Source organism: Rhodoglobus sp. G.S.4 (genome assembly GCF_056619605.1).
Genome location: NZ_CM152748.1, coordinates 2,462,513 through 2,577,125, shown reverse-complemented (window position 1 = coordinate 2,577,125; position 114,613 = coordinate 2,462,513). Strand labels below are relative to the sequence as shown.

111 protein-coding genes and 4 tRNA genes (1 of these 115 only partly in view) are annotated in these 114,613 nt (G+C 60.5%); 80 read left to right on the top strand and 35 right to left on the bottom strand.

Annotated elements, in window-relative coordinates:
• The 4 genes from AC061P_RS12730 to AC061P_RS12715 form a co-directional block, all read left to right on the top strand.
• Positions 1-1,009, top strand: partial view of an NAD(P)-binding domain-containing protein gene (locus tag AC061P_RS12730; RefSeq protein ID WP_449647612.1) — the 3' portion only. It extends 113 nt beyond the left edge of the window; only the last 1,009 of its 1,122 coding nucleotides appear in the window; the start codon falls outside the window, past its left edge; it ends in the stop codon at positions 1,007-1,009.
• Between the two features lie 85 nt (positions 1,010-1,094).
• Complete coding sequence (locus AC061P_RS12725; protein ID WP_449647611.1) at positions 1,095-2,006, top strand: pseudouridine-5'-phosphate glycosidase; 912 nt, start codon at positions 1,095-1,097, stop codon at positions 2,004-2,006.
• Between the two features lie 15 nt (positions 2,007-2,021).
• Positions 2,022-2,894: a carbohydrate kinase family protein gene (locus tag AC061P_RS12720; RefSeq protein ID WP_480391367.1), complete on the top strand. Its 873-nt coding sequence runs from the start codon at positions 2,022-2,024 to the stop codon at positions 2,892-2,894.
• The gene (locus tag AC061P_RS12715) at positions 2,891-3,508 is read left to right on the top strand and encodes a phosphoribosylanthranilate isomerase (protein ID WP_480391366.1); all 618 of its coding nucleotides are present in this window, start codon (positions 2,891-2,893) and stop codon (positions 3,506-3,508) included. The genes AC061P_RS12720 and AC061P_RS12715 overlap by 4 nt, the downstream gene beginning before the upstream one ends.
• Positions 3,509-3,551: 43 nt before the next feature.
• Here AC061P_RS12715 and AC061P_RS12710 read toward each other — a convergent pair whose 3' ends face one another.
• Together AC061P_RS12710 and AC061P_RS12705 are read right to left on the bottom strand one after the other, a co-directional pair.
• Entirely contained in the window at positions 3,552-3,935 is a 384-nt protein-coding gene (locus AC061P_RS12710) for a fluoride efflux transporter FluC (RefSeq protein WP_480391365.1), read from the bottom strand.
• Positions 3,932-4,372, bottom strand: coding sequence for a fluoride efflux transporter FluC (locus AC061P_RS12705; RefSeq protein ID WP_480391364.1), 441 nt, complete (start codon positions 4,370-4,372; stop codon positions 3,932-3,934). Before AC061P_RS12705 ends, AC061P_RS12710 begins: the two co-directional genes overlap by 4 nt.
• A gap of 98 nt (positions 4,373-4,470) precedes the next feature.
• Between AC061P_RS12705 and AC061P_RS12700 the strand changes: the two genes are divergently transcribed.
• The gene (locus tag AC061P_RS12700; protein ID WP_480391363.1) at positions 4,471-5,112 is read left to right on the top strand and encodes a hypothetical protein; all 642 of its coding nucleotides are present in this window, start codon (positions 4,471-4,473) and stop codon (positions 5,110-5,112) included.
• On the opposite strand, the gene yczE is transcribed toward AC061P_RS12700, so the two are convergent.
• Entirely contained in the window at positions 5,102-5,740 is a 639-nt protein-coding gene (gene yczE / locus AC061P_RS12695) for a membrane protein YczE (RefSeq protein ID WP_480391362.1), read from the bottom strand. The genes AC061P_RS12700 and yczE overlap by 11 nt on opposite strands.
• 61 nt (positions 5,741-5,801) lie before the next feature.
• Here yczE and yczR point away from each other — a divergent pair, with 61 nt between their 5' ends.
• The 5 genes from yczR to AC061P_RS12670 all read left to right on the top strand — a co-directional run bounded on the left by yczR (position 5,802) and on the right by AC061P_RS12670 (position 14,351).
• Complete coding sequence (gene yczR, locus AC061P_RS12690) at positions 5,802-7,223, top strand: MocR-like transcription factor YczR (protein ID WP_449647604.1); 1,422 nt, start codon at positions 5,802-5,804, stop codon at positions 7,221-7,223.
• Positions 7,224-7,363: 140 nt separating this feature from the next.
• On the top strand, positions 7,364-10,519 hold the full coding sequence (locus AC061P_RS12685; protein WP_480391361.1) for an efflux RND transporter permease subunit: 3,156 nt from the start codon (positions 7,364-7,366) through the stop codon (positions 10,517-10,519).
• A gap of 457 nt (positions 10,520-10,976) precedes the next feature.
• Positions 10,977-13,202, top strand: a complete 2,226-nt coding sequence (locus AC061P_RS12680) for a DEAD/DEAH box helicase (protein WP_480391360.1) — start codon at positions 10,977-10,979, stop codon at positions 13,200-13,202.
• Positions 13,203-13,583: 381 nt separating this feature from the next.
• On the top strand, positions 13,584-13,916 hold the full coding sequence (locus AC061P_RS12675) for a type II toxin-antitoxin system HicB family antitoxin (RefSeq protein WP_480391359.1): 333 nt from the start codon (positions 13,584-13,586) through the stop codon (positions 13,914-13,916).
• A gap of 27 nt (positions 13,917-13,943) precedes the next feature.
• Complete coding sequence (locus tag AC061P_RS12670; RefSeq protein WP_480391358.1) at positions 13,944-14,351, top strand: PGPGW domain-containing protein; 408 nt, start codon at positions 13,944-13,946, stop codon at positions 14,349-14,351.
• Here the strand turns inward: AC061P_RS12670 and AC061P_RS12665 are convergent.
• Entirely contained in the window at positions 14,323-14,820 is a 498-nt protein-coding gene (locus tag AC061P_RS12665) for a M24 family metallopeptidase (protein WP_480391357.1), read from the bottom strand. The two genes, AC061P_RS12670 and AC061P_RS12665, sit on opposite strands and share 29 nt — an antisense overlap.
• Positions 14,820-15,404 (bottom strand): NUDIX hydrolase, encoded by a 585-nt coding sequence (locus tag AC061P_RS12660; protein WP_480391356.1) that lies wholly within the window; start codon positions 15,402-15,404, stop codon positions 14,820-14,822. The genes AC061P_RS12665 and AC061P_RS12660 overlap by 1 nt, the downstream gene beginning before the upstream one ends.
• 140 nt (positions 15,405-15,544) lie before the next feature.
• Between AC061P_RS12660 and kynA the strand changes: the two genes are divergently transcribed.
• The 9 genes from kynA to AC061P_RS12615 all read left to right on the top strand — a co-directional run bounded on the left by kynA (position 15,545) and on the right by AC061P_RS12615 (position 27,954).
• Complete coding sequence (gene kynA / locus AC061P_RS12655; RefSeq protein ID WP_480391355.1) at positions 15,545-16,402, top strand: tryptophan 2,3-dioxygenase; 858 nt, start codon at positions 15,545-15,547, stop codon at positions 16,400-16,402.
• Entirely contained in the window at positions 16,399-17,580 is a 1,182-nt protein-coding gene (locus tag AC061P_RS12650) for an amidohydrolase family protein (protein ID WP_480391354.1), read from the top strand. Before kynA ends, AC061P_RS12650 begins: the two co-directional genes overlap by 4 nt.
• On the top strand, positions 17,577-18,794 hold the full coding sequence (locus AC061P_RS12645) for a kynureninase (protein ID WP_449647594.1): 1,218 nt from the start codon (positions 17,577-17,579) through the stop codon (positions 18,792-18,794). Before AC061P_RS12650 ends, AC061P_RS12645 begins: the two co-directional genes overlap by 4 nt.
• A 6-nt stretch (positions 18,795-18,800) precedes the next feature.
• Positions 18,801-19,619 carry a PaaX family transcriptional regulator gene (locus tag AC061P_RS12640; protein WP_480391353.1) on the top strand — a complete coding sequence of 273 codons (819 nt, stop codon included), beginning with the start codon at positions 18,801-18,803 and terminating at the stop codon, positions 19,617-19,619.
• 236 nt (positions 19,620-19,855) lie between these two features.
• Positions 19,856-24,124, top strand: coding sequence for an ExeM/NucH family extracellular endonuclease (locus AC061P_RS12635; RefSeq protein WP_480391352.1), 4,269 nt, complete (start codon positions 19,856-19,858; stop codon positions 24,122-24,124).
• A gap of 165 nt (positions 24,125-24,289) precedes the next feature.
• Positions 24,290-25,228 (top strand): cysteine synthase A, encoded by a 939-nt coding sequence (gene cysK / locus AC061P_RS12630; protein WP_449647591.1) that lies wholly within the window; start codon positions 24,290-24,292, stop codon positions 25,226-25,228.
• A 53-nt stretch (positions 25,229-25,281) separates the two neighbouring features.
• Positions 25,282-25,851 carry a serine O-acetyltransferase gene (cysE, locus tag AC061P_RS12625; RefSeq protein WP_449647590.1) on the top strand — a complete coding sequence of 190 codons (570 nt, stop codon included), beginning with the start codon at positions 25,282-25,284 and terminating at the stop codon, positions 25,849-25,851.
• Between the two features lie 58 nt (positions 25,852-25,909).
• Positions 25,910-26,896: an ABC transporter ATP-binding protein gene (locus AC061P_RS12620; RefSeq protein ID WP_480391351.1), complete on the top strand. Its 987-nt coding sequence runs from the start codon at positions 25,910-25,912 to the stop codon at positions 26,894-26,896.
• Positions 26,893-27,954 (top strand): ABC transporter permease, encoded by a 1,062-nt coding sequence (locus AC061P_RS12615; protein WP_449647588.1) that lies wholly within the window; start codon positions 26,893-26,895, stop codon positions 27,952-27,954. The genes AC061P_RS12620 and AC061P_RS12615 overlap by 4 nt, the downstream gene beginning before the upstream one ends.
• A 16-nt stretch (positions 27,955-27,970) precedes the next feature.
• Here the strand turns inward: AC061P_RS12615 and AC061P_RS12610 are convergent, their stop codons facing one another.
• The gene (locus AC061P_RS12610; protein WP_449647587.1) at positions 27,971-28,684 is read right to left on the bottom strand and encodes a DUF981 domain-containing protein; all 714 of its coding nucleotides are present in this window, start codon (positions 28,682-28,684) and stop codon (positions 27,971-27,973) included.
• Between the two features lie 270 nt (positions 28,685-28,954).
• Here AC061P_RS12610 and AC061P_RS12605 point away from each other — a divergent pair, with 270 nt between their 5' ends.
• The 3 genes from AC061P_RS12605 (at position 28,955) to AC061P_RS12595 (ending at position 32,532) form a co-directional block, all read left to right on the top strand.
• A complete protein-coding gene (locus AC061P_RS12605; protein WP_480391350.1) occupies positions 28,955-30,286 on the top strand; it encodes an ABC transporter substrate-binding protein in 1,332 nt (443 codons plus the stop codon).
• A gap of 147 nt (positions 30,287-30,433) precedes the next feature.
• The gene (locus AC061P_RS12600) at positions 30,434-31,567 is read left to right on the top strand and encodes a carbohydrate ABC transporter permease (RefSeq protein WP_449647585.1); all 1,134 of its coding nucleotides are present in this window, start codon (positions 30,434-30,436) and stop codon (positions 31,565-31,567) included.
• Entirely contained in the window at positions 31,564-32,532 is a 969-nt protein-coding gene (locus tag AC061P_RS12595; protein ID WP_449647584.1) for a carbohydrate ABC transporter permease, read from the top strand. Before AC061P_RS12600 ends, AC061P_RS12595 begins: the two co-directional genes overlap by 4 nt.
• Before the next feature lie 4 nt (positions 32,533-32,536).
• Here AC061P_RS12595 and AC061P_RS12590 read toward each other — a convergent pair whose 3' ends face one another.
• Positions 32,537-33,415 (bottom strand): EamA family transporter, encoded by an 879-nt coding sequence (locus tag AC061P_RS12590; RefSeq protein WP_449647583.1) that lies wholly within the window; start codon positions 33,413-33,415, stop codon positions 32,537-32,539.
• 62 nt (positions 33,416-33,477) lie between these two features.
• On the opposite strand from AC061P_RS12590, the gene recQ reads away from it, so the two are divergent.
• The 6 genes from recQ (at position 33,478) to AC061P_RS12560 (ending at position 40,635) form a co-directional block, all read left to right on the top strand.
• On the top strand, positions 33,478-35,538 hold the full coding sequence (gene recQ / locus AC061P_RS12585) for a DNA helicase RecQ (RefSeq protein WP_449647582.1): 2,061 nt from the start codon (positions 33,478-33,480) through the stop codon (positions 35,536-35,538).
• 37 nt (positions 35,539-35,575) lie between these two features.
• On the top strand, positions 35,576-36,529 hold the full coding sequence (locus AC061P_RS12580) for a siderophore-interacting protein (protein ID WP_449647581.1): 954 nt from the start codon (positions 35,576-35,578) through the stop codon (positions 36,527-36,529).
• Between the two features lie 26 nt (positions 36,530-36,555).
• On the top strand, positions 36,556-37,593 hold the full coding sequence (locus AC061P_RS12575; RefSeq protein ID WP_449647580.1) for a FecCD family ABC transporter permease: 1,038 nt from the start codon (positions 36,556-36,558) through the stop codon (positions 37,591-37,593).
• Positions 37,590-38,630, top strand: coding sequence for a FecCD family ABC transporter permease (locus tag AC061P_RS12570; protein WP_480391349.1), 1,041 nt, complete (start codon positions 37,590-37,592; stop codon positions 38,628-38,630). The genes AC061P_RS12575 and AC061P_RS12570 overlap by 4 nt, the downstream gene beginning before the upstream one ends.
• Before the next feature lie 86 nt (positions 38,631-38,716).
• The gene (locus tag AC061P_RS12565; RefSeq protein ID WP_449648208.1) at positions 38,717-39,475 is read left to right on the top strand and encodes an ABC transporter ATP-binding protein; all 759 of its coding nucleotides are present in this window, start codon (positions 38,717-38,719) and stop codon (positions 39,473-39,475) included.
• Positions 39,476-39,624: 149 nt separating this feature from the next.
• Positions 39,625-40,635, top strand: coding sequence for an iron-siderophore ABC transporter substrate-binding protein (locus AC061P_RS12560; RefSeq protein WP_480391348.1), 1,011 nt, complete (start codon positions 39,625-39,627; stop codon positions 40,633-40,635).
• Positions 40,636-40,739: 104 nt separating this feature from the next.
• Here the strand turns inward: AC061P_RS12560 and trxA are convergent, their stop codons facing one another.
• Positions 40,740-41,141, bottom strand: coding sequence for a thioredoxin (gene trxA / locus AC061P_RS12555; RefSeq protein WP_480391347.1), 402 nt, complete (start codon positions 41,139-41,141; stop codon positions 40,740-40,742).
• A gap of 197 nt (positions 41,142-41,338) precedes the next feature.
• On the opposite strand from trxA, the gene AC061P_RS12550 reads away from it, so the two are divergent.
• Complete coding sequence (locus AC061P_RS12550) at positions 41,339-43,450, top strand: acyl-CoA dehydrogenase family protein (protein ID WP_480391346.1); 2,112 nt, start codon at positions 41,339-41,341, stop codon at positions 43,448-43,450.
• Between the two features lie 87 nt (positions 43,451-43,537).
• Here the strand turns inward: AC061P_RS12550 and AC061P_RS12545 are convergent, their stop codons facing one another.
• The 6 genes from AC061P_RS12545 to AC061P_RS12520 form a co-directional block, all read right to left on the bottom strand.
• Positions 43,538-45,181: a DHA2 family efflux MFS transporter permease subunit gene (locus AC061P_RS12545; RefSeq protein WP_449647575.1), complete on the bottom strand. Its 1,644-nt coding sequence runs from the start codon at positions 45,179-45,181 to the stop codon at positions 43,538-43,540.
• Positions 45,181-45,975 (bottom strand): tryptophan-rich sensory protein, encoded by a 795-nt coding sequence (locus AC061P_RS12540; protein WP_449647574.1) that lies wholly within the window; start codon positions 45,973-45,975, stop codon positions 45,181-45,183. Before AC061P_RS12540 ends, AC061P_RS12545 begins: the two co-directional genes overlap by 1 nt.
• 110 nt (positions 45,976-46,085) lie before the next feature.
• The gene (locus AC061P_RS12535; RefSeq protein WP_449647573.1) at positions 46,086-46,220 is read right to left on the bottom strand and encodes a hypothetical protein; all 135 of its coding nucleotides are present in this window, start codon (positions 46,218-46,220) and stop codon (positions 46,086-46,088) included.
• A 117-nt stretch (positions 46,221-46,337) separates the two neighbouring features.
• Positions 46,338-46,841 (bottom strand): hypothetical protein, encoded by a 504-nt coding sequence (locus AC061P_RS12530; RefSeq protein WP_480391345.1) that lies wholly within the window; start codon positions 46,839-46,841, stop codon positions 46,338-46,340.
• A 244-nt stretch (positions 46,842-47,085) separates the two neighbouring features.
• Positions 47,086-47,685: an RNA polymerase sigma factor gene (locus AC061P_RS12525; protein WP_480391344.1), complete on the bottom strand. Its 600-nt coding sequence runs from the start codon at positions 47,683-47,685 to the stop codon at positions 47,086-47,088.
• Positions 47,669-48,580 carry a DMT family transporter gene (locus AC061P_RS12520; RefSeq protein WP_480391343.1) on the bottom strand — a complete coding sequence of 304 codons (912 nt, stop codon included), beginning with the start codon at positions 48,578-48,580 and terminating at the stop codon, positions 47,669-47,671. Before AC061P_RS12520 ends, AC061P_RS12525 begins: the two co-directional genes overlap by 17 nt.
• 61 nt (positions 48,581-48,641) lie before the next feature.
• Between AC061P_RS12520 and ypfJ the strand changes: the two genes are divergently transcribed.
• Positions 48,642-49,508: a KPN_02809 family neutral zinc metallopeptidase gene (gene ypfJ, locus AC061P_RS12515; protein ID WP_480391342.1), complete on the top strand. Its 867-nt coding sequence runs from the start codon at positions 48,642-48,644 to the stop codon at positions 49,506-49,508.
• 32 nt (positions 49,509-49,540) lie between these two features.
• Here the strand turns inward: ypfJ and AC061P_RS12510 are convergent, their stop codons facing one another.
• On the bottom strand, positions 49,541-49,927 hold the full coding sequence (locus AC061P_RS12510; protein ID WP_449647568.1) for a hypothetical protein: 387 nt from the start codon (positions 49,925-49,927) through the stop codon (positions 49,541-49,543).
• Positions 49,928-49,968: 41 nt separating this feature from the next.
• Complete coding sequence (locus AC061P_RS12505) at positions 49,969-50,400, bottom strand: hypothetical protein (RefSeq protein WP_449647567.1); 432 nt, start codon at positions 50,398-50,400, stop codon at positions 49,969-49,971.
• A 336-nt stretch (positions 50,401-50,736) separates the two neighbouring features.
• Between AC061P_RS12505 and AC061P_RS12500 the strand changes: the two genes are divergently transcribed.
• The 7 genes from AC061P_RS12500 to AC061P_RS12470 all read left to right on the top strand — a co-directional run bounded on the left by AC061P_RS12500 (position 50,737) and on the right by AC061P_RS12470 (position 58,505).
• Positions 50,737-50,970 (top strand): hypothetical protein, encoded by a 234-nt coding sequence (locus AC061P_RS12500; protein WP_449647566.1) that lies wholly within the window; start codon positions 50,737-50,739, stop codon positions 50,968-50,970.
• Between the two features lie 239 nt (positions 50,971-51,209).
• Positions 51,210-52,616 carry a GH1 family beta-glucosidase gene (locus tag AC061P_RS12495; protein ID WP_449647565.1) on the top strand — a complete coding sequence of 469 codons (1,407 nt, stop codon included), beginning with the start codon at positions 51,210-51,212 and terminating at the stop codon, positions 52,614-52,616.
• Between the two features lie 77 nt (positions 52,617-52,693).
• Positions 52,694-53,935, top strand: coding sequence for an extracellular solute-binding protein (locus tag AC061P_RS12490; protein ID WP_449647564.1), 1,242 nt, complete (start codon positions 52,694-52,696; stop codon positions 53,933-53,935).
• A gap of 64 nt (positions 53,936-53,999) precedes the next feature.
• Positions 54,000-54,878: a carbohydrate ABC transporter permease gene (locus AC061P_RS12485; RefSeq protein WP_449647563.1), complete on the top strand. Its 879-nt coding sequence runs from the start codon at positions 54,000-54,002 to the stop codon at positions 54,876-54,878.
• Positions 54,868-55,707, top strand: a complete 840-nt coding sequence (locus AC061P_RS12480; RefSeq protein WP_009773249.1) for a carbohydrate ABC transporter permease — start codon at positions 54,868-54,870, stop codon at positions 55,705-55,707. Before AC061P_RS12485 ends, AC061P_RS12480 begins: the two co-directional genes overlap by 11 nt.
• Positions 55,708-55,719: 12 nt before the next feature.
• Entirely contained in the window at positions 55,720-57,276 is a 1,557-nt protein-coding gene (locus AC061P_RS12475) for a glycoside hydrolase family 5 protein (RefSeq protein WP_449647562.1), read from the top strand.
• A gap of 11 nt (positions 57,277-57,287) precedes the next feature.
• Entirely contained in the window at positions 57,288-58,505 is a 1,218-nt protein-coding gene (locus AC061P_RS12470) for an ROK family transcriptional regulator (protein WP_449647561.1), read from the top strand.
• Between the two features lie 173 nt (positions 58,506-58,678).
• On the opposite strand, the gene AC061P_RS12465 is transcribed toward AC061P_RS12470, so the two are convergent.
• The 4 genes from AC061P_RS12465 to AC061P_RS12450 all read right to left on the bottom strand — a co-directional run bounded on the left by AC061P_RS12465 (position 58,679) and on the right by AC061P_RS12450 (position 59,633).
• Complete coding sequence (locus tag AC061P_RS12465) at positions 58,679-58,903, bottom strand: hypothetical protein (RefSeq protein ID WP_449647560.1); 225 nt, start codon at positions 58,901-58,903, stop codon at positions 58,679-58,681.
• Between the two features lie 403 nt (positions 58,904-59,306).
• Positions 59,307-59,379, bottom strand: a tRNA-Phe gene (locus tag AC061P_RS12460).
• Positions 59,380-59,458: 79 nt separating this feature from the next.
• Positions 59,459-59,532, bottom strand: a tRNA-Asp gene (locus AC061P_RS12455).
• Between the two features lie 25 nt (positions 59,533-59,557).
• Positions 59,558-59,633, bottom strand: a tRNA-Glu gene (locus AC061P_RS12450).
• A 258-nt stretch (positions 59,634-59,891) separates the two neighbouring features.
• Here AC061P_RS12450 and AC061P_RS12445 point away from each other — a divergent pair.
• Positions 59,892-61,178 (top strand): peptidoglycan DD-metalloendopeptidase family protein, encoded by a 1,287-nt coding sequence (locus AC061P_RS12445; protein WP_449647559.1) that lies wholly within the window; start codon positions 59,892-59,894, stop codon positions 61,176-61,178.
• A gap of 151 nt (positions 61,179-61,329) precedes the next feature.
• Here AC061P_RS12445 and AC061P_RS12440 read toward each other — a convergent pair whose 3' ends face one another.
• Positions 61,330-61,821, bottom strand: a complete 492-nt coding sequence (locus AC061P_RS12440; protein ID WP_449647558.1) for an inorganic diphosphatase — start codon at positions 61,819-61,821, stop codon at positions 61,330-61,332.
• Between the two features lie 48 nt (positions 61,822-61,869).
• On the opposite strand from AC061P_RS12440, the gene tilS reads away from it, so the two are divergent.
• From tilS to AC061P_RS12360, 16 genes are all read left to right on the top strand, one after another.
• On the top strand, positions 61,870-62,940 hold the full coding sequence (gene tilS, locus AC061P_RS12435) for a tRNA lysidine(34) synthetase TilS (protein WP_449647557.1): 1,071 nt from the start codon (positions 61,870-61,872) through the stop codon (positions 62,938-62,940).
• Positions 62,930-63,481: a hypoxanthine phosphoribosyltransferase gene (gene hpt / locus AC061P_RS12430; RefSeq protein WP_449647556.1), complete on the top strand. Its 552-nt coding sequence runs from the start codon at positions 62,930-62,932 to the stop codon at positions 63,479-63,481. The genes tilS and hpt overlap by 11 nt, the downstream gene beginning before the upstream one ends.
• A 10-nt stretch (positions 63,482-63,491) precedes the next feature.
• Entirely contained in the window at positions 63,492-64,925 is a 1,434-nt protein-coding gene (locus tag AC061P_RS12425) for a serine hydrolase domain-containing protein (RefSeq protein WP_480391341.1), read from the top strand.
• A gap of 171 nt (positions 64,926-65,096) precedes the next feature.
• Positions 65,097-67,097: an ATP-dependent zinc metalloprotease FtsH gene (gene ftsH / locus AC061P_RS12420; RefSeq protein ID WP_449647554.1), complete on the top strand. Its 2,001-nt coding sequence runs from the start codon at positions 65,097-65,099 to the stop codon at positions 67,095-67,097.
• 7 nt (positions 67,098-67,104) lie between these two features.
• A complete protein-coding gene (folE, locus tag AC061P_RS12415; RefSeq protein WP_449647553.1) occupies positions 67,105-67,689 on the top strand; it encodes a GTP cyclohydrolase I FolE in 585 nt (194 codons plus the stop codon).
• Positions 67,690-67,699: 10 nt separating this feature from the next.
• Positions 67,700-68,506 carry a dihydropteroate synthase gene (gene folP / locus AC061P_RS12410; RefSeq protein ID WP_449647552.1) on the top strand — a complete coding sequence of 269 codons (807 nt, stop codon included), beginning with the start codon at positions 67,700-67,702 and terminating at the stop codon, positions 68,504-68,506.
• Positions 68,506-68,925, top strand: coding sequence for a dihydroneopterin aldolase (gene folB, locus AC061P_RS12405; RefSeq protein ID WP_449647551.1), 420 nt, complete (start codon positions 68,506-68,508; stop codon positions 68,923-68,925). Before folP ends, folB begins: the two co-directional genes overlap by 1 nt.
• On the top strand, positions 68,922-69,452 hold the full coding sequence (gene folK, locus AC061P_RS12400; protein WP_449647550.1) for a 2-amino-4-hydroxy-6-hydroxymethyldihydropteridine diphosphokinase: 531 nt from the start codon (positions 68,922-68,924) through the stop codon (positions 69,450-69,452). Before folB ends, folK begins: the two co-directional genes overlap by 4 nt.
• Positions 69,446-69,934, top strand: a complete 489-nt coding sequence (locus AC061P_RS12395) for a DUF3180 domain-containing protein (protein WP_480391340.1) — start codon at positions 69,446-69,448, stop codon at positions 69,932-69,934. The genes folK and AC061P_RS12395 overlap by 7 nt, the downstream gene beginning before the upstream one ends.
• The gene (locus AC061P_RS12390) at positions 69,931-70,416 is read left to right on the top strand and encodes a PH domain-containing protein (RefSeq protein ID WP_449647548.1); all 486 of its coding nucleotides are present in this window, start codon (positions 69,931-69,933) and stop codon (positions 70,414-70,416) included. Before AC061P_RS12395 ends, AC061P_RS12390 begins: the two co-directional genes overlap by 4 nt.
• On the top strand, positions 70,413-72,089 hold the full coding sequence (locus tag AC061P_RS12385) for a PH domain-containing protein (RefSeq protein ID WP_480391339.1): 1,677 nt from the start codon (positions 70,413-70,415) through the stop codon (positions 72,087-72,089). Before AC061P_RS12390 ends, AC061P_RS12385 begins: the two co-directional genes overlap by 4 nt.
• Positions 72,089-72,838: a DUF2520 domain-containing protein gene (locus tag AC061P_RS12380; protein WP_449647546.1), complete on the top strand. Its 750-nt coding sequence runs from the start codon at positions 72,089-72,091 to the stop codon at positions 72,836-72,838. The genes AC061P_RS12385 and AC061P_RS12380 overlap by 1 nt, the downstream gene beginning before the upstream one ends.
• Positions 72,835-73,698 (top strand): pantoate--beta-alanine ligase, encoded by an 864-nt coding sequence (panC, locus tag AC061P_RS12375; RefSeq protein WP_480391338.1) that lies wholly within the window; start codon positions 72,835-72,837, stop codon positions 73,696-73,698. The genes AC061P_RS12380 and panC overlap by 4 nt, the downstream gene beginning before the upstream one ends.
• 58 nt (positions 73,699-73,756) lie before the next feature.
• Positions 73,757-75,256: a lysine--tRNA ligase gene (lysS, locus tag AC061P_RS12370; RefSeq protein WP_480391337.1), complete on the top strand. Its 1,500-nt coding sequence runs from the start codon at positions 73,757-73,759 to the stop codon at positions 75,254-75,256.
• A 5-nt stretch (positions 75,257-75,261) separates the two neighbouring features.
• A complete protein-coding gene (locus AC061P_RS12365; protein WP_480391336.1) occupies positions 75,262-75,474 on the top strand; it encodes a hypothetical protein in 213 nt (70 codons plus the stop codon).
• 98 nt (positions 75,475-75,572) lie between these two features.
• Entirely contained in the window at positions 75,573-75,761 is a 189-nt protein-coding gene (locus tag AC061P_RS12360) for a hypothetical protein (RefSeq protein WP_449647542.1), read from the top strand.
• A gap of 53 nt (positions 75,762-75,814) precedes the next feature.
• Here AC061P_RS12360 and AC061P_RS12355 read toward each other — a convergent pair whose 3' ends face one another.
• Positions 75,815-76,837 (bottom strand): LacI family DNA-binding transcriptional regulator, encoded by a 1,023-nt coding sequence (locus tag AC061P_RS12355; RefSeq protein WP_480391335.1) that lies wholly within the window; start codon positions 76,835-76,837, stop codon positions 75,815-75,817.
• 233 nt (positions 76,838-77,070) lie between these two features.
• Here AC061P_RS12355 and AC061P_RS12350 point away from each other — a divergent pair, with 233 nt between their 5' ends.
• The 5 genes from AC061P_RS12350 (at position 77,071) to AC061P_RS12330 (ending at position 84,490) form a co-directional block, all read left to right on the top strand.
• Positions 77,071-79,110 carry a beta-galactosidase gene (locus AC061P_RS12350; protein ID WP_480391334.1) on the top strand — a complete coding sequence of 680 codons (2,040 nt, stop codon included), beginning with the start codon at positions 77,071-77,073 and terminating at the stop codon, positions 79,108-79,110.
• Positions 79,107-80,039, top strand: a complete 933-nt coding sequence (locus AC061P_RS12345; RefSeq protein ID WP_480391333.1) for a carbohydrate ABC transporter permease — start codon at positions 79,107-79,109, stop codon at positions 80,037-80,039. Before AC061P_RS12350 ends, AC061P_RS12345 begins: the two co-directional genes overlap by 4 nt.
• The gene (locus AC061P_RS12340; protein WP_449647538.1) at positions 80,039-80,917 is read left to right on the top strand and encodes a carbohydrate ABC transporter permease; all 879 of its coding nucleotides are present in this window, start codon (positions 80,039-80,041) and stop codon (positions 80,915-80,917) included. The genes AC061P_RS12345 and AC061P_RS12340 overlap by 1 nt, the downstream gene beginning before the upstream one ends.
• 80 nt (positions 80,918-80,997) lie before the next feature.
• Entirely contained in the window at positions 80,998-82,329 is a 1,332-nt protein-coding gene (locus AC061P_RS12335; protein WP_480391332.1) for an ABC transporter substrate-binding protein, read from the top strand.
• Positions 82,313-84,490: an alpha-galactosidase gene (locus AC061P_RS12330; RefSeq protein ID WP_480391331.1), complete on the top strand. Its 2,178-nt coding sequence runs from the start codon at positions 82,313-82,315 to the stop codon at positions 84,488-84,490. Before AC061P_RS12335 ends, AC061P_RS12330 begins: the two co-directional genes overlap by 17 nt.
• 24 nt (positions 84,491-84,514) lie before the next feature.
• Here the strand turns inward: AC061P_RS12330 and AC061P_RS12325 are convergent, their stop codons facing one another.
• The 6 genes from AC061P_RS12325 to AC061P_RS12300 are packed head-to-tail and all read right to left on the bottom strand — an operon-like array spanning position 84,515 to position 92,848.
• Complete coding sequence (locus AC061P_RS12325; RefSeq protein WP_449647535.1) at positions 84,515-85,471, bottom strand: pirin family protein; 957 nt, start codon at positions 85,469-85,471, stop codon at positions 84,515-84,517.
• 35 nt (positions 85,472-85,506) lie between these two features.
• On the bottom strand, positions 85,507-86,658 hold the full coding sequence (locus AC061P_RS12320) for a peptidase C39 family protein (protein ID WP_480391330.1): 1,152 nt from the start codon (positions 86,656-86,658) through the stop codon (positions 85,507-85,509).
• Positions 86,659-86,700: 42 nt separating this feature from the next.
• Positions 86,701-88,332, bottom strand: a complete 1,632-nt coding sequence (locus AC061P_RS12315) for an ATP-binding cassette domain-containing protein (protein ID WP_480391329.1) — start codon at positions 88,330-88,332, stop codon at positions 86,701-86,703.
• Complete coding sequence (locus AC061P_RS12310; RefSeq protein WP_480391328.1) at positions 88,329-89,186, bottom strand: ABC transporter permease; 858 nt, start codon at positions 89,184-89,186, stop codon at positions 88,329-88,331. Before AC061P_RS12310 ends, AC061P_RS12315 begins: the two co-directional genes overlap by 4 nt.
• Positions 89,183-90,172 carry an ABC transporter permease gene (locus AC061P_RS12305; RefSeq protein ID WP_480391327.1) on the bottom strand — a complete coding sequence of 330 codons (990 nt, stop codon included), beginning with the start codon at positions 90,170-90,172 and terminating at the stop codon, positions 89,183-89,185. Before AC061P_RS12305 ends, AC061P_RS12310 begins: the two co-directional genes overlap by 4 nt.
• Positions 90,173-90,175: 3 nt before the next feature.
• Positions 90,176-92,848 carry an ABC transporter substrate-binding protein gene (locus AC061P_RS12300; RefSeq protein ID WP_480391326.1) on the bottom strand — a complete coding sequence of 891 codons (2,673 nt, stop codon included), beginning with the start codon at positions 92,846-92,848 and terminating at the stop codon, positions 90,176-90,178.
• Positions 92,849-93,026: 178 nt separating this feature from the next.
• Between AC061P_RS12300 and AC061P_RS12295 the strand changes: the two genes are divergently transcribed.
• The 6 genes from AC061P_RS12295 (at position 93,027) to AC061P_RS12270 (ending at position 99,754) form a co-directional block, all read left to right on the top strand.
• Positions 93,027-94,139 carry a hypothetical protein gene (locus AC061P_RS12295; protein ID WP_449647529.1) on the top strand — a complete coding sequence of 371 codons (1,113 nt, stop codon included), beginning with the start codon at positions 93,027-93,029 and terminating at the stop codon, positions 94,137-94,139.
• 168 nt (positions 94,140-94,307) lie between these two features.
• Entirely contained in the window at positions 94,308-96,785 is a 2,478-nt protein-coding gene (locus tag AC061P_RS12290) for an ATP-dependent Clp protease ATP-binding subunit (RefSeq protein WP_449647528.1), read from the top strand.
• Positions 96,786-96,890: 105 nt separating this feature from the next.
• The gene (locus tag AC061P_RS12285; RefSeq protein ID WP_449647527.1) at positions 96,891-97,394 is read left to right on the top strand and encodes an amino-acid N-acetyltransferase; all 504 of its coding nucleotides are present in this window, start codon (positions 96,891-96,893) and stop codon (positions 97,392-97,394) included.
• Positions 97,395-97,420: 26 nt separating this feature from the next.
• A complete protein-coding gene (locus AC061P_RS12280; protein WP_449647526.1) occupies positions 97,421-98,032 on the top strand; it encodes a hypothetical protein in 612 nt (203 codons plus the stop codon).
• A gap of 12 nt (positions 98,033-98,044) precedes the next feature.
• A complete protein-coding gene (locus AC061P_RS12275; protein ID WP_449647525.1) occupies positions 98,045-98,449 on the top strand; it encodes an SseB family protein in 405 nt (134 codons plus the stop codon).
• Between the two features lie 186 nt (positions 98,450-98,635).
• Positions 98,636-99,754, top strand: a complete 1,119-nt coding sequence (locus AC061P_RS12270) for a DUF2510 domain-containing protein (protein ID WP_449647524.1) — start codon at positions 98,636-98,638, stop codon at positions 99,752-99,754.
• Positions 99,755-99,845: 91 nt separating this feature from the next.
• On the opposite strand, the gene radA is transcribed toward AC061P_RS12270, so the two are convergent.
• From radA to AC061P_RS12250, 4 genes are all read right to left on the bottom strand, one after another.
• A complete protein-coding gene (gene radA, locus AC061P_RS12265) occupies positions 99,846-101,201 on the bottom strand; it encodes a DNA repair protein RadA (RefSeq protein WP_449647523.1) in 1,356 nt (451 codons plus the stop codon).
• Positions 101,202-101,280: 79 nt separating this feature from the next.
• Positions 101,281-101,595: a metal-sensitive transcriptional regulator gene (locus AC061P_RS12260; RefSeq protein WP_480391325.1), complete on the bottom strand. Its 315-nt coding sequence runs from the start codon at positions 101,593-101,595 to the stop codon at positions 101,281-101,283.
• A 2-nt stretch (positions 101,596-101,597) separates the two neighbouring features.
• A complete protein-coding gene (locus AC061P_RS12255; RefSeq protein WP_480391324.1) occupies positions 101,598-101,900 on the bottom strand; it encodes a rhodanese-like domain-containing protein in 303 nt (100 codons plus the stop codon).
• Positions 101,901-101,941: 41 nt separating this feature from the next.
• Positions 101,942-103,597, bottom strand: coding sequence for an FAD-dependent oxidoreductase (locus AC061P_RS12250; RefSeq protein WP_480391323.1), 1,656 nt, complete (start codon positions 103,595-103,597; stop codon positions 101,942-101,944).
• A 179-nt stretch (positions 103,598-103,776) separates the two neighbouring features.
• On the opposite strand from AC061P_RS12250, the gene AC061P_RS12245 reads away from it, so the two are divergent.
• Together AC061P_RS12245 and AC061P_RS12240 are read left to right on the top strand one after the other, a co-directional pair.
• Positions 103,777-104,388, top strand: coding sequence for a hypothetical protein (locus tag AC061P_RS12245; protein WP_480391322.1), 612 nt, complete (start codon positions 103,777-103,779; stop codon positions 104,386-104,388).
• A gap of 36 nt (positions 104,389-104,424) precedes the next feature.
• A tRNA-Ser gene (locus AC061P_RS12240) sits at positions 104,425-104,514 on the top strand.
• 37 nt (positions 104,515-104,551) lie between these two features.
• Here AC061P_RS12240 and AC061P_RS12235 read toward each other — a convergent pair.
• Both AC061P_RS12235 and AC061P_RS12230 read right to left on the bottom strand, forming a co-directional pair.
• Positions 104,552-105,685 (bottom strand): tyrosine-type recombinase/integrase, encoded by a 1,134-nt coding sequence (locus AC061P_RS12235; protein ID WP_480391321.1) that lies wholly within the window; start codon positions 105,683-105,685, stop codon positions 104,552-104,554.
• Between the two features lie 3 nt (positions 105,686-105,688).
• Positions 105,689-106,279 (bottom strand): helix-turn-helix domain-containing protein, encoded by a 591-nt coding sequence (locus tag AC061P_RS12230; RefSeq protein ID WP_480391320.1) that lies wholly within the window; start codon positions 106,277-106,279, stop codon positions 105,689-105,691.
• Between the two features lie 91 nt (positions 106,280-106,370).
• On the opposite strand from AC061P_RS12230, the gene AC061P_RS12225 reads away from it, so the two are divergent.
• From AC061P_RS12225 to AC061P_RS12175, 11 genes are all read left to right on the top strand, one after another.
• A complete protein-coding gene (locus tag AC061P_RS12225) occupies positions 106,371-106,571 on the top strand; it encodes a helix-turn-helix transcriptional regulator (RefSeq protein WP_480391319.1) in 201 nt (66 codons plus the stop codon).
• 290 nt (positions 106,572-106,861) lie between these two features.
• Positions 106,862-107,023 (top strand): hypothetical protein, encoded by a 162-nt coding sequence (locus AC061P_RS12220; protein ID WP_480391318.1) that lies wholly within the window; start codon positions 106,862-106,864, stop codon positions 107,021-107,023.
• On the top strand, positions 107,023-107,163 hold the full coding sequence (locus tag AC061P_RS12215; protein WP_480391317.1) for a hypothetical protein: 141 nt from the start codon (positions 107,023-107,025) through the stop codon (positions 107,161-107,163). Before AC061P_RS12220 ends, AC061P_RS12215 begins: the two co-directional genes overlap by 1 nt.
• Positions 107,163-107,375, top strand: coding sequence for a hypothetical protein (locus tag AC061P_RS12210; RefSeq protein WP_480391316.1), 213 nt, complete (start codon positions 107,163-107,165; stop codon positions 107,373-107,375). The genes AC061P_RS12215 and AC061P_RS12210 overlap by 1 nt, the downstream gene beginning before the upstream one ends.
• Positions 107,375-108,010, top strand: a complete 636-nt coding sequence (locus tag AC061P_RS12205) for a hypothetical protein (protein ID WP_480391315.1) — start codon at positions 107,375-107,377, stop codon at positions 108,008-108,010. Before AC061P_RS12210 ends, AC061P_RS12205 begins: the two co-directional genes overlap by 1 nt.
• 9 nt (positions 108,011-108,019) lie before the next feature.
• Complete coding sequence (locus AC061P_RS12200) at positions 108,020-108,241, top strand: hypothetical protein (RefSeq protein WP_480391314.1); 222 nt, start codon at positions 108,020-108,022, stop codon at positions 108,239-108,241.
• A gap of 511 nt (positions 108,242-108,752) precedes the next feature.
• Entirely contained in the window at positions 108,753-110,063 is a 1,311-nt protein-coding gene (locus tag AC061P_RS12195) for a terminase large subunit domain-containing protein (RefSeq protein WP_480391313.1), read from the top strand.
• Positions 110,064-110,083: 20 nt separating this feature from the next.
• Entirely contained in the window at positions 110,084-111,379 is a 1,296-nt protein-coding gene (locus AC061P_RS12190; protein ID WP_480391312.1) for a phage portal protein, read from the top strand.
• A 50-nt stretch (positions 111,380-111,429) separates the two neighbouring features.
• A complete protein-coding gene (locus AC061P_RS12185) occupies positions 111,430-111,930 on the top strand; it encodes a hypothetical protein (RefSeq protein ID WP_480391311.1) in 501 nt (166 codons plus the stop codon).
• Positions 111,927-112,319, top strand: coding sequence for a DUF6093 family protein (locus tag AC061P_RS12180; RefSeq protein ID WP_480391310.1), 393 nt, complete (start codon positions 111,927-111,929; stop codon positions 112,317-112,319). The genes AC061P_RS12185 and AC061P_RS12180 overlap by 4 nt, the downstream gene beginning before the upstream one ends.
• Positions 112,319-112,756: a hypothetical protein gene (locus AC061P_RS12175; RefSeq protein WP_480391309.1), complete on the top strand. Its 438-nt coding sequence runs from the start codon at positions 112,319-112,321 to the stop codon at positions 112,754-112,756. Before AC061P_RS12180 ends, AC061P_RS12175 begins: the two co-directional genes overlap by 1 nt.
• 2 nt (positions 112,757-112,758) lie before the next feature.
• Here the strand turns inward: AC061P_RS12175 and AC061P_RS12170 are convergent, their stop codons facing one another.
• Positions 112,759-113,169, bottom strand: a complete 411-nt coding sequence (locus AC061P_RS12170; RefSeq protein WP_480391308.1) for a hypothetical protein — start codon at positions 113,167-113,169, stop codon at positions 112,759-112,761.
• Between the two features lie 161 nt (positions 113,170-113,330).
• Between AC061P_RS12170 and AC061P_RS12165 the strand changes: the two genes are divergently transcribed.
• Positions 113,331-114,209 carry a phage major capsid protein gene (locus tag AC061P_RS12165; RefSeq protein ID WP_480391307.1) on the top strand — a complete coding sequence of 293 codons (879 nt, stop codon included), beginning with the start codon at positions 113,331-113,333 and terminating at the stop codon, positions 114,207-114,209.
• Positions 114,210-114,211: 2 nt separating this feature from the next.
• Positions 114,212-114,529 carry a hypothetical protein gene (locus AC061P_RS12160; protein WP_480391306.1) on the top strand — a complete coding sequence of 106 codons (318 nt, stop codon included), beginning with the start codon at positions 114,212-114,214 and terminating at the stop codon, positions 114,527-114,529.
• Positions 114,530-114,613: the final 84 nt, after the last annotated feature.

Sequence of the window (114,613 nt, the reverse complement as noted above, 5' to 3'; positions counted from 1 at the left end):
TGTGTTGCTCGACCGCGGCCCAAACACGGGTGGTGCGTGGCAGTTTCGGTGGGAAGCATTGCGCATTGGTTCGGCCCACCGCATCAACGATCTTCCGGGCTTTGACGAGTTGGGTTTGAGTTTCGAGACCGCTGACAAACACATGCCAGCAAAAAAGGTTGTCGCAGACTATTACCGCGAATACGAAAAGCACTACGACTTCCAAGTGGTTCGCGACGCTGACGTCATCTCTGTCGAAAACGAGGGCGAGCACTTGCGAGTCACCTTCGTCCTCGACGGCGAAGAAACGAAATCGGTCACGACCACGACCGTTGTGAACGCGACCGGCACGTGGGGTGCTCCGTTCATCCCCTGGTACCCGGGCCTCAAGTCATTCGACGGTCGCCACCTCCACACGAGCGAGTACAAGAGCGCCCGAGAGTTCACCGATCAGAGCGTTGTTGTTGTTGGAGGGGGAACCTCGGCAATCGGCTTCTTGCTTGAGCTCGAAAATGTTGCCAAGAACCTGACGTGGGTCAGTCGCCGCCCCATCGATTTTCTTGAAGACGGCGGGCTCAACCTTGAAGCTCGCAAAGAAGCAGTACAGATGCAAGACGAAGCGGCCCGGGCGGGACGAGCGCTTCCCAGCATTGTTAGTGGCACCGGCGTTCCGCGCACCCGTCGTATCCAAGCCGGTATCGAACGCGGTGTGCTGACCCCGCGCCCCATGTTCTCCAGCATCGAGCCAGACGGGGTGCGGTGGAAAGACGGCGCCTTCCAACAAGCGGATGCCATCATCTGGTCGACAGGATTCCGCCCAGAATTGCGTCACCTCGCGCCCCTCAAGCTTCGCGAGAAAGAGGGCGGGGTCTCTGTCGGGCAAGGCGTTGCCTGGAAAGATCCTCGCGTCTTCTTTGCCGGGTACGGACCTCAAGCATCCACAATTGGGGCGAACCGGGCGGGGCGGATGATCGCCAGACAGGTCATCGCTACGCTCAGCAAAATTCAGGCAATGAAAAACGGCCGCTAAAACGCAATGACTCGTTACGGTGGGGAGTGAGGCGAGCCTCCATCCGTGCATCAGCGAAGAGCATCTGTGAAGAAAGTGATCGACTATGTCTGAACCCGTCATCCATGTCGCCCAAGAAGTTCAGGATGCGGTTCGTGAGAATCGTCCTGTTGTCGCTCTCGAGTCCACGATCTTCACTCACGGACTCCCTCGACCGCGCAATCTTGAGGTCGCGTTGGAAGCCGAAGCCAGCCTTCGCGCGCAGGGAGTCACTCCGGCGACGATTGGTGTCTATAACGGCGTACCAACGGTAGGACTCAGCACGGAGCAGATCACGACTCTGTCGAACTCGGATGACATTGCCAAAGTGAGCCTGCGCGACCTGCCAGTCGTGCGTGCACTCGGCAAACACGGCGGCACCACTGTGGCAGCGACGGCATTTCTCGCCCATCACGCGGGAGTGAAGGTGTTCTCGACCGGCGGCCTCGGCGGGGTGCATCACGGAGCCTCCGAGACTTTCGATGAGTCCGCGGACATGACGACACTGGCCCAGATTCCGATACTGGTCATCAGCGCCGGGGTGAAATCAATTCTTGATATCCCCGCAACGCTCGAACGCTTCGAGACCCTCAACATCCCCGTCATCGGCTATGGAACGACGAAGTATCCGGGCTTCTACGTCACTGACTCAGGATTCACGATCGGCTACTCGGTTGACACCCCCGAGGAGGCTGCTGCGATTGTCACGGCACGCGACGAACTCGGGCTGCCGCAGTCTGTGCTGCTGGCTAACCCCGTTGCCGCCGACAAGCAACTGCCGCCAGAGCAACTTGACGACATCCTTGCGCGGGCGTGGGCTGAGGCCGACAAGCAGGGCATTAGTGGCAATGCATCGACACCGTTCTTGCTCGACTTCATTCAGAGGGATACCCACGGCGTGAGCCTGGATGTCAATGTCGAGGTCTATCGAGGCAACGTTGCTCTCGGCGGGCTCGTTGCCGCGGCGCTGACCCGCTAGGGGCAGGGAGCAATCGTGTTGGGAATCCTCGGAGATCTCGTCGAAGACGTCGTTGTTTGGTTGTCGGAACCACTCAGGCATGGCACAGATACGGATGTCGAAATTTTTCACACTCGGGGCGGCAGCGGGGCGAATGTTGCCAGCTTTGCCGCACGGCTCGCCCCAACCCGATTCATCGGGTGCGTTGGTGATGACAATCTCGGGGACTCGCTGGTTCGCGACCTCGAGGCTGAGGGCGTTGATGTGCGTGTGCAGCGCGCAGGGGCTACCGGAACTATCGTCATTCTGATTGATCAGGATGGCGAGCGCAGCATGCTGCCGAACCGGGGAGCGGCGACGCTGCTCGATGAGGTGCCTGATGAGTGGCTTGATGGGCTTGAGCTTCTGCACGTCTCGGCGTACTCCTTCAACGGCAGTCCGGTTGGCGAGACCACAGTCGACGTGATCCGTCGTGCCAAGGCGAGGGGAATTCTGGTGTCCATCGATGTCGCTTCCACGGGGATGCTCGCCCAATTCGGGGTCGAACCGTTTCTTGAGTTGATGGCTGATCTTCGCCCTGACTTTCTTGTGGGAAATAGGAGCGAAACGGCGTTTCTGGGTTTGGTCGTTGACGGCGAGCTCGGCCCTCACGCCGCTCGGCTTCCGGACACCATCGTGGTCACCAAAGCGGGCGCCGATCCCACCGTCGTGCACCGACCCCACGGCGAGCGAGTTGAGGTTTCGGTGCCGATCGTGCAGGAGATTCGCGACCTCACGGGTGCCGGCGACGCCTTTGCTGCGGGATTTCTGATTGCCTATCTCGCGACTCGTGGCCTGCACGAAGCCTGCGTCGGCGGTCACGAGTCTGCCGCCCTCGTTCTCGCGTCCCCGGGAGCATCAATCAGATGAGTCAACTATTTGTAAAGATTTGCGGGATCTCTACCGAGGATGCCACCGCCGCGGTAGCTGAGAGCAGAGCCGACGCTATCGGCTTCGTATTTGCGCCAGGCAGCCCACGCTTCGTCACTGCCGAGCATGCGCGTTCACTCGCCGCTGAGTTGCCGTCATCGATCGAAACCGTGGGAGTCTTTCGCAATCAGCCCATCGAAAGCGTGCTGCGGACCGCGAGCAGCGCTCGCCTCGCAACCGTGCAGCTGCACGGCGACGAGACCGTTGCCGATTTCGATCGTCTTCGTGCCGAGGGCTTTGGCGCCATTCGGGCGATCTCGATCGATGAGTACCGCAAGCTCAGCGGCACCGGCGAACTGCAGTCAGACGACCGGCTGCTGATCGATGCCGTCACGCCCGGAGGTGGAGCCACTTTCGACCCCGGCTTGCTTGAGGGCGGCGACCTGCCAAGATCGTGGGTCCTTGCGGGCGGATTGACGCCGATCAACGTCGTGGAATTGGTTCGAGCCGCGCATCCGACCGGTGTTGATGTCTCAAGCGGTGTCGAATCACGTCGTGGAGTGAAAGACCCTGCCCTGATTCGCGCTTTCGTTGACGCAGCGCGGACGATCTGATTCGCGCAGCTGCCTAGTAGCGCAAAGTGGGAGCGGTCAGAGCCTAGCGCTCGGTGGCGAGAGCGATGAGCCAAAAGTAGGTTGCTGCTGCAGCACCGATACCAACGATGAGGTTGGCCGCAATGCTGAGGAGTGCGGTGCGAACCCGCTTCATTGTGATGAATTGCATCGTCTCAACGCTGAGAGTGCTGAAGGTGGTGAGTCCGCCGCAGAGTCCAGTGAGGAGCACAACCTCAAGGTTTGGGTCGATGGTGCCGACGTGCGCGAGGCCGGCGAGAAGTCCACCGAGCGCCGAGCCAACTACGTTCACGGTGAGCACGGCCCAGGGGAAAGTTGTGTTCGAGGCGAAGGCGCGAGATGTGAGATAGCGCAAGACTGCCCCGGCGGCACCCGCGCCAAGGATTGCGACAACTACCCCGGAGGTCACTCGTTCACCAAGTCCGCCTGCATAGGTTCACTCACAACAGGCGCACGAGAGTCGTCATCGTTGAAGGGCGCTCGACGAGTGCCAAGCCACAGCCCGAAAGCTGCTGCGGCCAAACCGAGAACCATTGTCGCGGCGATGTAGATGACAGCAAGGATCCACTGGTCGACACCGAGGAGGTGCACTGCGGCGACAGCGAGCGCCGAGAACGTCGTGAATGAGCCAAGCATCCCGGCACCGAGCCCAGCGCGTGCCCATGACGGCGAAGGGCGCCACATCGCTGCCACGATGAAGGCAAGCACAAAGCTGCCAATGATGTTTGCGATGAGTGTAGACACCGGGAAAAGATCGTCACTCGTCATAAAGGCGAGATCGAGAGCGAAACGCATTCCCGTGCCGAGCGCGCCACCAATCGCAACAGCAACAAGGTCCCGAATCATCGCGTGCCCTTTCGGTGGTCCGTGGCGGTTGGCTCGCACTGTCACCTTATGACAAAACGGCACCTCGCCGTGGGGTGTTGCGGCCCTAGACTTGCTCCATGCCCCGCACTGCGTCACGTCGCCGCTTGTGGCCGTGGATCGTACTGGTTGTTGTTCTGGTGCTTCTCGTGCCGATCGCCATAATTGTGGTGCCGATCCTTACGCACGAGAGTGCTGGTCAATCGAATCAGCAGCAGACGGATGAGCAGTGGCCGCTCTCCGTAACGGCCAAGGGCGACGATGGGCGAACGCGCACTCTCAGCGTTGCCGGTGAGGACGGTGAGCCGATCGACACTGAGGCTCTCGTGCGCGGAGAACGGGTAGTCGTGACCGGTACCGGCTATGACGGTTCGCAGGGCGTTTATGTTGCTGTGTGCGTCATCCCCACAAGCGCCGCCGAAAAACCAGGCCCCTGCATTGGCGGTGTCCCCAGTCAGCAGCAAGAAGACGTTGCAGCAGGCACCGTGCAGTGGGCTCCCAGCAATTGGATCAACGCCGATTGGGCGTGGCGTCTCTTCGGCGCTCGCAGTTTTGATGACAGTTCTGCCGGCACTTTCACCGCCTACCTGGAACTGGGCGACCCCCTCGGTGAGGATGCCGATTGCATCACTAATGCCTGCGGCATCTACACGCGCAATGACCACACGGCACTCAATGACCGTGTTCAGGATGTCTACGTTCCGGCGCAGTTCAGCGAATAGCGGCCTCGGCCGCCGTCTCCGCAGTGGGACTGATCGCAGCACGCACCATCAGCCGGGGGATCGTAAAGTGCACGATCGGGCCAATCAGCAGCGCGAATGCGAGCGTGCCCCAGCCCAGGTTTCCCCCTAGGACGGCACCGATGGTGAGCACCACTAGTTCGATGCTGCTGCGAACAACCCAAATCTTGCCACCATATTTGCGGTGGATGCCCGTCATGAGGCCATCGCGGGGCCCTGGCCCGAATCGCGCACCCAGATAGAGGCCGGTTGCGATGCCGAGGAGCAGCAAGCCAGCGACGAAGAGCAGGATGCGGGGGAGGAGCCCCTCAACATCGGGCAGTATCCAGAGCCCGATTTGAGCACTCGGGCCGACGAGGGCAACGTTGAAGACGGTGCCGATTCCGGGTTTCTGGCGAATAGGGATCCACAGCAGCAGCACGATTAGCCCAATGATGTTGGTGACGAAGCCAAAGGGAATGCCGGTGGTGAGCGAGACACCTTGGCCGAGAACATCCCAGGGTGCGACTCCGATTTCGGCGCGGATCATGAGCGCAATGGCGAAGCCGTACAAGAAGAGCCCGAAGGCGAGTTGGAGCACACGGCGAGCCATGATGAGGCGAGGAGTCATAAACATATCCAATTACGCGATTGGACTCTGAACAAGAGGCCAATTCGGCTACTCTGGCCTCATGAATAGCCTTTCTGCGCGTGCATTGGTTGTGATGATGGGCGAATGGAGGTCCGCAGCATCCACTTCGGCTTATGTGGCTGTTGCCGACCGCATCCGTCTCCTTGTCATGGATGGCCGCATCCTGACCTCAACGCGACTTCCTGCTGAGCGGGAGTTGGCGCTCGCTCTCGGGGTGAGCCGCACCACGGTGACGGCGGCGTACTCGTCGCTGCGCGAGGGCGGCTACGTCGAGAGCACGCGTGGTTCGGGAAGTGTTGCGCAGCTACCGCACCGATCGTCGCTGATCCCCGATGCTGCAGCCCCGCAGATGCTAGATTTCAGCAAATCCACTATGTCGGCGGCGCCCGAAGTGATTGCCGCGTCTCGCCTCGCAGCCGAACAGCTTCCCGCCTATCTGGGCGAGTCTGGTTTCGATCCGGTGGGAATTCCGGTGTTGCGGGAGGCCATCGCGCAGCGCTATGCCGACCGCGGTCTGCCGACGAGTCCCGACCAGATCATGGTCACCCTTGGCGCCCAGCACGCGATCGCGCTCATCTCCCGCACCCTCATGTCTCGCGGTGACCGCGCGCTCATGGAGAATCCGAGCTACCCGCACGCCCTCGATGCGCTCCGTGCTGCCGGTGCTCGCCTCGTTCCCGTTGGTGTCTCGACCGAGACGGGGTGGGATGCGCTCGCCGTCGAGCAGGCCATCCAGCGCACCAGCCCGTCGCTGGCCTACTTGATGCCCGACTTTCACAACCCCACCGGGCAATCGATGCCCGATGAACTTCGCGGAAAGCTGCTCTCGCTTGCCGCACGCCACGGCACTGCCGTGATCGCTGACGAGACGATGGCTGAGCTCAACCTCGATGGCACCGGCAACCGACTGCCATTCGCTGCTCATGGCAATGCGATCTCGGTGGGGTCGGTCGGCAAGACGGTGTGGGGTGGTTTGCGCACCGGCTGGATCCGCGCCGACCACGCCACCATTCGCCAACTCGTTCGCGCACGCTCTGCTGGTGACCTCGGAACCCCACTGCTTGAGCAACTTGTCGTCACCAACGTTCTCAAAGATTTCCCGTCAATTCTGGATGCCCGACGCACGTCACTGCGCGCCGGTCGCGAGCACCTCTCCTCCCTCCTCGCCGAGCAACTGCCGTCCTGGCAAGTGCCCCACACCCCGGGTGGAATGACCGCCTGGGTTGGGCTCGGCCAACCTGTGAGCTCTCAACTCGTTTTGGCGGCCCGCAACGAAGGGCTCGTGATTGCTGCCGGACCACGCTTCGGCATGGACGGGGCCTTTGAGAGATTCCTGCGCATTCCCTTCAGTGGAAACTCTGCAGAACTGGAACAGGGTGTCTCGGCACTGGCCGCCGCCTGGTCGACAGTGATGCGGCATCCGTTCTCGCCGGCGAGTAGCGAACTCGCCAACGTCGTTTAGTCCACAAGTAATCTCGCGAGAGTACGCGGAATACCTAACGTGCTGAGAGAATTGACTGAACCAGCATGTGGTTGCCCGTGAAAATGGTCGGCCGTGTGTGAACCGACGCGTCCGCGACCCACAGCAACGAAAGTCTCCTCGTGCATCTGCTCTCCGTATTCTCTTTGCGCAACCGAGCCCTCATTGCGCTCGTCACCATCGTCATCGGAATTTTCGGTGGGGTGGCGCTGACGTCGCTCAAGCAAGAGCTCATCCCATCGCTCTCGCTGCCGCAGATCTTCATCATCTCGACCTACCCGGGTGCTTCACCCGCCGTCGTCGATAAGGATGTCTCCGCGCCCATCGAGGCCGCGATTCAGGGAGTGCCCGGTCTCGAATCGACCACGGCAACATCGAACTCCAACTTCTCGAACATCTCCGCGTCGTTCGACTACGGCACCAACATCGCCACCGCCGAGCAGAAAATCCAGCTCGCAATCAACCGCATCTCAGGCCAGTTGCCTGACTCTGCCACCACTCAGGTCTTCACGTTCAACTTCACCGACCTGCCCGTCGTTCAGATTGCTGTCTCGAGCGACCTCGATGCCAAAGAACTGTCTCGCAAGCTCGAAGCATCAACGCTCGTTGAACTCAACAAGCTGGATGGCGTCAGTGATGCCAGTCTGCTTGGCACCTCAACGCAACGTGTGGTCATCACTCCCGATGCCGAGAAGCTCTTTGCGAATGGACTAACCAACGCAGACATTCGCTCGGCCCTCGACGATAACGGCGTTCTCTTACCGGCCGGTGAGATTACCGAAGACGGCCAGACCCTCACCGTTCAGGCCGGAAACCGCATCATTTCAACCGATGCGATCGCTGCTCTTCCGCTGCTCGGCGGTACGAACACCGAAGTCGTGACTCTCGCAGATGTTTCTCAGGTCGAGGTGATTGATGATCCCCAGACTGGAATCTCGCGAGTCGATGGTCAAGACGCGCTCACGATCGCCATCACCAAGAGCCCGGCAGGCAACACGGTTGCGGTATCGCAAGCCGTAAACGACCTCATCCCCGAACTCGAAAGTGCTCTCGGGAGCAACACCACGTTCACGGTGGTCTTTGACCAGGCTCCCTTTATTCAAGAGTCAATCAATAGCCTCACGACCGAAGGCCTCCTCGGGCTCGTCTTCGCCGTGATCATCATTTTGGTGTTCCTGCTGTCGATCCGCTCGACACTAGTTACCGCAATCTCGATCCCGGCATCCGTGCTCATCACCTTCATTGGAATGCAGGTCTCGGGCTACACGCTCAACATCATCACGCTCGGTGCGCTCACCATCTCCATTGGTCGTGTGGTGGATGACTCGATTGTGGTCATTGAGAACATCAAGCGCCATGTGTCGATGGGCGAGCCAAAACTGCAAGCCATCCAGACTGCCGTCAAGGAAGTTGCGGGAGCGATCACGGCATCCACCGTGACCACGATCGCTGTGTTCTTGCCGCTCGCGCTCGTCGGAGACATCACGGGCGAACTGTTCCGCCCGTTCGCTCTGACGACGGCAATTGCTCTCGCGGCATCACTCTTCGTTTCACTCACGATCGTTCCGGTGCTCGCCTACTGGTTCCTCGGAAACAAGGTGGCACCGCGTCACACCGAGGAAGCCGTCGAGCACGCTCATGCCGTCAGCATGCCTCAGGCGGAGAAGATAACCGCGTTGCAGCGCGGGTACCTCCCCGTAATCAATTGGACGCTCAAGCGCCCCGTTGCGACTCTTCTTGTTGCCGTTCTCCTGCTGGGCGGAACCGTTGCCCTCATCCCTTTCATGAAGACCAACTTCATCGGTGACAGCGGCCAAAACACTCTCACCGTCAGCCAGACGTTGCCGCTCGGTGCAAGCCTTGAAGCGCGCGACGAAGCAGCGAAGAAGGTCGAAGAGGTGCTCATCGACCTCGACGGAGTCGAGACCGTGCAACTATCCATCGGTTCAAGTGGCGGATCGTTGCGGGCAGCATTCTCGAGCGGCGGTGCGAGCACCTTCTCGCTCACCACAGACCCTGAAGTCGACCAGGTCGAGCTTCAAGCAGCTGTGCGTGATGCTGTCGCCAAAATCGACGACGCCGGCGAAGTAACTCTTGCTTCGGCATCCAGCGGGTACGCCTCGAGTGACATCGAGATCAACATCACCGCAACGAGCGATGCCGAACTGCGTGAAGCATCGGATGCCCTGCTCGAGCAGGTGCGCGACCTCGATGTCGTTGCCGAAGCAACAAGCAACCTCTCGGAACAGCAGCCCTTCATCTCGATCACGGTAGATCGTGACAAGGCTGCAGCCCTCGGACTCAGTGAAATTGCTGTCGGCGGAATTGTTGCCGGTGCGATGAACCCCAGCGCTGTCGGCAGCGCCGTCATCGACGAATCGACTCTGTCGATCTACATCCTGAACGAGATCGCGCCCGTCACCATTCAAGAGTTGCGCGACTTCCAGATTCCGAGTGCCGCCGGTCTTGTTCCGCTCACCGATGTCGCGACCGTCGATGTCGAAGACGGGCCAGCGAGCATCACCTCGGTTAAGGGAGTGCGCAGTGCGACTCTCAGCGTGACACCGGGCAGTGACGACGTGGGAACGGCATCCGCTCTGGTTGCTGCCGCTGTTGATGAAGCTGATCTGCCTGCTGGTGCTTCGGCATCACTGGGTGGTGTTGCCACGGAACAGACGGATGCGTTCCAGCAGCTCGGACTTGCCCTCCTGATCGCGATTCTGATCGTCTACGTTGTGATGGTTGCGACCTTCAAGAGCTTGCGTCAGCCACTGCTCTTGCTCGTCTCGGTACCCTTCGCGGCGACCGGTGCGATTGCGCTCCAGGTCATCTCTGGCATCCCTCTCGGTGTTGCATCGTTGATTGGTGTGCTCATGCTGATCGGTATTGTCGTGACGAACGCGATCGTGCTTGTCGACCTCATCAACCAGTACCGAGTGAAGGGTATGCGCGCTCGCGAAGCCATCATTGAGGGCTCGTCTCGTCGACTTCGCCCGATCCTGATGACGGCCGCGGCGACAATTTTCGCTCTGCTTCCTCTCGGTATTGGCCTCACGGGTGAAGGCGGATTCATTTCGCAGCCGCTCGCGATCATCGTGATCGGTGGCCTGGTCTCGTCGACACTCCTCACGTTGGTCGTGCTTCCGGTTCTCTACTACCTCGTTGAAGGTGCCAAGGAACGTCGCGAAGACCGCAAGGCCGCTGGTACAGATCGCAAGAGTCGTCGCGCCGCCAAAAAGGCTGGTCGCGAAACTAGCGCAGTGGGTGCCACCGGCTAAGGTTTCTGGCTAATCCATTTTCCTCAGATGGCCTAGGCTGATCTGGGGGAAATGGAGATTCTGTCATGAATTTCGCGTGTCTGCTAAAGGACACCTTCGCGTTGCAATTCGCGGTGAACTCGCGCCTCAAATAGCGCGGAGCCTCCAATCGATCCTCGCTATCGAGAGCGCAATGAAGTAATGTAGATAAGTCGGCTCAAGACAGCGCGAAATCTCGCGTATGGGTTTGTAAGTCTTGCGGGCCGGTTTGTCAGCCAATCCAGCTGATGACAATCACACGAATGTATGTGACGGCCTCGGTCAAAGACTGCCCGGGTTCAGAAGTGCAGTGCACGAACGCTCAAGCTAGTTGGAAGATGCCTAATCAGCGTCTACCAAATTAAATTGGTGAGCGTTAGCGTGCGCGCGTACTCCACGCACTAGATGTGTTCCATCTACGAATAACCCGGAAAGAACTATGCCTAATTTCAATAAACCTGCCACCGGCCGTGGCGGAAAAAACTTCAAGTCTGCCCCTAAGGGCGGCGGCGGAGCACGCAGCGAAGGCCACCGCGGATTCCGCCCAGACCAGGGCGAAGCGCCCAAGCGTCGCTGGAGTGCCGACGACCGCGCTGCACGTACCGGGGACCGCAACACTGGTGGAGCCCGTGGCGGCCGCGACGAACGTCGCCCCGACTGGACTCCCCGCGAAAAGCCTGCCCGTGGTGGACGCCCCGAAAACGGCGACCGCAACGATCGTCCCTCCTACGGTGACCGCCCGCAGCGCAACGAACGCGGAGCATATGGCGACCGCCCACAGCGCAGCAGCGATCGTCCTTCCTACGGTGACCGTCCCGAGCGTGGAGGCCGCCCGTCCCACGGCGACCGCAACGAGCGCCCACAGCGTGATTCGCGCCCCGAACGTGGCGGCTACGCCGGTCGTTCAGAGCGTCCCTCGTATGGTGACCGTCCCGACCGCGGTGCATCTGCTGGCCGCAGCGAGCGTCCCTCCTACAACGATCGCAACAGCTCTGGCCGCAACGAGCGTCCGTCTTACAACGACCGCAATGCCGGCGGCCGCAGCGAGCGTCCCTCGTATGGTGACCGCCCCGACCGTGGCTCGCGTCCCTCCTACAACGATCGCAACAACTCTGGTCGCACTGAGCGTCCGTCGTACAGCGACCGCAACGACCGCACTGAGCGTCCCGAGCGCAGCGAGCGCCCGTCTTACGGCGACCGTCCCGACCGTGGCGCCTCTGCTGGTCGCAGCGAGCGTCCGTCGTACAACGATCGTGCCCAGCGCACTGAGCGCCCCGCCTACAACGAGCGCCCCCAGCGTTCAGAGCGTCCCTCCTACAGCGACCGTCCTGACCGTGGCTCGCGTCCGTCGTACAACGACCGCAACGACCGCCCGCAGCGTTCCGAGCCGCGCGAAAGCTCGTACTACCCGGCCCGCGATGGCAAGTCGTCGCACTCGCAGCAAGAAGATGTTGTTCTTGAGCGTCTCGTAGCCAAGACCGTTACTGCCAGCGATGTTGAAGGCAAGTCCTTCATCGACCTGGGTATCGGCTCGAACATTTCGCGTCAGCTCGCATCCATGGGTGCAGAGTCGCCGTTCCCCATCCAGGCAGCAACCATTCCAGACGTTCTCGCCGGCAAGGATGTTCTTGGCCGCGGAAAAACCGGATCGGGCAAGACCATTGCTTTCGGTGCGCCCCTCGTTGAGCGCCTCATGGAAAACAATGGTGGCAAGGATCGTCAGATGGGCCGCAAGCCGCGCGCCCTCATCCTCGCTCCGACTCGTGAGCTTGCTCAGCAGATCGATCGCACCATTCAGCCCATCGCTCGCAGTGTTGGCCTGTTCACCACGACCATCGTGGGTGGCGTTCCTCAGTACAAGCAGGTTGCAGCCCTCACCCGTGGCGTCGATGTCATCATCGCGACCCCCGGCCGTGTTGAAGACCTCATCGAGCAGGGTCGTCTCGACCTCAGCCAGGTGAAGGTCACTGTTCTCGACGAAGCAGACCACATGTGCGACCTCGGGTTCCTCGAGCCCGTTCAGCGCATCCTGCGTGAAACCAGCGAGGGCGGCCAGAAGCTGCTGTTCTCGGCAACCCTCGACAAGGGTGTTGCCACTCTCGTCAAGGAATTCCTTGTTGACCCGGCCGTGCACGAGGTTGCTGGCGAAGACCAGGCTTCTTCCACGATCGACCACAAGGTTCTGCTCATCGAACAGCGCGACAAGCGTGCGATCATCAAGCAGCTTTCCGCTGGTACGGGCAAGACTCTCGTTTTCACCCGCACGCGTGCGTTTGCTGAAGAGATGGCCGAATTCTTGAGCATGGGGGGAACCCCGGCGACGAGCCTTCACGGTGACCTCAACCAGTCGCGTCGTACCCGCAACCTGCAGATGCTTACGAGTGGCAAGGTCAACGTGCTCGTCGCGACAGACGTTGCAGCCCGCGGCATCCACGTGGATGACATCAGCCTCGTTATTCAGGCCGATGCTCCTGAGGAGTACAAGACGTACCTGCACCGCGCTGGCCGTACCGGTCGCGCAGGCAAGGCTGGAACCGTTGTCACGCTCATCCCGCGCAACCGTCGTCGCAAGATGGACGAACTCCTCGGCCGCGCCGAGATCGATGCAGAGTCGGTCGACGTAGCGCCTGGTGATTCGTTCGTCGACAAGCTGGCTGCGCTCTAACAAGCAGACCGCTCACTCGAGCACACGAAAGCCCCGGATGCCCCACTCATGTGGTCGGCAGCCGGGGTTTTCTGCATTCGTGGGGTGTGGAAAAGTTCCGTAGTCTGTAGTATCAATAGTGATATCAAGTACCGTGACGAGTACAGAGAAGTTGTTAGCTCAAATGAGGCGCTCTCCGAAAGGGGTGCGGTTCGCAGATCTTGCAAAAGTCTGCGATCAGTACTTCGGCGAGGCACGGCAGGTCGGCACATCGCACCGCGTGTATCGGATGCTGTGGCACGGTGATCCGCGCGTCAATATTCAGAACGACCATGGCAAAGCAAAGCCATATCAGGTGAAGCAAGTCCTAGCCGCGATTGCGAAATTGGAGGGAGAAAAGCTGTGAGCATTTCACGTGCGGAGCACTACACCTACCGCGTGCGATGGTCTCCAGAAGACGAAGCATTCGTAGGAACAGTGGCAGAAATGCCATCTCTGTCCTGGGTCGACGACCTCTCGGAGGGCGCCTTTGCAGGCATTAGAGACTTGGCCCAAGGTGTGATTGACGACATGCTCGAAACCGGTGAGATTCCACCCCCCGCGATTGCAGACCGCACGTACTCAGGCAAATTTATGGTGCGTGTCACCCCTGAGTCGCACCGACAGTTAGTGATCGAGGCCGCTGAGCAGAACGTTTCGCTCAATCGGCTCGCTGCGAGCCGTCTCGTTTCTTGAGCTATGGCACTCTCGTAGAATCGCATCATGAACGAGAAGCCATCGCCTGCCGCACGAGCGGGTTCAGTGCTGGGGCATGCAGCCAGTTCGGCTGCGCATGGAACGCGCGAAGCGATCCGCAAGAACCCCACGGTGAACCGCGTTTATCGCACCACCGTTGGCGTCGTGGGCGGCACAACCGTCGCGCTCGGTGTGGTGCTCATCCCACTGCCGGGCCCCGGTTCTCTGGTTGCTATCGGAGGGCTTGCGTTACTCGGCACCGAGTTTGAGCCTGCGAAGAAGGCTAGCGCCAAAGCAAATGCTCTCGCCCGCAAAGCTCTCTCGACAGCGAACGAGAAGCGCAAGCGACGTGCGGCTCAACGTGCCGAAGCCGAAGCCGAAGCCGAAGCCGAAACCGACAGCGACGCTATAGCTCCACGAGCCGGTCGTTCGTGAAGTAGTAAGTGTTCTCGTGCTTGAAGCCATCAGCACCTCCGGGGCGACGGATGTGAGGCGCGAACGTAAAGAGAGCAGTGTCGCCGATCCGTGCAGCGTTTCCCTTCTCTCGGTAAATGCGATCTGCGCTCCGCTGTTCGATCAAGTCGCTATGCAGCTGTGCTTCGGCGAGCACACCAGCCCTCCAATCGTCGCGCGCAGCAATCCGCGCATCCTCGATGGCCGAACTGTTCTCCACGATGATCGTGCGTGCAAAGTCACCCCTGAAGCCGTCCCGCTCGGGGCTCAGGTCAATCGTGATGATCTCTTCGGCTCGGATGATGCCGTCGGCTGTGGTGTATTCGTGCCCGGATACCGAGCTGAAGGTGTCTTCGCCGCACAACACGCGGGTTTGGCTGGCGCGGATATTCTGGCGCGCGACATCCATCGTCTCTCTTGCGATCGACTGCATGGCCCGGTTGTCAGTCATCACTTGATGTCGCTTTCAGTCACCGCGGCCACAGCTGTTGTCGGATCAGCCTGTCGTGTGGCTCGCAATGTCGTCACTGCGGCCAGGCGCGCCGGAAAGTTGTCGGGCACCGCGGCGGGCAGCGCGTTGGTGGGGAACCAGCGCACGTCTTCGCTTTCTTCACTGGCCGCGAAATCTACATCTGGCGCGGCGACGGCAACGAAGCCCACATCCCAATGAGCGGCGCACGCGAAGCCGCCGTGCAGTTCGTGCCGGTCAAGATCAACGATCGAGTCAGAGCGGAGGGTGAGGTCAGTGATGCCCGACTCCTCACGAGCTTCGCGTAGTGCGGCATCCGCGACGGACGCATCCTGCGGCTCAATGTGGCCACCGAACTGCACCCAAAACTGTCCTTTGCGGTGAAAGCACAACAGCACGCGCTCGAAGTCAGGCGAGAAGACGAAACAGGATGCCGTCACATGCTCGGGCCCACCATCGCGCTTGAGCACATCCGACCCGCCCGCCGTAACAAAGGAGAGATAGGACTCGCGGACGGGTGAAGCCGGGAGTGTGGCAAGGCTGGTCAGGAAGTCGTCGATGATCACTTGGCCATTATCCGATACGAAGATCTCGGCGTCGGAGTGGCAACTGCGGGAGACTTCACATGCACTAGTGCAGAGTAGTTGCGCAGAAACACGCGAACAGAAGTGTGGCGGCCGTCGCAAAAGTGCAATAGGGTGTCGTCATGTCGGATACTCACAACGAACGCGCCCTTGAAGACGAGATAGTTACCGACTTTAGCGAGCGGATGTCGTACGGCTCATACCTAGAGCTCGATACGTTGCTGAGTGCGCAGACTCCGCAGAGCACCCCCGAGCACCACGACGAGATGTTGTTCATCATCCAGCATCAGACCACCGAGTTGTGGCTCAAGCTCGTGATCCACGAACTCACTTCTGCCCGCGACCTGATCGCGAACGACAACCTCTCTATTGCGCTCAAGCGCATTGCCCGCGTCAAGCACATCCAACGCACCCTCACCGAGCAGTGGTCGGTGCTCGCGACTCTGACTCCGAGTGAGTATTCGCAGTTCCGTGACTACCTTGGTAGCTCCTCCGGATTCCAGTCATATCAGTACCGCGCGGTGGAATTTCTGCTTGGCAACAAAAACGCGGGAATGCTGAAAGTCTTCGAAGCGCATCCTGAAGCCCACGCTTTGCTGAGCAAGCTACTCGCGGAGCCGAGCGTTTACGACGAGTTCTTGCGCTACCTCAGTCGCCACGGCTATGACATTCCTGACGTGGTACTCAATCGCGACGTCACTCGTGGCTACGAGCAAAACGATGAACTGATCGATACCTTCCGCCACATCTACGACAACGAGAGCGAACACTGGCTCGCCTACGAAGCGTGCGAAGAGTTCGTCGACCTCGAAGACAACTTCCAACTCTGGCGCTTCCGTCACATGAAAACCGTCATGCGCATTATCGGCATGAAGCGCGGTACGGGCGGATCGAGCGGCGTCGGCTTTCTTCAGAAGGCCCTCGACCTCACCTTCTTTCCCGAACTCTTCGCCGTGCGCACCGAGATCGGCCGCTCGTGACCGAACAACCGAACCCAGTTCCAACTTCAGATGCGGGACCGGAATCAGCGCCCGACTCCGCCCTCACCGTCGATTACGCCGTCGATGGCTTCTGGCTGCGTGAATGGCACGGTCCCGCAACAGTTCGTGTCAGCTCCCACGGCATCCGAGCAATAGCGGATGCCCCGATTCCCACCGCAGTCCGTCTTCCGGGAGTGCTGCTTCCGGGCTTTCGCGACTCGCACGTGCACCTCGGATTGACGGAGCCGCGCGCTCTCATCGCCGGCGGTCTCGCTGCTGTTGACGACTTGGGCGGGCACCCTGATCGGCTTCACGAGTGGTCCTCTGATGATGCGGTTCCTGCCCTCAACTATGCGGGGGCGTTCATTACGGCGCCTCACGCTTACCCGGCGAACCGGGCGTGGGCTGCGACACTCGCTGTCGCTGAAGTCTCAACGGGCGAGGAAGCAATGCTCGCCGTCGCGCAACAGTTGGCGGCGGGGGCAACCCTCGTGAAGGTTGCGTTGAATGCGGAAGACGGCGCCGTCATTGACGATGACACTCTGCATGCCATGGTCGAATACGCTCACAGTCGGGCGGCAGAAGTTGTCGCCCATGCGCAGGGAGCTGGCCAAGCACAGCGAGCTTTTGCTGCCGGTGTTGACCGGCTGGCGCACACGCCGTGGACAGAGAAACTCAGTGACGCCCTGATCGACGAGATGGCGCAACCAAACTCCCGGTTTTTGGCCGGGCGCCACTCGTGGATCAGCACCCTCGACATCCACGGCTATGGTCAGCGCGGCCCAGACTTCGAGCGTGCGAGCGATAATCTGCACCGCTTCCACACCGCTGGCGGCACCGTGCGCTATGGAACAGACCTGGGCAATGGCGACTTGCCACCCGGTCTCAACCAGCGTGAATTAACAGCACTGCAGGATGCCGGGGTGCGCTACGACGCCCTGTTGCGTTCGCTGTGTCTCCCCAGTTTCGGCAGCACCGTTAGTTACTTGCCGACGGTTCCTCTGGCCAACACTGATTTGGCGTCGTGGTTGATGACAGCCACCGTCGTCAGCGCTCACGAACTGCTCCACCCCAGCTTTGCGGAGAGTGCGACCCGCGCGCGCTCCGCTCGCGATGTCGACGATGCCGTCCCCACCGCAACGACCCCCATCCCGATCACGTGGAGGAACGACCTATGACCGACACCAGCATTCAGGCTGCCGAAGTACTCGATGCCGCTGACCCGCTGAAGGAGTACCCTGCGAAGTTTGTGCGGTCGGCTGAGGTGCGCGCGTACCTCGACGGCAACTCGCTTGGACGACCGACAACGGCGAGTGCGGCCCGTCTCGCCGAATTCGTCGACGAGCAGTGGGGCGGACGCCTCATCCGCGGCTGGGATGAGTCGTGGTACAACCTGCCCCTAACGCTCGGTGACCGCCTCGGCGCTGCCACTCTCGGTGCTGCGCCAGGCCAAACCTTCATCGGCGACTCAACGACAGTCGTGCTCTACAAACTGATCCGCGCTGGCCTCACGGCGCGCCCCGAGCGCAACGAGATCGTGATCGACACCGGCAACTTCCCGACCGACCGCTACCTGGTCGAAGGCATCGCCGCCGAACTCGGCAAGACGCTGCGCTGGATCGACCCTGCGAGTGACGGGGGAGTCACCGCCGACGAAGTGAAGGCCGCTCTCAACGAGAACACGGCCCTCGTCGTCATCAGTCACGTCGCCTACCGCTCCGGCTACCTCGCCGATATGCCCGGCATCACCGCCCTCGCCCACGAGGCGGGAGCACTTGTGCTCTGGGACCTCTGCCACTCCGCCGGCGTCGTCGAAACCGAACTGGACAAGTGGGGCGTCGATCTTGCTGCCGGATGCACCTACAAATACCTCAACGGAGGCCCGGGTTCACCAGCTTTCGGCTACGTGCGCGCCGAGCACATCGAGGCGATGACGCAACCGATCCAAGGCTGGATGGGCAGCAACAACCCCTTCGAAATGGGGCCGGGCTATGCGCCGCATCAGGGCATCCGTCGCTTCATCAGCGGCACGCCATCGGTCGTCGGTTCGCTCGCGATGCAAGACATGCTCGGGCTCATCGAAGAAGCGGGCATTCCGGCGATCCGTGCCAAGTCGATCGCTCTCACTGAGTACGCCCTCGCACTTGTCGACGAGCTACTCGTGCCCCTCGGCGTCACAGTGAGCTCCCCGCGCGACGCCGCCGAACGGGGCAGCCACGTCACAATTGACCACGAGAGCTTCGCGACCGTAAATGCCGAACTGTGGAAACAGGGGATCATTCCTGACTTCCGGCGACCAAGCGGCATTCGTCTAGGGTTGTCGCCGCTCACTACGACTTTCGCCGAAGTGCAGCTGGGCATCGACGCCATTCACGCACAGCTCACCAAGTAGCCGCCCATGATTCTGGATGACTTCGACTCCCGCCCCGGAAGCGCCACCTCACTGCTGCGCACCTTTGTTGGCTCGCAGCTGCGACAGCTCGGTGGCTGGATCTCGTCGGCGCAACTCGTGCACGTCCTCGAGGCGTTGGGAGTGCCTGCGAATGGCGCTCGCAGTGCCATCGCACGAGTGAAATCAAAGGGCCTTCTTGTGCCCGAAATGGTCAACGGCCAACAGGGTTATCGAGTCAATGCGGATGCCGTCCCCATGTTGGAAAGCGGCGACCGTCGCATCTTCAATTTCCGCCAGCAACGCGAGAATGACCCGTGGTGCCTGATCTCGTTTTCCATCCCTGAGTCGCGCCGAGATGCCCGCCACCAGCTGCGGCGTCGTCTCGGTTGGATTGGATGCGGAACGGTTGCTACCGGTCTCTGGATTTGCCCTGCCCACCTCAAGGATGAGGTGTCGGAGATCCTTAACGATCTTGAACTGAGCGAGTGCGCAACGCTGTTCATTGCGGGGGCTCCTGAAGCTGAGCGCTCATTGGCGGATGCCGCGGCTCAGTGGTGGGACTTGGATCGTTTGCGTGAGCTCCATGAACGTTTCCTTGCTCAACACTCGGCGCAGGTAGGTCCGGCCGCGAGTGATGCTGAGGCTTTCGCTCGCTACATTCAGGCGCTCGACCAGTGGCGAGTCGTCCCCTATTTGGATCCGGGATTGCCGGACTCGGCGTTGCCAGAAAACTGGCCGGGACAGGCGAGCCTTGACCTCTTTGGTCGCATCTCCCGTTCGCTGGCAGCGCGCGCTCATGCGTTCGCTCGGTCGACTGCGCACTGAGGCTGCTGACCTGCCGGTTGCACTTGGCGACCCCCAGTCGGGCTCGGCTGAGCGGCAAGAGACTGATCTGAAGTTCAGCAGGACGGTGTCTAAAAGTGCACAAGAACAACGGGTTACGCGCACATGAGCATTTGATTTAAACCCTTGGAATGGGCTGTGAGCAGGGCTATGGTCTCAGGTACCCCTGTTAAGGGGGTAGACCGCAGATTTCACAATTCTCGAGGGGACTGCCCGTTATGCACTATCAACGCAGCAGGTCAACGCGATTCTCGGTAGGGGCAATTGCCACCTCCTGCGCTATCGCTCTGGCCACGCTTACCGCTCCGGCCGCATTCGCAGCCGATGCAACGGCGACGATTGCCGATGTCCAAGGCACTTCAGCATCTAGCACAATGGTCGGCGTTTCCGTCACCGTTGAGGGTATTGTCACAGCCGACTATCGCGGAGCTTCCGGCTACCGCGGAATTGTCATCCAGACTCCAGGATCGGGTGGGGCTAGCGACGCCACTCCCGGCGCGTCAGACGGAATCTTCCTCTACCTCAATAACCTCAACCCGGCAGTCGCTATTGGTGACAAGGTCACAGCAACCGGCCCCGTTGACGAACGTTTCGGTCAAACCCAGATCGGTGCCGGCTCAACGCCAGCAACCGTCGAATTGGTGACCGCAGCAGCTGACCTCGACCCCGCTGACCTGATTCAAGCAACGGCGCTTGACTCCAGTGTTGTCGGAGACAACCGTGAACCTCTTGAGTCGATGCTCGTCGCCCCTACCGGTGACTACCTCGTCAGCTCGAGCCACCAGCTCTACAACTTCGGTACCCTCTGGCTCAGCCCAGAAGAGCTTGCCGTCAAGAGCACCGAAACCACGGATGCCGGAGCTGCCGCCACCGCGATCGCTGCAGCAAACCGTGCCAGCCGAATCTTCCTCGATGACGGCTACAGCATCCAAATCTCGAACGGGTCGCACCCCGGTGAGCAGCCCTACTTCTCGGCTGACACTGTTGTACGCAACGGTGACACCGTTGAGTTCCCGGCAAACCCTTACATTCTGAGCTATGGCTTCGACGACTGGCGTTTGCAGCCGACTATCGCGATCAACGATGCGAGCCCGGCGGAATACCGTCCAACGTTCACGTCGACGAACCCCCGCGAAGCGTCGGCTCCCGTAGTTGGCGGAGACTTCAAGGTTTCGGCCTTCAACGTCTACAACTACTTCACGACGCTGACGAGTGAAGACTCGGATGCTCGTGGCGCAGACACCGCTGAAGAGTTCGCTATCCAGCAGTCGAAGATTGTTGCCGCCATCAACTCGCTCGATGCTGATGTTGTTGGTCTCATGGAGATCGAGAACTCGGTCAAGCTCGGTGGAGACCTCGACGAAGCGCTCATGGATCTCGTCGGTGCGCTCAATGCGGCCGCCGGTGAGGGAACCTGGGATTACGTTCGTACGCCAGCAGCGCTCAACGATGCAGCGATCACTGACTTCATCACGAACGCGATCATCTTCAAGCCAGCAGCAGCCACTCCCGTTGGCGAAAGCTTCACTGCCGTTGATGAGACGGTGTGGGACATCGCGCGTGAGCCGATCGCTCAAACCTTTGAGTCGAACGGCGAACTCGTCACGGTGATCGCTAACCACTTCAAGTCGAAGGGTGGTTCGGGAACCGAGCCAAGCGATGGTCAGGGATTCTTCAACATTGAGCGTGTTGAGCAGGCTAACGCCGTCAAGGACCTCGTTGACTCGATCTCCGCTGACCCAGCCAAGAGCGACCAGGTAGTGCTCGTTGGCGACTTCAACGCCTACTCCGAAGAAGACCCCATTCAGGTCTTCACTTCGGCGGGTTATGTTGACACTCTCGCGGCCATGACCGATGACCAGTACACCTACACGTTCGACGGTGAACTGGGATCGCTTGACCATATCATCGTCTCGCCGTCGCTCGCCGACCACGTGACGGATGCTGCTGTCTGGAACATCAACTCGCCTGAATGGTCTGACCGCGGTTACGCCTATGCGGCTACCGAAGCGGGCACCGTGTTCCGTTCCAGTGACCACGACCCGATCAGCATTGGTCTCAGTACCGAGGCTGCACCGGTCGAGATCGAGATCCTCACGACGAACGACTTCCACGGCCGCATTGAAGCTGATCGCGGCATCCCTGGCGCAGCTCAGCTCGGTGGAATGGTGAACTACTGGGAAGCTCTGAACCCCAACACTACGTTTGTCGGTGCTGGTGACTTCATTGGTGCATCCACGTTCACGTCGTTCATTCAGAACGACCAGCCCACGATTGACGTGCTCAACGAAATCGGACTCGACACGAGCTCCTTCGGTAACCACGAATTCGATCAGGGTCGCGCAGATGTTGACGACCGCATCTTGGATGCCGCCGACTGGCCCTACCTTGCAGCGAACCTCTACGACCGGGCAACAAATGCTCCGGCCTATGACGAGTTCTTCCTGCAGGAGTTCGATGGAGTGACCGTTGGATTCATCGGTGCCGTTACCGAAGACCTCAACGAGTTGGTCAGCCCCGCTGGCATCGCTTCGCTTGAGGTTCGCGGAATCGTCAGCGAGGTGGATCGGGTAGCCGACTACCTCACCGACGGTAACGACGCCAATGGTGAAGCCGATGTTCTCGTTCTGCTTGTGCACGAGGGTGCCGCCACCACGGATATCTCGTCCTCGACCGACGACTCGGCCTTTGGTCAGATCGTCACGGACCTGAGCCCGAAGGTTGACGCGATCGTTTCCGGTCACACTCACCTCGCGTACGATCACGAGGTTGCAGTGGCAGGCATGGACCGCCCACGTTTGGTCGTTTCGGCTGGACAGTACGGTGCCAATTACGGTCACTTCGACCTGACGGTTGATCCGGCAACGCAGGAGATCATCTCCTTCAGCGCCGAGGTGCTTCCGATCGCGGGCTTCGAGCCAGACACAGCCGTGCAGGCGATCGTTGATGAGGCCGCTGCGCTCGCCAACGTTCTTGGCTCGGTCAAGGTTGGTGAAATCTCCGACAGCATGTTCCGTGCGGTGCAGAACCCTGCAGGCACAACAACGTTCCCGGAGAACCGCGGTGGAGAGTCAACACTTGGCAACTTTGTTGCTGATGTTCAGCTCTGGGCAGCATCCGAGTTGGGCGCAGAGGTTGCGTTCATGAACCCGGGTGGTTTGCGTACTGACCTCGTCTACGAGTCCTCAGGCGCTGGCGATCCGGACGGAAACGTGACGTACCGTGAGGCCGCGAACGTGCAGCCTTTCGCCAACACGCTCACGACCATGTCGCTGACAGGAGCCCAGATCAAAATGGTTCTTGAAGAGCAGTGGCAGCCGGCCGGTGCCCAGCGCCCGTTCCTCAAGCTTGGAGTTTCGGAAGGGTTGACCTACGCGTACGACCCCACCGCAGCGCAGGGTGAGCGGATAACGGCGATGTACCTCAACGGTGTCGCAGTGGATGCCGCAGCAAGCTACAAGATTGTTGCTAACTCCTTCCTCGCAGCGGGCGGCGACAACTTCGCCACTCTCGCAGCGGGAACGAACCGTGCCGACAGTGGACGCGTCGACCTGCAGGCCATGGTCGACTACTTCGAAGAGAACACGGTGGCTTCGCCTCCGCTCGAACAGCGTGCCATTGGTGTTGTTGTATCGGCTCCGGATGCTGACGGCTACAACCCCGGTGATGCCGTCACGCTCGATCTGTCGTCGCTCACCTTCAGCCGCGGCGGCTCAGGCGCCACCACGGTCGAGGTTTCGGTTGACGGCACTGTGCTCGGTTCGGCAACGATCGACCGCACCATCGTCGACACCACGGATGAGCAGGGTCGCGCCAGCGTGACTGTCACGATTCCGGCCGGCACACCAGCAGGCGCGCTCGCGCTCACCGTGATGATCCCCGGAACGGAAACCGCAATTGCGGTGCCGATCGAGGTCACCACGACTGCCGAGGCCATCGAGAACACGAAGGCTCCGAGCATCCGTGGAAAGGTCGAAGTTGGTAAGACAGTCAAGGCTGTTCACGGCAACTGGAGCGTGCGGTCTGTTGACTACAGCTACCAGTGGCTGCGAGATGGTGCACCAATCGCTGGTGCAACAGACAGCCGCTACCGCATCACCGCTGAGGACATCGGCACCGAACTGAGCGTGCAAGTCACGGCCAGCAAGGACGGTTACTCGGATGGTGTGGCTGTCTCCGCCTCACAATCAGTAGAGAAGATCTCGTCGAAAGTCAGCGCGAGTCCTTCAAGCTGGTTGGTGTGGGGCAACCGTTCGATCACGGTCGACACGAAAGTGACGGTCGGCAAGGATGGCACTACGGCGGGCGACGTGACTGTGTATGACGGTCGCACCGCTGTGGCGACAACCGAGGTCGGCAACAAGGGCAAGAACTCGGTGAAGCTGCCGAAGTTGAGCCGTGGTGTTCACTTCATCTGGGTCGAATACTCCGGTAACGACACTGTGGAGTCCAGCTCGAGCTGGCCGCGACTGGTGCTCGTCTTCTAGAGAGCACCTCGCAACTAAGCGAATAACGCGAAGAGGGCCCCGCACTGCGGGGCCCTCTTTTCGTTGGTTACTCAGTTTGATGAAATAAATTTGGCCTGCTGAGTGCTAGTAACTATGGTGAGCAAGCTCCCATCGATCTCCTACCTGCGAAGGAACCCCTGAATCATGGCAAGTCGTATCTACAAAAACGTCACCGAACTCGTCGGGAACACCCCTCTGGTTCAGCTCAACGCTGTAACAGAGGGCGCTGGCGCAACGGTGTTGGCCAAGCTCGAGTTCCAGAACCCTTCCGCCAGCGTGAAGGACCGTATCGGCGTTGCCATCATTGACGCTGCCGAGAAAGCCGGCGCACTGAAGCCAGGCGGAACCATCGTTGAGGGCACAAGCGGAAACACCGGAATTGCTTTGGCAATGGTTGGTGCGGCTCGCGGATACCGCGTTGTGCTCACCATGCCAGAGAGCATGAGCAAGGAGCGCCGGATGCTGCTTCGTGCGTTCGGTGCAGAACTCGTCTTGACTCCAGCAGGGGAGGGCATGCGCGGCGCTGTGGAGAAGGCAGCCGAAATTGTGGCGAACACTGAGGGTGCCGTTGCGGCCCAGCAGTTCGCTAACGCAGCGAACCCCGCCATTCACCGCGCGACCACTGGCCCCGAGATTTGGGCTGACACCGATGGTGCAGTCGACATCTTCGTCGCTGGCATCGGAACCGGCGGAACAATCACTGGTGCTGGTGGCTACCTCAAGGAGCAGAACCCCGAAATCAAGGTTGTTGCTGTTGAGCCTGAAGAATCTGCCATCCTCAACGGCGGAGCACCTGGCCCCCACAAAATTCAGGGAATCGGCGCCAACTTTGTACCCGAGATTCTCGACCGCGATGTGTACGACGAGGTTCTTGACGTCAACATCACCCAGTCGGTGACGATGGCTCGTCGCCTTGCCGCAGAAGAGGGCATCCTCGCTGGAATCTCCTCCGGAGCGACCGTTCACGCGGCCCTCGAATTGGCTAAGCGCCCCGAGAACGCGGGCAAGACGATTGTCGTGATCATCGCGAGCTTCGGTGAGCGCTACCTCTCGACTCTGCTGTACGAAGACCTCGTCGACTAATAGCGCGTCTCGCTAGCTCAATCACCGACCATCCCAACAGACGGATAGCCCTATTGTTTCCTCGAACCCGTGAAGATATTGCTGCTGTGCGCCAGCGCGACCCTGCAGCTCGGGGCTCTTTCGAGATTTGGCTAACCTACTCAGGGATGCATGCGATCTGGGGTTACCGCTTCACTCACTGGTTGTGGACCGCGCGGGCGTTTTTCCTTGCCCGCGTGGTTTCTCAGTTCGTTCGCTTCTTGACCGGTGTGGAAATTCACCCTGCGGCCCAAATCGGTCGCCGGGTAATCATTGACCACGGTTCCGGTGTTGTTATTGGAGAGACCGCGATCGTTGGCGATGACGTTTTGATTTATCACGGTGTCACTCTTGGCGGCACAAGCTCCCACGGAGGCAAACGGCATCCAACCCTCGGCAACGACATCGTTGTTGGGGCTGGTGCCGCAGTTCTCGGCGACATTACTGTCGGCTCAGGCTCGGTAGTGGGGGCTGGAGCAGTCGTAGTCTCGAGCGCACCCGCCGACTCCCTGCTCGTCGGTGCTCCTGCGGTAGCGCGCCCCAAGCGCGGCACGAAGGTCTCAAAAGACAACTTCAACTACACCGATCCCGCGATCTATATCTAGCCAGCCGCTCCCCCTTGGGGTCGAGCGGGGTGCCTTTCTGTAAGTTATGCTCAGTTGCATGACGTCAGTTGAGGCATCACCTATCCCGCCAGGCCCTCGCGATCCTGCGCTCACAGAGTCAGCGCCGACCGGCATCGTTGTCGAAGGCGTTGGTCGCTCATTCGGCACGGTTCATGCCGTGCGTGACGCCAGCTTCATTGCCAAGCCGGGTACCGTAACGGGGCTGATCGGCCCCAACGGTTCGGGCAAGACAACGCTCATGCTCATGTTGGCGTCGCTCTTGCAACCGGATGCCGGCAGCATTCGCATCTCTGGTCATGATCCTGTGACCGAGACGGCAGCGGTACGCGCGCGACTGGGATGGATGCCCGACGTGCTCGGCTCGTGGCCTAGCCTCAGCGTTCGCGACACCCTCATCTACACGGCACGCATGTACGCGATGGATAAACCTGCCGCTGCAACGCGTGCGGCAGAGCTGATCACTCTGGTTGACCTTCCCGAGCTCGCAGATAGCCCCACCCGGGTGCTTTCGCGCGGGCAAAAGCAGCGACTCAGTTTGGCTCGCGCTCTTGTGCACGAACCCGATGTGTTGTTGCTTGATGAACCAGCATCGGGACTCGACCCGGTAGCGCGCGCCAGCCTACGAACCCTCGTGAGGCGCCTCGCTTCTGAAGGCAAGACGCTCCTAGTCTCCAGCCACGTGCTCTCCGAACTCGACGAGATGGCTGATGGCGCCGTCTATATCTCCCAAGGGGTGACGGCATCAGCCGAGGCGCTTGCGCGCAGTCGCGCCAGTGCTCGGCCGTGGCGTATCCGCTCGAGCGACGTCGTGGCCCTGCGTGCGGCGCTCATCGCCGACGGCATCGATGACGCCGCGATTGCGACCGATCGCACGGAACTCATCGTTGCCCTTGAGGGGGAAGCCGAGGCATCCGTTCTGCTAGCACGCTTGGTCGGCGCCGGTGTTGAGATCAGTACCTTCGCTCCCGCCGTTGGTGACCTCGAACATGCCTTTATCGACCTGAGCTCGGGAGAAACCACATGAGCGCATTCTTCTCCGGAGTCGGGGTAATTCTTTCGCTAGAACTGCGCCAGCGGGTGCGCACCGTGAGCTGGTACATCCTGCTCGCGGTATTTGTCGCACTGATTCTTGTCGTCACCGTGTTGCTCTCCTTCGCCCTCAACGGGTTCGGGAGCACGAGCGGCGGTGGCGGTGGCGTGTACTCCACGATCATCTACTTTGTGCTGCTGCTCGGCACGCTCGTGGCCCCAGCTCTCAGCGGCAATGCCATCAATGGCGACCGGGATGCCGGAACTCTTGCCACCACTCAAGTGACGCTCATCACGACCGGTCAACTGATCATGGGCAAATTTCTCTCCGCGTGGATTACCGCGCTCGCCTTCTTGGTCGCCGCGGTGCCGTTTCTGATCTACGCCGCGATTGTCGGGCAGCTCTCCGCAAATACAATTCTGGTCTCGATCATTGTTTTGGCGATTGAGCTCGGCGTCGTCGCTGCAGTTGGTGTTGGTCTTTCCGGACTCATGAATCGACCACTGTTTTCGATCGTCGTGACCTACCTTGTCGTTGCCGCCCTCAGCGTCGGCACGCTTATTGCCTTTACGCTTGGCGGTCTCGCACTACAAACCACCGTCACTACGGTGTCGAGCTACGCCCTCGAATACGACTCCAAGGGCGTTCCGACATCGTGTTCGACGCCAGAAGAGTACGAATACCAAACGCCCCGATTTGATCTCTTCTGGGGAGCACTCGCCGCCAACCCCTATGTGATCTTGGCGGATGCCGTGCCAACAACGTATGACTCGGACGATCAACCGACGGATCTCTTCGGCTACTTCAAGTTCTCGGTTCGACTGGCGCAGCTGTCTCAGGCTGACGGTTACGGGGGGTCCGAGTGCGTCGTAGGGCAGGTTGATCAGTCATCGCCGTACTCAAACCCGCGGACCGTTATCGAGTCCACGACTCCCGGTTGGGCAGTGGGGCTCGCGACTCACCTAGTGCTTGCCAGTGCACTGCTCGCGGGAGCGTTGGCGCGAACGCGAACTCCAGCAGCCAAGTTGAGCCGCGGCAGTCGCATCGCCTAAAGCGGCGACTTTCGTGTTAGCCCATCGTGTTGACGATAAGACCGATGTGGGTAAAGAAGTTGAGAGCGCCGAAGAGCAGGAATGCGACGCCGCCGAGGGCTAGTGCAACTCCTGCGACCCACTGCACCTTGGTGGGCGTACTGCGCACAGCAAAAACGCGGGTGGCGAAGGGGAAGAGCAGCGCTCCGACACCGACGAGGCCAAAGAGCCCTGACATGAAAATTGCCTCAACCCACGGCCATTCGGCGAAAGCGCCAGAGATGGGTTCCTCCGGCGGAGCAGCGAAGAGCTGGAAGATGATTCCCGCGAAGGCAATTGCGATAAGCGAAAGTCCGAGACCGAAGATGAGCACGCCGAGCGGTTGCGCGGTTTTGGCAACGGAGCGTGCGGCATCCGCTGATTCTTCAAATGCGTCGGCGCGACGCCAGAGCACGAAGCTGGCGGCCAGCAGGAGAACTCCAAACGCGAGGCTTGGCTCCCCGAAGATGATGTTGTCGAACGGGAAATACGCGGCGAACGGCCACGTGAGCGTCATATGGGCGCCGGTGATCGTCAGGATCAGACCAAGCACCCCAAAATTGACAGCGTAGCCGCGGAACTCAACCTCGGTCCCCGCCATGAGCCTTCGCGCGAACAAGACAAGGCTGATCAGGCCCGCTCCGGCAGCCACCGCCATGATGGTGTTGTAGGTCGGCATCTGAGTCCAGTCAATTACTAGTCCTTGTTCCATGAATCCAGTGAACACCCGCACTCGTGAATACTCAACTTTGCCTAGAAGAGGGCCCCAATTGCCGAGTCCGCATCGCCTAATGTCTCATTCCGGTTTCGGTCGATGAATCTGAACCGTAAGCGCTTGCAGAACCCTCTCGGGGTGGCCTAGCGTGATAAATGAACACGCTCTCTGGAGGTTTTGTCACTCTGATGGGGCAGGTTCAGAGCTGCAGTTGTTCCCCCGCATGCTGCTCGGCTTGCGGGCAAAACCTCGACGAGGAGGATTTGTATGATTTCCCACCACTATCGACGAGCCCTACTTCCGATTGCCACTCTCGGCATCGCAGGTATGGTTCTCACCGGTTGCGCATCAGGATCTGGTGGCACAGGTGGCCCTGGCGACTCGGGTGATGCGGATGGCGTCGTTACCATCTACGGCACGATCGCAGACACCGAAGCTGAACTTCTCGAAGAATCCTGGGCTGACTGGGAAGAAGCGAATGACATCGACATTCAGTACGAATCGAGCAAAGAGTTTGAAGCTCAGATCAGCATCCGTGCTCAGGGTGGCAACGCACCCGACCTAGCGATCTTCCCGCAGCCAGGTCTTCTCGCTGACCTCGCATCACGCGACTACATCCAACCGGCACCTGAAGGCGTCCAGGCCAATGTCGACGAATTCTGGTCAGCAGACTGGGCCGCGTATGCCACCACAGGCGACACCCTCTACGGTGCGCCCCTCATGGCCAGCGTCAAGGGCTTCGTCTGGTATTCGCCGTCAGACTTCACAGACTGGGGCGTAGAAGTGCCGGAGACGTGGGATGAACTTCTCGCGCTCACCCAGACCATCGCGGACAAGACCGGTATGGCACCGTGGTGTGCCGGATTCGGTTCGGATGCCGCAACAGGCTGGCCAGGAACCGACTGGGTAGAAGACCTCGTGCTTCGCGAGGCCGGACCAGAAACCTACGACAAGTGGGTTTCTCACGAGATCCCGTTCAGCGATCCTGCGATCGTTTCGGCGTTCGACTCCGTTGGCGACATCCTCTTGAACCCTGAATTCGTGAACGCGGGATTCGGCGACGTGAAGTCGATCAACTCCACGCCGTTTGGTGACCCCGCTCGCGCCCTCGGCGACGGCACGTGTGCACTCCACCACCAGGCATCCTTCTTCGATGGGTTCATTCAGGACCCCAAGAACGGAAACGCCTCGGTGGGACCGGATGCTGACATCTGGGCCTTCGTCACTCCTTCCGTTGAAGCCGGCGGCAATGCTGTCACCGGTGGTGGCGAAATCGTGGGTGCCTTCTCGAACGACGAAGACACGATCGCCGTGCAGGAATACCTGTCGAGCGCTGAGTGGGCTAACTCTCGAGTGAAGTTGGGTGGTGTCATTAGCGCTAACAATGGCCTTGACCCTGCCAGCGCAAGCAGCCCCATCCTGCAGCAGGCCATCACGATTCTGCAGGACCCCGACACTACGTTCCGCTTCGATGCATCCGACCTCATGCCGGGTGTTGTTGGTGCTGGATCGTTCTGGACCGGAATGGTCGACTGGGTCAACGGCAAGTCAACTGAAGAGGTGCTGTCGACTATCGATGCCTCATGGCCATCTGAGTAGCACCGTCTAACGATGAGCGTGGGCTGGAAATTTTAGCTTCCAGCCCACGCTCTCTTTTCTCCCGCTCGTGCCCACTCCTCGGTAGAGTCGAAACAGCAGTACTGCCTGTGAAGTGAAGAGTCCAGTGATGCACTCGAAAGGTCGCTAATGTCAGCTTTTCTTGCGTGGATTTCCACGCTCCCCGCGCTCGCTCAAATACCGCTTGTGCTTTTGGCATTCTTCGCGGTGATCGCCCTGCTGATTTTCTTCATTGAGATCGCCCCACGCAGTGGCCGTAGGTACACGATCATCCGTGCCGCCGCCTGCGTGCTGATCCCGACACTCATCTTCTTGGCCCTTGGGTCTGTGTACTGGGCGGCGGGAGCAGCAGCCGTTTTCGGCGGGCTCTTCTTCATCCTCGATTACCGCTCGAAGCAGGGCGCGGGCTACCTCTTCCAGCTCATTGGCTTCATGAGTCCGGCGTTTTTCTTGCTCGCGATTGGCCTCATCTACCCGACCATCCAGACCACGATTCAGGCCTTCATGAATAGCCGCGGAACGCGATTCGTGGGCCTCGAAAACTTCATCTGGATCTTCACTCAAGACACCGGCATCCGCACCGTTCTTAACACGGTCGTGTGGGTCTTGATCGTTCCCACGGTTTCGACCATTTTCGGTCTCGCCTATGCCGTCTTCATCGACAAGTCGCGCGGCGAGAAGATCTTCAAAGTGCTCGTCTTCATGCCGATGGCCATCTCGTTCGTCGGCGCGAGCATCATCTGGCGCTTCGTGTACGCGGTGCGCCCGGCCGACCAAGAGCAAATCGGGCTACTCAACCAGATTGTGGTCTGGATGGGCGGGCAACCGGTCGACTGGATCTCGAATTCCCCATGGAACACTTTCTTTCTCATCGTCGTGCTGATTTGGATTCAGACCGGTTTCGCCATGGTGATCCTGTCGGCCGCGATCAAGGGTGTTCCCGCCGAGCAACTGGAGGCCGCGGAGCTTGACGGAACGAACGCGTGGCAGAGTTTCATCAATGTGACAGTGCCGGGCATCCGCAGCTCCCTTGTTGTTGTGCTCACCACGATCTCGATTGCCTCACTGAAAGTCTTCGACATTGTGCGCACCATGACTGCCGGAGCGAACGAGACCAGCGTTATCGCCAACGAAATGTACTCGCAGTGGCAAGGCTTCGAGGTGGGCAGGTCTGCCGCCTTCGCGGTCGTGCTGTTCGTGATGGTGCTGCCGATTGTCGTGTATAACGCGAGACAGATTGCCAAGCAGAGGGAGATCCGATGACCGCGACAGTGCCCGCGAAGCTTCCACTCGGCAAGAAGACCGAGAAGCAACTGGCTCGTGGCGAAAAAATGGGAGCAGCCAAGCGCACCAAGAAGCGCCTCACGAGCCGAGGTGCCACGATCGCGGCTCTCGTGATCGCGGTGCTGTGGACAACTCCCACGTTCGGACTCTTCGTCTCCTCGCTGCGCCCGCCGGAGGAAATTCTGCGTAACGGCTGGTGGACGATCTTCCAAAACCCTGGCTTCACACTCAACAACTACACCGAGGTGTTGGCGGCCGGAAACAGCACGCTGAACCTTGCTGGCGCGTTTATCAACTCGATCGCCATCACGTTGCCAGCCACGATTTTCCCGCTCGTCATTGCGAGCCTGGCAGCCTACGCATTCGCTTGGATAAAATTTCCTGGTCGCAACTGGATGTTCATCGGAGTCTTCGCACTACAGATCGTTCCCCTGCAGATGGCGCTAGTTCCGCTGCTGAGTCTCTTCTCTCGTGGGCTATCGATCGGCGACATCGAGCTGTTCTCGAGCCTCAACGCCTCTAACTCGTATTCGCAGGTGTGGATTGCGCACACGATCTTTGCGCTGCCGTTGGCGATCTTCCTACTGCACAACTTCGTCTCCGAGATTCCTTCCGAGCTGATTGAAGCAGCCAGAGTGGATGGCGCGGGCCACGGTCAAGTCTTCTTCCGCATCGTTCTCCCGCTCACCATGCCGGCGATCGCCTCCTTTGCGATCTTCCAGTTCCTGTGGGTCTGGAACGACCTCCTCGTGGCGCTCGTGTTTGCCGATGGAAGAGTCGCGCCGATGACGAAACTCTTGGCAGAGATCACCGGTAGCCGCGGTCAAGACTGGAACCTGCTTACCGCAGGCGCCTTCATCTCGATCCTCGTGCCGCTCATCGTGTTCTTTGCGCTGCAGCGCTACTTCGTGCGCGGACTGCTCGCTGGTTCGACGAAGGGATAGTGCTCTAGCCGCCCACCACAAGCAATACGCTCGCGGTGATACCCAACGCAATACCGACATATTGCAGGGGCGCGATTCGCTCGCGCAACACGATCGCCGCAAGCAGCACAGTGCCTGCCGGGTAGAGCGCAGTCAGTACGGCAATGACCGAAAGGTCGCCGATGCGAACTCCCGTGATGATCGCCATGTTGGCGATTACGTCGAGAGTGCCGCCGACCATCGCGAAATAGATGCCGCGGCGCCAGAGTGACGAGCGGCCCGGAGCTGGCGCTCCGGCTCGGCGGCGCTTAGCCAACGCCGCCATCACAAAGAACAGCGTGAACATGACGAGCGCGTTGACGACGCGGTTGCCGAGAACCGGGATGATGCCAGAGTTGTCGGGGGCGGCATCCAGAATCACAAAAAACATCCCAATGGCGGTGCCCGCACCAACCGCCATGAGCAGTGCTTTGGTGCTCGGTCGCACGGCATCTTTTTCGGGAACGAATCCCACAAGCACGACGGCGATGAGCGCGACAGGAATCGCGACGAAACCAAACGCCCCGAGCGATTCTCCGCGCAGCAGACCGACGGTCACTGGCACGATTGCCGACATGACCGCGGTCACAGGAGACAGGATGCTCATGGGCCCGATCGCGAGGCAGGCATAGAGCAGACCGATCGCCACCGCGCTATTGACGCCGGCGATGGCGCCGTAGATCACGGCCTCTGTCGACCACACGTTCGAGACGAACGGGAAGATGAGGAGCAACACGGCAAGGCCCGCAACGGCTCCCACTGCAGTAGCCAGAATCGGGCTAATTCGCTTGGCTGCCATACCGCCGAAGAAGTCAGCGGCACCGAACGTGAGCGCGCTAGAAAGCCCGAGAAATACGGTGAACATGGTGCCTGTCGCTATGGGGATGAATCATACCAATGGTAGTGGCTGCGCCTAGACTTCTCGGCATGGTGTCTGCCCAGTCTGTTCTTGAGTCCACGTTCGGTTACGACTCGTTCCGGGGGCAGCAAGGCGAAATCATCGACACCATCGTGCAGGGTCGTGATGCCCTCGTGCTCATGCCCACCGGTGGCGGCAAGTCGCTGTGCTACCAAATTCCTGCGCTTGTTCGCGAAGGCACCGGCGTTGTCATTTCGCCCCTGATTGCATTGATGCAAGACCAAGTGGATGCTCTCGCAGCCGTCGGCGCGCGTGCGGAGTTTCTCAACTCCACCCAGTCCGCCGACGAGCGCACGCGCGTCGAAAACGCGTACCGGGCTGGTGAGTTGGATCTGCTCTACCTCGCGCCCGAACGCCTCCGCGTCTCGTCCACTGTGTCACTCCTCAAGCAGGGTCAGATCGGGCTCTTCGCCATCGACGAGGCGCACTGTGTGTCGCAGTGGGGCCACGACTTTCGCCCCGACTACCTGCAGCTCGACGTGCTGCATGACCTATGGCCTGATGTTCCGCGAATTGCCCTGACCGCGACCGCGACCGAAGCCACTCGCAAAGAGATCGCCCAGCGACTCAAGCTCACTGACGCAACGCAGTACGTTTCTAGTTTTGACCGGCCCAACATCCAGTACCGCATTGAGGCGAAGGCGCAGCCGTTGCAGCAGTTGCTGACCCTGTTGAACACCGAGCACTCGGGCGACGCTGGAATTGTGTATTGCCTATCGCGGGCCTCGGTCGAGAAGACGGCGCAGTTCCTGGTCGAGAACGGCATCCCGGCGCTGCCGTATCACGCGGGTCTCGACTCCAAGATTCGGGCAAGCAACCAGAGTCGTTTCTTGCGCGAAGAGGGCATGGTGATGGTGGCCACGATCGCGTTCGGCATGGGCATCGACAAGCCCGACGTGCGTTTTGTCGCGCACCTCGACCTGCCCAAGAGCGTTGAGGGCTACTACCAAGAAACAGGTCGTGCCGGTCGTGATGGACTGCCTGCGACGGCATGGCTCGCTTACGGCTTGCAGGATGTCATGCAGCAGCGCCGCATGATCGATCAGTCGGGTGGCGACCTGGCCCACCGTCGCAACTTGAGCGCGCACCTCGATGCGATGCTCGCGCTCTGCGAAACCGTGGAGTGCCGCCGCGTGCAGTTGCTCGGCTACTTCGGTCAAGAATCGACGGCGTGCGGCAACTGCGACACGTGCCTGTCTCCGCCCGAGTCGTGGGATGGCACGGTCGCGGCCCAGAAGCTAATGTCCACCATCGTGCGACTGGAGCGCGAGCGCAACCAAAAGTTTGGGGCTGGGCACCTGGTCGACATCCTCATCGGCAAGACCACGCCGCGGGTTACGCAGCAACGTCACGACGATCTGGCCACCTTCGGTATTGGTTCGGATGTCTCGGAGCAAGACTGGCGTTCGGTAGTGCGGCAGCTGCTCGCGCAATCGTTGTTAGCGGTGCAGGGGGAGTACGGCACGCTCGCGATCACCCCCGAAAGCGCGTCGGTGCTGAGCGGCGGGCGCACCGTGAAACTGCGCAAGGAAGCGCCTCGCAAGGCTCGCGGTTCCGGTGCAGCGGGCGGTGCGGCGAAGCGCAAGGTTATGACCGATTTGCCCGACTCTGCCACCGACCTGTTCGAGAATCTGCGCACGTGGCGTTCGGGGGTTGCGCGCGATAACGGCGTGCCCGCCTACGTCGTGTTCGCGGATGCCACGCTGCGCGGCATTGCCGTGACCAGACCCGAGTCGTTGGCCGAGCTTTCGGAGATCAGCGGAGTCGGCGAGAAAAAGCTCGAGACCTATGGAGCTGCCGTACTCGCGGTTGTTTCGGGGGAGCCGGTTGAGACGCCCAGTGGCACTGCGACGGATGACGCGGCTCCAGCATTTGCGGCAGCGCCTGCTACGGCGACCGCTCGTCAATCGCGTCATGCTGCTTCTCGGCCTGCGCCGTCACGACCTGCTGCTTCACGCTCTGCTGCTCGTCCATCGGTAGCTCCGGCAGTGTCAGTTCCCGGCGACGAAAACGACATTCCGTTCTACTCGGACGACGATGCACCCTATGACGGACCGCCCGAGCACTAACCTTTTCGTCCGAGGTTAGGTGTGCCATACTTAGGCAATGCTTACCTTAGAACGTGACATTGCGAAGGACGCCCGCCCGGGCTATCGACCCTTCGCTGCACGAGTGGAAAGCATCCGTGAACTTTCGCCTCGCTTTAGGCGCGTCACCTTCACTGGCACTGAGTTTGAGACCTTCGGAACTGACGGTTTCGACCAGCGAATCAAGATCGTCTTCCCGCTTCCGGGCATCGGCCTGAGCGACATCGGTGCCAACGATGCGCAGACCATCGCCGAGGGCACGTGGTACGCCCGTTGGCGTGCGCTTCCTGATGAGGCCCGCAACCCGTTCCGCACCTACACGATTCGTGCTGTGCGACCCGCGCTCCGTGAGATCGATGTCGACATGGTCTTCCACGGTGCCAACGGCCCCGCTGGGCAGTGGCTAGCGAACGCAGCGGTGGGCGACGAAGTCATCATCGTCGGGCCCGACGCGGCGAGCATCCAATCAAGGATCGGCATCGACTGGCATCCCGGCCCCGCCCGCACCGTGCTCCTCGCCGGAGACGAAACGTCCGCGCCTGCCATCTGCAGCATCCTCGAGCGCCTCGACCCCAGCGTTGAGGCTCACGCCTTCATCGAGATTCCGGATGCCGCAGACCGGCCACCACTGAATCTGCCGAGCAATTGCCACGTCACCTGGCTTCCGCGGGGAGAGCAGGCCGCAGGCTCAGCGCTCGACCCCGCCGTCCGGGCGTGGACGCAAGCCAACGCCTCACTCGTGTTGCCCGCACTCACGCCAGCCTCGCAACCACTCGGTGATATCGACGTCGATACGGAACTGCTCTGGGATTCGCCGGGCGAAGCATCCGGAAAGCACTTCTATGCTTGGCTTGCCGCCGAAGCGTGCGTCATCAAACTGCTGCGCCGTTTTCTTGTGAGCGAGACCGGTGTTGACCGCAAGCAGGTCGCGTTCATGGGGTACTGGCGTCTTGGCAAGTCCGAAGCGCAGTAACCCACACCACTACACCCGCACCCGACATGACACAGACCGTTTCGGCTCCGCGCACGACGCTGAGCCTCCGCCCCCAGCGTTGGATCACCCTCGGCGCAGCCGTGGGGCTACTCGCAATTGTGCTCGTGCTGAGTCTCGCGCTTGGCGCTCGCGGTGTCGAGTTCTCCCAAATTTGGCAAGCGCTCTTCGATCCTGAGGTTGGCAACAACGACCAGCTCGTGATTCGTGAATTGCGATTGCCGCGGACCATCGTCGGCCTGCTCGCCGGGCTCTCGCTCGGAGTCGCCGGAGCGGTCATGCAGGGGGTGACCCGCAACCCGCTCGCCGACCCAGGCCTCCTCGGCGTCAACGCGGGCGCCTCACTCGCCGTCGTTTTTGCGATCAGCGTGCTGTCAATCAGAAACCCCACCGGGTATATCTGGTTTGCGTTCGCCGGCGCAGCAATTGCCGCGAGCACTGTTTACGCGATTGGCTCCTTGGGCCGAGAGGGCGCAACCCCGGTAAAGCTTGTGCTCGCGGGAACCGCCGTCACCGCTGGCATAACCTCCGTGATCTCGCTCATCCTCATTTCCGATACCGACACTCTCAACACCTTTCGGTTCTGGTCGGTCGGGTCGCTTGCCAGCCGCGACCTCGAAGCCGTGCGCCTCACGATTGGCTTTGTCATCGGAGGGCTCATTCTCGCCGCAATTTCGGGGCGGATGCTCAACCTCGTTGCCCTCGGAGATGACCTGGCCCGCGGCCTCGGTCAGCGCATCTATCTGTCGCGCGCCATCGCGGCAGGAGCGGTCGTCTTGCTTTGCGGATCTGCAACCGCTCTTGCCGGGCCTATCGTTTTCGTCGGGCTCGTTGTGCCTCATGTCGTGCGCCCATTCACGGGCCCCGACTACCGGTGGATCATTGCGGTCTCCGCCGTTCTCGGGCCTGCACTGTTGCTTATCGCAGACATCGTGGGTCGCCTCATCGTTGCTCCCGCTGAGCTTGAAGCCGGCTTGGTAGTTGCCGTGATCGGGGCTCCCGTAATGATCGCGCTTGTGCGCCGCGTGAAGTTGGCTGGGCTATGAGCGGCGTGCTGAAAGTCCGCTCCCCGATTGCCCTAGAGCTAATGCCGCCGCGCACCCTGCGCATCGTCATCGGCCTAGCCCTCGTCGCCGTCGCGCTTACCCTTGTGAGTATTGCGGTTGGGGCATATACGCTCTCGCTGCCAGACCTCCTGGCCACTCTCTTCGGTGGCGGCACGACGTCCGATCGCTTCATCGTCGTCAAGCTGCGTCTGCCGCGAGTGGTACTGGCCATTCTCGTGGGTGTCGCCTTCGGGCTTGCCGGGGGACTCTTTCAGAGCCTGCTCCGCAACGCCCTCGCCAGCCCTGACATCATCGGTATCAGCGGCGGGGCGAGCGTCGCCGCCGTGTTGAGCCTGCTCGTATTCGGGGCAACCGGCCTAGCAGTCTCGATGTCGGCCCTGGTTGGGGCCCTCGTCGTGGCATTCGCCATCTACCTCTTGTCGTGGCGCTCCGGTATGAACGGCATGCGCTTCGTTCTCATCGGCGTTGGCATTGCCTTCATGGCCCAGGCGGTGCTCGGATACCTCATCACCCGCGGCGACGTGCGCGACGCGCAGCAAGCTCTCGTGTGGATGGTGGGTGGGCTCGGCGGTGCAAGCTGGGGCGACATCGTCATCATGGCCGTCAGTCTCGTTGTGCTGTTGCCCGCCGTCGCTGGGCTTGCATCGAAGCTCCGGATGTTACAGCTCGGCGATGATCTTGCTGCAAGCCTTGGTGTCTCAGTGCAGCGATCGCGGCTCGCGCTCATCATCGTTGCCGTTGCCCTCGTCGCGATCGCCACCGCTCTAGTAGGGCCGCTCGCGTTTGTCGCGTTCGTCTCGGCCCCCATCGCCCGACGGATGATCGGCGGCGGCACTCTCGCCCTCGTGCCGAGTGCCCTCGTGGCCGTGGTACTTGTCCTCGGTGCTGACTTTGTCGCGCAACATGCCTTTGCTACCGGAACCCAAGTGCCGGCCGGTATCGTCACCGGTCTCATCGGTGCCCCTTACCTGCTGTGGCTTATCTCCACTACCAACCGTGAAGGACGTACATCGTGACCAACGCAGACGCCCCTGACCACGCTCACCTCCAACCCGGCGATTCTGATTCGAAGCGGCCTGCACACGAACTTCGCGCCGACAATGTGACTCTGAACTATGGCGGGCGCGACATTGTGTCGAACGTGAGCTTGGCGATTCCAGACGGGATGGTGACCGTGATTGTCGGTGCCAATGCGTGTGGCAAGTCGACACTGCTGCGCGGACTGTCACGACTGCTGCGACCGGCATCGGGGCGCGTATTGCTCGACGGGCGAGACATCCACTCGGTGCCGTCTAAGGAGGTCGCTCGTGTTGTGGGAATTCTGCCGCAGTCGCCGATCGCACCGGAAGGCATCACCGTTCGTGACCTAGTGGCGCGCGGGCGTTACCCGCATCAGGGCTGGTTTCAGCAATGGTCGGCTGCGGATGAAGTGGCAGTGGAACAGGCGTTGACCGCAACCGACACAGCCCAGTTGGCGTCGCGGCGCATCGAGGAACTCTCGGGAGGGCAGCGCCAGCGCGTCTGGATTGCGATGGCGTTGAGCCAAGATCCCGACATTCTGTTGCTCGACGAACCCACCACTTTCCTGGATGTACGCCACCAGCTTGATGCGCTTGATGTGCTTGCAGGCCTCAACCGTGAACGCGGAACGACGATCGTGATGGTCTTGCACGAACTGAATCTGGCCGCGCGCTATGCCGATCACATGGTGCTGATGGGCGAGGGGCAAATTCTCGCCGAGGGGTCGCCCGACGAGGTCGTGACCGCCGAGCGGATGCGCCAAGCATTTGGGCTCGAGGCGCAAATCATTGCCGACCCGGTGTCGCACTCGCCGATGGTGATTCCTGTCGGTCGGGCCTAGCCGGGTCGCATTGCAGCGCATCTGTTCGCCGTTGCTTCGCTCATTGCGACGGTCCCGTCTTGCGCAATTGGGTAAGGCAAGCCTATCCTTACTAAGCGCCGGAAATGGCTGCACGAGTGTTTTCAACCCACATCTTGCCTAGGAGATCAATGTCACGCCGTCCACGCCTCGCCGCCTTCGCTGCGGCCACCGCTGCCCTCATCGCGCTGAGTGGTTGCGCCGCCTCAACACCCGAAGGCGACTCCGGTGCCCCCGCAGCATCCGATGCTTTCCCCGTCACGGTCGAACACGCTTTCGGCGAAACCGTCATCGAGAGCGAACCGCAGCGTGTTCTCACTCTGGGTTGGGGAAGTGGTGACGCTGTGCTCGCGCTTGGTGTCGTACCCGTCGGTATGGAGGCGCAGAACTACGGTGGCGACGAGAACGGCGTTCTGCCGTGGGCGGCGGATGCTCTCACCGAGCTGGGAGCAGGGACCCCACTGATCTTCCCCGCCACCACGGATGCTCCCGCCTACGAACAGATTGCCGAAGCTGCCCCCGATCTGATCCTCGCAACGTACTCGGGAATCACCGAGGAACAGTACGACCTGCTCAGCGAGATCGCGCCGGTTGTCGCTTACCCCGAACTGCCGTGGTCGACCCCGTGGCGTGACGTGATCAGCACCACGGGAACCGCTCTGGGAAAGACAGCTGCAGCGGATGAGGTTCTCACCAACATCGACGCTCTCGTCGCCGAGAAGGCAGCCGAGCATCCTGAGTTCGAAGGCAAGACCGTTGCGGCAACCTTCGACGTAGGCGGAACCTTCTACGTCTACAAGCCCGCCGACCCGCGGGTCGAGTTCCTCCTCGACCTCGGCCTAAAGAATGCCCCCGCCGTCGACGCTCTCTCCAACGGTGACTCCACGTTCTTCTACACGCTCAGCTACGAGAAGCTCGATGAGTTGGACAGCGATCTGCTCATCGCCTACGCCGAGACTCAAGAAGTGGGCGACGCTTTCGCCGCCCAGCCCTACGCGCAGAGCATCCCCGCCGTTGCCAATGGTGGACTCGTCGCCGTCAACGGCGCATCGCTCGTCGCCTCGGTCTCGCCGCCCACGGCACTCTCGCTGCCGTGGGGTATTGACAGCTTTGTGGAGGCAATCGCTGCCGCGCTGAAGTAATTCCTCGCCGCGCGAGCAAGCAGAGAGCGCACAGAAAAGGGCCCGCCGACGAATTCGTCGGCGGGCCCTTTGTGGTCTGCGGGAGTTGCTTGTCTGTCAGCTAACTAGCTAGCAGCGGTTGCTGGCGCTTCGCCAGCTTCTGCTGCAGCCTGCTGCTCAGCAACCTGCTTGTGAACCTCAACCATGTCGAGGTTCTTGACACCCTCGATGACCTGCTCGAGGGCGGGGGCAGGAAGTGCGCCGGGCTGGGAGAACACAAGCACGCCGTCACGAAATGCCATGAGGGTAGGGATCGAGGTGATTCCTGCCGCGCCAGCAAGTTCCTGCTGGGCTTCGGTATCTACTTTTCCGAACGTGATGTCGGGGTGGGTTTCGCTTGCGGTCTCAAAGATGGGCCCGAATTGCTTACAGGGGCCGCACCATTCGGCCCAAAAATCTACGAGCGTGATTCCTTCTTTGGTGACCGTCTGGCCAAAGTCTTCTGAGGTGAGAGTGATAGTCGACATAGTTACATCCTTTCACGGAGGCCAACAACGTCACCTGAACAATGATTCCCACAACGCAACCGCAGCTGTTTTGCCGTTTCTTACAAAGGGATGCGGCGGGTGTGGCATCCGCTTCGTTGACGGTGCACGACCCACTTTGCGCCAACGCACACCGGTCGTAGCGTTTAATTACCGAACTTTTAGGAATCGAGATAGCCATGACCCAGGTTCACAACACGGCCGCCGATACGGCGCCGAGCCACCCCATCGCTGCGCCCGACGATGCCACCACACCTTCCGAAACCTCCTCCGAGGTTCCCGCCATCAACGTTGAATGGTTGAGCGAATACTTGCTCGGAAAGTGGGCGAAGGCGCGCAAAGAGTCGCGCGCGCTCATGACTAACCCTGAGTTGCATCAGGTCAACGGACTCTCGATGGCCGACCACCGCGAGCGTGTGCTGAGCCAAATGTCGATCCTTGTCGACAACGGCGCCATCCAGCGCGCTTTTCCGGCAGAGCTCGGTGGCAACGACGACCACGGTGCAAACATTGCCGCCTTCGAAGAGGTAGTGCTCGCTGACCCTTCGCTGCAGATTAAGTCTGGCGTTCAGTGGGGCCTTTTCGGGGCCGCAGTTCTCCACCTCGGCACCAAGGAACACCACGACAAGTGGCTCCCCGACATCATGAACCTGACGACGCCCGGTGCCTTTGCGATGACCGAGATCGGTCACGGATCGGATGTCGCGAGCATCGCCACCACTGCGACCTACGACCCCGACACCGATGAGTTCGTCATCAACACCCCGTTCCGCGCGGCGTGGAAGGACTACCTGGGCAACGCTGCGCTTCACGGCAAAGCGGCTACGGTCTTCGCTCAGCTCATCACCAAGGATGTCAACCACGGCGTGCACGCGTTCTACGTTCCGCTGCGCGACGACAACGGTTTCCTCCCCGGTATTTCGGGTGAAGATGATGGCCTCAAGGGTGGTCTGAACGGTATCGACAACGGCCGACTCGCGTTCGACCACGTTCGTGTTCCCCGCATCAACCTGCTCAACCGCTACGGCAACGTTGACGAGAACGGCGACTACACCTCCGACATTGACAGCCCAGGCCGTCGCTTCTTCACGATGCTCGGAACGCTCGTTCAGGGCCGCGTTTCGCTCGATGGTGCCGCAGTGCTTGCGAGCAAACTGGCCCTCACGATCGCGATCAAGTACGGCTCGGAGCGTCGACAGTTCACGGCATCCAGCAACACGAACGAAGAAGTGATTCTGGACTACCAGCGTCACCAACGGCGCCTTTTGCCGCGGTTGGCTCAGACCTATGCAATGTCGTTTGCGCATGAGGAGTTCCTCGAGAAGTTCGATGGAGTGTTCTCGGGCCGCACCGATAGCGAGTCTGACCGCCAAGATCTCGAAACTATCGCCGCAGCGCTCAAGCCCCTCAGCACGTGGGCTGCGCTCGACACGCTGCAAGAGGCTCGCGAGGCCTGTGGCGGGTCTGGCTTCATGGCCGAGAACCGGCTCACCCAGATGCGCGCTGACATGGATGTTTACGCCACCTTCGAGGGCGACAACAACGTGCTGCTTCAGTTGGTCGCCAAACGACTGCTCACCGACTACTCCCGCAAGTTTGCTGGCGCGGATGCTGGTGCCATGGCCCATTTCGTGGTGGATCAGGTCAACGAGGCTGCCGTCAATCGCTCGGGTCTTCGCCGCTTCGCGCAGAACGTCGTGGACTTTGGCTCAACCGCTCGCTCGATCGGTTACGTGCGCGATACCGATTCGCAGCGTCAGCTGCTCACCGACCGTGTTGAAACGATGGTGGCGGATGTCGCGGGCAAGCTGCGCGCGGCAACCAAACTTCCGCAGGCTGAGGCCGCCGCTCTCTTCAACAGTCACCAGAATCAGCTCATCCTGACGGCCTACGCCCATGCTGAACTGCTCCAGTGGGAGGCGTTCACTCGAGCCCTCGAGAAGATCGAAGACAAAGACACTGCTCAGGTCATGACCTGGCTGCGTGACCTCTTCGGCTTCTCACTCATCGAGAAGAACCTCGCCTGGTACCTCATGCACGGTCGCATTTCCACGAACCGCGCTCAGGCCATCACCGACTACATCGATGATCGCCTGCTGCCGCGTTTGCGCCCGCAGGCACTGGATCTCGTGGCCGCGTTCGGCCTGACCGACGAGTTGGTGCGTGCGCCGATCGCGTCAGGTGCTGAGGCTGTTCGTCAGAATGAGGCTCGCGACTACTACGCCGAGCGTCGCGCTTCTGGCGAAGAGCCCGTACATGAGAAGGATCTGAAGCAGAAGAAGCGCCGCTAGCAGCGCTGCTCAAAAAAGCCTGCCGCCCCACGCTGTGTGGGGCGGCAGGCTTTTTGCGGCGTTGCGGCATTGCCGCTTTGCGTCGCGCTATTCGTGCACTGGACTGTCGGATGACTCTGCGGATTGGCTTTCGCCGGGGCGAGAACCCGAGCCCTCGGTGTCGTCATCGCCGCGGCGTGAGCCGTCGAGACGGAGGCTGGCGAGGAATCCGATCGCCAGAAAACCGGCAGCCGCGAAGGCGGCATACCGTGTCGAGTCGGTGAAGGCTTGGCGGGCGTCGGCTGCGACATCCGGAGACTGAGCATCGAGGGCACTAATGCCGGTGCCGGCGGAGTCGACAACGAGGTTCACGATTTGGGTTCGGGTTTCGGTGGGGATCTCGGCGCGGTCGGCGAGCTTGGCATCGAGGCCGGAGCCGAGGCTCGCGAAGAGAACCGTGCCGAGGATGGCAATACCGAGGGCTGAACCGATTTGGCGTGCAGTGCTCTGGGTTCCTGATCCTTGGCCGGACTGGCTGAGGGGAACATCCTTGAGCACAACGCTGGTGAGTTGGGCGGTGGCGAGGCCGACACCGAAACCATAAACGAAGAGGCCGGGGGCGATCTGCCACCAGGCGGCATCCGGACTGAGACCGAACGCGACGATGAGTACGCCAACGATTTCGGCGCCGATACCGAAACGCACAATAGTGACGGGGGTGACTTTGTTGCCGAAGGCTCCCGCGAATCCACTCGCGACGAACGAACCGATAGCAAGTGCGAGGATCACGAAACCGGTCTGCAGTGCGTCATATCCGAGCACATTCTGCAGCCACAGCGGCAGTGACAGGATGATGCCGAACTCGCCAAGCGAGACGATCATCGCGGCAATGTTTCCATTGCGGAAGGAAGCAATTCGCAGCAGACCGAAGGCCAGCATCGTGGACTTGCCTGCCCGTTCGCGCGCAAAACCCCAGCGTACGAAAATGATGCCCGAAATCACGGCAAGGGCGAACGCAAACGGGATGGGCGAGATATCTAGCGTCCAAAAATCGGGTGGTGTGTCGCTGAAGAACCAGCCGTAGCTACGGCCTTCGATGAGAGCGAAAACGAGCGACGCGAACAGCACGACGGAGAGCGCGGCGCCGACAACATCCACTCGCCGCTGTGCTGATGCCTCCTTAGATTCGATAGTGAAAATGAGGACGCCGATGACGATGATCACGCCGAGAGGAACGTTGATTCCAAAAGCCCAGCGCCAAGAATAGTAGGTGGTGAGCCAGCCGCCGAGCAGGGGGCCAACTGCCGCCATTCCCCCAATCGTGGAACCCCAGACGGCAAAGGCGATGGCGCGTTCACGCCCGCGGAAGGTTGCATTGATAGTGGAGAGGGAGGCTGGCAGGATCATTGCTCCACCGACGCCTTGCACCAGGCGCGATGCGATGAGTAGCTCGCCAGTCGCAGCAGTAGCGGCGAGGATGGAGGAGAGCGCGAAGATCGCGACACCGATAAGCAAAACGCGGCGGCGGCCGTAGCGGTCCGCAAGGGTACCAAATACGAGGAGCAGCGCAGCGAAGACGAGAGTGTAGCTTTCCTGAACCCACTGCACCTGTGTTGAGTTCAGGTCGAGATCTTCAACAACGGAAGGGATGGCGACGTTGACGATCGTGGAGTCGACGATAATCAGCGCGACCGCGATGCTGATGAAGAGGAGCCCTAACCAGCGTTTGCGTGAGGCGCGACTGTCGTTCACTATGCGGTCTGTTCAGTGCGCAGTCGGGCGATGGTGAAAACGGCGGCACTCGCGAGCACTGCAACAACAGCCACGATCGCGGCGGTGGCGGTGGGGCCCGAGATGAGGTCTCCCGTGAGGCGGCCAACGGCCACCCAGGCAAGGCCCCAGCTCAGCGAGAGGGCTGGCGAAAAGTGTGCCCGACCACGCGCGGCAAGCGCGATGCCCACGGCACCGGCGACGAAAACGATCGCAACGCCCCACACATCTTCGGGGATGCCGAAGCCAGTGAACCCGATAGCGACCAGCCACGCGGTGATGTTGGCTGCAGTCGCGACACACACCCAGCCGAGGTAGAGGCCAATCGTGCCGTCAGTGATGATCGCATCGATAGCGCCGGCAGCTGGCAGTTTGACGGTGATCAAGTACGCCTGAATGAGAACAATCAACAGCAGGATGATCACGGGAACGCTGAGGGCGAGTAGTCCGTACTGGATAGAGAGAATCCAGGCGGCATTGAGCACGAGGGATGCGGCGACCCAGTAACCAACGCGGCGATGCAATTCTGCGGTCGTCTGTTTGGGCAGCATTTGCCAGACGGCGTAGGCGACGAGTCCTAAATAGATGATGCTCCAGATGCCGAATGCTGAGCCGGCGGGAGCGATGACTGTGGCGTCCGCGCTGAGCGCACCGCCCGCAGCATCCTGAATCGGGGTTCCACCTGCAGCACCCGAACCTACGAATGCTCCGATGAGGGCAAAGGTCGCGCTCGCGGCAACCGTTATCTGCCTGACTACGTCTCTGGATTCACGCATGACGTTCTCCTTGGGTTGGCTGTAAGCCTAGAACTCCTGAGGCGGAGTTGACCGAAGAATCGCTGAGATGTGGGAGTCGCTCAGCTAGCGCGCCCGAAGACGTGAAGTGTCTAGTGCGTGAAGCCGGCGAGCAGGCTCGGAGCGGCTAGGTTCACGAGCAGAATGATGCCCGTGAGTGCAACGATCGCACCCATCGCGACGAGCACTGCCTTGCCGAGAACGGTGATTACGGAGATGAAGGTCATACCTCAAGGTTAGCGGAGGAGCGGATGCCATAGAGCCCGGCTCTGAACTAAAAGTCGTCGACTACTTCTGGCTGGAGTCTGTACGCGACGGCATCCACTCGATCCCTGCAAGCGCGGCTACGGTTTCGACTTGCCGCCCTGCTTGTTTTCCGACTTGCCGTGGCTTCCACCCTCGCCGCTGTCACTGTCAGCCTCTTCTGACTCGTTGTGATCGCCGCTGGGTGAATCGGATTCGGACTTCTTACTCTTTTCGTGTGCTGCCTCGGACGTCTCAGCGCCGAAAGTGCGGCCGACCTTGTCTGGATCCTGAGCGCGCTCGGAGACCCATCCACCGAAGTTATCGGGGTGCTCAGTCGCTTCGGCTTCTTCAGGCCCCTCGACTTCTTCAGTCACTTCGGTTTCTTCCGCCGGTTCAGACTCTGGTGTCGTGGTGGAATCTTCGGTCGATTCGTCACCGTCGTTGGTTTCACTGACAACTGTGGATATCACTGAGTCAAACGCGTCTTGCGCTCCGCTTGGCAGAATTCCTCCCGCTCCGGCCCCCGCCGTTGCGGCAACTGCCACTGTCGCGCCGAGCGCGATTTTCGAGGCTATCCCCAAGCCTGCAATCCATGAAAACATTGTTCTCCCCCTCTTACTCGCCCCGATTATCAGTAGCGAATCATGGTGAGATGATCCAGACGGAGCTTTGGTAAGGCCTAGCCGCACCATCAACTCTTCAGACGGCCGGGCAGTCGATTCGTAGGCCGCTTCGCGAAACTCGGCGATCGAGTTTGCGAGCGATGTCAGATCGGACCGCGATTCCGGCGCGCGTCCAGACAGAACCGCCTGCGCGACCCTGTCGGAAATTCGTTTGTTTCTCATCTCACTTCACGCCATCGCTCGAGAGCCTCGCAGGGATACGGGTTGGGGAAACTTTCTTTCTCAATCGTTCAAGAGCGCGTCGTTGCAGTGCTTTGACAGCCCCGGGGCGTTTGCCGATCACAGTGGCAATCTGGGCCACTGTCAGGTCCGCGACTATGCGCAACACCATCACATCGCGCTGATCCGTGGGGAGCGAGTTAAGCAGTGAGAGTGTCGTGTCGTCTTGCAAGCGGTTAAGCACTTCTTCCTCCGCACTGGGTGCGCTATTCGAGTCGTGGTCCGCGTTCCACTCCACACTCTCTCCTCGCCGCGCACGTTTTCGAAATTCATCGACGAGACGTCGATACGCAACCGAAAATACGAAAGAACGGAATTGCGATTCGTTGCCAACGAACTGCGGCAACCGCTCGAATACGTCAAGAAACACCTCGCTAGTGAGGTCTTCTGGTTCGCGCGAGCCGCGCGCGGTGAGGAAGGCTGTCACGGCTGGCGAATACTCGATCCAGAGGGTCGTGGAGCCCCATCCGGCTCCGGCCTGCGCGGCAGCAAGCAGGGCAGCAAAGTGCTTTGCTCGTGGATCGTCGTCAGCGCCGTGAGTCACGAGCAGAGGTTAGCAGGGCACTCCGATCAAGACGGATGCGAACCGCGACTCCTGCGCAGAGAATCACGATAGCTCCTCCGATGACTGTTGGAATGGTGAGTTCTTCCCCCAGGATCAGAGCTGCCCAGGTGATGCTCAACACCGGTTGTACGAGTTGCACTTGGCTGACTTGCGCCATTGGCCCAATGGCGAGCCCGTGGTACCAAGCGAAGAAGCCGAGAAACATGCTCACTACGGCCAGATATCCAAACGCGGCCCACTCGATTGGCTCGGCAGTCGGCGGCTCTTGGATTGCTGAGAATACCGCGAGCGGAATCATGAATGGCGCCGCTACGACAAGCGCCCAAGACACCGTCTGCCAGGCACCGAGTTCACGCGCGAGGAGGCCGCCTTCGGCGTACCCAATCGCTGCTGCAACGACGGCACCGAAGAGGAGTAGATCAGAAAGCCCGAGTTGACCGAACCCGCCACCCTGAATCGAGGCGAATCCAAGAGCGGCCACGGCGCCGATTGCGGCAAGCATCCAGAAGGACAGTGGCGGTCGCTCTCCCGCACGAATAACCGCCAGCACCGCTGTAGCGGCGGGCAACAGCGCAATGACGACCGCCCCGTGGCTCGCAGGTGCCGTGACCAAGGCATACGACGTGAGCAAAGGGAAGCCGACAACAATGCCGCCGGCGACGGCAAGCAAGCGGACCCACTGCCGCCCTGTTGGCAGCCGCTGATGGGTGATGGCGAGCGCGGCAATGGCTAGGAGGGCAGCGATCACCGCTCGGCCAGACCCGATAAGTAGGGGGGATAGGCCGCCAACGGCCACGCGGGTGAAGGGGAGAGTGAACGAGAACGCGATCACTCCTACGAGTCCCCACAGGAGTCCGGAGCGGCTGAGGGGCATTCTCTGACGTTACCTGCAAAAACTCAGGATACGACGTCGCGGCTGGTAGTAAATTCTCTCTATGACGTTCAACGACGACGCCCGCATCAACCCAAACAAGGTCTCGCGACGCGGGCGCAACACCGGAATTGCCGTAGGTGGCGGCGGCAGTTTGCTTGTTATTGGCCTGATTATTGCGTCTCAGTTACTCGGCGTTGATCTAACAGGGCTTGTGGGCGGCGGAACGACCGGTGGGCAAGAGCAACCAGGACAGCCACTTGCCGAATGCACAACGGCTGAAGCGGCGAACAGCAGCATCGATTGCCGCATCGCCGGAGCGGCAGATTCGCTCGATACCTACTGGGAGGGGCAGATCGAGGGGTACCGCACCACTAACGTCGTGCTCTTCACCGGTCAAGTGAACACCGGATGCGGCGGTGCAACGAGCGCGAGTGGTCCGTTCTATTGCCCACCAGATGAGACCATCTACGTTGATACTGCTTTCTACGATGACCTGCGCAGCCGCTTTGGTTCCACGGGTGGGCCACTCGCCGAGATGTATGTCATTGCGCATGAGTGGGGGCACCACATTCAGAACTCCACCGGAATCATGGATGGCCTCGACCGTCAGAACACGGGCCCGTCCTCAGATTCGGTGCGGCTTGAGCTGCAGGCGGACTGTTTCGCGGGCGCCTGGGTGGGTGCGGCATCCACGATCACTAACGACGACGGGGTGGTCTTTCTTGACCCTGTGACGGACGCCCAAATTGCAGATGCTCTGAGTGCAGCTTCGGCTGTTGGCGACGACCGCATCCAAGAGTCAACTCAGGGCCAGGTAACTCCAGAGACGTGGACGCATGGGTCAAGCGACAAACGTCAGCAGTGGTTTACGACCGGACTCAATGGTGGCCCCCAGGCGTGCAACACCTTCGAGGTGGCGACGCCGTAGTTTTCGCGCGGCGTGCGGCGTGCGGCGTGCGGCTACTCGGGTGCAGCGTGGGGGCGCGGCGGAACTTTGAGCACCGCATAAACGGCAATCACGGTAAGACAGATATTTGCCCAGTCGATCTGAAAGTCATCGTTCGGCAGATAGCGCATCACAAAAACTCCGAGCCCCCGGACGACGAGTCCCCAGATGCTGAGTGTGAGAAACGCTTTGCTCGCCCAGGTTTGTCCTCGCTTGAGCAGTAACAGAAGGCCGAGATTGAAGATGCTCGCAGCGACGAGGGAAGCTCCTGACGCCGCACCGGGCACGAGGCTCCACGCGACAGCAATCGCTTGAGTGACTATCGCGATCGTGAGCCACGGGATGCGCGTTTCGTCGTCGGCAAGCGAGTCGACGGTCGGCTCTGCCTCGTTGTCAGTCACCTTCGAATTTTCGCATACGGCATCAGCCATGGTGCCGACCACTAGTCGCTGTGTTGCCCGGTTATTTCAGCGTCAGGCAGGAGAAGGTTGAGTATGTCGTCGGTAATGTATTCCGGAAAAGCCCACGCCAAGTCTCCACCTTGCGTAGAAATGACAAAGTGTGCGGACGTGCCCCACGGCACAGTAACTCCGAAGCTTGGCCCGTCTGGAGAGGGCTGAAGTTCGTACACGGGAATGTCCCGATCTCCCACGATTCCGATGCTGGGGACGAACTTCAGGTGACGGTTGGTGATTTCGCACACACCGATGCTCCACTCGGTGCCGATGTTGAGAACGCGAGCATCCGCCGCCCTTATCGCGCAGCGCACTTTATTTTCGGCCAAGAGGCGACGGTCGCGCCCTCTGTCGTTGACCGGCTGCCCAAAGACAGTGGCGCCAATAAGCATTCCGAGCATTTCGAGGATGACGCTCATGGCGCTGACTCCTCCTGCTGCTCGCGGTGTGCGGCAGCGTGCGTGCTGCCGGTGGATTTGAGCTTACTCACGCACCTGCGCATAGTCGTTGACGTCCGCACCCCGCGTGCGTGCTGTTGCCGTTCTGCCAATTTCCTCAGCTTGAGCAGTGCCTCGTGTTCAGCCGTTCGCTGCCTGCACCCTTCGGAAACTCAGGAAAACCTCGTCTTGCAGCAATGCCAACCCTGACTACTAGGGCATCGCCGCACGGATCTTTGAGGATTTCCTGAATTTCCGTGACGTTCGTTGCTGGGGCCATCAGGGGGTGCCCACCACTCGGTTATCTCTCACTCGCTCATGTCCGGCCTGAGCGCTGCAGGCAGACTGCTTCAGGGGAGCGTGGTTGGGGCGGCATCCACCATTTCTAGTGACCGTGAAGTGGTCTTTCTTGGCCATGCGGCGGGTAGCCAAATTGCGGATGCTCTGAGTCAAGCTTCGGCTCGTGGTGACGACAGCATCCAGAAATTAACTCAGGGCCAAGTGACTCCTGAGCCGTGGACGAATCAGTCACGTTCCCAACGCCAGCGGTAATTGATGACTGGGCTCAACGTCGGGCCACGGGCGTGCAACAACTTTTCGGGTGGCGACGCGATAGCTGCAGTGCATGCTTGCGTCATGCAGGCGTGCGCGCGGGGAAGGTTAGTTGCTCTGGAGGTAATCAATTCGTCGCACTTCATCCGAAATTGCTCTTGACATAGTTTTGACACTGGTTATAGTAAGTATTGAAATAAGCCAGAGTCACTGAACCGTCAACCCGAATGCGATCACCGATGACCGAGACCTCTCCCTCCGCACGGCTCACGGCTGAGCCTTCCCTCGAGACCCTCGGCACCTTCCCAACAGACTTCCGATGGGGGCTCGCGACAGCGGCATACCAAATCGAGGGCGCTGCATTCGAAGGCGGTCGTGGACCGAGCATCTGGGACACCTTCTCGCACACGCCAGGCCTCAGTTTGCATGGGGATACGGGTGACATTGCGTGTGACCACTACCACCGTTGGCAAGCAGACCTCGACCTATTGAAGAGTCTCGGCGTTACCGACTATCGGCTCTCCGTTTCGTGGTCACGCCTCCAGCCAAGCGGATGCGGTGAGTTGAATGAAATCGCCGTCGCGTTCTACCGCGACGTTCTGAACGGGCTTGCGGAACGCGGCATCCGAGCGCTAGTTACTCTTTACCACTGGGACCTGCCTCAGCCTCTCGAGGATGAGGGCGGCTGGCCTGTACGTAGCACCGCGTACCGCTTCGCAGAGTTTGCTACAAGAACTGTCGAAGCGCTTGGCGACCTTGCTACTGACTGGTTGACGCTCAATGAGCCATGGTGCAGTGCCTTCCTCGGCTACGGAAATGGCGCGCACGCTCCCGGCCGCACCGACTATCGGGCTGCGATTCACGCCGCGCACCACCTCAACCTCGCCCATGGGCTCGCAGTCGCTGGGATCAGAGTGGCGATGCCCAGCGCATCCGTCGGCATCACCAATATCGTGACCGACATCATTCCCGCGAGCGATTCGCCGGATGACGCGGCAGCAGTCGTACGCCTTGACGCCTCGAGCAACCGCGTCTTCCTTGACCCCGTCTACCTTGGTGCTTACTCGGATGCCGTGTGGGACACCCTGGGCAGCCGGGGGCTGAGCGATGTAGTGCAGGAGGGCGATCTTGAGATCATCTCCACACCCACCGACTTCGCTGGCATCAATCACTACCAGCGAGTGATCGCGTCTCATGACGAAACGGCACCATTCGGCGTCGCCGAAATGCCAGCCGAACCGGCAACGACATCGTTCGGATGGTCGGTCATCCCCGAATCGCTCACCGCAGTCTTGACCAGGGTCTCGCGCGAGTTCACTAGCGTTCCGCTCTTCGTCACCGAGAACGGAGCGAGTTACGAAGACTATGTGGACCCCAACGGCGACGTCGTTGATACCGAGCGAATTGCCTACCTGCGCGGTTACCTCGGCGCGGCCGCCGAGGCGATCGCAGCTGGTGTTGATCTTCGCGGCTACTACGCGTGGTCGTTCCTCGACAATTTCGAGTGGGCGGAAGGCTATAGCAAACGTTTCGGCCTTGTATGGGTCGACTACCGCACCCAGGAGCGGATCCCGAAATTGAGCGCGCACTGGTATCGGCGCCTCATCACAGAGCATCAGGAAGTCGTGGCGTACACAACAGCCTGACGCGGATGGTGCGAGTCTGGATGACTCGCCCATGCACCACTGCACAGCACACCAAAATACGAGAAGAAGGAATCTCAATGAAGAGAACAGCAACCTCCGTTGTCGCCGCCGTTGCGGCAGTGGGGCTCACAATAGGCATGAGCGCGTGCTCGACAACATCCGCAGCCGGAAGCGGCGACGCTGAAGGTCCACTCACCGTCTGGGTAATGGGCGATTCGGGTGCAAACTTCGAGATGCTTGTCGCTGACAGCGGCATCGAGGTAGAGGTCGTAGCGATACCGTGGGATTCGATCGACGAAAAACTCACCACGGCTGTCGCGTCCGGGTCCGGGCCTGACATCCTCCAGATTGGACTTTCGAAGCTGCGAACCTTCGCGGATGCCGGAGCCCTCCTGCCCCTCGACGACGAAATCGCTAACCACCCCGGCATTGACCCCGCGAACTTCCCCGCAGGAGTGTCTGGCACAGCGACTTCGGTCGGCGGAGAGATCGTGAGCGTCCCTTGGACCAGCGATACCCGAGTGCTCTTCACTCGTACCGACATCCTCTCGGAAGCTGGCATTGACGCACCCCCGGCCACGTGGGACGAACTACGCGCTGACGCTAAGACTCTCGCGGCACGCGGCGACGACCAGTACGGCTACTACATTCCTCAGTGGGATGCACCGCTGCCGATCGAGATGACCTGGAGCATGGGCGGCGAGGTCATCGACGCTGACGGAAACGTCAACTTCGATACTCCTGAGTTCCAGAAAGCTGTCGACGTCTACACCGGGCTCTACGCAGACGGAAGTGTGCCAGTGAATGGCGACTTCGATCAGACTCAGGGCTTTATCTCCGGTGTTGCACCGATGCTCGTGAGTGGACCCTACCTCGGCAGAGGAATCGCGGATTCGGCTCCAGAGCTCGACGGCAAGTGGCAAGCAAGCCCGCTGCCTGCAGGCGACGGTGGCTCCATCTCGCTGTTCGCCGGCTCGAACCTCGGTGTGTGGTTCAACACCGATCAGAAGGAAACCTCGCTCGATCTTCTCGAGTACGTTTCGCAGCCAGAGCAGCAGCTGGAGTGGTACAGCATGACTGGTGAACTGCCGACCGTGTCATCCGCGCTTGAAGATGGGGACCTGAACAGCGACCCCAACGTGCAGGTCTACACCGACCAGCTCAAGACGGCCAAGGTTCTTCCGCTCGTCTCAAATTGGGATGGCGCAGTGGGAACCGAGCTGCTGAATGCTCTCAACGCGATCGCGCTCACGGGAGCGGACACGAAGTCGTCACTTGACGGCCTCTACTCCACAACCGCTGGTCTCACGATTAACTAGCAAGTAACACCCCTCACTAACAATCTCGGCGTCGCGACGCGACACGAACAGGAAGGACGGCACGGTGCGCAATCGCCTTACTCCCTACCTGTTCGTGTCGCCCGCAATGCTCCTCCTCATCACCTTCGGGATCTTCCCGATCCTTGTCGCCGCGGTTATCAGCACGACAAACATGAATATCTCGGCGTTTGCCGACTGGAACAACGTCGAGTTCATTGGCATCGACAACTACACAAAGCTTTTTGCAGACCCAGACTTCTGGCAGGCCATCGGCAACACTGGTCTGTTCGCAGTGTTCGGGGTGCCGGCCATCGTGATCCTGTCACTCGGTGTCGCGTTACTGCTGAACCACAGCCAGAGCAGATTTTTCCGATCGCTCCGTGCGTTCTATTTCATCCCAGCAATCACCGCCATCGTCGCGATTTCGCTTGTCTGGGGTTACCTCTACAACACGCAATTCGGACTCCTCAACTACCTGTTCTCACTCGTAGGAGTTCCCCAGGTGCAGTGGTTGTCAGACCCGATCTTGGCAAAGTTCTCTGTGGCACTTGTCGCAATCTGGCGCGGAACCGGGCTCAACATCATCATCTTCCTTGCCGCACTCCAGGGCGTACCGAAGGAGTACCTAGAAGCGGCATCGCTCGATGGGGCTGGAGAATGGAAGAAGACGTTCTCGATAGTGATCCCCCTCATGCGCTTTGCGATTTTCTTCGTGAGCGTCACCACCACTATTGCGTGGCTCCAGTTTTTCGACGAGCCTTTCGTGCTCACCGACGGTGGGCCGCTCGGTGCCACCACCTCTGCGTCGATTTTTCTCTACAAGGAGGGATTCCGGCTCAACCAGTTCGGGTATGCCAGCGCCGGTTCGATCGTGCTGTTCGCGATCATCGCCGTGATTACACTCATCCAATTGCGAGTGAGACGGGCCGACGATGACTACTGATCGCACTCACGCCAAGCGGAGACGCGCGCTCACCGTAACGATCGGTATCGCGCTGGGGATTGGCGCCCTGATAACGGCGTTCCCTTTTTTGTGGATGCTCACGACAGCGTTCAAACCGCAGCGAGAATCGGTGACGTTTCCACCAACGATCCTGCCTCAGGCGCCGACTCTTGAGTGGTTCCAGATGCTCTTCACTGAGCTGGATTTCGGACGCTACCTCGTCAACACCATCCTGGTCGTTCTGATCGGATTCATCGGTTTGATGTTCATGGCGATGGCCGGGTACGCGTTCGCAAAGTTCGATTTCCGAGGTCGCAAGTGGATGTTCTTTCTCGTCCTCGCGACGATGATGATCCCGATCCAAGTCACGATGATTCCGACCTATTTGATCCTCAACGGCATGAAGCTCACCAACACCCTGCTCGGCATAGCCCTCCCGACGTTGGTGAGCGGATTTGCGATCTTCCTGTTCCGACAATTCATGACCACGATTCCCACGGAGATGCTCGAGGCCGCGCGCCTCGACGGTGCTGGGGAGTTCCGCACGTTCTGGCAGATCGTGCTGCCCATGTCGAAGCCGATCCTCGCGGTGCAAATCGTTCTGACATTTATTTCGGGTTGGAACAGCTTCTTGTGGCCACTCATCATTGCGTCTGATCAGAAGCTGTACACGCTGTCTGTCGGATTAGCCCTCCTCAACCAGCAGCTCGCCGTGAACCCCTCGCTGCAAATGGCCGCGGCGTCGGTGATGGTCATACCGATCCTCATCGTCTTCATCGTCTTCCAGCGCTACGTCATCCAGGGCTTTGCCCTCTCCGGTCTTAAGTAACGAAAGAAACCCATGACTGATCTCACGCTCGCCACGTCGGCGTTCGAACCCCGTCCCGCATCCTTTGAAGGATTTGTACGTGCGAAGGATGCTCGGCTTGTCGATGGCTCAGGCCGCGAGTTGCTTCTTCGCGGGGTGGGGCTGGGCAACTGGATGCTGCCAGAGGGCTACATGTGGAAGTTCGGTCCTGGTGCGGAGTCTCCTCGGGAAATCGAGCGGCTAACAGAGCGCCTCCTGGGAGCTGCGGGAGCGGAGCGATTCTGGGAGGGCTTTCGGGCGAACTTTATTGCTGAGGCTGACATCGCGCTCATTGCGGCATCCGGTTTCGACCACGTGCGGTTGCCGATCAATTCGCGCGCGATTCAGGATGAGCACGGTCAACCGATCGAAGCTGGATACGCGATGATCGACCGGCTCATCGAGTGGTGCCGTAAACATAAGCTGTGGGTGATGCTCGATTTGCATGGTGCGCCGGGCGGTCAGACGGGCACCAACATTGATGATTCGCCGAACAATCTACCTGAGTTGTTCATGGAGCCGCGCTATCGAGAGCTCACGGTGCGGTTATGGCAAGATCTTGCGACACGCTATCGCCACGAGACGGTCGTGATGGGATACGACCTGCTCAACGAACCGCTGCCAAACGAGTGGCAGCACACCTACGCGGATGCACTCACTGACCTGTATCGCGACCTCACCCGCGAGATCCGCGCGATCGACCCCGACCATCTCATCGTTTATGAGGGTGCGCACTGGGCCACGAACTGGGACATTTTCACCGAGGTGTGGGACGACAATTCGCTGCTCCAATTTCATAAGTACTGGTCTTCGCCAGACACCGAATCAATCTCCGCGTTCCTTGAGGTTCGGGATCGTCTCGGGCTACCCATTTACATGGGCGAAGGAGGCGAGAACACCCTCGAGTGGTTGTATGCGGCATTCCGCCTCTACGAGTCGCACAGTATCGGCTGGAACTTTTGGCCCTGGAAAAAGATCGACACCCGCACTTCGGCTGCGTCGATTATTGCGCCAGAAGGCTGGGACCGTGTCGTTGCCAGCATTGGTGACCCTTCAGCAATAACCACTGCCGAAGCGAAGACTGTCTTTAGTGACTTGCTTGATGCGATGAGGATTGAGAACTGCCAGTGGCAGCCTGACGTTGTTTCCGCTCTTCTTGCGTCACGGCCGGTCGTTGTTCCCGTGTGGGGCTATGGCTATCGAGGATCTGGCGAGTCCTATTCGATTGCTGTGACAGGCGGTGTCGACGCGATCCGAAGTGATGACTCTGTGCCGTTGCGCTGGGCTATTGAGGGCGGCAATCCCGCAAATCCCTTTGAGCAGACGGATGGTCGTGCCTACGGAATCGCTGAAGAACTGGTCGTCGATCTCTCCGAGGGGGACTGGCTCGAGTACGAGATGGTGGGCTCCTCTGGCGCCCACGTGGTCGACGACGAAGGTCGGGATGCTGCCGTACGCGTCGAGCAGGCTGCCCGCGGCATCCGCATCATCGCCACCGCCGAAACAACCGTATCGAGGATCTACCCGTCGGGAGGCGACAAGACTTGGTAGGGTCTGGATTTATGACCGGGCGTATCGCACTCACAACTTCGGCGCCGGCAACGGTGAGTGATGTGCGTCAACGTAATCGCTCGCAGGCGCTGCGCAGTGTGATTCTCACGGGAGAGACGTCGCGTGCGGCCATCGCGCGCGAGTCTGGACTGTCGGTCGCTTCGGTCACCAATCTGATCTCCGAGCTCATTTCGGAGGGGCTCGTCATGGAGGCCGGCTCAGTAGCCTCGAGCGGTGGGCGACCTGTAACTTTGTTGGCCCCCAACCCAAGCGGGGCCTATTTTCTGGGCGCGGATGTTGGCGAGCGTGGTGTCGCGGTCGAATTGTTTGATCTATCGATGACGCGCATTGATCGTGAATTTCGCGGCGGCCGTGAGGGTGAGCCCATTGAGGCGATCGCTGCCGATCTTGATGAAGCGCTCAACGCTTTGCGTGAGCGGAATGCAGCGGCGTGGGACCGCATGGTCGGCATCGGGCTCGGGCTGCCAGGAATTGTGGAGTCGGATGCTGAGGGCCGCCAGGTTCTGTACGCCCAGAGCCTTGGTTGGTCGCCTATCCCTGTCGCTGATCTCGTCTCTCACGACATTCCAGTCTTTGCCGAGAACGGCGCTAAGACCCAAGCAATGGCCGAATTGTGGGATGGGGCGGCCCGTGGTGTGAATGAAGCACTTGTGGTGTTGCTTGGTCGCGGTGTCGGGCTCGCAATTGTGTCGAATGGTGAACTTGCCCGCGGCCTCAACAGCAGTGCTGGCGAGTGGGGTCACGTGAAGATTGTCCGCGACGGGCGCCTCTGTCGCTGCGGTGGCCGCGGATGTGTTGAGGCGTACCTCGGTGCGGATGCGATTCTCGAGTTATGGCGCGAAGCTGGTGGCATCTTTGAGGGGTCTGGCTGGCGCGCTGTCGGTCAACTTCTCGAATCGACCGATCCGATCGCCGTTGGGGTCGTCGACGAACTTATCGAGACGCTCGGCTCTGCGCTGGGCGGGCTCGTCAACCTCACCAATCCTGAGCGCGTGATTGTCGGAGGCTGGGTGGGCCTACGGCTCATGGAAAAGGTGGCCACTCGGGTTGAGGACGCAACGCGAGCTGAAGCCCTCGTGCGCCCGGGCGGACAATTCTCGCTTCACGCGTGTCATTTTGGCGGTGACACCGTCGCTCTCGGTGCCGCGATCATGCCGCTCGAAGCGCTCCTTGCTTCGCCCCGAAAAAGCTCCGCTTCTCTGGCTTAGAGGCGCGCCAAAGACAGCGGTGGTCCGCGAATCGCTCGCGCACCTTCGGAAACTCAGGAAAAACGTTCCCCGGGGCGATTCGACCCCCGCTAGTCGACGATTCGAGGCGCCCGTACGCTCGCATCTCCTGAATTTCCATCGAAAGACACGCTTGGCCTGGAGGCCAATACGAGCTAGTGCTGCGCTCTGTCTTGGGAAGAGATCTGATCGGTTGCCGTTGCTGCCGGTGCCGACACTGAGTCACTTAGGAGTCGCTCGTAACCCCCATGCTGCGCTACTGCCGTCTCAATGATCGCCCCAGCGTCTGTGCCGGGTATCGCGCCGGCGATAAGGGCGAGATCGTTCACCGAAGTGGGCGCATTGCCCGACAGCTTTTTCTGAAGGGTAACCGGCGACATGCCCGCGAGTCCTGAGAGAAAAGCCTGGTTGATCTTTGACCCGTCCGGTGCTCTGGCGCCTTGGAAAGCACCCGTGAGCAGGTCGCCGACCTTGGGGCGGGACGGCGTGATTGCAGACGGTTTGGCCGTCCTGTCCTGCGGCAGGGAGCAAGGATAGCGGGCTGTCACCTCTGGAAATTCAGGAAAAGCCAATCAGATAGCGGCGTGATCCCAACTATTTGGCGGGTCAGGGCGCAGGGAGCGCTCGAATCTCCTGAGTTTCCGAAGGCGTGCTGCCTGTAACTGCTTAAGCGCGAGAGCGCGAGAGCGCGAGAGCGCCGAGAGGAGGACGCGAGCCGGAAGCAGGCCCCGGAAAGGGCAAAAAAATGACCCTCGCCCAGTAGAAGCCCGGGAAAGGGTCAAGTGGCTCCGACGGGCGTCGATCCCGTGACCTCACGATTTTCAGTCGTGCGCTCTACCAACTGAGCTACAGAGCCGTAAGAGTTTCCTCTTACTCGCAAGGGCTTCCCCCTACTACACAAAAAGCCCCTCCTTTCGAAGAGGCATTCTGTTTTGCGACCCTGACCGGACTTGAACCGGCGACCTCCGCCGTGACAGGGCGGCGCGCTAACCAACTGCGCTACAGGGCCTAGCTATTTAATTCTGTGTTTTGTCTGGTGACCCCAACGGGATTCGAACCCGTGCTGCCGCCGTGAAAGGGCGGTGTCCTAGGCCACTAAACGATGGGGCCGAGAAGTCACAGAACTTCTTAGCTACCGAGGGAAAAGCATACGGTGACTTTCGTGATTTACCAAACTGAGAAGCAAGCTATTTGATATCTCGCGAAAACCGCGTTTTTCCAACAGGCTTAAATGTACTCGACTCTGAGGTCAACAAATACTACATTCATGGAAAGGTTGAGACTTTTGAGCCGCCTGTTGTTAGTGTGGTCAATGTTATTGCTGTGACTAATGGCCATTAGTCCGCGCACAACATGTTGAGGGGAACAATGAACGCCACGCATGCGAGTCGGGGGACCGCAGCACAGCTCACGCTGCGCGCACTAGTTTTTCGAGTAGTCGGTTTCACTGCCGTTCTCAGTCTTGTACTCGGAGGCGCGCTCTATGGCGACCCCAGCAAGGCCACGGCAGCTACTGACTACCCAACATGGAGTGACGTCACCGACGCCCGCAACAACGAGGCTGCAACCAAGAAGGTCGTTGCCCGCATCAAGGCTGCGCTCGTTCAGCTGGAGTCACAAGCCGTCGCCGCCCAGAAAGATGCCGAAGAAAAGGGCAACATCTGGCAAGAGGCCGACACCAAGTACCAGGCCAAGGCAGCCCAAACAGAAGCTTTGCAACAGCAGGCGGATGCCGCAAGCACTGAAGCTGATGAAGCTGAGAAGCGAATCGGTGAGCTTGCCGCGCGGCTCGTGCGTGCCGGTGGTGGCGACGTAACCACCAACCTGCTCACGAATTCGCAGGATGCGGACGCACTGCTCTACAACTTAGGCATGTCGTCGAAAATTTCGCAGCAGACATCCGCTCTCTTTGATCGTGCCGTTCAGGCGCGAAACACGGCGCAGTCCCTGAGTGATGCGGCTGAGGTTGCGCGCACTGAGCTTGAAGTGCTGAAGATCGCTGCTGAGAAGGCTTTCGCTGAGGCCCAGGAGGCCGCTCTGGCCGCCGCGGCCGCTCTCGCTGAGCAGCAGGAGCGCAAGATCGAGTTTGACGCTCAGCTCGCCGCCCTGACTTCCGCGCGTCAAGCGACCGAAGCTAGTTACTTGGCTGGTGTGCGTGTGCGTGAAGCCGCACGTGCCGCGGCGCAGGCAGCAGCAGAGGCTGCAGCGCAAGTTCCGAACATCGATGCGGGCGAGATCAGCCTCAGCGGGTGGGTTCGCCCGGCCGGTGGCTACATCACTTCCACGTATGGCTATAGCGCAAACTATGGTTCCAGCTTCCACAAGGGCGTTGACCTCGGTGCCGGTTGTGGCGCCCCGATCTACTCGGCATCGAGTGGAACCGTCGTCTATGCGGGCTACGGCTGGAACGGTGGCTACGGAAACTACATCATCATCGAACACGCCAACGGATTGCGCACCGCCTACGGTCACATCGTCGCAGGCGGCATCCTCGTCTCCTACGGCCAAAATGTGGCAGTCGGTACGAAGATCGCCAAGGTGGGTTCCACCGGAAACTCCACCGGATGCCACCTCCACTTCGAGGTTCGCCCCGGCGGCTGGAACACTACAGATCCGGTCTCGTTCATGTCTGGTCAGGGCATCCGCCTCGGCTAACCTCAGCACGGTTCGGGCCCGCCCGCTTCACCGTTAAACGCCAATGGCGGATGCTCGAGAGCATCCGCCATTGAACGTTAACGGGCCGCGCACGCTCAGCGCTCGCGACCCGATGTGCCGCCGAAGCAGCGGTGAAACCGGGTTTCGAAACCTAGTGGCCTTCGGCCTTGAGCTTCTCGAAGCCGGCGAGAACGATCGCGTCAGCTTCTGCTGCGTCGCCCCAACCGTCGATCTTGACCCACTTGCCGGGCTCGAGGTCTTTGTAGTGCTCGAAGAAGTGCTCGATCTCTTTGCGCGTGAACTCTGGAACATCGCCCAGGTCCTGAATGTGCGACCAGCGCGGGTCTTTCGCCTGAACGCAGATGACCTTGGAGTCGATGCCGCCGTCGTCGCTCATGTTGAGCACGGCAACGGGGCGAACCGAGATGCCGACACCGGGGAACGTGGGAGCGTCGAGCAGAATCAGAGCATCTACGGGGTCACCGTCGAGGCCGAGAGTGTTCTCGAAGAAGCCGTAGTCGGTGGGGTAGGCGAAGGTGGTGAAGAGGTAGCGGTCGAGATAAACACGACCAGTTTCGTGGTCTACTTCGTACTTGTTCCGGCTTCCGCGCGGAATCTCAACGACAACGTCGTATGCGGCCATGTAGCTGCTCCTAAGAAAAATGTGGGGTTGCTGCAATAACGTTACTGGATGCACTCCGAACGTCGTCCCCGGCTTACCCCCGCAATTGCTGATGTTCGTCGTGCCGTGCGCACTGCGCTTGCCGCGCTGCCCGAACTGAAAGTTCTGCCGCGCAACAGTTCTGCGGTTGTCAGCGCCCCGGTTTCGCCCGGATCTCTGCCGCTCGTACTTGTTGCACTGAGTGGTGGCCCTGACTCGCTTGCGCTTGCGGCGGCGACGGCCTTCGAGGCGTCCAAGGCTGGCGTGCGAGCCGGTGCCGTGATCGTGAATCACAACCTTCAAGAAGGGTCAGCGGATGTCGCAGCCGCCGCCGCCCAGCAGGCACGCGACCTCGGGCTTGACCCCGTCGACATCCGCTCGGTTCTCGTCGGTGACGCCGGAGGCCCAGAGTCTGCCGCCCGTGACGCGCGCTACGCGGCGCTCGCCGATGCCGCCGCCGAGCATGGTGCGATCCGCGTGCTGCTCGGCCACACCCTCGACGATCAGGCCGAAACGGTGCTGCTCGGTCTCGCCCGCGGCAGTGGTGCCGGCAGCCTCAAAGGAATGGCTAGCGACACCGGTCAGTACTTGCGCCCGCTGCTGGCCGTGCCGCGAACCATGACCGTTCAGTTCTGCACAGATTCCGAAATTGTGGCGTGGAATGACCCGCACAACCTCGATACGTCCTACACGCGAGTGAGGGTTCGGCAGACAATATTGCCGCTGCTCGAAAGCGAACTGGGGCCCGGCATCCGCGAAGCATTGGCGCGAACGGCTGACCAGGCTCGTGAAGATGCGCAAGCTCTCGATCACTTTGCGGAAGAAATGGCCGAAGATTTGGCCGACATTTCGGAGGCCGGAATCTCACTACCTGTGCGCGCTCTCGCCGCGAATCCGGCTGCGCTCCGCCAGCGTTTAATTAGGTTGGCGGTCGCGAGCGAGTTCCATGTCTCGCTGAGTCGCACCCACACGCTGGAGATCGCGCGCCTCGTCACCGACTGGAGAGGGCAGGGACCGATAGACGTTCCCGGCGTTAGGGTTGAACGACGAGAGAACCTTCTCCACTTTTCGGCCCACAGTGAGGAACGCGATGCAGTTTAGCGATGTCGAAGGAGACCTCAGCGAGGTCCTTCTGACCCAGGAAGAGATCCACGAGAAGATCGCCGTGATGGCGCGTCAGATCGAGGAAGACTATGCGGGCGAAAAGCTGTTGCTTGTCGGTGTGCTGCGCGGCGCTGTCATGGTGATGGCTGACCTCGCGCGTGAACTCAGCCTGCCGCTCGAAATGGACTGGATGGCCGTCTCCTCGTATGGCGCCGGCACCCAGTCCTCGGGTGTCGTTCGTATTCTCAAAGACCTCGACAGCGACCTTGAGGGCCGCAAGGTGCTCATCGTTGAAGACATCATCGACTCGGGTCTTACCCTCTCGTGGTTGCTTGGCAACCTCCGCAGCCGTGGCGCTGCCTCGGTGGAGATCTGCACGCTGCTGCGTAAGCCGGATGCCGCCAAGGTTGAAGTAGATGTGCGTTACGTCGGTTTCGACATCCCCAACGCGTTCGTTGTGGGTTATGGACTCGACTATGCCGAGAAGTATCGCAACCTGCGCGGCGTTGCAGTGCTCGCACCCCACGTCTACGCGTAGGGCTCGCTGAATGAGGGCGAAGGCAGCAATCGATCAGGCGACCGACGAAATTGTTGGTCTGTTTGAGAATCGGGTGACCGAGCAGAAGGCTCCGGGATCGTTTTTTGCGGTCTTTGGTCCGGATGGCATCGTGTTGGAGGGCGGCTACGGCGAGAAGGTTCTCGGCGAGGACGCTGCTCCCGATCGTGACACGGTGTTCCGCATCGCGTCGTGCACTAAGAGCTTCACGTGCACGCTGCTGCTCATGTTGCGCGACCGCGGCCAGCTGAATCTGGATGCGCCGATCACTGATTTCGTTCCGGCCTTCACCGCGCTCGAGCCCGCAGCTGCTCCTGTCACTCCGAGCGTGCGTCAGCTCATGACGATGTCGGCGGGGTTCCCGACCGATAACCCGGTTGGCGACCGCCTGGAGGAGATGACGCGGGCCGAACTCGACGAGTTCATGGCGGCGGGCATCCGCTATTCGAGCACGCCAGGCACCCGCTTTGAGTACTCGAATCTCGGCTACGCCCTGCTCGGTGAAGTGATCGCCGAGATCACGGGTCGTTCATACATCGAGGCTGTCGCTGCCGAAATTCTCGAACCGCTTGGCCTCACCTCGACCCGCTTCGAAGAAGATCCGGATGCCGATGTCGCCCTCGGCTACCGGCTCGCGAATGGGCAGTGGCAAGTTCAGCCGTTCACCGGGCCCGGAGTCTTTTCTTCTATGGGTGGTTTGTTTTCTAACGCCACTGACCTTGTGCGTTGGTCGCTGTGGCTCGCTGGCGCCCTCGATCCAGAGGACATCTCAGCCGGACCCTTGTCTGCCGCCAGCCGCCGCGAACTTCAGCAGATTCAGCGTGCGGTGCCGGGCAACATGTCGAAGGTTGCCGAGTTCTCGGAGCCGACAGCTCACGGCTATGGCTACGGTCTGTTTATCGATGAGGGCACGACGAAGATCATTTCGCACTCTGGCGGCTACCCGGGTGCGAGCGCTCACATGCGTTGGCACGCGCCGACGGGGCTTGGCATTGTTGCGTTCGAGAATGGCACCTTTGCGGCATCCTCGATTCCGGCAACTCAGGCACTCCAGGCTGCACTGAATGCGTATGGCGAACTGAACACGCCAGCTCCGGCATGGCCGGAGACACTCGCGGCGCGCGACATTTTCGATCGCCTCGTGCGTGACGGTCGCACGTCGACTGCTGACCAGCTCGTCGCGGTGAATCTTGCCCTCGATGTTCCGTGGGAAGAGCGCATCGCCGGTATCGCTAAAGCCATTGCCGACGTTGGTCCGCTCACCGGGGCGCCGCTGAAGGAAGTGCCGCGCGAACTCAGCGACACTCCCGCGGTAACCAACTGGACCATCGACGGCGAACGAGGCCGAATCAAGTGCCACATTCTGATGGGCCCCGAGCTGCCGCCGCTCGTTCAAACCTTCACCGTGACCACTGAAAGCCACTGAGACTCACAGAGTCGGCGCTCGCGGCATCCACCGCTCGCTGGTTTTGCCTTCGCCGAACCTCGCAACGCATTACGCCGAGGGAAAACACGCAGTCGTCTTGCAGCGCAGTAACGGTAACCTTGCAGCACGTTTCTTCAGAGAGAGGTACTGGGTCTCACGGCCCGGAACATCATGGATTTTAAGCGCATTTTTCGCGGCCCGGTTCCGTACATCATCATCGGCATCGCCGCAGTCTCCATCGCAGCGAGCTTGCTGCTTGGTGAGGGCTACAAAGAGGTAACCACTCAAGAGGGCCTCAGCTTGCTCGAAGGTTCGACGGTCACGTCTGCCACGATCATTGACGGCGAACAACGCGTTGATCTTGAACTCTCGAAGGCCGCTGGCGACAACGGAACCAAGGTGCAGTTCTACTATGTAGCGCCCCGTGGCACCGAGATCGTTTCAGCCGTTAATGGCGCAGACGTCAAGAAGTTCAACGACCAGGTTCCGCAAGAAAACTTCTTCATGTCGTTCTTGTCGATCATGCTGCCATTCCTCATCATCGGCATCATCTTCTTCTTCATTTTCAGCCGCATGCAGGGCGGCGGCGGCAAGGTCATGCAGTTCGGCAAGTCGAAGGCGAAGCTTGTCGGTAAAGACACTCCACAGACCACCTTTGCGGATGTCGCTGGTGCTGACGAAGCGATCGAAGAGCTTGAAGAGATCAAAGATTTCTTGAAAGAGCCAGCCAAGTTCTTGGCTGTTGGTGCCCGCATCCCGAAGGGCGTACTGCTGTACGGCCCTCCCGGAACCGGTAAGACCCTGTTGGCCAAGGCCACCGCGGGCGAAGCTGGCGTGCCCTTCTACACGATCTCTGGTTCTGACTTCGTAGAAATGTTTGTGGGCGTCGGTGCAAGCCGCGTTCGCGACCTCTTCGATCAGGCCAAGCAGAACTCTCCAGCCATCATCTTCATCGATGAGATTGATGCTGTTGGTCGTCACCGTGGCGCCGGCATCGGTGGTGGTAACGACGAGCGCGAGCAGACCCTCAACCAACTGTTGGTTGAAATGGACGGCTTCGATGTGAAGACCAACGTCATTCTGATCGCTGCCACCAACCGCCCTGACGTTCTCGACCCCGCGCTCCTTCGCCCTGGTCGTTTCGACCGTCAGATTGGGGTGGATGCTCCTGACATGCAGGGCCGCAAGCAGATTCTTGAGGTGCACGGCAAGGGCAAGCCCATGGCGGAAGGCGTCGACCTTGAGGTTCTTGCTCGCAAGACTCCCGGATTCACCGGTGCTGACCTCGCAAACGTGCTCAACGAAGCGGCACTGCTGACGGCTCGCTCCAATGCACAGCTCATCGACAACCGCGCCCTCGACGAGGCCGTAGACCGTGTGATGGCCGGACCGCAGCGTCGTTCGCGCCTCATGAACGACAAAGAGAAGCTCATCACGGCGTACCACGAAGGTGGACACGCAGTGGCGGCAGCATCGATGCGCAACACCGACCCCGTGACGAAGATCACGATCCTCCCTCGCGGTCGGGCGCTCGGCTACACGATGGTGATGCCGCTCGAAGACAAGTACTCGGTCACGCGCAACGAATTGCTCGATCAACTCGCCTACGCGATGGGCGGCCGCGTTGCCGAAGAAATTGTCTTCCACGACCCGACCACCGGGGCATCCAATGACATTGAAAAAGCAACCTCGATTGCTCGTCGAATGGTCACCGAATATGGCATGAGTGCCAGAATCGGCTCCGTGAAGTTGGGCACCGGATCGAGCGAACCCTTCATGGGTCGCGACATGGGCGCTACGCGTGAATATTCCGATGAGCTTGCCAAGATTATTGATGAGGAAGTGCGCGTGCTCATTGATCAAGCGCACGATGAGGCTTGGCAGATGCTCAATGAAAACCGCAAGGTGCTCGACAAGCTCGCTCGGGAACTCCTCGAAAAAGAAACTCTCGACCATGTAGAACTCGAGAAGATCTTCAAGGGCATCGCGAAGCTTCCCGAGCGCCCACAGTGGCTCTCGAGCGACGCCCGCCCCGTCTCTCAACTGCCTCCCATCAAGGTGCCCAAGAAGCGCGCCGAGACCGCCGAAGCAGCAGAGGGCGACGACAGCACACCGTCACAGCCGGCACGCAAGCCACGGCCACGCAAGTCGCCGGGCGTCGCGACCGCCTAGGCGCACAATGTCAATCGACGTCGCACGCATCGAAGCTGCGGTAGCCGAAATTCTTGCTGCCGTCGGCGAGGACCCCTCGCGAGCTGGCCTTACCGCCACGCCTCGCCGGGTCGCCGAGGCGTACTCCGAGTTCTTCGCCGGCAACAAGGTCAACGCTGTCGATCATCTGGCTGGCAGCATTGAGTTCACGGCCAATGCTGACCAAACCGGTGAGCTTGTGGTGCTGCGAGACCTCGAGTTCCGGTCAATGTGCGAGCACCATTTGCTGCCGTTTCTCGGTGTAGCTCACATTGCCTACGTGCCCGATGAGCGAATCATCGGCCTCGGCAATCTGGCCCGCGTCGTGGAGACCATTTCGGCTCGCGCTCAACTTCAAGAGCGACTCACCGAAGAAATCGCTGACGCCATTGACGAAGGGCTATCGCCGCGCGGTGTTCTCGTCGTCATCGATGCCGCCCACGGTTGTGTTTCTGCCCGCGGATCACGCCAAACCGCCAGTACAACGGTCACCCTCGCCTCACGTGGAGTGCTGAGCGACCCGATCGAACGGGCAGAAGTAATGGCGCTCATCGGCCGAGGCGGCGATGCGTAGAAGGCCCCAAGTGCCCGTTCCTCGGGTAATGGGCATTCTCAATGTGACCCCAGACTCGTTTAGCGACGGCGGGCAGTTCGAACACGTTGATCGTGCCATAGAGCACGGCATAGAGCTTCGCGAGCAGGGTGCAGACATCGTGGATGTCGGCGGAGAATCGACACGACCTGGCGCTGATCGGGTGCCGCCAGCCCAAGAGCAACAGCGGGTAATTCCCGTGATCAAAGCGCTCGTGGCTGAAGGCGTGACGGTGAGCATTGACACCATGAACGCCGAAACTGCGATGGCCGCAGCGAAGGCGGGAGCATCCATCATCAACGACGTTTCTGGTGGACTTGCCGACCCCGAAATGTATCGCACCGTTGCCGCGACCGATCTGCTCTACATCGCCATGCATTGGCGGGGCCACAGCACCGAAATGGCGAACCTTGCGCACTACGACGATGTCGTCACCGATGTGCGCACCGAGCTCAAGGACCGTCTTGCCGAGATGATGGTGTGGGGCGTAAACCCCGACCGCGTAGTGCTCGATCCCGGGCTTGGCTTTGCGAAAACCGCGCGCCACAATTGGCAACTGCTGGCCAGACTCGATGAACTCTCGTCGCTCTGCTACCCACTACTGATTGGAGCATCGCGCAAACGATTTCTCGGCAAACTTCTCCCGAAAGACGCCACCATTAGCGATCGCGACCTCGCGACCGCAGTGATCAGTTCGGCAGCGGCGCAAGCTAACGCTTGGGGCGTTCGGGTGCACGATGTACCGTCAACACAGGTCGCACTCGCTGTCTATACGGCGATGCAGAAGGGCAAAAAATAATGAACCCCGCACTGGACGAAATCACCCTCACTGGGCTGCGCGCCACCGCCTTCCACGGCGTCTTTGACCATGAACGTCGCACCGGCCAGGTCTTTATTGTGGATGCGACGGTGTACCTAGACCTGTCGGTCGCTGCACGAACCGATGCCCTGAGCAAGACCATCCACTATGGCGAGCTGGCGGAGCAAATTGTCTCTGCCGTCGAAACCAACCCCGTCGATCTCATCGAGACGGTAGCGGAACGTGTTGCCACCATTGTGCTTGCCCACGATGCAGCGGTGAGTACCAAGATCACCATCCACAAGCCTTCAGCGCCAATCACCGTGCCATTCGATGATGTTTCGGTCACCATCACTCGGCACCGCGCAGCTCAAGCACACACCGCCGGCTTCAGCGCAGAGCCGCAACAACTCTCGTGATTCGGCAGCAACGACTTCGAGTCGAGTTGCCCCTCGTACTTGCCCTCGGCAGCAACTTGGGCAACCGCGAGTCGACTCTGCGCGATGCCGTTCATGCCATCTCTCGCATCGACGGCGTCTCAGTGGATGCCGCATCCAGCGTCGTGCAAACCCCGGCGCTGAAGGTAGCCGGCGTCGACCACTCGGCACCGCCGTACCTCAACGCTGTCGTGTTGGCGCGAAGCGCGCTGGAGCCCCATGCCTTGCTCGAACAGTTGCAGCGCATCGAAACCGAGCATGGTCGCGTGCGCGATGAGCGTTGGGGTGACCGCACTCTCGATATCGACATCGTGACGTTCGCCCACTTGCTGATCGACGACGAAGTGCTGACAATTCCGCATCCGCGCGCTGCGGAGCGCGCGTTTGTGCTTGTGCCGTGGCTGCAACTCGACCCCGAGGCCGCGCTGCCGGGTCTCGGTCGCGCTTCAGAGTTGCTCGCGGGGATTGAGAATGACGCGACAGAGTTTGAGGCGGAGCCGCTGTGGTGAGCCGCACTTCGCCACTGCATTTGATCATGCTGGCGGCGGTAGGAGCTGCTGCCGGATGGTTGCTTGAGGTGCTGTTGACGGCATCCGGTCGCCCGATTGTCATCCCATCACTCTCGCTGGCGATTTCCGTTGTTGTCATCGCCGTTGTTGTCGTCGTGCTCGCTGTTCCCATCTACCGTTCCTCTCGCGGATTGCGCCGCCAGCGGGTGAATCCCTTTTATGCTCTGCGCGTGGTGGTGTTGGCCAAGGCGTCGAGTTTCTCGGGCGCACTGCTCGGAGGTGGTGCTGTGGCGATTGCGGTGTACCTGCTGAGCCGCACAGTCTCGCCGGGCGCGAGCTCTATTACCGTAAGTTTTGTCGTTTCTGGCGCCGCGATAGGGTTACTGATCGCGGGACTCGTTGCCGAACATTTGTGCACGCTCCCGCCCGATGACGAAGACTCGTCGTCGAAGAATCCGATGGATCCCCAAGGAGCAGCGTGACCGAGCGACTGGACCTACCTGACACTGAGTGGCGCGGAGTTTCGCGAAAGTACATCGTTGTTGAAGTTGTCGGACTCATCATTTTTGGGCTCATAGTGTCAGCAGCAACCTCGATCCCCACCTTTGTGACGGGCATCCAATGGTTTGCCGCGATCCCCATTTCGCTTGGCGTTATCTTCCTCATCAACATCCTTCTTACGCCACGACGCGTGCGCGCCATCGGCTACATGCTGCGTGATGATGACCTCGTATTTCGGCGCGGCTTGATGTTCAGACGTGTCGTTGCGGTTCCCTACGGCCGCATGCAGCTCGTTGATATCAACCGCGGCCCACTCGATCGCGCTGTTGGTTTGAGCGAACTCAAGTTTGTGACCGCTGCGGCATCCACCGGTGTTGTTATTCCTGGATTGCCCGAGCAGGACGCCGAGGAGTTGAGAGACACACTCGTTGCGCTGGCCGAGAGCCGCAGGGCCGGACTGTGACCGAGCTCAGCGACGACGAGTTTTCGGCCGACGCAGTGCCCAATGCCGGTCCCTACACCGGTCCCAAGGCACCTAGCGACGCAGTGCCTGCCTCAGGGCCCGTCGCGCAATTGCCGGTCGAAGTGCAGCGTCTCGCCGATGGTGAGTGGCACCGACTTCACCCGGCCACCCCGCTACTTCGCGGTGGCATTGCCCTCATTGCCGTCATTGGTGTGATCGTTGTCAACGCTCGCGATTTCTTCATTGACACCCTTTTCAACAGTCGCAATGAGTTCGACCCGTTCACCCGACTCGCCGATTCTGGTTTCTTGGTTCCGGCAGTGCTTATTGTTCTTGCCGTTCTCGTTCTCGCTGTGCTCGGGTTCTATTTCTCGTGGCGGATGAATACCTTCCGCATCACCGATGAGCTTGTTGAGGTGCGCAGCGGCATCCTGTTCCGCACGAACCGTCGAGGTCGGCTCGACCGTATTCAGGGCATCAATATTTCGCGCCCACTCTTTGCGCGCCTCTTCGGAGCGGCAAAGCTCGAAGTGAATGTTGCCGGTCAAGATGCGAATGTTGAGCTCGCCTACTTGAGTTCCCGTGGGGCCGATGACTTGCGCCGCGCCATCCTGCAACTTGCTTCAGGAACGCGTGCTGCCGAAGCTGCTGCTGCCCCTACAGCAGCGGGTGAGAACGCCAGCCACGGCGAGCATCGTGGTCTCATCGAGAAGCGTGTCAATGAGTTCATTGCCCCAGAACTTGACCCGGATGCCGCACCACCCGAGTCGATCGTGCGCATTCGGCTGCCGCGACTTATCGGTTCCGTTGTGCTGAGTGAAGCGACGATTATTGCGGTTCTTGTGGCGATCGGCATCATCGTGATGATCTCGATCACGGGGGAATACCTGTGGCTAATTGCGTTCCTTCCCGGTGTGCTTGGACTTGCCGGCTATCTGTTCTCTCGGATTACGAAGTCATTGCGGTATTCGATCGCATCGACGAGTGACGGCATCCGGGTCGGCTACGGTCTGCTGTCGACCACCAACGAAACCCTGCCGCCGGGGCGCATTCACGCTGTTGAGGTTTCGCAGCCGATCCTGTGGCGCCCGGCCGGGTGGTGGGAGATCAAGATCAATACGGCCTCGCAAGCGTCTAGTTCGAGCGGGGAAGTGGCAAAAACCACACTTCTGCCCGTTGGCGATATGGCTGATGTTCACCGCGTACTGCAGCTTGTGTTGCCGAGCCTCGCGGATGATGCGTCTCGCGAACTTCTTGAAGCGGGGCTTGCCGCTGGTGCCCACGACGATGCCTACGTCACCTCGCCCAAGCGGGCAGCGGTGTTGCGCTGGTTCTCGTGGCGTCGCAACGGCTTCACCATGATCTCGGATGCCGTAGCCCTGCGTAAGGGAGCAATCTGGCGTTCACTTGTGCTGGTTCCTCAAGCGCGTATGCAGAGCGTCAGCATGAGTGAGGGCCCACTGCTGCGCCGGATGGGGCTCGCAGAATTGCGCGTGCACACTGTCGCCGGACCCATCACGGCCACCATCGGTGCACTCGATCGCGCGGATGTCATCGAGTTCTTCGATGAAGTTTCCCGTGCGGCAGTGAACGCAGCCAATGTTGATACGAGCCATCGCTGGCGCAGCAATGACGGTATGGTCAGCGCACCCGCGTCTGGAGAAGAGAGCTAGTGGCTAAGGCAGCAGGTCGACTCGGTATCGGCATCATCGGTGCGGGTAAAGTCGGCCCGATCCTCGGCGCTGCCCTCGCGGGTGCTGGCCACGCCATCGTCGGAATTGCGGCGACCTCCGAACGTAACCTCGAACGCGCGAGCGCGATCTTGCCTGACGTTCCCGTGCTCGACATCCCCACTCTCGTCGAAAGAAGTGAGCTCGTCATCTTGGCGATTCCTGAGACGGAAATCGAACCATTTTCGCGGGGCCTTGCTGCTGCTGGAGTCTGGCAGCCAGGGCAACTTGTGCTGCATACGGCACCGGGGCTTGGCTACGGCGCGCTGTCGGCGGCATTGGCTGCCGGCGCAATTCCGTTGGCCGTGCATCCCGCAATGGTATTCACGGGAACCAGCCTTGACCTCACCCGCCTCCACGAAACGTATTGCGCCGTGAGTGCGCCAACCCCGGTGCTGCCGATTGCTCAGGCGCTCGTTGTTGAGATGGGCGCTGAGCCCATTGTCATTGCCGAAAGCGAGCGTGCAGCGTGGGCTGAAGCGGTCAGCACGGCAACAAGTTTTTCGGCAGCGATTGTGGGGCAGTCCCTCGATTTGTTGAAGGACGTTGGTGTGGAGAATCCCGCCCGCGTGCTCGGCCCGCTGTTGCGGTCATCAGTCGAAAGTGCGCTTGCCGGTGCAACTGCGACTACGATCGACCTTTCCTCGTTCGACCCCGATTCGAGGCCCCATTCACAGGAGGATCCCTCGTGAGCTCACACCCCCGCCCCCAAGTTATTGAGACCGTCGCCGGTATGCGCGATGTTGTCGCGCACGAACGTGCGGCTGGCCACACGATCGCGTTGACCCCGACTTTGGGTGCGCTTCATGCCGGTCATGTTGCTCATGTAGAGCGCTCGGCAGAGCTCGCGGATGTTCGGATTGTGTCGATCTTCGTAAACCCGACGCAGTTCGGTGCCAGCGAAGACCTCGACAAATATCCGCGCACCATGGATGAAGATCTCGACATCCTGGGCGAGCTTGGCGTGCCCTACGTCTTCGCGCCCAGTGTTGAGGAGATGTACCCGAAGGGGCCGACCTCCACGACGATTTCCGCAGGCCAGATCGGCACCATATTCGAGGGCAAAACGCGCCCCGGCCATTTCGATGGCGTGCTTACCGTGGTAGCAAAGTTGCTCGCGATCACCGCACCGCAGTTTGTGACCTTCGGCCAGAAGGATGCCCAACAGCTGTTTCTGGTTCGCCGCATGATCACCGACCTCAACATCCCGGTTCGTCTCGAAATCATTGAGACTGTTCGTGAAGAAGATGGCCTTGCGCTGTCGAGCCGCAACCAGTTCTTGGATGCCAGCCAGCGTGAGGCAGCAACGATCCTGTCGACCGCGCTGAAGGCTGCGACCTCGGCCGCCGATAGCGGCCTTGATGCTGTCATCGCTGCAGCGCAGGGTGCACTCATGGGGGAGTCGCGGGCTGAGCTCGATTACTTCACGGTCGTCGACACTGAGACGTTCATGCCGGTGCCCGATGGCTTCCGCGGTCCAGCAACCGCAATCGTTGCGGCCCGCGTTGGTGACACTCGACTGATCGACAACTCAAGCCTCTACGTCGGCTAGTTTTCCGGCGGAGTTCGGGGCGCGGCGCCGCAGCCGCATCCCCGCTACGATTGAGGGCGTGAATGACGCCGCAAACGCTCCTGACCCTACCGAAGCCGAAGTTTCTGAACAGAAAGCTGTTCGGCTTGAGAAGCGTCAGCGACTCATCGATTCTGGGGCAGAGGCCTACCCCGTAGGTGTCGCAATCACCACAAGCATTCCCGCAGTGCGCGCAAAGTACCCCGACCTTGAAACGGATGCCACCACCGGTGACATTGTTGGTCTTGCTGGGCGCATTGTGCACTTGCGCAACACCGGCAAGCTATGCTTCGCCTCGTTGCAGGCCGGCGATGGCCAGCGAATCCAGGTCATGGTCTCTCTCGGAGAAATTGGCGAAGAGTCGCTCGCGCAGTGGAAAGACCTTGTCGACCTCGGTGATCACCTCTTCGTCAACGGCGAGGTCATCTCCAGCCGTCGCGGTGAGTTGTCCGTCATGGTCAAGGAATGGAAGATCGCCGCCAAGGCCGTGCTTCCCCTGCCCAACCTTCACTCCGAGTTGAGCGACGAACAGCGTGTTCGTAGCCGCTACCTTGACCTCATTGTTCGCGACCAAGCCCGCTTCACGGTGCGCGCTCGTGCCAAGGTCAACGCGAGCCTGCGCGCCACATTCGCCGCGCACGACTACCTCGAAGTCGAAACGCCGATGCTGCAGACGATGCACGGTGGAGCGTCTGCTCGCCCCTTCGTCACGCACTCCAACGCGTTCGACACCGAGCTGTACCTGCGCATCGCTCCCGAACTGTTCTTGAAGCGTGCCGTCGTTGGTGGCATCGAGCGCGCCTTCGAGATCAACCGCAACTTCCGCAACGAGGGTGCTGACTCCACGCACTCGCCCGAGTTCGCGATGGTCGAGGCCTACCAGGCTTACGGCGACTACAACCAGATGGCAGACCTCACGCAGGAGCTCGTTCAGAACTCCGCCCTTGCGGTCACCGGCTCGACACTCGTCACGCTCTCCGATGGCACCGAGTACGACCTCGGCGGCGAGTGGGCACGCATCTCGATGTATGACTCCCTCAACGAAGCAGCCGGCCTGAGCGTCACGCCGCAGACTCCCACTGACGAACTGAAGGTGCTGGCGGATGCCGTCGGCATCGCGGTCACCCAGCCCACCCACGGCAAGTACGTTGAAGAGCTGTGGGAGCACTACGTGAAGCCGGGCCTCGACCGCCCGACCTTCGTCATGGACTTCCCCGTCGACACGAGCCCGCTCGTGCGGGACCACCGCACCATCGAAGGTGTCGTCGAGAAGTGGGACCTCTACGTTCGTGGCTTCGAATTGGCGACCGGCTATTCCGAGCTCGTTGATCCCGTGATTCAGCGCGAACGTTTCGTGGAACAGGCACTCCTTGCCAGCCAGGGTGATGTTGAAGCCATGCGCCTCGACGAAGACTTCATCCGCGCGCTCGAGCACGGCATGCCGCCGACCGGTGGAATCGGTGTCGGCGTCGACCGCCTGCTGATGGCTATTACCGGCCTCGGCATCCGCGAAACCATCCTGTTCCCGTTGGTGAAGTAGCAGCGATGACTGAATCTGAGAAGCCTGTGACGCCAAACAACGCTGTGACGCCAAACAACGCTGTGACGCCAGACAACGCTGTGACCCCAGATGGTGCTGCTGCGCCAAAAAAGTCGACGATCACACCGATGCGCATTGCGCTGTGGGTGCTGGTTGGTGGCGTCGGTATCTTTATGGTGGTCACAGGAATCGTCGGCGTTCTTGTGAAAGCGCAGTAGTGGACCGCAAATCCTCCCGCCTCATCATGACTGTGACTCTGGTGGGACTTGTGATCCTCATCGCCATCGTCACCTTCGTCAACGGTTAGGCTGAACAGGTGCCTCAAGAATTCTGGTCGAACGCGATCTTCTCCGTCATCCCGACGCTTGCCGTTGGCGGAATCTTTTGGATTGTCATGGCAGCGATCCTTCGCTCCGACCGCACAGAACGAAACAGCTACGCCAAGATCGAAGCAGAAGAGCGTGCCAAGGCCGCCGCTCGCGTCGACGCGTCGCCCCTGTCCTGAGCTTATGGAGCTTGACCCCGCTTGAGTCGAACGGTGTGTAGGCCGAGCCGCTCTTAGATCGAGCCGCGCAACTTGATTTTGGTTGGCAAGATACGCCCAACAGTTTCTGGTGTCACGCCATTGACGAGGTCGAGCACCATCGAGGCAGCCTCGCGGCCGAGGAGGTCGGCTGGCTGACGCACTGTCGACAATTGCGGCTGGCAGCGCATGGCCCAATCGCTGTCGTCAAAGCCCACGATCCCGACGTCGCCCGGCACCGTGCGGCCACTCTCGCGAAGCACATCCATTGCGCCAGCAGCGACGGCATCGGATGCCGCGAAGACACCATCAATGTCACCAGCCCGCGCGAGAAGAGCCTTCATTCCCTCAACGCCACTCGTGCGCGAGTAGAGCGGGAAGTCGACAACCAAACTTTCGTCGAAAGCGGCACCCATGGCATCCCGAAAGCCAGCGAGGCGTTCGCTACCGGAGTCACGGTCGAGGGCGGCGGCGATCATGCCGACCCGCTTGCGGCCCGTTGCTAAGAGTTCTCGAGTGATATCTCGAGCTGCGCTGCGGTTGTCGATGCCGACGTAGTTCATGTGGGGGGCACTTTCGGGGTGGCCGACGAACACGGCGGGGAGGCCGATGTGCGCGATGGCATCGGCGATGGGATCGTGTTCGCGAGCGGAGACGATGACGGCGCCGTCAACGAAGCCGCCTCGAAGGTAGTCGGCGATGCGGGTGCTGTCGCGGTCGGAGCCGATGATGAGGCACACGAGTTGATAGTCCGCTTCGGAGAGTCGTTCGTTGGTGCCGAGCAGAATTGCACCGATGTTGGGGTCTTCGAGGAAGACGGAGTGGGGCTCGTGCACGATGAGCGCAATGGCTTTGGATCGTTGTGTTGCCAGGTTTCGTGCGGCCATGTTGCGCACATAACCAACTTTGGCGATGGCTTTCTCGATTGCTTCGCGGGCAGAATCTGAAACGTAGGGTTCTCCGTTGAGCATGCGGGAGACGGTGCCGCGTGAAACGTTCGCCTCCGCTGCGACATCGAAGATTGTCGCGCGACGCGGTCGGGTACCCAGTCTTGCCATGCCTCCATGCTAGCGCTCACTGGCGTCGGCGTTCGCCCGCCATTCCGGGGCTGTTCACGTTCACAGACACGCCGAAAGCTTGACACTTCGATCCGTCCTCGCTTAGTCTGTGCACGCTCCCAGAAAATCATCGAGATTCTTTGGGGTCGCGTTCTGTGCACGTTCACAGAGAGCGTCCGCAGAAAAAAGACCCGCTGCACAAGCAGTCGAGTCAGAGGCCAAAGGAGGCACGAGTGACCACACCCCGCGCAGATCGCGTCGCGAGCTGGTCACCCGATTCCCTAGTGCTCGGTTGTGACTACAACCCCGAGCAGTGGTCAGAAGAAATCTGGCATCAGGACATCGCCCTCATGCAGGAGGCTGGGGTCACCCTCGTAGCGATCAACATCTTCGGCTGGGCCGAGATTGAGCCGCGACAGGGACAGTACAGTTTCGGTCGCCTCGACACGATCATGGATCTGCTGCACTCTGCCGGCATCCGCGTCAATTTGGGCACAGGAACCTCATCGCCTCCCGCGTGGCTCACCACCGCTCATCCCGATATTTTGCCCACCGCAGCCGACGGCACGCGACGCTGGCCGGGCGGCCGTCAAGGCTGGTGCCCCAGCTCACCCGAGTTTCGAACAGCAGCTCTCGGTCTCGTGGCCAAGGTGGCTGAACGGTATAGCTCGCACCCCGCGCTCGCCCTCTGGCACGTTTCTAATGAACTCGGATGCCACAACGCCTACTGCTACTGCGATACTTCCGCGGCCGCGTTCCGCGAATGGCTTCAGGCCCGCTACTCAACGATTGAGGCGCTCAACGTTGCGTGGGGCACCGCATTTTGGAGCCAGCGCTACAGCGAGTGGCGACAGGTTCTGCCCCCGAGAGCAACACTCTCCTCCGCAAACCCAGCCCAACGAGTCGACTTTGCTCGCTTCAGTTCGGATGTACTGCTCGACTACTACCGGGGTGAAGCAGCGCTGCTCCGATCGGTCAGCACGATTCCCGTCACCACAAACTTTATGGTCACCGCTCACATCCGCAGCCAAAACTACTGGCAGTGGGCGAGCGACATGGATGTCATCGCTAACGACCACTACCTCGATCACCGACTGCCGCATCCGGTAAGTGAACTGTCGTTTGCAGCCGACCTCACTCGCGGACTCGCGCAGGGTGAGCCCTGGATTCTCATGGAGCAGGCCAGCAGCGCAGTGAGCTGGCAGCCCCACAACCTCGCCAAACAGCCGGGCGAGATGTTGCGCAATACGTTGACTCATGTTGCCAGGGGTGCAGATACTGTCTGCTTCTTCCAGTGGCGTGCGTCACGACACGGTGCCGAGAAATTTCATTCGGCGCTTCTTCCTCACGCCGGCACTGACACTTCGATTTGGCGTGAGACCCTCGACCTGGGTGCGAAACTCCACGCGCTCGAGTCTCTCGCGGGCACTCGGGTCGAGGCATCAGTCGCACTTGTTTTCAGTTGGGAAGCGTGGTGGGCCGCCGAAGGCGACTCGCAGCCCTCACACGATGTGCGCTACCTCGATCAAGTGCACGCCGCCTACGAAGCGCTGCGCGCCAACGGAGTCACCGTTGATGTTGTCGCTCCCGGAGCTCCGCTTGACGGCTACACACTTGTTGTTGTTCCTGCCCTGTATCTCGTCGACGACACCAGTGTCGACGTCATTACGGGATTCGTGGAGGCCGGTGGCGTGGCTGTCGTCACGTTCTTCTCTGGCATCGTTGATGAGACTGACGGCATCCGACTCGATCCAACCGGCGAGACCCCTCCCGGTGCGTTCCCCGCCCTCATCGGTGCGTGGACCGAACAGTTCTTTCCCGTCACGCCCCACACCGAGCTTGTGCTCAACGACGGCGGCCGTGCGGCAACCTGGGCCGAACATGTGCGCCCAACCACAGCGGATGTCGTAGCCGAGTTTGCCAGCGGCCCGGTGCCCGGTGGGCCGGCCATCACTCGCAACAGCTTCGGCGCGGGAACTGCCTGGTATGTGGCTACCGCGCTCGACGAGCCCAGTTTTGCTGACCTGATGGGCCGCGCTCTCAACGAGGCTGGAGTCGAGCAGCTTGATCTTCCTGCTGGAGTCGAAGTGGTCACGCGATCGAACGATACGGATCGGTTCCGCTTTGTGATTAACCACAGCGCTCACGAGATCTCTTTCCCCGCCGACGGCACAGAATTGTTGACGGAAACTATGGTCACAGGTTCGGTGACCGTTCCCGCTGGTGGCGTTCGCGTCATCCGCCTGACTGTCGAAGAAGGAGCAACGCGATGACTACAGACATTGCCACGCCCGCACCATCAAAGAGGGCGGTGACGAAAAAGGTTCGCCGCGCCACCAAGGCCACGAAGAACCGTGGAGCGGTGCTGTTCTTTATCGCCCCGTTCTCGGTGCTGTTCGGCCTGTTCTACATCTTGCCGATCCTGGTCGCGATCTATCAGTCGCTGCTGACGGTTGAACGCGAAGGCACGTTCGGAAAGCCCACGGAGGTGTTTGGTGGCTTCGTGCAGTACGCCCGAGTGTTCCAGGATGACGCTTTCTGGTCATCCATTCTTCGAGTGCTCACCTTCGGTGTCGTGCAGGTGCCGATCATGCTCGGCCTCGCGTTGCTGCTCGCACTGCTGCTGGACTCCCCACTCGTCAGGGGCAAGCGCTTCTTCCGCCTCGCGTTCTTCGCACCGTATGCCGTTCCCGGTGTTATCGCGGCGGTCATGTGGGGCTTCCTTTACTCGCCCAAGCTGTCGCCGTTCACTGCGATCACGAGCGAAATCAACTTCCTCGGCGCCGACCTCGTGCTGTGGGCCATCGCTAACGTCGTGACGTGGGTGTTCGTGGGCTACAACATGATCATCATCTACTCGGCATTGCTCGCGATCCCCAGCGAAATCTATGAGGCCGCTCGCCTCGACGGAGCTTCTCAGGCGCGCATCGCCTGGTCGATCAAAATCCCGCTAATCACCCCGGCGATTACGCTCACCGCCATCTTCTCCATCATCGGAACACTGCAACTGCTCGCTGAACCTCAAGTGTTCAAGAGCTTCACCTCGGCCGTGACCAGCACCTTCACCCCCAACTTGCTTATCTACTCGACAGCATCGGTGCCGAATGTGAACCTCGCTGCCGCTTTCTCGGTCGTGCTCGCGCTCTTCACTTTCGCGCTCTCGTTCACCGTGCTCAAGTTCACCCAGCGAAAGGCTGACTGATGAGTACCACGACAACTTCCGTGAAGAAGCACAACGGTCCTCGCGAAAGCCTCTTCTCCCGCGCGGGCGCCATGCTCGTGATGGCCATCTGCACCTTCTATTTCTTGGTGCCGATCTGGTGGCTCTTTGTGGCCGCAACGAAAGACCGCGCTGACTTCACAACGAGCGCACCGCTCTGGTTCGCTGACTTCAACCTCATCGAGAACATCGGCAACCTAGCGGCCTATCGCGACGGCGTCTTCTTCCGCTGGATGCTCAACAGCGTGCTTTACGCCGGCGCGGGTGCTGCCATCGCAACACTCTTTGCAACGATGATGGGCTACGCGCTGGCGAAGTACAGCTTCCGTGGCCGCGAAACGCTCTTCAACGTTGTGCTCGGTGGCGTGCTGGTTCCCGCAACAGCCCTAGCGCTTCCGCTGTTCTTGGTCTTCAGCCAGGTCGGCGCAACCAACACGTTCTGGTCGGTGTTCCTGCCCAGCATCGTGAGCCCGTTCGGTGTTTACCTCGCTCGCATCTATGCGACCTCGAGCGTGCCGGATGAGCTTGTTGAAGCTGCCCGTATTGACGGCTCGGGCGAGGTCCGCACCTTCTTCACGGTTGCCACTCGACTGATGACGCCAGCAATGGTCACGATCTTCCTCTTCCAGTTCGTCACGATCTGGAACAACTTCTTCCTCCCGCTCATCATGCTGCGGGACGAGAAACTGTTCCCCGTCACGCTTGGCCTCTACATCTGGAATAGCCAAGTCAGCCAGATCCCCGAAATTCGGGCGTACGTGATCATCGGTGCACTGCTGTCGATCATCCCGCTCATCATCGCTTTCCTCAGTCTGCAGCGCTTCTGGCGCAGCGGACTAGGAACGGGCGCAATCAAGTAGTCGCCCTCTCGACCACTCGGCTTACCCCGAGGGAAACCCCGCACCACAATCACAATCACAATCACAAGGAAGGTAATCGCATGGCTAATCGCATAGCTCGCGCTGGAGGAGCATTGGTGCTCGTTTCCGCGCTCGCACTCTCAGCATGCTCAACCGGAGCAGGCACAGACGGCGGCACTGACGCCGCCGCGTGCGCCCCATCAGATGGACCCGTAACCCTGAGCTTCACCACTTGGTTGCCCGGCATGGAAGACGCCGTCGCTATCTGGAACGAGAAGAACCCCGACATCCAGGTTGAAGTTCAGACCGGACCAAACGGTAACGGCGGAACGTACAACAACTTCTTCAACCAGATTGAAGCAGGCAACGCTCCTGACCTCGGCCAGATCGAGTACGACGCACTGCCCAACTTCCGCGTGCAAGACGGCGTCGTCAACATCGCCGACTGTGCCGGAGTGCTGGATGCTCAAGACCAGTTCATCGACTGGACCTGGAGCCAGGTCACTTTCGGTGAAGAGAACGCTGTGTACGCAGTGCCGCAGGACACCGGCCCCGAGGGTCTGTTCTACCGCGCTGACCTGTTCGAGAACGCCGGAATTGCGATCCCGACCACCTGGGCAGAGTTCGAAGAGGCAGCCAAGGCTGTTCGCGCAGAGGGTGGCTACATCACCAACTTCTCGCAGAGCGACATCAACGCGTTCGCTGGTCTCGTCTGGCAGGCTGATGGCCAGTGGTTCGAGAACGACGGTGAAGCGTGGAATGTAACTCTCGACTCGCCCGAATCGATCAAGGTTGCCGAGTACTGGCAGAACCTGATCGACCAGGACCTCGTTGCTGTTCTCCCGCCGTGGACCGATGAGTGGAACAACGGCTACAACTCGGGCGACGTCTGGAGCTGGGTTTCCGCAGTCTGGGGAGCAAACACCATCACGAGTGGCGCTCCTGACACCGCAGGCAACTGGGCTGTAACTCAGATGCCGCAGTGGAACGAAGGCGAATCAGCTGCCGGCAACTGGGGCGGATCGAGCACAGCAGTTCTCAAGGGAAGCGAGCACCCCTACGAGGCTGCACAGTTCGCACTCTGGTTGAACACTGACCCAGAGGCACTGTCGAGCATGAACAAGACGGCAAACATCTACCCGGCAACGAAGACTGGTGGCGACCTGCCCGCATTCTCCGAAGGCCTGGACTTCTACGGCGGACAGAACATTTATGACGTGTTCGCTGCTGCTGGCGCCGAGGTCAACCCCAACTTCACGTGGGGCCCGACCATGACGCAGACCTACACGGATGTTGCTGACGGATTCTCCGCCGCAATCTCCGGTTCGGGCACCCTCTCGGAGGCCCTGACCAACGGTCAGCAGAAGACAATTGACGCCATGAAGGCTGCCGCGATTGCCGTCAACGAATAACACGAACGACATCGTTCACCTCCGTGCCGCGGGCACCAGCTTCGTGCTGGATGCTCGCGGCACGGGCGTGCCGTCGATCACGCACTGGGGTGCAGACCTCGGAGAACTTGACCCTGCCCAACTCGCAGCACTCGCTGATTCACGCGAACGTGCCGTCGGGCCGAGTTCCATCGACGAACCCTTCCGGCTGAGCATCGTTCCCGTGCTCGCCGAAGGCTGGACCGGGTTGCCGGGGCTTGAAGGTCGCCACGACCAGCGGGCAGATGCCAGCCGTGCGCGAGTACGTCGGCCTGCGCTGCGGACCGAGAGCATCGCGCATCCGGAGTCTGGGCGAATCACGGTCACGCTCGTTGACTCGAGCGATGTCGAGGCGGATGCTGTGGCCCTGCGTTTGACGATCACCTTTGAGTTGGCTGCCTCCGGAGTGCTGCGCAGCCGCTCGCACCTCACCAACATCGCCACCGAGACTTTCGAGCTCTCGTCGTTGGCCGCCATTCTTCCGCTCGCGCCCGTTGCGCGTGAGCGACTCGACTTCAGCGGAATCTGGGCGGCCGAACGCCAACCTCAGCGCTCCGCCATTGACTACGGAACCTGGTTGCGTGAGTCGCGTCACGGTCGCCGTGGTCACGACGACTCCTACCTCACGGTGACGGGCACACCCGGTTTCGGCTTTCGCCACGGCGAGGTCTGGGCGATGCACCTCGGCACGAGTGGCGACGCGAGCGTGTGGATTGACCGCACAGCGCTCGGCGTTACGACCGTGGGCGCCGCTGAGCTTCTTGCCCCCGGCGAAGTGCGGCTGGCAACCGGCGAGACCTACGAGTCACCGTGGGCCTACGCGGCCTGGTCGGATGCGGGACTCGACGGACTGAGCGACCGGTTCCACGAGTGGTTCCGTGCCCTGCCCGCGCACCCATCGTCACCGCGACCGCTCACCCTCAACACGTGGGAAGCCGTCTACTTTGACCACAACCTTGAGCAGTTGGCGGCGCTCGCCGATGCTGCTGCCGACGTTGGTGTTGAACGCTTCGTTCTCGATGATGGCTGGATGACCAACCGCACCGACGACAAGCGTGCCCTCGGCGACTGGACGGTGGACGCCACGGCATCTCCCGAGGGTCTCGCTCCACTCGTTGATCGGGTGACAGCCAGCGGGATGCAGTTTGGCCTCTGGGTCGAGCCCGAAATGGTGTCTCTCGACTCGGATCTTGCGCGCGAGCATCCGGAGTGGATCCTTCGCGACGACGACCGCCCGCTGCCGAAGTCGTGGCGCGATCAGTTCGTGCTCGACCTCGACAACCCTGCCGCCTTCGCCCATGTGCGCGACGCTATCAGCGCCCTTCTCGATGAGTATGCAATCAGCTACCTGAAGTGGGACATGAATCGCGACCTGCTCGGCGGCTCGGTGCACCGTCATGTTGCCGCGACCTATCGCCTGATGGACGATCTGCGCGAGCGGTACCCGCACGTCGAAATCGAGTCGTGCGCCTCGGGGGGTGCCCGGGTGGATGCCGGAGTGCTCGAGCGCGTGCAGCGCGTCTGGCCATCCGATACCAACGATGCGCACGACCGTTTCTCGATCATGCGCTGGACGAACCTGCTTGTGCCGTTCGAATACCTAGGCTCACACGTCGGCTCTTCGCCAGCGCACACCTCGGGGCGTTCGCTGTCTCTCGGCTTCCGTCTCGCGACCGCCCTCATGGGGCATTCGGGAATCGAGTGGGACCTCACCGCCACAACCGCTAAAGAGCGGGATGCCCTCCGAGTGTGGGCAGGCGCCTATCGTTCGCTACGCGATCTCATCCACTCGGGCCGGGTCGTTCGCGGTGAACTCGCAGTGGCCGAACCCGTTGTGACGGGCATCCTCGCGGAAGATGCCGCCGGTCACGTGACCGAAGCTGTTTATTGGATTACGTGCCTCACGACGCCCGCGGATGCCGTCCCGACCGCCCAGCGTCTGCCCGGTCTCGAAGCGCACCGCAGCTACCGCGTCAGTGCCGTTGATGTTGGCGCGGCGGCGGCAACCTACCCCGGTACCGTACCAGCGTGGTGGCCCGATGGCGAAGTCGTTCTGTCGGGTGCGGCACTCGCATCGGTGGGCCTCCCGCTGCCGATTCTGCACCCCGACGAAGCACTCGTCCTTCGAGTGACCGCGGTCTAATCGCCCAGAAGTAGTCGCCCAGAACTAGTCGCGCGGTTTCAGTCTGATCGTCGGTAGTTCTGGTGCCGGTAGCGGGTGCCCGTCAAAGTTCTCGACGGTGCCGAAACGTCCAGCGGGGTTGCCGCCAGCAATCACGTCAGCCTGCCACTGCGCACGGAAGTCGACGATCTCGTCGTGGCTGCGCCCGATGAAGTTCCACCACATGATGATGGCTTCGCCGAGCGGTTCGCCACCCAGAAGCAAGAGCCGGGCATCCGTCGCTGCAGTGATCGTTAACTTGGTGGGGCCGGGAGCGAGATAGGCGAGGTGATCGGTGGGGGTCTGCACGCTGGCGACAGTCACGTCTCCGGCATCCACGAGCACACCGTGTTCGAATCCCGCGTTGACGGAAAGCGTGATGGTGGTGCCAGCCGGGATGTTGAGCTGTGCGCCCAGCAGGGGAGAGAAGACGTGCGCCGGTGAGGAGACCCCGGCAAGTTCACCGATAAACACACTGACGCTGGCCCCCTGATGATCGAAGGGGGTTGGTGCGAAATTTTCAAAAGTGGGGGCGGTGTCGCGGTGCGCGTCGGGGAGTGCAACCCACAGCTGGGCCCCGTGCAGCAGGGTCGGCTCGGCGGGCGAGACCTCCGAATGCGAAATGCCGCGACCTGCCGTCATGAGATTCAACTCTCCCGGCCGAACGGTCGCGAGACTGCCGACGCTATCGCGGTGCTCGATGTCGCCGGCAAAAAGCCAACTCACGGTCTGCAATCCCGTGTGGGGATGCGGCGGCACGTGCATCCGCGTGGACTCTGGCCCATAGTGGTCGACGAAACACCAACCACCGATGAGCGAACGGGACCGTTGGGGAAGAGTGCGTCGCACATTCATGGCACGCGGACCGCCGAGCGGTACTTCGCGCGGCGCAAGCAGTTGCACGCCGACCCCGTGCTGCGTTTCACACACCACCTCGGCGGGGTTCTCTTCAGGGTTGCTCACGGCGACTCCTCACCCGATCGTCACGTCGCTGAGAGCTAGCGTGCCACAAAAATCACTCCGCGATAAGCCGGGTCACCAAACGCGATCATCTGGTCGAGCACCGCCAGCGACACCGGTAGATCGTGAGAATCGACCCATGTCTCGCCCTGCTCGGCAGTGATCCACGGATCATTGAGCAGCACGGTGTCGCCCTTTACCGAGTGGGCAACGACCCAGTGCGGGGTAGACGCATCGTGCATGGGCTCTTCTTCAATCAACAGGATTGCGAGTTCGCCGCCCGCCACCCGCGCAGTGATCTGCTCGATCGATAGCGGGGCCGTGTGCTGCCGGATGCCGCGGCTCGCGGCCTCGGCCCGAGACTGTGCCTGCAACTGCTCCCGAAATGCGCGCTCTTCGCCCTCATACGTTTCGAGCAGCGTCGGTTCGGTCGTGTCGAGGTGCAGTTCGAGGGTGATGCCGGTCGCGGCCTGAGCGATCACATCGTGCACCGCAACAGCCAGACCGAGAGGTTCACAGGCCGGAAAATTGGTGGCCGCACGCCAGAAGGCAAGTTCGCGCTCGCGGGCATCCTCGTCTTCCGTGTCAGCAAACGGTTCAAGGCCGAGATGGCTGAGGGCCGTCATCGCGGCGACAGCACCACACGTGAACATCGTCGTCTGGCCGTAATAGCGCAATTGATCGTGCGGCCACGCATCATGCCACAGCACAAAACCACGAACCCCCTGCGTGCCATCAGCAGAGGAAATAGGGTCGCGCAATTCGGTGAAGCCGAGATCGTGAGCGAAACCGGGAAAGTCGGAATCCGCGGGGAGCTGCCATTTGAGGCAAGCGTCACCGCGAGCAACCGAAGCAGCGATGACCTGGTTGAGGAGCGTGCGGCCGGGCGCGTGCACGTTCGCCGCGTGCCTGTCCGCCGCGTCAGCGGGAGCGGCGCCAACCCAGAGGTCAACGAGCTTCGTGTAGCGAGTATTCGGGCGACCCGAGGTGAGGGCGGCGGCACTGCCTGCAGGGGAGTCGAGCATCCACACTTGGGGGTTGTACGGTTCGCGGTCACGTTGCCACTGGGCGGCGCGGTCGGCGCCGAGAGCGTGGATGAGGTGCTTGGGCAGGTCGGCTGGCGCTAGCCGCTTAACGGTTTCAGAACTCGCAGCGGTTGGCGAATCAGGGGCGGAAGTGGAGAGTTCCACGGGATCCTTTCGAGACGATTTCGACAGCTTGTGGCATCGATATCAGTGAGTGGGTGCTTCGTGAATGGACGCGGCAACGAGCGCCTGAGTGTAGGGATGAGTCGGGGTGTTGAGCACTTCGTGGCACCGGCCGGACTCGACAACTTCGCCATTGCGCAGCACATAGACCCGGTCGGCAAGCTGACGTACGACAGCGAGATCGTGGGAAATGAACAGGATCGAGAGCCCGAGATCGGCGCGCAGCTTGGCCAGCAGATCGAGAATCTGTTTCTGCACCGAGACGTCGAGCGCCGACACTGATTCGTCACAAATCAGAAGTTGCGGTTGCACAGCGAGCGCGCGGGCAATCGCCACGCGCTGCCGTTGGCCTCCCGAAAGTTCGGCTGGGCGTTTGCTCGCAAAGTCGGCGGGCAGCTCAACCAACTGCAGAAGCCCATTGAGGTCGGATGCCGGACGTCCCGCCACTCGCAACGCCAGCTTCAACGACCGACCAACACTGATCATCGGGTTTAGCGACGAATACGGGTCTTGGAAGACGATCTGCATTTGCTGGGGTGTCCGTGAATCACGGCCCGGTGCGAGAGCGACACCATCGAACTCGATCACACCGCTGGTTTCTCGTTCGAGTCCGGCAACACAGCGCGCGATTGTGGTCTTGCCCGAACCGCTCTCGCCGACAATGCCCACAGTCTCGCCGCGGCCAACGGTCACGCTCACCCCATGCAGCACGGCCTTATCGCCGAAGCTCTTGGTGATGTCGATGGCAACAACGAGATCGGCCGTTTGCGCTGCATCGCCGTCAGTAGCTGCACCGGATGCCGCACGCACGACCCCAGCCGAGCGGTCGGTCAACGAGGGGTCGGCTTCGATCAGCGCCCGAGTGTACGGGTGGCTTGGCGCATTGAGCACGGAGCTCGTGACACCGCGCTCCACAATGTCGCCGTGGCGCATCACGAGCACGTGCTCCGCACGCCCGCGGACCATTCCGAGGTCGTGCGAGATGAGCAATGCGGCCATGCCGCGCTTCTCTTGCAGACCGCGAAGCAGGTCGAGAATCTCACCCTGGTTGCTTGCATCGAGAGCCGTGGTTGGCTCGTCAGCAATGAGCAGTTCGGGGTCAGTGGCGAGGGCCGCCGCGATGGCAACCCGTTGACGCATTCCACCGGAGAGTTCGTGCGGGTAGGCGCGGGCGACATCCGCGGGCAGGTTCACCTCGGCGAGGCTTTGCGTGATGCGGGCGGTGCGTTCCTCGCGGCTGAGACGGGTCGCGCTCGCGGCATCGATCGTGATCCCGATTTGGGTGCCGCAGCGGTGCACCGGGCTCAGGCTCGTGAACGGATCTTGCAGCAGCAGAGAAATGCGGCGACCACGAGTGGCTCGCCAGACGGCATCCGTTGATGGCAGCTCAATCGTCGCGCTCGACAGCGCAATGGTGCCGCGTGCGGTGAAGACGGCAGGCAAAAGCCCGGCGATAGCTTTGGCGGAGAGGGTCTTGCCGGAGCCGGATTCGCCGATGAGGGCGAGAGTTTCGCCCGGGGCGATGGAGAAATCGAAGGGCGCGACAACGACACCGGCTGGCCCGTCGATCGTGAGCCCAGTGACGGTCACTTGGGCGGTGGTACTGCGACTGTTCCTGGCTGCAGCGGCAGTGTCAGCTACGTCGGTGTCGGTCATGAGCGTCCCGTTCGAGTCAAGTTTTGGCCAAGCCAGTCACCGACAAGGTTTGCCGCTGAGGCAACGCCGATGATGAGCAGAGCGGGAATAAGAACAGCCGCCGGATTGTCAATCATGATCGCGCGACCATCCGTGAGCTGACGGCCCCAATCGGCCGTGCCCGGCGCAACACCAACACCCAAGAACGACAGCGACGAGAAGGCGACAAGAGCAAACGCTACGTTGAGCATCGAGTTGGTGATGATCAACGACCACACGTTCGGCAGCACCTGCGTGAACATGATGCGCGTCTTCGAGAGCGACAGCATTTGGGCTGCCTCCACGAAGGGTCGCGCGGCCTGTTCCATAACCCCGGCGCGCACAATGCGGATGTCCGAGGGCGAGAACAGCAAGATCAGCAGCAGCACGGTCATCCAGTAGCCAGCGCCGAAGACGCCAGCGACCACGATCGCCGCCAGCAGCAGCGGAAGTGAGAAGAGAAGGTCGGTCCAGCGCCCGATGATGAAGTCGATGGGGCCACGCAAGTAACCCGCAACCGTACCGAGCAGAATGCCAAGAATCATCGACCCGAGTGCCACGCACACCGGACCAACGAGAGCGGATGCTGCTCCCGCGATCGTCAGAGCAAGCACGTCACGACCGAGTTCGTCGGTGCCGAGAAGGTGACCAGGACTGCCAGGGGGCAGGAGCGAATCGAGGATCGACTGGGCTGTGGCATCCGGGGCAATCAGATTGCCGAAGAGCACCAAGAAGGCGACGACTCCGAGTAGGGCGAGCGACAACCACACGGCGACCGGATGCCGACGGCGCGACCGCGGAAGTTTCGCTAAGACGATAGCTTCGGTGCTGCTCACTGAGCACTCTCCTTAGCGCGGATGCGGGGGTCGAGGAAGATGTAGGCAAGGTCGGCCAGTAGCGCGATGATCGCAATCGTCACGGCCACCAACAGGGTGAGGGCTTGCACGACGGCGATGTCCTTGAACAGCACGGAGCCTTGCAACAGAGTGCCGAGTCCTGGCAGGGCGAAGGTCGTTTCGGCCAGCACTGTGCCGCCGACGAGGAACGTCAACACAAGGCTCGCGCCGGTCACGATGGGGATGGCGGCGTTGCGCAGCGCGATCATATGCACTTGGCGGTCGGGCAACCCGCGCGCACGACCAAAGGTTACATAGTCACTTTCGAGTTCGCGCAGCATGGCCGTGCGGGTGAGCTTGAGGATGATCGCGCCAAGTCCGAGCGCCAGAGTGATGGCGGGCAGCACGAGGTGCCAGAGAGTGTCGAGGCCACCGTCGCCCGACCCATAGACAGGAAAGATCGGCAGGTAGAAAGCGAAGACATAGAGAAGGAGGAGGCCGACGGCGAACGTGGGGGCGCTGAGGCCGACGATGCCGAAGCCGGTGGCGAAACGGTCGATCCAGCTTCCCGAACGAACAGCGCTTTGCACGCCGAGCGGAACGGCGACGATCACAGCAAGGAGGAACGCGAGTCCACTGAGCGCAGCCGTGATGCCAAGGCGCGAGCCAATCACATTCGACACCGAATCTTGCAGACGAATGGACTGCCCAAAGTCACCGGTGAGGGTATTGCCCAACCAGATCAGGTACTGCATATAGAGCGGCTGATCGAGATTGTATTGCGCGCGGATCGCCGCCACAGCATCCGGAGATGATGGCCGATTGCCGAGCAGGTTCTTGACGATGTCGCCGGGGGCGAGATGCAGCATCGAGAACACGATGATGGAGAGCACCAGCAGGATGCCGATGGTGCCGAGCACGCGCGCCACAAGCATGCGGCCCAAGGACCGAGCGTGTGATGCGCGTGCAATCGGGGTGGTTGTCACAGATTATCCAGCGGGAGTGAGCAGGGTCGGCCACGACGAAATGAACGCGAATGAGCTGTAGTTGCTCATGTCGATGTCGTTCGAGAACGCGGTTGCGGATTGTCCCCACCAGAGCGGAACGCTGATGATGTCTTCTGCCTGCAGCGTTTCGGCCTCGATGAGGAGATCGATGCGGGCAGCCTGGTCGGTTTCGGCGCCGACACGTTCGAACAGCGAGAGAACTTCGGGGTTCTCGTAGTTCGAGATGTTGTAGTCGCCGAGCATGTAGGTCGAGACTTCGGCGGGGTCACCCAGTGTGGAGAAGTACCACATGAGGCCAACGCCGTAGCTGCTGTCTTGTTCGAGGCTCGCAAGCCATTCCTCGATCGGAACTTCGCGCACGTTCAGCGTGATGCCGATCTTGGAGAGGTTCTCGGCGAGCGACTGAGCGGCGGTGCCGAGTTGTGGCCCAGTGGAGGGGAACAGGATGTCGGTCTCGAAGCCATCCGGGTGATCGGAGGCCGCGAGTGCTGCGGCGGCCGCGTCGAGGTCGAACGGGTACTGCGGGATGGTCGAGAGCAGGTCGCGAGCATCGTCAGCGCTGTAGACGCTTCCGAGGGATTCGGGTGTAGCAATTGCGGTGGCTACTTCGCCATGACCGCGCAGCAACTTGTCGACGATCGTGGTGCGGTCAACACTGTGGGCGAACGCTTCGCGCACCTTCGGGTCGTTGAACGGCTCGAGCGCGGTGTTGAAGTACATGCCGACGTAAGAGAGGTCGTTGACGTAGTCGACGCGCATGTTGTTGAGGTCTTCCCACTGGGTCGACTGCGCGAGCGGAACGTTGAAGGCCACGTCGATGTCGCCAGACTGGGCGGCAAGAAGGCGAGTTCCCTCATCCGGAATGAACTTCACGTTGATGTTCTTCACTTCGGGGAGGTCGCCCCACCAGGTGTCTACGCGTTCGAAGTTCACGTGGGAGTCGGGAACAAACTCGGTGACCTTGTATGGCCCTGATCCGAGAAGCAGAGCGCTGCTCGTGCCGACTTCGCCGTTGTTCTCTTCCCAGAACTTTTGCGAGGTGATGAAGGCAGCGCCACCCGTGCTCATGTTGGCGGCGAATGCTGCATCGGGGGCCGAGAGGGTCACGGTGACTTCGAGATCGCCGGTCTTTTCGACGCTCTCCACGCCACCCAAGTAGTACGAGAGACCGGGCGAGCTGGTTTCGTCGCGCGCCTGCTCGAGGCTGAACACGACGTCATCGGCGGTGACCGGGGTGCCGTCTTGGAACATCGCATCGTCGCGCAGTTCGTAAACGTAAGTCACGTCATCCGGCTGGTCCCACGATTCGGCAAGGCCAGGCTGTAGGGCCCCGTCAGCGTCGATCGAGACCAGGCCTTCTTGAGTGATGGAGGCAATGTAGTAGTTGAGGATGCCGCTCTCGGCGCCAACGTAGAGGCTTGAGAGAGACCCAGGCAGGGCAACCGTGATGGTGTCAATGTTGCCATCGCCGGTGGGTGCGTTCGAGGTGGCGCAGCCCGCGAGCAAGAGGGCCGAGGCGGCGACGGCGACGGTGGAGGCCCGAGCCCCCTTGGCCAGGGTGGAGTTAGTAGATCTCATGCGAAGTTCGTGCCTTTCGGTGAGCGTTACAGGAGGGGTGAAGGGTGCGGATGAAAATTTCGCGCGTTGGAGGTGCGAGTGCTGTGACAGTGCCGCGCGATCACTGCTGGTTTTCCGGGCCACTTCTCGCATGGCGAGCAGCCGGAGTGCCACTGCGATGCTGGGAGTGTCGGCTGAGTCGTCGAGCGTTGTCGCATAGATGCGTCGACGAAGTTTGGGTTGTAAATCGAGGGCGACGACGCCGTCGGGCAGGGCTGTGGTGGCCAAGGCGAGTTCTGAGAGGAACGTCACGCCGATTCCGGATGCCACGAGCGCAAGCGCCGCGCCAGCTGTCGTGACATCGTGCCGCAGGGTGGGTTTCTCGCCGAGGGCGGTCGCGACGGTGACGAGTTGCGCGGTGCACGTTGCCGGGCCACCGATCCACGTAAACGGAAGAAGCGCTGCGACACTCGCTGACGCCCCGAGCTGATCGGCGGTGGCCCGAGGCACGATAGCGAGCACGTTCTCGGAGAGCAAGAAGCGCGAGCGCAGCCCTTCGGCGCTCGTGTGTGAGCTTGATGTGATGGTGTGGTCGCTCGCGTAGCGGTAGTCGAGGGCGATATCGGCGCGACCATCGGCAACAGCTTTGAGGGCGGCATCCGGTGCTGCTTCGCTGAATTCGACGTGGATGCCCGGAAACTCTCGATCGAGACGCGAGAGCAGTGGCGCGATGATGCTGGCGACGGCGGCGGGGAATGCGGCGAGGCGAACGGCGCCGCGGTCGAGACCGAGGTGCGCGGTGAGTTCGCTGGCGGCGGCAGTGATGGCGGCGTCGATGCGGGGCGCGTGGCGGGCAAGAAGGGCGCCGGCTTCGGTGAGTTCCATGCCGCGCGGGGTGCGAGCAACTAGGGCGATGTTCAGGCGGGCTTCGCTGCGCTTGAGCTGTTGGGTGATCGCGGGCTGGCTGAATCCGAGGCGACGGGCCGCGGCTGAAACGCTGCCGGTTTCGTGAATGGCAACGAGGATGCGCAGCATGTGGAGATCGAGCGCGCGCGTGAGTTCGTCAAGGGTGGCGGATTCGTGCGGTGCGTCCTGCATAACGACACCTTATGGCCAAACGCCCTCTATATAACGTTACAGAATGATTAACTTTGGCCAGGACCCAGAGAGCCATGTTTGGGGGAAGGCTGGGTTGCATCGCGAAACGTACTCTTAAACCGAGATCAGTCCTCGTGATTCGGAGCTATTTCGCGGGCCCGAAACGTAAGGTTGAATCATGACTTTTACTCGGCGGATCGTGAACGCTCTGGCCGCTGTCGCTCTGCTCGCACCAGTGCTAGGGGGATGCACCGTTGACGGTGGTGCAGAATCCGATCTCCGCATCGAAGGATTCTCGGAGTCGCAGCAGCGCGATTTCCTCCACAGTCTGGCTCAGATCAGAACGATTCCGGGAGTGGGCGAAGTGTCGTGGGTGGCAACCCCCGATAGCTTGTGGGAGAGCTACGCGACGATTGAGGTCGGAGTGAGCGAGGCATTCGCGGCTGATCGGCTGGGCACCGTCGCGGCGATGCTGAATCAGTTCGACGGCAACGGCAACGGGCCTGGGTTGCCAGTCTCGTTCAGCATTCGGCTTCCCGGTGACGATGACGGTGGCTTCACGGTGTCGGGCCTCGGCCTTCCTCGTGACACCGTCGTGGAGAACTATCGGTACTGGCGTGAAATCACCGCCGCTATGGAACTCGATGTGAGGATGGACCTCCAAGTGACCAACCTCGGCGATGTTGGCTACCTGCGGGTGCTCTCGGCTCCGTCCAATATGCATCCGCTTCAACTGCTGCACCACCTCTCTGACAATTACGACGCGCTCGCAGCACTTTCGCCCGTTGAGGGAAACCCGGGCGATGCGCTCTCGCGTGCCGGCAGGCAAAGTTTTGAGCTCTGGTCCTTCCCTGGACTGCAATCGTCAGGTTCGCTCCCACCGCGTGAAGTGGTGGACCTCAGCGAGGGGATCAGTAGGTTCTTCCCGTTGCTCATAAATGCGTGGCTCCCCTCCAACTCGAGTGGTGACACTAGCGACTTCGAGGGCGGAGGAGTGCGTTGGTCCGACGACGAAACGGCGCTGCAGGGTCGCGGGGTGGAGATTATCTCCAGCGAGTACCGCGAGGAGGATTGGCCTGCGATTGTCGCTGCTGCCGCACTCACTTCTCAGCTCGCGGGGATGGACTTCCGATACTTCTCATTCGACCGAGAGTTCTACTTCCACACCTCAACCTGCGAGGGAACCGTCCAGAAGACAGACGACGATCAAGCACTCTTTGACGCGGTGCAGGCGAGCGGCGTCACGCTGCTGGATGGCGCTGCCGCTGGACAGTGCATCCCTGACTTCTAAGTGAGTGCGAGTGATGTTCGTGGATCAGCCCCGGCCCCGGCGCGTGCATTCGTGAGCAGTAGCCCAGCACAGTCACGCCTAGGGCGAACACCGGACTATTTCACGATTTCACTGGTTAGTCTCTTTACATCGGTACCGAATTCGTAGCGGTATCAAAGGAGTGAAGAGATGTTTGAGAGATTTACCGACCGCGCCCGTCGTGTAGTCGTTTTGGCCCAAGAAGAGGCCAAGATGCTCAACCACAACTACATCGGCACAGAGCACATTTTGCTTGGCCTCATTCATGAGGGCGAGGGAGTTGCCGCTAAGGCACTCGAGTCGCTGGGTATTTCACTCGACTCCGTGCGCGAGCAGGTGCAAGACATTATTGGCCAGGGTCAGCAGCAGCCGACCGGTCACATCCCCTTCACGCCGCGTGCCAAGAAGGTACTCGAGCTGAGCCTGCGCGAAGCGCTGCAGCTCGGCCACAACTACATCGGCACAGAGCACATCCTGTTGGGCCTCATCCGTGAGGGCGAAGGCGTTGCTGCCCAGGTTCTCGTGAAGCTCGGCGCTGACCTCAACAAGGTTCGTCAGCAGGTCATCCAGCTCCTCGGAAGCTTCCAGGGCAAAGAGGCTGTCGCTGTTGGTGGCAACGATGCGACTCCCGATAAGGGTTCGCAGGTTCTTGACCAGTTCGGCCGCAACCTCACTCAGGCGGCTCGCGACGGCAAGCTCGACCCCGTAATCGGCCGCGAGAAGGAGATGGAACGTGTTATGCAGATCCTCTCCCGTCGCAGCAAGAACAACCCTGTCCTTATCGGTGAACCCGGCGTGGGTAAGACCGCGGTTGTTGAGGGACTCGCGATCGCCATCGTTAACGGTGACGTACCCGAGACTCTGAAAGACAAGCAGCTTTACTCGCTCGACCTCGGTTCGCTCATCGCTGGTAGCCGCTACCGCGGTGACTTCGAAGAGCGCCTCAAGAAGGTCACCAAGGAGATCCGCACCCGCGGCGACATCATCGTCTTCATTGACGAAATCCACACCCTCGTTGGTGCTGGTGCCGCTGAGGGCGCAATCGACGCTGCCTCGATCCTCAAGCCGCTGCTTGCTCGTGGCGAGCTCCAGACGATTGGTGCAACGACTCTCGACGAGTACCGCAAGCACTTCGAGAAGGATGCCGCCCTAGAGCGTCGCTTCCAGTCGGTTCAGGTTCACGAACCTAACCTTCCGCACACCATCAACATCCTGAAGGGGCTCCGCGACCGCTACGAGTCCTTCCACAAGGTGTCCATCACCGACGGCGCCATTGTTGCTGCAGCAAACCTTGCCGACCGTTATGTGTCTGACCGGTTCCTGCCAGACAAGGCCATTGACCTTCTGGATGAAGCGGGCGCACGTCTGCGTCTCTCCATCCTTTCCGCACCCCCTGAGCTGCGAGAATTCGACGACAAGATCGCCGAAGTTCGTGGCCAAAAAGAGGGCGCTATCGAAGACCAAGACTTCGAGAAGGCCGCTAGCCTGCGCGACGAAGAGAAGAAGCTCCTCGGCGAGCGTCTTCGCCTTGAGAAGCAGTGGAAGTCGGGCGACGTTGGCGCGAGTGGAATTGTGGATGAAGGTCTGATTGCCGAAGTTCTGGCAGCAGCAACCGGCATCCCCGTCTTCAAGCTCACTGAAGAAGAGTCCAGCCGACTCATCTTCATGGAGAAGGCACTCCACATGCGTGTCATTGGTCAAGAAGAAGCCATCTCGGTTCTCTCCAAGACCATTCGCCGCACGCGTGCTGGCCTCAAGGACCCCAACCGCCCAAGTGGTTCGTTCATCTTCGCCGGTCCGACCGGTGTCGGTAAGACCGAACTTGCTAAGGCCCTTGCCGAGTTCTTGTTCGACGACGAGTCGGCCATGATCTCGCTCGATATGAGTGAATACGGCGAAAAGCACACCGTTTCGCGCCTGTTCGGTGCGCCTCCCGGATTCGTAGGATTCGAAGAGGGTGGCCAGCTCACCGAGAAGGTGCGCCGCAAGCCATTCAGTGTTGTGCTCTTCGATGAGATCGAGAAAGCTCACCCCGACATCTTCAACTCGCTCCTGCAGATCCTCGAAGAGGGTCGCTTGACCGACGGCCAGGGTCGCGTGATCGACTTCAAGAACACTGTCATCATCATGACCACCAACCTGGGTACCAAGGACATCACCGCTGGCCCGATGGGCTTCCAGGTGGAGGGTGACTCGGCAACAAGCTACGACCGCATGCGTGGCAAGGTGGTTGAAGAGCTCAAGAAGCACTTCAAGCCAGAGTTCCTCAACCGTGTTGATGAGACGATCGTGTTCCCGCAGCTCAGCAAGCCAGAGCTGTTGCAGATCGTCGACCTCTTCATCAAGCGACTCTCCGAGCGCATGATGGATCGCGACCTCACCGTCGAGCTCACTGTTCCCGCCAAGGAGCGCCTCATCGAAGTCGGGTTCGACCCCGCCCTCGGTGCGCGACCGCTCCGCCGCGCAGTGCAGCACGAAGTTGAAGACGCTCTGAGTGAGAAAATCCTGCACGGCGAACTCAATGCCGGCGACCACGTGCACGTTGACTTCGTTGACAGCCAGTTCGTGTTCACTACCAGCCGCCAGCCTGGTCTCCCCGAAAAGGAACCAGCTGAGGTCGAGGCCTAAACCTCACCCCTAGCGAAAAGTGGCTGGGCCACACCGAAAGGTGTCGGCCCAGCCACTTCGTCGTTAACGCGGAGAATTGGTTGCCAGCAGCGGTACCTTTATTCCGTGACCACCTTCAGCGTTCGCCCCGCGACTACCGCCGACGTTCGGGCAATTCAGTCTCTCGTTGAACCGCTCGTCAACGAACGGATCCTGCTCGGCAAAGACCTCGTCGTCTTCTATGAAGCGGTGCAAGAGTTTCGCGTTGCAGTGACTCCTGAGGGCCAGGTGATCGGATGCGGGGCGCTGCACGTGATGTGGCAAGACTTAGCCGAAGTGCGAACGTTGGCTGTCGCATCCGAGTGGCTTGGTCGTGGGGTCGGCCACGCACTGCTCGATCAGATCGAGCGTGATGCTTACACTCTTGGCCTCGAACGGCTGTTCTGCCTGACGTTTGAGACCGCTTTCTTTACCCGCCACGGTTTTGAGCCCGTCATCGAAGAGCTTGTTGATCCGGCCGTTTTTGCCCAACTGTCGCTGTCTCCCGACGAGGGAGTTGCCGAATTCCTTGATCTTTCCCGTGTGAAACCCAATACCCTCGGCAACACGCGCATGCTGAAGCGCCTTTAGCGGCCCGAGACGTTTAGCCTTACCGTATGTCGACGTTTCGGAATCCGGTCGGCCCGCAGTCAAGCAGCGTCTACTGGCGCCGACGCTTGATCCTCGGGCTGGGGCTCCTTGCCGTGATCGTAATCATCTTGCTGATCGTCTTCGGCCCTAAGGCGTCAACTGATCCCGCCAACGGGCCAGGTGAGACTACAGCGGCAGAGTCGAACACTCCCGCCGCCACCGATTCCACTGGTTCAATGATTTGTGACCCAGCCAAGCTCACGCTTGAAGCGATCACCGATGCTACGAGCTATGCCGAGGGTCAAAAGCCTCAGTTGTCGTTCTCCCTCAAGAGCACCATGACGGAACCGTGCGTTGTTGACGCGGGCAGCGACATCCAAGAATTTGTTATCACTAGTGGCAGTGATGAAATTTGGAACTCCAAGCACTGCCAGACCGGTGGCGAAGCGACAACGGTTATCCTGCAACCGGGTGTTCCCGTTCAATCCAGCTCGATCGAATGGGATCGCACCCGGTCCGCCACCGACACGTGTGAGTCGGATCGTCCCGTGGTTTCGGCCGGCGGTGCGAGCTATCACCTCGAAGTCTCCGTTGGGGACATTTCTTCAGAAAGCACCAAGCAGTTCTTGTTGAACTAGCCAGGATTAGTCATGGATTCTTCATCCTCAACGGCGCAGAGCGCCGAATTCAGTTCGCCCATGCTCGCGCAGGCGCTAGAGACTGGCGACCCGCTCGCGGTCGCTTTGGCGCTCCGGAACGACCGCGTGATCGTGCCAATGCTCAGCGACCGCGAAGACGACGCAGCCCAAGTGCGTGTTTTCCGACGCGGGGAGGCCGACAAGTACATGCTGTTGCTGTTCTCGTCGGTAGAGACGTATGTCGCGATGCTTCCTGAAGAATCCGACCATCAGGTCGTTGCTTACCAAGCGGAGGACCTGCTGGGTTTCCTCGAGACCAATCGCGGCGTGATTGAATCTGTCTGGTTTGATGTTGCTGGGCCTCACACCATGCAGGCTTCGCCCGATGACATCGTGGATGCGCTAACACTTTCGTGATTGCCGACGCGACTGTGTCACAGCTGCGTTAACTTTCTGGTGTTTGCCGATCTGAGGTAGACGTCCCAGTTCAGGGGGCAATGGCCCCAAATTGGTCCATTTTGGGCCCATTTCGGCACTCTTTCGGGTTACATACAGCTAGGGCCGAACATCAATGTTATAAACAGGGCTTTCTATCAGTCGTCTGTGACGGTTACTCTGTTCAACGTGGAAGACAACAGTTTCGGTGTGCCAGCGGGATGGTACCCAGACCCCTTGGGTTTACCCCAGTTGCGCTGGTGGGATGCCCAAGCCTGGACTGAACACACCTCAGATGCTCGTGCCCCTATTGTCGTGCAGCCAAGCACCAAACTGGCCTTCGCCGATGACGACTACGACGACGACGCGGATGAACTTCCGTCGCGACGTGAACAGCGTGATCGGGAGCGCAACGTCAATGGTGAGTACCTCGTCACCGAGACTCGCAGTGAGCCGGAGCCAGAGACGGCACCAGTTCATGACGAACTGAGCGCTCAGCCTCTGCTCGCGATGACACTGCGCGAACTTGAAGCGCCTGTCGACGAGAACCGCACGGAAGAGCCTCAGCTGCTCCCCAAGTCGGCAACTGCCCACGCGAACACGATGCCTGGCGCATCCACCCTCAGCGCCTACGCTGAAGAAGAAGAAGCACCAGCGCGCGAGATTCGCCAACACCGCACCTACAACGCGGCTGTGTGGCTTATCGCAATCCTGCCTCTTGTGCAGCTTCTGACAAGCATGTTCTTGATCGCGTTTGCGGGCCTCGGCAATAACTTGCCGCTGCTGCTCGTCGTGTGGATCGCACCGTACGTAGTCGTTCTTGGTCTTGCCGCCTACGACAACCTCCTACTGCAGGTATGGGGTCACGAACGTCCAGCGAATGCTGCGTGGGCTTTCTTGACTGCACCGGTTTATCTGGTTATTCGCGGCATCCGCACGATGCGTGAGACCGGTAAGGGAATCGCTCCGATCGCTACCTGGTCGGGAACAGTGGTTTCGCTGGTAATCGGAATGCTGGTTCTTCCTGGACTGGTTATTTCCCTTATTCCTCAAACCTTCAGTACGCAGATCGAGAACTCGGTCCAGGCGCAGGCTGCAGCGTTGGGCGCAAACATTGAGCTTGACTGTCCAACCACTCCACCGGTACTGATCGGCGAGACATTCACGTGTCGCGCAGTGAAGCCATCTAACGGTCAGCGTGACTCGATTCTGGTGAGCTTGCAGCGCGAGAACGGCTGGATCAGCTGGCGCGTAGAGGACTGGGGTCTCTGGACCCTGTTCGGCTAACCAACAGTTCATCACCTAGCGTCGCAACGGCGGCTCATCCTCGGATGGGCCGCCGTTGCTGCGTGCTGGGGGAGTGGCGTGAATGGTTTTCTTAGAACTCGGGGATCTGCACGCGCTCTTCGGTCGCCCCGGCGAAGGCAAGGCGTAGGGCTTCGCGCACATGGAGAGCTTCAGAGTCGATCACGGTGCCGAAGCCAAGTCTGGCCGCTTCAGCAAGTCGTTGCTTAGCTGACGAGGCTGGCCGAATTTCACCGGCAAGGCTGATCTCGCCAACGACGGCCATTGCTGGAGCAAACGCTTTGTCTTTGTAGGCGCTGGCAATAGCTAACGCGATGGCGAGGTCGGCTCCCGGTTCTGTGACACGGATGCCGCCAACAGTGGAGACGTAGACGTCGAATCCGGAGAGGGGGATTCCCGCTCGCCGCTCGAGCACCGCGAGCAGCATCGCAACTCGTGAGGCATCGACTCCGTTGACGACGCGTCGTGGTTGCGGAGCTTGCGACTTCACGATGAGCGCTTGGACTTCGACGGGTAGGGCGCGTCTGCCCTCTAAGGCGATGGTGACGCAGGTGCCGCTCACGGGTTGGCGAGCGTGAGAAAGGAAGAGGCCACTGGGGTCGGAGACTTCGGCGATGCCTTCGCCGGTCATTTCGAAGCAACCCACTTCTTCGGTTGAGCCGAAACGGTTTTTGTGCGCGCGAACGAAGCGAAGGGCGGTCTGGCGGTCGCCTTCGAACTGCAGAACGACATCCACTAGGTGTTCCAGCAGGCGGGGGCCGGCGATGGTGCCGTCTTTGGTGACGTGGCCGACGAGGAGAACGGGCAGGTTGCGGTCTTTGCTGACCCGGATGAGGGTGGAGGCGACTTCGCGAACTTGCGAGGGGCCACCGGCAATGCCTTCGGTGGCGGCGGAGGCGACTGTTTGCACGGAGTCGACGATCACCAGTTGCGGTTTGACGTGATCGATCTGGCCGATGATGGTACCGAGGTCGGTTTCTGCGGCAAGGAACAGTGAGGGGTGAAGCGCGTTAGTGCGTTCGGCACGCAGACGGACTTGACTGACAGACTCTTCGGCCGTCACGTAGAGCACGCGTTGACCGGATGCTGCCGCCCGGGAGGCCACTTCGAGCAGAAGGGTAGATTTGCCGACGCCGGGTTCGCCGCTCAGCAGTATGGCAGCGCCGGGAACGACACCTCCGCCGAGCACGCGATCGAACTCGTTGATGCCGCTTGGCCAGTGCGCGACGGATTCGGCACCGATCTCGGTGATTGATCGTGCGCCGCTGGCGTCGGACACCGCAACGGTGGCCACTCGCTTCGTGATTCCGGTGGCGGCACCAGCTTCGACCACGGTGCCCCACTGCTGGCATTCACCGCAGCGGCCAACCCATTTGATGCTCGACCAGCCGCACTCAGTGCAGCGAAAATTACTTACAGCTCGGGCCATGCTTCAACCCTAGGCGCGGCGACTGACACCGCGGGGCACTCGCTCGGTTCTGTGAGTTCAGGAGCGCCGTGCCGTGCTGTTAGGCCAGGCTGAGAAAGAGTTTCTCGATGTCGTCTGAGGTCATTCCGTCGTGGCTGCCTTCGCCATCCTTATCGTCGACGGCGCAGGATTGCAATGCGTTGGCGATGATCATGTATCCGGCGCGGTCGAGCGCTTTACTCACGGCTGCCAGCTGGGTGACGACGTCTTTGCAGTTGGACTCTGGTCCCATTGATTCGATGAGGGCCCGCAGTTGTCCTTCGGCGCGCTTGAGTCGGTTCATGACTTTGCGCATCGCTTCGGGATCGTGTCCGGTTGGCGGCTCGACCTCGTCACGAGTGATGGTGCTTGTCATGGCTAGCTCTCTTTCTTGACGGGCAAGCCGGAGTTGCGCCAGGCCGAGGTGCCGCCCTCGACGTTGACGGCATCGAAGCCTTGAGTGCTGAGCCATTCGACGGCCTGCGCGCTGCGTCCACCACTTTCGCAGATGACGTAGACGGTGTCATCGCGGTCGAGTTCTTCAACGCGGGCAACAAGTTCTCCTAACGGAATACTTGCTGCTGTCGGTGCATGCCCTGAGACGTATTCGTAGGGTTCACGCACATCGATGATGACGGGGTTGGCAAGTTCGGAAAGTGTTTGGGTGGTAACGGTGTTCATGGTTCGATCCTTAAGGGTTACTCGGTTGGTTGTGGGGAAAACTAGGCGGTGGCGGCGGCCCAAGTGCGGTAGCCACCATCGAGGTTGACGGCGTCATAACCGTGCTGGGCGAGAATGCGCACGGCGGTGTGGCCGCGCTGTCCGACCTGGCAGTGCACGATCACGCGGTGATCGCCGAGCTCACTGAGGCGGCTGCGCAGATCGTCGAGAGGAATGTTGACGGCGAGGGGGATGGCGCCTCGCCCGAATTCGGCGGGGGTTCGAACATCCACCAGTAGGCTGCCTGCGTCACGCTCGGCATCGATTTCGTGCCACTGGATTGAGGCACTCAGCCCGTCGCGCAGATTCTTGGCGACGTAGCCGAGGTGGTTGATCGGGTCTTTCGCTGAGCCGTACTGCGGCGCGTAGGCGAGCTCGAGGTCAGCGAGGGAGCTGGCGGTGAGCCCCGCGCTTGCGGCGGTGGCAAGAACATCCATTCGCTTATCAACGCCATCGCGTCCCACTGCTTGGGCCCCGAGGATGAGGTCGGTGTCTGCGTCAACGATGAGCTTGAGTGAGAGTGATTCTGCGCCGGGGTAGTAGCCAGCGTGCGACACCGGGTGGGTGTGGATGACGCGGATGTTGCGGTCTGCTGCGCGAAGTGCGCGCTCGGTGGAGCCGAGGCTTGCCGCGGTGAGATCGAAGACGCCGACAATGGCGGTGCCGAGAGCCGGCTTGGAGTGCACGTGATCGCCGGCGAGGGTGTCGGCAAGGTAGCGACCGTCTCGGTTTGCGGGGCCGGCAAGGGCGATGAGTTCATGTTCGCCGCTGATCGCACCGACCTTCTCTGCAACGTCGCCGACCGCATAAATGTGGGGTGCACTCGTCTGGTAGCCAGCAGTGACGCGGATGCCGCCAGCAGCGCCAACGGCGAGGCCGGCGTGAACGGCAAGCACGTTGTCCGGTCGCACACCGACGGCCGCGACGACAACGTCTGCCGCGACACTAGAGCCATCACTGAGTTGGACGCTTGAGTCATGCACCGCAACTGCTTCGGTGCCGAGCCGGAGGTCGACGCCATTCTCACGCAAGTGGGTTTCCACCGGGGTGACCATTTCGGCGTCGAGGGTAGCGAGCACGTGGGCGGGGCGCTGCACAAGAGTGACCTTGAGGCCGCGCTTGGCGAGGTTTTCGGCCATCTCGATGCCGATGTAACCCGCACCCAAGACGACGACGTTCGCGGTCGTGGGGTCGAGCTCACCGAGGGAAGAGTGGAGGGCGTCAACATCTTCGATATTGCGGAGCACGAGCATCCGGTCGCTGCCGGGGATTGCGGGGAGAGTTGCACTGGCGCCTGTGGCGATGACGAGTTCATCGAAGTGCTCGGTGGTTGTGGTGTTGTCGGCGCTGTTGTGCACCGTGATGGTGTGGCCGGCGGGGTCGATTGCGGTGGCTTCGTGGTTCACGCGCACGTCGAGGCCGAAGCGGCTGCCGAGGCTCGCGGGGGTCTGCAGTAGCAGGTTGTCGCGTTCGGTGATGACACCACCGAGGTAGTAGGCGAGGCCGCAGTTGGCGAAAGAGACGTGACCGCTGCGTTCGAAGATGATGATTTCGGCGTGCTCGTCGCGACGGCGCATGCGGGTGGCGAAGGACATTCCGGCGGCAACTCCACCGATAACGAGGATGCGGCGGGGGTGGTGTGTGGTGGCGGTGCTCATTAGTCGAGCATACCCCCGGGGGTATGGCGCCGGCTAGTTGTTCTCTCGAAGCTGAACCTACGCTGGGCGAGCTGCATTAGCAACCGGCCATCCGATGCTCTAACACGGGGACATTGTATGAGGAATGCGCGACTTATTGGGGGTTCGTGCCTACGATGGAACACGAACAAGGGAGCACCGTGGCCACTGACAAGAAAATTGATCCTCGATTCGACCCAGCCTTCCAACGCGGTTACGCCGAAGGTGGCCAGGGAGCGCACGCCGACGCGGTGCGGGCTGCGCGCACCGTCGACTCCCTTCGCGACAATGCTGCCGATGTGCAATTTGCGCGCCCCGCCAGAACCGTGGCCGCTGGAGGCAACCAGGCATCGGCGCCAGAACGGGCAGCATCGCCAGCGGCAACAACTGCGCACCCCTCTGAGCAGCCAGCCAGCCCTCTTGGAGCTGGGCTCGGACTCGAACAGCAGTGGGGTCCAACTCCGCAATCGCACTATGTGGATGATGCGGGCGCGCTCGCCGAATCGACCCCGGTTACCCGCGGTAAAAGCCTCGCTCGCAGCCCTTGGATTTATGTGCTCTGGGTCATCGGTGGTGTCGGCATGGTGCTTGGCGGCGGAATCCAAGCCTGGGTGTATGCCGTCTACTACCGATTCGGTAGCTCCTCGTCCTCCGGCATTGACTGGGCACAAGTGGCGATCGCCATCGCTCCCGGGCTAATGCAGCTTGGCGCGATCTGTATCGGATTGGCGCTTCTGACCCACACGCTCAACTGGATGCGCAAAAACGCGTGAACGCACGCCCCCGTTATCTGTACTAAACTCTCTCCCGGTACCGTGTCCGAGCGGCCGAAGGTGCAACTCTCGAAAAGTTGTGTGCGTGAAAGCGCACCGTGGGTTCAAATCCCACCGGTACCGCCACAGAAAAACCCCCTACTTCCCAGTAAACATAAGGAAGTTAGGGGGTTTTCCGCTTCCCAATATCGCCATTTGGCAACAAATTGGCAACACTTGCAGAAGTTCTAGCCTGATCCAACGCTGTCGCAACGTCGTCTAAATCATCCTCGAACAGGTCCGCGTAGGTGTCCAAAGTCATGGCCGCTGACGCATGACCGAGCATCCGCTGAACCGCCTTAACATTCGCACCGGCACTAATCGACAGGCTCGCAGCAGTGTGCCGCAGATCGTGCACCGTGACCCGCTCGAAAGTTTTGTCTGCCGCCTGGGACTTCACTACAGCTCCCACGAACCATCCGCGCCGGGAGTCTGGCAGGCGCACATGATTGACACCGTTCCCGAACAACAACGCAGCGCGGTCTTTGCCCTCGCACTCACGCGCCAACGGCTCAGACAGAAAAGACGGGTAAGGAACACTTCTAGCAGTGTGACTCTTTGGCGTGCCCACAATGATCTTGCCGCCGACGTTCACCGCGTTCTCACTGACCACTACGCGCCGCCTGAGCGCGTCAAGGTCACGCACCCGAAGCCCGGTAGCTTCACCCCACCTGAGGCCCGTATAAGCGAGAAAGAAAATCAGTGTGCCGTGATCCTTGGCGTTATCCGCAAGAGCTTGCACCTGGGCATGGGACAGGTACACGCGCTTCTTTCCTGTCTTCCTTGGCAGGTTTACCCCACGCGCCGGGTTAGCGCTAATGCGTCTATCTTTCAGCGCAGCATCAAGAATTGCCGCCAGCACACCGTAGGCACGTAGAACCGTCGTAGCGCCCTTATCGGCACTTATCTGGCTGACCCATGCTTGCACCTGACTGTGCCGAATATCACCGACCGCACGCTTCCCCCACTCAGGCCGAACGTACAGCCGCCAAGCAATCTCGACAGGCCGAAACGACGACGGTTTCAAGTGCGTCTGATTCTTCAGCCACTCCACACCGAGCACGTCGACCGTGGACCGTGCCGCGCTCGCATCGACGAACTCACCCTTAGCTTTCGACACCTCGACCGACGCTAGAAACAGCTCAGCATCCCGCTTAGTTTTGAAGCCGCGCTTCTGCCCTTGGCCGTGGTCTGGCTTGCGATAAAGGACTCGGTACCGTTTGCCAGTGGCCGAATCGTAGGCGTGAACGCTGCCCATTGGTTAGATCCATTCACTCTCGTCTACTTCGTCAGGGTCCCAGCCAACGGATTTGAGTACTGCTCGCGCTTCGGGATTTTCGAGCAGTTCGTGCCAAGCGACTGTGTAGTCAGCCATTCCGGGGAAGATGGCTAACGCTTCGAATGCCCGTGTTATGGCGACCTTCTCGCCATCCGGTGCGTGAGCGTACGCAGTTGGCGCTTGGGCGTAGTCGCGCACAGCGCGCAAATAATCGAGCCGCAAGAACTTGCCGACAGTCATGGTCGCTCGAAGGTCGAAAAGAAACTCTGCGAACTCCCGGCCAGTCCTCTTGACCTCGAAAGCTCGAGATTCGGGGGAGTCTGGTGCCCTGTTGGTAAGCGTCTCGACAGGCACATCGACGGCCTCCGCGAGGCAGATCGCTTCTCCTACCGTTACTTTCCGCCGGTTGCTTTCGATCTTGTAAATCGTTTGTTGGTGGAAGTCATAGCCTTTGCGCACCATGAAGGTCGCAAGGTCTTCCTGCGTCATCGCCTTGCGCTCACGCGCTTCTCTAAGCATCGCCGCAAAAGCTTCGTCGCCTGTTTCGAAATAGCGCCGCTTACTTTCAGTCATGGACAAAGACTATCCAAATGAGTGTCGACTTGCAATCTTTACCAGTGTGAGTCATCATGGTGTGAAGTCGTACACCAAGAAGGAGAGTTGAATGACGAAGTATCTCAGCCCTGACCAAGTGGTCGAGCTAATCCCAGGCATGAGCAAAGGTGCACTCGCGCAACTCAGATTTACCGGCAAGGGACCGCGCTACCGGAAGCCGACACCGAAGACGGTTATCTACGTCGAATCGGAAGTCATCGAGTGGATCGAGAACAGCGCCAGATTCGGCACCGCATTGGAGGCCGTCTAAATGTTCGAAACAACGATGGAGCGATTCGAGTTGGACCTAGGCGCTTTTATGTCATCCGCATGCCTGGGGTCCGAAGAGACCGATTGGGAACCTGAACAGGTCGAACGTTTCCGAGCATGGGAAGTGCTCAACCCGAACTGTTATCCCGAGTCAGCCACAAGTAATGAAGTCATGGCGATCCGATACGGGGGAACCATATGACCCAGCGCAAAGAAAAAGCCGCCAGCAAGGACTGCAATCCCGCTGACGGCATTGATTCAGAAACCCAACGATCAAGTAAGGAACGAATCATGAAGACACTAGCAACTGTAACCGTTCGCCCTGTCATCGACTGGAACGGGCACACCGCAAGCCCCAACGACCTCGACATGCAAACACTCTGCAACGGGGACCAGCACACCGTAGGCGGAAGCCTCAACCGCGCCGACTACATCCTGACGGCGGTGAAGTAATGGCCATTCACCATGTTGTTGTTATCGGTGGCCGCAAGATCGTCTACCTCGACGCACGCGAAGAACACCTAACCCCCGACGAAACCCGAGCGCTCGCCCTGGACTTGATTGAAGCCGCTCACGACGCTGAGGGGGAGTAATGGACACCGACGACCTCGACCTAGTCGTGCATCTCCCCAATGACCGCGTGAAGTCCCTCCGCTATTTAACCTCGACAGACTGTCTCGAAATCGCGTTCAGCCGCACCCATCCTGCCGACCGCGCCATGTATCGCAACATGGCCAAACGGCTCACCGGGTACAAAAACTTCGAAGCATCCTTTCGTGCATCGCAAGGGAGAGGGTGTGAGTAATGACCGACGCTCGACTGCCCGAACGTTACCTAATGGACCGGCGCATTAGTCGGCTGTCTGACGCTCACTTCAGAGCGTTCGTCATGGCGACCCTGTGGAGTGTGTCGAACCGTACCGACGGCGTACTTGAGGCCACCGACCTGGCCCTCATTCCTAGCTTTCCCAGTAGCGCTCCAGCAGCGTTCGTCACCGCTGACCTTTGGACCTCGACCGATAGCGCGTGGGTCATCAATGACTACGCCGCGACGCAGACAAGTAGGCACGACCTCGAGGTGCTGGAGAACGCCAGGCGTGCCGACCGTGAGAAGAAGACCCGGCAACGAGCAGCCAAGCGCACCGACACCGCTGACCCTTCCTTCTCTCATAGTCCCGGGGACGATCCCGGGGACGAGTCCCGGGGGACAACACAGGAGAGGACAGGCAAGGCAAGGCAAGGAAAGGCACGTAGTAACGAAGGTTCAGATTCAACGGAAACAGTAAACCAAAGCACCGGTGAAGTTGAGTCTTCTAAAGGTTGGGCAGTGGCTCAGATTCCGCAGGATGACCTCGGCTATTGCGTTCCTTGCGGTGGCCCGTTGCCTTGCATCAAGAAGCACACCAAAGCAGAACAGGCGCGGGAAACCGTAGCCGCGTAAGGGGATGTTGTGAATATCAAGATTCTGCGAGTACTGGGCATCCGAGCTAAAGACCCCGGCATCCTCGCCAACGTCGACAACCACCGCGTGCGCTGGAACAACCGCCGTGACTGGGAGTGCGACTGCCTCACCGATGAAGACGAATTCGAGTGTGAACACATCGAAGCTATCCGCGCTCTAGTCGATGACCGCGTGCTTACTCCCATCAAACGAACGGCAGTGATCCTGTGACCATGAAACTCTGCGTCGTGTGTGGTGAACCGTGCGAAGGCTCACGCTGTACTGAACACCGCCCCGAGCAACCACTGAAGCGCACCAAACAACAACGCGGATACACAAGCTCATGGGCACGCCTCAGCAAACAGGCTCGCCGCCTTCAGCCCTGGTGCTCAGACTGTGGCAGCAAAGAAGACCTCACAGGCGACCATCTCAGGTGGCCAGCTAAGAGCCTCAAAGATGTTGACGTGCTGTGTCGGTCATGCAACAGCGCCAAGGGTGCACCGGGCAGCACAGAGACAACCAGCCCTCTTAACCCACTCGACCCCCCAAAGCCCCCCCGGGTGATGGCAAACTTTCTGACTCACTCGGAGACCCTTTGAATCGCCCCGGGCCTAAGGCGCAGATAACAGCTTCAGAGCTGTCTTGGAGCGACTATCCGGTGCGTGGATGGGAGCGTGTTAGGGACTTCAGCACGGACTTCCTACGGGTGCCGAAGGGTGAGGGTGCGCGTGAACCGTTCAGGTTGCGTGACTGGCAGCTCGAGGTTGTTGAGGCTTTGTATCCGACCGATAGGCCACGACCTCGGCAATCGTTGCTGTCGATCCCTCGAGGCAATGGCAAGACGGGGCTGGCCGCTGTGCTGGGACTTTATGGCCTGTTCGCTGACGAGATTGAGTCACCGCAAGTTCTAGTTGTTGCATCGACTGAGATGCAGGCTAAGCACGTTTTCAATGCAGCTAAGCGAATGATCGAACTCGACGACCGGCTAGCTGAGCGTGCCCATATTTTCAAGGACAGAATCGAGACACCTTGGAATGGTGGAGTGTTTCTGGCGTTACCGGCGACTGAGTCCGCGCTTCAGGGTTACGACCCTACGCTGCAAATCGTTGACGAGCTACATGTGGTGACCCGGGAGGTTTGGGAAGCCGTGACGAGTGCAGCGGGTAAGCGTTCAGAGTCTTTGACGCTGGCCATTTCGACCCCCTCAGATTCTCAAGAATCCGTTATGTGGGATTTAGTGAAGTACGGCAGAGAGAACGCCGACCCTAGTTTCGTTTTCCGCGAATGGGCCGCCCCCGATGGTTGCCGTATCGATGACGAGGAAGCCTGGGCAATAGCTAACCCAGCGCTCGGTGACTTCCTCCATATCGATGCTTTCCGCTCGACGGTCAAGACGACTCGAGAAGCCGCGTTTAGGCGTTACCGTCTGGGAATTTGGACCGGCTCGCATGACTCATGGCTCCCGTTCGGTGCGTGGGATAAGCAAGCCGTCGACCGCACACTCGAGGATGGTGAACGGCTGACCCTTGGCTTTGACGGGTCCGCGTCTGGCGACTCGACCGCGTTAGTAGCGTGCACCCTCGACGGCTTCATCGTGCCTATCAAGATCTGGAACAAACCAGACACCGCAGGCTGGCGGGTGCCGCGTGCCGACGTCACTGAGGCAGTCGATGACGCTTTCAACCGTTACGACGTCGTAGAGCTTGCCTGTGATCCCTGGGGCTGGCGGTCTGAGATTGAGGACTGGGCGAAGCGTCACGGTGAACGAAAAGTTGTCGAGTACAACACCGGCTTTCGTAACCGGATGGGACCGGCAACAGATCGACTTTATGCCGCCGTCATGGATGGGTCGATGACCCACGACGGCGACGAAACCCTGTCCCTTCACGTCTCGCAAACTGTGGCCGTTCAGACCGCTATCGGTGCGCTAGTTGCGAAGGATAAAAGAAACTCACCACGAAAGATCGATGGAGCTGTGGCCGCGATTGTGGCCTTTGATCGTGCCGCTTGGCACTCACGCAAGAAGTCCAGCCGCGTCGTCAGTTTCCGATAACTAACAGAAAGAAGAACAGCATGACCACTAAAGAAATGCTCGACACCCTTACCGCGCAACTCGACGAATCACAGCCGGAACTTTCCCGGCTCGACAAGTACTTCGAGGGACGGCAACCGGCAGCGTTCCTGTCGCCTAAGTCTCAGGAAGCCCTCGCCAACAAGCTCCGCGTGCTGAGCGTGAACTTCCCCAAGCTCCTCATCAACTCAGTGGCCGAACGTATGCAAGTTACCGGCTTCAGGGCAATAGGTGAAGACACCGCCGACGATGACCTGTGGCGCATATGGCAGGCCAACGACCTCGAAGCTCTGGCGCACCTGGCACACGTCGACAGTCTCACTTATGGCCGTTCCTTTGTCATCGTTTGGTCTGGCCCTGAATCGCCGCGTGTGACCGTTGAGAGCGCGAAACAGATGACCGCCGTCTACGACCCGGCAACTGGTGCTGTGCGTGCCGCCCTGAAGAAATGGGACGACGGGAAGACTCACTACGCCGTCGTTTATGAGCCTGAACAGATCACCCGCTACGCCGGGAACGAGAATGCCCTACGTGTTACTGAGGTCATCCCTAACCCACTGCTCGAGGTGCCTGTCGTGCCGATTGTTAACCGTGCGCGTTTGCTCGACTTCAGCGGGTCCAGCGAGATGGGCGACATTCTCGACCTGACCGACGGACTGGCAAAGGTCATGAGCGACGCGATGGTATCCAGTGAGTACTACGCACGACCTCGCCGCTGGGTCACTGGCTTAGAGATTATCGAGGACGACGACGGAAACCCGGTCAATCCGTTCAGTGACGAGCTGGGCCGCGTCTGGCAGTCAGAGAGTCCCGAAACAAAATTCGGTCAGTTCGACGGCTCACGCCTAGATGGTTACGGCGACCTGTCGGCAGTCATCACACAGCAGATTGGGGCTGTCTCTGGCCTGCCACCTCACTACCTTGGATTGAACGGCGACCAGCCGCCAAGCGCTGACGCTATCCGCTCCGCTGAAGCTTCCCTAGTGGCCAAAGTCATTGGTAAGCAACGCACCTACGGGCGAAGCTGGGCAAAGGTGGCCGACCTCATTGAGAAGGTCCGCACCGGCAACAACAGCCGCGACTTCGAGACTGTTTGGGCATCCCCCGAAACACGCACACCCGGTCAGACCGCAGATGCCGCCGCGAAGCTCGCCGGTATCGGCGTACCGCTGGCCGCTGTGCTCGCTAACCCGATGGGATACACACCCTCACAGATTGACCAGATCATGCAGGCACAAAGAGCCGCCGCCCTCACCTCGAGCGGTGCTGACCTGTCCGCGTTCCTGGTGGACAGTTGAGCTACCAAAAATCGCTGACCCGAATACGGGAAGCAACGAGCGAAAAGGTCATGCAGGCGTTTCGTGCGTATGGGCTGGGCCGGATCACTAAACCGCAGTTCGTGCAGTTAGCCTCCGCACTCATTCTCCAATCCAATGGCCGCGCCGCCGCCCTCGCTGACCTGTCGCTATCGGTGGAGCTGACGCGACTATCTGGCACCGTTTACGCCCCTACAGGGGTACTGCCCAAGGTCTACAAACAGTCCACGTTAGAGAAGGGCATGACGACTCTTCTGGTGGCCGCTGACGCTGGTGAAGACATCACTGCGCGACTAACCCGCTTCTCTCTCAATGCGCCCTTAGATGCCGCTGTGAGCGCCTACTCAGACGCAGTGAAAATCTCCAAAGGTATCGAGGGATGGGTTAGGCAGATGGATGCCGACCCCTGCCAGTTGTGCCGCTGGTGGTGGCGCGAAGGCCGCGTCTGGCCGAAGGATCACGCGATGCAACATCACAAAGGTTGCGAGTGCGTGCAACGTCCCGTACTGACCGAGAAAAGGAAAAGGAAATGACCGCAGAACAGGCAACACTGGCAGGCCGGCGCGAGGCCGAAAAGCTCATGACGACCACGGTGACGGTAGGCCGGGAAACAGAGGTATTGAACGAAAGTACCGCGCAGTACGAAACAACTATCACCCCGGTCTACACAGGTAAGAGTCGCATCCGAATGAACAACGTGAACGTGCGAGACGTGGCCGCAGCCGGTCAGGTGTTCGCCCTTCAAAAGCTGATCCTGTCGCTTCCCATTGCTGGCTCTTCAGTGATCCGTTTCCTCGACGTTGTCGAAGTAATCGCTAACCCGATGGACCCTGACCTAGTCGGCACCACGTACCGCATACGTGGGCACGATGGCCAGACATACGCAACCGCACGACGATTCGAAATAGAGAAGGGCAACTGATGACTGACACTACGACCGAGCCGATTACCGACCCGGATCACGAAGACGCACCCGGCGCAGACTTGGCACCTGTAACACCTGTAACACCCGTTACACCTGAAGAGGAAACACCTGAGACGTTCCCCCGGGAGTACGTCGAAGACCTCCGCAAAGAGAACGGGAAGTACCGTCAGCGTGCACAGCAAGCCGACGACCTCGCCAAGCAACTCCACACCGCATTGGTGACCGCGACGGGTCGACTGGCCGACGCTACCGACCTACCGTTCGATGAGGGCCACCTGAGCGATACCGAAAGCCTCGCCGCTGCTATCGACGGACTACTGACAGCTAAGCCGCACCTTGGCAGTCGCAAGCCAACCGGCGATATTGGGCAGGGCGCGACGGTGGCCGCTGACAGCTTCAGCCTTGCCGGGGTGCTCCGGTCAAACGCGAGTTAGCGTTAGCCAGCTGCAACAAGGGTGGCGACTTGGATTGGATAACCCTCTGCTTCGCAAGCTCGGCTAACGGCTAGGACAGTCGCCGAGTAGACGTCACGGTTATCCATCCAAGCGATCATGTGCGGAGAGTCAGGCAGCTCGTCGATAAGTTTGAGAATGCGCGAGCGCACTTCGCCGTCCGCACGTAACGCAACCTCATCAAAGCGCACAGTGATATCCGCCAGATCCTCGAGGGCGTTGTCCCCTACAGCATCTTCGCCAACTTCAATTGTCAATGCAGCGAACTCTTCGCACGCAGCGCTATTCGCTGATTCCGTTGGTGGTGTCGTCTGAGTTTCAGGCTGTGCCTGAGGAGTAGTGGACGCGCACCCGCTCAGTACGAGCAGTAGCACGGCGATCGCAGTGTACTTCATTCGTTGAGCCTAGCGGGGCCGTGAGTCAGCGCGAAACGCTGTGCATACAATGCTTGCTACAAACTCACTCTAGAGGGTAGAATAGAGGTACCCCTGGGGGGTATTTCGCGTTAGTGGGTCTGGCACCCAAACGAACACACTCAATTCGTTTGGAGAATCCCATGGCCGTATCAACCGCCAACGCATCAGAACTCACCGCAGAACAGGTCCAGTCAATCCTGGTCAAGCCACTCGAGGCAGCTTCAGTCTTCCTCGCAGCAGGCCCACGAATCATCGACACCGCTGGCCCTGTACGCCTTCCTAAGCTGGGAGCTGCAACCGCCCCGGCATGGTTTGCCGAAAACGCGCAGATCACGCCAGAGATTGACCCCACGTTCGACGAAATCACCCTCATGCCGTCGACCATGAAGAGCGTAAAGACTCTCACCCGCTTCAGTAATGAGCTTGCCCGTCAGTCCGTCATCGCCCTCGACGTGGCGCTGAAGGAACGTCTGGTCAAAGACGTTGCTGACACCCTCGACCGGCAGTTCATGGGACTTACCGGCGACGGCGTCACCATGCCCAAAGGATTGTTTGTCTACGCCGGGCAGACTATGGCCGCTGTGGGCGCGCTCACCCTCGACAAGTTGCTCGACGCTGAAGCGCTCGCCCTCGGTGCGAACGTCAACCCTGACGCGCTGAAGTGGGTAATGACTTCCCGCGAGTTCATCGCCCTACGCAAAATCAAGACCGCCGCGTCTGGCTCCAACCAGTACGTGCTTCAGCCCGACCCAACTAAGGCCGGTTCATACAGTCTGTTTGGTAAGCCGGTAGTCGTAACCAACCACCTGACAGACACGACCGGAACGCCGAACACCGGGAACATGGCTCTGGTCGACTTTTCCCAGATCGTCGTAGCTCGAGACTTGGCCCCTTCGGTCAAGATCCTCGACCAGACCTATGGCGACTACGACCAGCAAGCCATCCGCGTAGTAGCCCGATACGACGTGGCCGCGCTGAACGATGACGCGGTAATCAAGCTCACCGGCATCACGGTCTAGTCATGGTTGTCACAGGTCAAGACGTGGCCGACTTCCTCGACAGGGGTGCCGACAGCGAGTTCGTCACCCTCGCCGGGAGGCACCTGGTCATCGTCTCGGAAATGGTGAAAGCGTACACGCGGGAACTTGGCTTCACTGCCGACGAACCTAACGCCGCTATTGCCGCCGTCATCGTCTCGGCAACAGCTCGACTGTCGGCTAATCCTGACGGCACGATCACTGTTTCCATTGACGACTACCAGACCCGCAAAACAGTCTTCGAGGGCTTCAGCATTGCTGAGCGTGTGATCCTCGACGGCTACCGGCGTAAGGCCGCATAGACCGGCGTTAACGTCATCCGGTGGGCTGTGCAGCCACTACCGGAAACGATGGTCAGCGAGTCGCCACCTTGGACGACTGAGACC

What these genes read in the sequence shown, in the direction of transcription:
- AC061P_RS12725 (WP_449647611.1), top strand. Translation starts at nt 1,095, where the DNA reads ATGTCTGAACCCGTCATCCATGTCGCCCAAGAAGTTCAGGATGCGGTT.
- AC061P_RS12715 (WP_480391366.1), top strand. Translation starts at nt 2,891, where the DNA reads ATGAGTCAACTATTTGTAAAGATTTGCGGGATCTCTACCGAGGATGCC.
- AC061P_RS12705 (WP_480391364.1), bottom strand. Translation starts at nt 4,372, where the DNA reads ATGATTCGGGACCTTGTTGCTGTTGCGATTGGTGGCGCGCTCGGCACG.
- AC061P_RS12700 (WP_480391363.1), top strand. Translation starts at nt 4,471, where the DNA reads ATGCCCCGCACTGCGTCACGTCGCCGCTTGTGGCCGTGGATCGTACTG.
- yczE (WP_480391362.1), bottom strand. Translation starts at nt 5,740, where the DNA reads ATGACTCCTCGCCTCATCATGGCTCGCCGTGTGCTCCAACTCGCCTTC.
- yczR (WP_449647604.1), top strand. Translation starts at nt 5,802, where the DNA reads ATGAATAGCCTTTCTGCGCGTGCATTGGTTGTGATGATGGGCGAATGG.
- AC061P_RS12680 (WP_480391360.1), top strand. Translation starts at nt 10,977, where the DNA reads ATGCCTAATTTCAATAAACCTGCCACCGGCCGTGGCGGAAAAAACTTC.
- AC061P_RS12670 (WP_480391358.1), top strand. Translation starts at nt 13,944, where the DNA reads ATGAACGAGAAGCCATCGCCTGCCGCACGAGCGGGTTCAGTGCTGGGG.
- AC061P_RS12665 (WP_480391357.1), bottom strand. Translation starts at nt 14,820, where the DNA reads ATGACTGACAACCGGGCCATGCAGTCGATCGCAAGAGAGACGATGGAT.
- kynA (WP_480391355.1), top strand. Translation starts at nt 15,545, where the DNA reads ATGTCGGATACTCACAACGAACGCGCCCTTGAAGACGAGATAGTTACC.
- AC061P_RS12645 (WP_449647594.1), top strand. Translation starts at nt 17,577, where the DNA reads ATGACCGACACCAGCATTCAGGCTGCCGAAGTACTCGATGCCGCTGAC.
- AC061P_RS12640 (WP_480391353.1), top strand. Translation starts at nt 18,801, where the DNA reads ATGATTCTGGATGACTTCGACTCCCGCCCCGGAAGCGCCACCTCACTG.
- AC061P_RS12635 (WP_480391352.1), top strand. Translation starts at nt 19,856, where the DNA reads ATGCACTATCAACGCAGCAGGTCAACGCGATTCTCGGTAGGGGCAATT.
- cysK (WP_449647591.1), top strand. Translation starts at nt 24,290, where the DNA reads ATGGCAAGTCGTATCTACAAAAACGTCACCGAACTCGTCGGGAACACC.
- AC061P_RS12620 (WP_480391351.1), top strand. Translation starts at nt 25,910, where the DNA reads ATGACGTCAGTTGAGGCATCACCTATCCCGCCAGGCCCTCGCGATCCT.
- AC061P_RS12615 (WP_449647588.1), top strand. Translation starts at nt 26,893, where the DNA reads ATGAGCGCATTCTTCTCCGGAGTCGGGGTAATTCTTTCGCTAGAACTG.
- AC061P_RS12610 (WP_449647587.1), bottom strand. Translation starts at nt 28,684, where the DNA reads ATGGAACAAGGACTAGTAATTGACTGGACTCAGATGCCGACCTACAAC.
- AC061P_RS12605 (WP_480391350.1), top strand. Translation starts at nt 28,955, where the DNA reads ATGATTTCCCACCACTATCGACGAGCCCTACTTCCGATTGCCACTCTC.
- AC061P_RS12600 (WP_449647585.1), top strand. Translation starts at nt 30,434, where the DNA reads ATGTCAGCTTTTCTTGCGTGGATTTCCACGCTCCCCGCGCTCGCTCAA.
- AC061P_RS12595 (WP_449647584.1), top strand. Translation starts at nt 31,564, where the DNA reads ATGACCGCGACAGTGCCCGCGAAGCTTCCACTCGGCAAGAAGACCGAG.
- AC061P_RS12590 (WP_449647583.1), bottom strand. Translation starts at nt 33,415, where the DNA reads ATGTTCACCGTATTTCTCGGGCTTTCTAGCGCGCTCACGTTCGGTGCC.
- recQ (WP_449647582.1), top strand. Translation starts at nt 33,478, where the DNA reads ATGGTGTCTGCCCAGTCTGTTCTTGAGTCCACGTTCGGTTACGACTCG.
- AC061P_RS12580 (WP_449647581.1), top strand. Translation starts at nt 35,576, where the DNA reads ATGCTTACCTTAGAACGTGACATTGCGAAGGACGCCCGCCCGGGCTAT.
- AC061P_RS12575 (WP_449647580.1), top strand. Translation starts at nt 36,556, where the DNA reads ATGACACAGACCGTTTCGGCTCCGCGCACGACGCTGAGCCTCCGCCCC.
- AC061P_RS12570 (WP_480391349.1), top strand. Translation starts at nt 37,590, where the DNA reads ATGAGCGGCGTGCTGAAAGTCCGCTCCCCGATTGCCCTAGAGCTAATG.
- AC061P_RS12560 (WP_480391348.1), top strand. Translation starts at nt 39,625, where the DNA reads ATGTCACGCCGTCCACGCCTCGCCGCCTTCGCTGCGGCCACCGCTGCC.
- trxA (WP_480391347.1), bottom strand. Translation starts at nt 41,141, where the DNA reads ATGTCGACTATCACTCTCACCTCAGAAGACTTTGGCCAGACGGTCACC.
- AC061P_RS12550 (WP_480391346.1), top strand. Translation starts at nt 41,339, where the DNA reads ATGACCCAGGTTCACAACACGGCCGCCGATACGGCGCCGAGCCACCCC.
- AC061P_RS12540 (WP_449647574.1), bottom strand. Translation starts at nt 45,975, where the DNA reads ATGCGTGAATCCAGAGACGTAGTCAGGCAGATAACGGTTGCCGCGAGC.
- AC061P_RS12535 (WP_449647573.1), bottom strand. Translation starts at nt 46,220, where the DNA reads ATGACCTTCATCTCCGTAATCACCGTTCTCGGCAAGGCAGTGCTCGTC.
- AC061P_RS12530 (WP_480391345.1), bottom strand. Translation starts at nt 46,841, where the DNA reads ATGTTTTCATGGATTGCAGGCTTGGGGATAGCCTCGAAAATCGCGCTC.
- AC061P_RS12520 (WP_480391343.1), bottom strand. Translation starts at nt 48,580, where the DNA reads ATGCCCCTCAGCCGCTCCGGACTCCTGTGGGGACTCGTAGGAGTGATC.
- ypfJ (WP_480391342.1), top strand. Translation starts at nt 48,642, where the DNA reads ATGACGTTCAACGACGACGCCCGCATCAACCCAAACAAGGTCTCGCGA.
- AC061P_RS12505 (WP_449647567.1), bottom strand. Translation starts at nt 50,400, where the DNA reads ATGAGCGTCATCCTCGAAATGCTCGGAATGCTTATTGGCGCCACTGTC.
- AC061P_RS12500 (WP_449647566.1), top strand. Translation starts at nt 50,737, where the DNA reads ATGTCCGGCCTGAGCGCTGCAGGCAGACTGCTTCAGGGGAGCGTGGTT.
- AC061P_RS12495 (WP_449647565.1), top strand. Translation starts at nt 51,210, where the DNA reads ATGACCGAGACCTCTCCCTCCGCACGGCTCACGGCTGAGCCTTCCCTC.
- AC061P_RS12490 (WP_449647564.1), top strand. Translation starts at nt 52,694, where the DNA reads ATGAAGAGAACAGCAACCTCCGTTGTCGCCGCCGTTGCGGCAGTGGGG.
- AC061P_RS12480 (WP_009773249.1), top strand. Translation starts at nt 54,868, where the DNA reads ATGACTACTGATCGCACTCACGCCAAGCGGAGACGCGCGCTCACCGTA.
- AC061P_RS12475 (WP_449647562.1), top strand. Translation starts at nt 55,720, where the DNA reads ATGACTGATCTCACGCTCGCCACGTCGGCGTTCGAACCCCGTCCCGCA.
- AC061P_RS12470 (WP_449647561.1), top strand. Translation starts at nt 57,288, where the DNA reads ATGACCGGGCGTATCGCACTCACAACTTCGGCGCCGGCAACGGTGAGT.
- AC061P_RS12465 (WP_449647560.1), bottom strand. Translation starts at nt 58,903, where the DNA reads ATGTCGCCGGTTACCCTTCAGAAAAAGCTGTCGGGCAATGCGCCCACT.
- AC061P_RS12445 (WP_449647559.1), top strand. Translation starts at nt 59,892, where the DNA reads ATGAACGCCACGCATGCGAGTCGGGGGACCGCAGCACAGCTCACGCTG.
- AC061P_RS12440 (WP_449647558.1), bottom strand. Translation starts at nt 61,821, where the DNA reads ATGGCCGCATACGACGTTGTCGTTGAGATTCCGCGCGGAAGCCGGAAC.
- tilS (WP_449647557.1), top strand. Translation starts at nt 61,870, where the DNA reads ATGCACTCCGAACGTCGTCCCCGGCTTACCCCCGCAATTGCTGATGTT.
- hpt (WP_449647556.1), top strand. Translation starts at nt 62,930, where the DNA reads ATGCAGTTTAGCGATGTCGAAGGAGACCTCAGCGAGGTCCTTCTGACC.
- AC061P_RS12425 (WP_480391341.1), top strand. Translation starts at nt 63,492, where the DNA reads ATGAGGGCGAAGGCAGCAATCGATCAGGCGACCGACGAAATTGTTGGT.
- ftsH (WP_449647554.1), top strand. Translation starts at nt 65,097, where the DNA reads ATGGATTTTAAGCGCATTTTTCGCGGCCCGGTTCCGTACATCATCATC.
- folE (WP_449647553.1), top strand. Translation starts at nt 67,105, where the DNA reads ATGTCAATCGACGTCGCACGCATCGAAGCTGCGGTAGCCGAAATTCTT.
- folB (WP_449647551.1), top strand. Translation starts at nt 68,506, where the DNA reads ATGAACCCCGCACTGGACGAAATCACCCTCACTGGGCTGCGCGCCACC.
- AC061P_RS12365 (WP_480391336.1), top strand. Translation starts at nt 75,262, where the DNA reads ATGACTGAATCTGAGAAGCCTGTGACGCCAAACAACGCTGTGACGCCA.
- AC061P_RS12355 (WP_480391335.1), bottom strand. Translation starts at nt 76,837, where the DNA reads ATGGCAAGACTGGGTACCCGACCGCGTCGCGCGACAATCTTCGATGTC.
- AC061P_RS12345 (WP_480391333.1), top strand. Translation starts at nt 79,107, where the DNA reads ATGACTACAGACATTGCCACGCCCGCACCATCAAAGAGGGCGGTGACG.
- AC061P_RS12340 (WP_449647538.1), top strand. Translation starts at nt 80,039, where the DNA reads ATGAGTACCACGACAACTTCCGTGAAGAAGCACAACGGTCCTCGCGAA.
- AC061P_RS12335 (WP_480391332.1), top strand. Translation starts at nt 80,998, where the DNA reads ATGGCTAATCGCATAGCTCGCGCTGGAGGAGCATTGGTGCTCGTTTCC.
- AC061P_RS12315 (WP_480391329.1), bottom strand. Translation starts at nt 88,332, where the DNA reads ATGACCGACACCGACGTAGCTGACACTGCCGCTGCAGCCAGGAACAGT.
- AC061P_RS12300 (WP_480391326.1), bottom strand. Translation starts at nt 92,848, where the DNA reads ATGCAGGACGCACCGCACGAATCCGCCACCCTTGACGAACTCACGCGC.
- AC061P_RS12295 (WP_449647529.1), top strand. Translation starts at nt 93,027, where the DNA reads ATGACTTTTACTCGGCGGATCGTGAACGCTCTGGCCGCTGTCGCTCTG.
- AC061P_RS12290 (WP_449647528.1), top strand. Translation starts at nt 94,308, where the DNA reads ATGTTTGAGAGATTTACCGACCGCGCCCGTCGTGTAGTCGTTTTGGCC.
- AC061P_RS12280 (WP_449647526.1), top strand. Translation starts at nt 97,421, where the DNA reads ATGTCGACGTTTCGGAATCCGGTCGGCCCGCAGTCAAGCAGCGTCTAC.
- AC061P_RS12275 (WP_449647525.1), top strand. Translation starts at nt 98,045, where the DNA reads ATGGATTCTTCATCCTCAACGGCGCAGAGCGCCGAATTCAGTTCGCCC.
- radA (WP_449647523.1), bottom strand. Translation starts at nt 101,201, where the DNA reads ATGGCCCGAGCTGTAAGTAATTTTCGCTGCACTGAGTGCGGCTGGTCG.
- AC061P_RS12260 (WP_480391325.1), bottom strand. Translation starts at nt 101,595, where the DNA reads ATGACAAGCACCATCACTCGTGACGAGGTCGAGCCGCCAACCGGACAC.
- AC061P_RS12255 (WP_480391324.1), bottom strand. Translation starts at nt 101,900, where the DNA reads ATGAACACCGTTACCACCCAAACACTTTCCGAACTTGCCAACCCCGTC.
- AC061P_RS12250 (WP_480391323.1), bottom strand. Translation starts at nt 103,597, where the DNA reads ATGAGCACCGCCACCACACACCACCCCCGCCGCATCCTCGTTATCGGT.
- AC061P_RS12235 (WP_480391321.1), bottom strand. Translation starts at nt 105,685, where the DNA reads ATGGGCAGCGTTCACGCCTACGATTCGGCCACTGGCAAACGGTACCGA.
- AC061P_RS12230 (WP_480391320.1), bottom strand. Translation starts at nt 106,279, where the DNA reads ATGACTGAAAGTAAGCGGCGCTATTTCGAAACAGGCGACGAAGCTTTT.
- AC061P_RS12225 (WP_480391319.1), top strand. Translation starts at nt 106,371, where the DNA reads ATGACGAAGTATCTCAGCCCTGACCAAGTGGTCGAGCTAATCCCAGGC.
- AC061P_RS12220 (WP_480391318.1), top strand. Translation starts at nt 106,862, where the DNA reads ATGAAGACACTAGCAACTGTAACCGTTCGCCCTGTCATCGACTGGAAC.
- AC061P_RS12215 (WP_480391317.1), top strand. Translation starts at nt 107,023, where the DNA reads ATGGCCATTCACCATGTTGTTGTTATCGGTGGCCGCAAGATCGTCTAC.
- AC061P_RS12210 (WP_480391316.1), top strand. Translation starts at nt 107,163, where the DNA reads ATGGACACCGACGACCTCGACCTAGTCGTGCATCTCCCCAATGACCGC.
- AC061P_RS12205 (WP_480391315.1), top strand. Translation starts at nt 107,375, where the DNA reads ATGACCGACGCTCGACTGCCCGAACGTTACCTAATGGACCGGCGCATT.
- AC061P_RS12190 (WP_480391312.1), top strand. Translation starts at nt 110,084, where the DNA reads ATGACCACTAAAGAAATGCTCGACACCCTTACCGCGCAACTCGACGAA.
- AC061P_RS12185 (WP_480391311.1), top strand. Translation starts at nt 111,430, where the DNA reads ATGCAGGCGTTTCGTGCGTATGGGCTGGGCCGGATCACTAAACCGCAG.
- AC061P_RS12180 (WP_480391310.1), top strand. Translation starts at nt 111,927, where the DNA reads ATGACCGCAGAACAGGCAACACTGGCAGGCCGGCGCGAGGCCGAAAAG.
- AC061P_RS12175 (WP_480391309.1), top strand. Translation starts at nt 112,319, where the DNA reads ATGACTGACACTACGACCGAGCCGATTACCGACCCGGATCACGAAGAC.
- AC061P_RS12170 (WP_480391308.1), bottom strand. Translation starts at nt 113,169, where the DNA reads ATGAAGTACACTGCGATCGCCGTGCTACTGCTCGTACTGAGCGGGTGC.
- AC061P_RS12165 (WP_480391307.1), top strand. Translation starts at nt 113,331, where the DNA reads ATGGCCGTATCAACCGCCAACGCATCAGAACTCACCGCAGAACAGGTC.
- AC061P_RS12160 (WP_480391306.1), top strand. Translation starts at nt 114,212, where the DNA reads ATGGTTGTCACAGGTCAAGACGTGGCCGACTTCCTCGACAGGGGTGCC.